Consider the following 115343-nt stretch of genomic DNA (forward strand, 5'->3'; position numbering starts at 1 on the left):
CGAGCCGCTCTCCTCCACCCGCAGGTCGATGGTGGGGTGGGCGTCGCGGAACCGGCGCAGCACCGGCGGGGCGAGCGAGGTGGCGAGGCTGGGGGTGGCGCCGAGCCGGACCCGGCCGCGGCGCAGACCGACCAGCTCCTGCACCTCGCGGGTCGCGGTGTCGACGTCGGCCAGGATCCGCTTGGCCAGCGGCAGCAGCACCTCGCCGGCCGCGGTGAGCGCGATGTTTCCCCTTACCCGCTCGAACAGCGGAGCGCCGAGACCGTCCTCCAGGGCGTGAATTTGCTTACTCAAGGACGGCTGCGTGATGCCGACGATGTCGGCGGCTTGGGTGAAATGTCGTACTTCCGCCACCGCCACGAAGTACTTCAGCTGATGGAGCTGCATCTACATAGCCTATAGCTATCAAGACTGCGAGGTCGATGCATTGGACGACTGAATCAAGTGCTCCTAGCGTCGATCGCGTGGTAGTCACGAGAACTCGGTCGCCCATCCGCTCCAGCGTCGGCCTGAAGGCCGTCATGGCGGTGACGGGCATCATCCTGGTGCTGTTCCTGATCGCGCACATGCTCGGCAACCTGAAGATCTTCACGGGGGCGACCTCGTTCGACCACTACGCGCACTGGCTGCGGGAAATCGGCGCCCCGATCCTGCCCGGCGTGTGGTTCCTGTGGATCCTGCGGATCGGGCTGCTGGTGTCGGTGCTCGGCCACATCTGGGCCGCGACCGCCCTCGCCGTGCGCGCCCGCGCCGCCCGCCCGGTGCAGTACGCGCACCGCAAGAAGGTCCAGGGCAGCTACGCGGCCCGCACCATGCGCTGGGGCGGCGTGATCATCCTGCTCTTCGTGATCTACCACATCCTGGACCTCACCACCGGCACCCTGAACCCGGTCGGCGACCCCAGCCGGCCGTACGCCAACGTGGTGGCCGACTTCGCCCCGGAGCGCTGGTACGTCACGCTCTTCTACACCCTGGCGGTCGTCACCCTCGGCTTCCACCTGCGGCACGGCCTGTTCAGCGCGCTGCGCAGTCTCGGCCAGCAGAGCCCGCGCGGCGAGCGGCGGGCCCGAGCCGTGGCCCTGGGCTTCTCCGTCGCGCTCTGCGCCGGCTACCTGGCGGTCCCGTTCGCCGTACTCACCGGATTGGTGTCCTGACATGGATCTCTACACCGAGGGCGACCCGATCGCCGACACCAAGGCTCCCGACGGCCCCATCGAGACCCGCTGGGAACGCCGCCGCTTCGAGGCCAAGCTGGTCAACCCGGCCAACCGCCGCAAGATGACCGTGATCGTGGTCGGCACCGGCCTGGCCGGCGGCTCGGCCGCCGCCACGCTGGGCGAGCAGGGCTACCGGGTCAAGACCTACTGCTACCAGGACAGCCCGCGCCGGGCGCACTCCATCGCGGCGCAGGGCGGCATCAACGCCGCCAAGAACTACCGCAACGACGGCGACTCGGTGCACCGGCTCTTCTACGACACCGTCAAGGGCGGCGACTTCCGCTCCCGGGAGTCGAACGTGCACCGGCTGGCCGAGGTCTCGGTCAACATCATCGACCAGTGCGTCGCCCAGGGCGTCCCGTTCGCCCGCGAGTACGGCGGCCTGCTGGACACCCGCTCCTTCGGCGGCGCGCAGGTGCAGCGCACCTTCTACGCCCGGGGCCAGACGGGCCAGCAGCTGCTGCTCGGCGCGTACCAGGCGCTGGAGCGGCAGATCGGCCTCGGCAACGTGGAGATGAACACCCGGCACGAGATGCTGGAGCTGATCGTCGTCGACGGCAAGGCCCGCGGCATCGTGGTCCGGGACATGGTCACCGGCGAGATCACCACCGAGTTCGCGGACGCGGTCGTGCTCGCCTCCGGCGGCTACGGCAACGTCTTCTACCTCTCCACCAACGCCAAGGGCTGCAACGTCACCGCCACCTGGCGGGCGCACCGCAAGGGCGCGTACTTCGCCAACCCCTGCTACACGCAGATCCACCCGACCTGCATCCCGGTCTCCGGCGACCACCAGTCGAAGCTGACCCTGATGAGCGAGTCGCTGCGCAACGACGGCCGGGTCTGGGTGCCCAAGGCCAAGGGCGACGCCCGCAGCCCGAGGGACATCCCCGAGGACGAGCGGGACTACTACCTGGAGCGGATCTACCCCTCCTTCGGCAACCTGGTCCCCCGCGACATCGCCTCCCGCGCCGCCAAGAACGTCTGCGACGAGGGGCGTGGCGTGGGCCAGACGGGGCTCGGCGTCTACCTGGACTTCGCCGACGCGATCAACCGGCTGGGCCGCAAGGCCATCGAGGCCAAGTACGGCAACCTCTTCGAGATGTACGAGCGGATCACCGGCGAGGACCCGTACGAGGTGCCGATGCGGATCTACCCCGCCGTGCACTACACGATGGGCGGTCTCTGGGTCGACTACGACCTCCAGTCGTCCATCCCGGGTCTGTTCGTGATCGGCGAGGCGAACTTCTCCGACCACGGCGCGAACCGGCTCGGCGCGTCGGCGCTGATGCAGGGCCTGGCCGACGGCTACTTCGTGCTGCCGAACACCATCGCCCACTACCTGGCGTCCGGCCCGTTCGAGAAGGTCGACGCCGCGCACCCGGCGGCCGTGCAGGCCCGCGCCGACGTCGAGGACCGGATCCAGCGGCTGCTGGCCGTCAACGGCGACCGGACCGTCGACTCGTTCCACCGCGAGCTGGGCCAGATCATGTGGGAGCACTGCGGCATGGAGCGCAGTGAGGCCGGGCTGCGCAAGGCGATCGACGAGATCCGCGCCCTGCGCGAGCAGTTCTGGCAGCGGGTCCGGGTGCCGGGCAACGGCGAGGGGCTCAACCAGTCGCTGGAGAAGGCCGGCCGGGTGGCCGACTTCTTCGAGCTGGCGGAGCTGATGTGCATCGACGCCCTGCACCGCGAGGAGTCCTGCGGCGGTCACTTCCGGGCCGAGCACCAGACGCCCGACGGTGAGGCGGAGCGCGACGACGACCGCTTCGCGTACGTGGCGGCCTGGGAGTTCACCGCCACCGGCGAGCCGGCGGTGCTGCACAAGGAAGACCTGAACTTCGAATACGTCCACCCCACGCAGCGGAGCTACAAGTGAACCTGACCCTGCGCATCTGGCGCCAGTCCGGCCCCGAGGACAAGGGTCGGATGGTGACCTACAAGGTCGACGACGTCTCCCCGGACATGTCCTTCCTGGAGATGCTCGACGTACTCAACGAGCGGCTGATCCTCGCCGGCGAGGAGCCGGTGGCGTTCGACCACGACTGCCGCGAGGGCATCTGCGGCATGTGCGGCCTGATGATCAACGGCGACGCGCACGGGCCGCAGCGCGGCACCACCGCCTGCCAGCTGCACATGCGGCAGTTCTCCGACGGCGACACGATCGACATCGAGCCGTGGCGGGCCCGCGCCTTCCCGGTCATCAAGGACCTGGTGGTCAACCGGGGCGCCTTCGACAAGATCATCGCGGCCGGCGGGTACATCACCGCGCCGACCGGCAGCGCCCCCGAGGCGCACTCGACCCCGGTGGCCAAGGCCAACGCGGACGCCGCCTTCGAGGCGGCGGAGTGCATCGGCTGCGGCGCCTGCGTGGCGGCCTGCCCGAACGGCTCCGCCATGCTCTTCACCGCCGCGAAGGTCACCCAGCTCTCGCTGCTGCCGCAGGGCCAGCCGGAGCGCTACACCCGGGTGATCGGCATGGTCGACGCGCACGACGAGGCCGGCTTCGGCGGCTGCACCAACGCCGGTGAGTGCACCGTGGTCTGCCCGAAGGGCATCCCGCTGAACACCATCGGCCGGCTCAACCGCGACTTCCTGATGGCCACCTCGAAGCGGGGCGACAACACCCCCGGTTCCTGACGACACCGGTTCCCGACGACCGGACCGGACGGGCGGGCCGCCACACCCCTGCGGGTGCGGCGGCCCGCCCGCTTTCCGGTACGGGACCCGCCGGCCGGTGGTGGGGCCTGTCAGTTCCACCGCCGCGGGCGTGGCGGGCCGAGGCTCCCCGACGGTCCCTGTCGAGCTACCCCGTCCATGGGACCGCCCATCCACCCAACCGTCCACCCGATGGACGCACCGCCAGCCCCACCGCACCGCCAGCCCACCCCCACCGCACGGGCTGCCCCACCGCACGGGGTAGCTCGACAGCGTCCCCGCGATGCACCCGTCCCGCCCACCCAGGCAGAACCAGAACCACAGGCCCAGCAGGCCGGACGGATCAGGGAACGGCCGGGCCGGACGGAGGGGGACGGCCGGGACCGGTCGTCCGGCGGCGGCTGGTTCAAGTCGGCACGGGCGGGTAGCACTCCTGGGAGCCGGCACAGGAGGGACGACGGGACATGAAGGCGCTGACCTGGCAGGGCAAGCGGGACGTACGGGTGCAGGAGGTGCCCGATCCGCGGATCGAGGAGCCCACGGACGCCGTCGTCCGGATCACCTCGACCGCGATCTGCGGCTCCGACCTGCACCTGTACGAGGTGCTCGGGCCGTACCTGAAGCCCGGCGACGTCCTCGGCCACGAGCCGATGGGCATCGTCGAGGAGGTGGGCCCGGGGGTGACCCGGCTCAAGCCGGGCGACCGGGTGGTGGTGCCGTTCAACATCTCCTGCGGCTCCTGCTGGATGTGCGACCGGCAGCTGTACGCGCAGTGCGAGACCACCCAGGTCACCGCCGAGGGCAAGGGCGCCGCGCTGTTCGGTTACACCTCGCTCTACGGCTCGGTGCCCGGTGGGCAGGCGGAGTACCTGCGGGTGCCGCACGCCCAGTTCGGCCCGATCAAGGTGCCCGACACCGGGCCCGACGAGCGCTGGCTCTACCTGTCCGACATCCTGCCGACCGCCTGGCAGGCGGTGAAGTACGCCGACACCCCGCGCGGTGGCACCCTCGCCGTCTTCGGGCTCGGGCCGGTCGGCCAGTTCTGCGCCCGCATCGGCCGGCACCTCGGCGCGGACCGGGTCATCGGGCTGGACCTGGTGCCGGAGCGGTTGGCGATGGCCCGCCGGCACGGCATCGAGGTGCTCGACGTCAGCCAGCTGGACGACGTGCCCGGCGCGCTGATCGACCTCGTCGACGGGCGCGGCCCCGACGCCGTCATCGACGCGGTCGGCATGGAGGCCCACGGCGCGCCCCTCGGCAAGCTCGCCCAGACCGCCGCCGGGCTGCTGCCCGACAAGCTCGCCCAGACCATGACCGACAAGGCGGGCGTCGACCGGCTGGTCGTGCTCAAGGCCGCGCTCAAGGCCGTCCGCCGGGGCGGCACGGTCTCCGTCTCCGGCGTCTACGGCGGCGAGGTCGACCCGATGCCCCTGATGGAGATGTTCGACCGGGGCATCCAGCTGCGGATGGGGCAGTGCCACGTGCGCCGGTGGACCGACGAGATCATCCCGCTGCTCTCCGGCGACGACGACCCGCTGGGCGTGGCGGACCTGCGTACCCACCGGGTGCCGCTGTCGGAGGCGCCGCAGGCGTACGAGATGTTCCAGAAGAAGGAGGACGGCTGCGTCAAGGTCGTGCTGGCACCGTGACCCGGACGGTGGTCGTGACCGGCGCGACCAGCGGGATCGGCCGGGCGGCGGCCCGGGCCTTCGCCGAACGCGGGGACCGGCTCGTGCTCGCCGCCCGCTCCCCCGTCACCCTCGCCACGGTCCGCGACGAGTGCCGGGCCGCGGGCGCGCAGGTGCTCGAAGTGCCCACCGACGTCACCGCCGACGGCGCCCTGGCGGCGCTCGCCGACGCGACCCTCGACCGGTTCGGCGGCATCGACGTCTGGGTGCACACGGCGGCGGTGATGGCGTACGGCCGGTTCGAGGAGACCCCGGAGCGGGTCTTCGAGCAGGTGGTGCGCACCGACCTGCTCGCCGCCGCCGCGGTGGCCCGGGTGGCGCTGCGCCGCTTCCGGGCGGACGGCGGAGGCACGCTGATCCTCACCGGATCGGTGCTGGGCCACATCACCGCGCCGTACATGAGCGGCTACGTGGCGAGCAAGTGGGGGTTGCAGGGGCTGACCCGCACGTTGCAGCAGGAGGCCCGGGACACCCCGGGGGTGCACGTCTGCATCGTCAACCCGGGCAGTGTGGACACCGCGGTCTACCAGCGGGCCGCGAACTACCTCGGTCGGACCGGCCGGCCCCCGCCGCCGATCACCACCCCGGAGCGGGTGGCGCGGGCCATCGTGGACTGCGCCGACCGGCCCCGCCGGGAGGTGTCGGTGGGCCGGGTCAACGTGGTCATGCGGGTCGGCTTCACCCTGCTGCCGGGCGTCTACGACGCCCTCGTCGGGCCGTTGATGCGGCTGCTCGGGCTGACCGACCGGCCGGTCGCGCCGCACGACGGCACGGTGTTCGCGCCGGACCCGGCCGCCGCCTCGGTACGCGGCGGCTGGCTGCCCGACCTCGGGCGGGTGGCCCGGGCCGTCGGGGAACTGCCCGGCCCGGTCGTGGCGGCCGTCCGGCGTTGGCTGCCGTGAACCTCGCGCGGGATCACCGGCGTCGATCGTTTCGCCTAGGGTGGTGGGCCGGCCCACCACGACGGGAGAGACGATTGACTATCCGGGTGAACCGCAGGACCGCGCTGGGACTGGGCACGGTGGCCACGGCGGGAACGATGCTCGGCGCCGCAACGCCGGCGTCCGCCGCCCCCGGGGTCGCCGAGCCGGCTCCGGCGACGCCCCGGCAGGCCGCCCGCCGGGTGGCCGCGATCTACGAGCGGGAGACGGTGGCAGCGGGGGGCAACTGGCAGGCGTACGTCAGCGTCGCCGACCCGGCCGGCGCCCCGGTGGTGGCGGTCTCCGACGAGCCGGACCGGCGCATCGAGGCGTACAGCGTCAACAAGATCGCGGTGGCCGTGGCGGTGCTCGACAAGGTCGACCGGGGGCTGCTGACGCTCGACCAGCGGGTCGAGGTGACCGAGGCGATCGTGGTGCCCGGCGGCGACGGCATGTTCAGCCTCGACGGGGCGTACCCGAGCTTCGTGACGCTCGGCCACGTGCTGGCCAACCTGCTGACCGTCTCCGACGACACGGCGGTGCGCCTGTGCGGCCTGGTCTGCCCGGCAGCCGAGCTCAACGAGATCCTGCGCGGCAAGGGCTTCCCGAACACGCAGGTGCAGCCGGTCGCCAACCCCAACCGGTTCTTCCTCGGCACCAGCACCCCCCGGGAGACCCACGACCTGTTGCGCGCGCTGGTGGCCGGCACGCTGCTCTCGCCGGCCGGCACGGCGTTCGTGCTCCGGCTGCTGCGCGCCCCCGTCGCGTACACCGACGGGATCCGGCGGGTCATGTCCTCGACCGACCGGGCCCGGGTCGCCACGAAGGCCGGCTGGTTCGCCGACGCCCGGCACGAGGCCGGGGTGATCTTCGACACGGCCGGCGCGCCCGTGCTGACGTACGCCCTCTTCGCGGACGGGCAGGCCGAGCCGGACGACTACGGCGCGACGCACCCCGCCGTCGAGGCCCGTGCCCGGATGGGCCGGCGCTTCCTGGCCTCGGTGGACCGCCTCACCGGCAGCGGCGTCACCCACCGGCCGACCGCCCAGCGGCCCAGCAACGGCGGCTGAGCCGCCCCGCGACGTGCGGGCCCGCCGTCCCGGCGGGCCCGCAGACCTTCCGCCGGTCCCCTGGTGGCCGGGCTACCGTGTACGACGGGACACGGCGGAGGGACGACGATGGGCGCACCACCGGAACGCGCGGGACTCGACCGGGCACTCGGGCGGCGGCTGCGCGGCGCGGCCGGGCTGGCCGCGCTGGCCGGGCTCGCGTGGGTGGCCCGGGACGTGCCGGCGGCGCTCGGCGGCCGGCTCACCGGCGCCCGCGCGGAGCGGGCCGCCCGCTCACCCCGGTTCCGCGACGGCACCTTCCACAATCCGGGCGGCACCCGCTCGATGGCCGGCGCCCCCGACCGCAACCTGGTCCGTGAGCTGATCTTCGGCAAGCAGAAGCGCCGGCCGGGCGCCGCCGTGCCGCTGGCGCGCCCGGGCGCCGCCCCGGCCACCGACGTCGGGCGTGAGCTGAGCGTCGTCTGGTACGGCCACGCCTCCGCCCTGATCGAGATCGAGGGCCGCCGGGTGCTGCTCGACCCGGTCTGGAGCGACCGGTGCTCGCCGTCGCCCCTGGTCGGCCCGCGCCGCCTGCACGAGCCGCCGGTACGCCTGGACGAACTGCCCCCGGTGGACGCGATCCTGATCTCGCACGACCACTACGACCACCTCGACATGACGACCGTGCGGGCGCTGCTGGGCAGCCAGTCGGCGCCGTTCCTGGTGCCGCTCGGGGTGGGCGCGCACCTGGACCGCTGGGGCGTACCGGCGGAGCGGATCGTCGAGCTGGACTGGGCGGAGAGCCACCGGGTGGCGGGGCTGGAGATCACCGCCACCGCCGCGCAGCACTTCTCCGGCCGAGGGCTGCGCCGCGACGGCACGCTCTGGAGTTCCTGGGTGGTCGCCGGCGCGCACCGGAAGGTCTTCTACACCGGCGACTCCGGCTACTTCGACGGCTACGCGGAGATCGGCGAGCGGCACGGGCCGTTCGACGTCACGCTGATGCAGATCGGGGCGTACGACCGGGCCTGGCCGAGCATCCACATGTTCCCCGAGGAGGCCGTCGCCGCCCACCTCGACCTGCGCGGCGGGCTGCTCGTACCGGTGCACTGGGCGACGTTCAACCTGGCCCTGCACGACTGGTCCGAGCCGGTGGACCGGATCTGGGCCGAGGCGAAGGCGCGGGACGTGCGGCTGGCCGTCCCCCGTCCCGGGGAGCGGGTCGTGGTGGACGACCCGCCGGCCGTCGACGGCTGGTGGCAGGCCGTCGCCTGAACGTCGCGGGGCGTGCCGCGGCGCCGCCCCTCAGAGGACGAAGGCGTCGGTCCAGAGCGCCCCGGAGCGGCCCGACAGGGCGTCCAGCATGGCGACCGCCTGGCCGTCGGTGAGCTGGGCGACGAAGTCGACGATCGCCCGCCCGCGGGCCTTGCCGATCCGGTCCGGCGTACGCGGGTGCAGCTCCGCCTCGGCCAGCTCCACCAGGTCGTGCAGGCGGCGCGGCAGCCGGGACTCCTCCTCGGGGTCGAGCAGCCACTCCAGCAGCGCCTCCACCAGGGTGCCCAGCAGCCGGGCCTGCCCGCGCTGGTGCAGGGCCAGGTCCGGCCGGGCCAGCACGAACCGGTGGTGGACGAACTTGAGCACCTGCACCTCGTGCCACTGCGCCGGGGCGAGCAGCACGTGGCCGGAGCGCACCGCCGGCTGCTCGACCACGGTGATCGCGTCGACGAAGCGGGTCGTCCACCGGGCGGAGAACCGGGCCACGTACTGCTCCGCCTCGATGGAGCCGTCGAAGGGCATGGCGAGCAGGCCCTCCACCAGTTCCTCGCGGACGTGCTCGACGGCGGCGGCGAAGGCCTCGTCGTCGGCGATCCAGGCATCCTTCCGGTGCAGTTGCCGGCGCAGCCGCTCGATCGCCGAGCCGGGCCGGCGGGCGGCGGCGGCCAGGGCCGCGTCGGTGATGGCCCGGAAGTGCCCGCTCTCGCGCTGCCAGGCCATCAGCTCGGCGGCCACCGCGCCCTGCTGGAGCACCCCGACCCGGTAGAAGTCCTCCACGTCGTGGATCGCGTACGCGACGTCGTCGGCCGTGTCCATGATCGACGCCTCGGGGGTCTGCTGCCAGTCCGGGATGCGGCCCACGAACGGCTCCCGCGCCTGCCGCAGGTCGCCGACCTCCGTCCGGTACGCCCCGAACTTCGACGAGCCGCTGCCGGGATCGTCCGGCGGCGGGGTGGCGCCGCGCGGCGGCGGGTCCATCAGCCGGGGATGCGGGTCGGGATGGTCCAGCCGCGTCCACGGATACTTCAGCAGCGCCGCCCGCACCGCCGCCGTGAGATCCAGGCCGGTGGTCGCCGCGCCGCGGATCTCGGTGCTGGTGACGATGCGGTACGACTGGGCGTTGCCCTCGAAGCCGTCGGTCAACCCGAGCCGCTGCCGGGCCAGCCGGTCCAGCACCCGCTCCCCCAGGTGCCCGAACGGCGGGTGGCCGAGGTCGTGCGCGAGCGCGGCGGCCTCCACCACGTCCGGGTCGCAGCCGCCCAGCTTCTCCAGCAGGTCGCGGTGCCGGCCGTCGGCGGTCAGCCGCTCGGCGATCGCGCGCGCCACCTGCGCCACCTTGAGGCTGTGGGTCAGCCGGTTGTGCACGAGCAGGCCGGAGCCGCCGGGGCTGACCACCTGGGTCACGCCGTTGAGCCGGGCGAAGAACGGCGAGGCCACGATGCGGTCGCGGTCGGCCCGGAACGGGCTGACGGCGAGGTCGCCGAGCGCCCGGGCGCTGCCGCCGAAGAGCCGCCGGGCGCGCGGGTCCACGGGAGGTTCCATGATCGCCACGCTAGCGCAGCGCGGGCCGCAGCGCCGACGGGTCGCCGCCGGCTCGCCGGGCCGGGGGCGGCGACGGCCGTCGGTCCGGGCCGGCACAATGCACAGCGGAACCCACACCGAAGGCGGATCGAGATCGTGACCCTCTCTGTTCATCAGCGGATCGCCGAGGAACTCGGCGTCGCCGAGCGTCAGGTACGGGCGGCCGTGGAGCTGCTCGACGGCGGCGCGACCGTGCCGTTCATCGCCCGCTACCGCAAGGAGGCCACCGGCCTGCTCGACGACACCCAGCTGCGCACCCTGGAGGAGCGGCTGCGCTACCTGCGCGAGCTGGACGAGCGGCGCGCGGCGGTGCTGGAGTCGATCCGTGGTCAGGGCAAGCTCGACGAGGCCCTGGAAGCACAGATCATGGCGGCCGACTCGAAGTCCCGCCTGGAGGACATCTACCTGCCGTACAAGCCCAAGCGCCGGACCCGGGCGCAGATCGCCCGCGAGGCCGGGCTGGAGCCGCTCGCCGAGTCGCTGCTGGCCGACCCGGGCCAGGACCCGCGTCAGACCGCCGCCGGCTACGTGGACGCGGAGAAGGGCGTGGCCGATGCCGCCGCGGCCCTGGAGGGCGCCCGCGCGATCCTCATCGAGCGCTTCGCCGAGGACGCCGACCTGATCGGCACGCTGCGCGAGCAGATGTGGTCGCGGGGCCGGCTGGTCTCCCGGGTCCGCGACGGGCAGGAGTCGGCCGGCGCGAAGTTCGCCGACTACTTCGACTTCGCCGAGCCGTACCCGAAGCTGCCCTCGCACCGGATCCTGGCCATGTTCCGGGGCGAGAAGGAGGGCGTGCTCGACCTGACCATGGAGCCGGAGGAGGCCGGCGAGGCCGACGCGGTGCCGACCGGGCCGAGCCGCTACGAGGCGGCGATCGCCGGGCGGTTCGGCATCACCGACAAGGGCCGGCCGGCGGACCGGTGGCTGGCCGACACGGTGCGCTGGGCCTGGCGCACCCGGATCCTCATCCACCTCGGGGCGGACCTGCGGATGCGCCTGTGGCAGGCGGCCGAGGAGGAGGCGGTACGGGTCTTCGCCACCAACCTGCGGGACCTGCTGCTCGCCGCCCCGGCGGGCAGCCGGCCCACGATGGGGCTGGACCCGGGCCTGCGTACCGGCGTGAAGGTCGCCGTGGTGGACGCCACCGGCAAGGTGGTCGCCACCGACACGATCTACCCGCACGAGCCGCGCCGGCAGTGGGACGCCTCGATCGAGACCCTCGCCCGACTGGCCGGGGCGCACGGCGTCGAGCTGGTCGCCATCGGCAACGGCACCGCCAGCCGGGAGACCGACAAGCTCGCCGGCGAGCTGATCAAGCGGTACCCGCAGCTCAACCTGACCAAGGTGGTGGTCTCCGAGGCCGGCGCGTCGGTCTACTCCGCCTCCGCGTACGCCTCCCAGGAGCTGCCCGGCCTGGACGTCTCGCTGCGCGGCGCGGTCTCCATCGCCCGCCGGCTCCAGGACCCGCTCGCCGAGCTGGTCAAGATCGACCCGCGCTCGATCGGGGTCGGCCAGTACCAGCACGACCTGTCGGAGGTGAAGCTCTCCCGGTCGCTGGACGCGGTGGTCGAGGACTGTGTCAACGCCGTCGGCGTCGACGTCAACACCGCCTCCGCGCCGCTGCTGACCCGGGTCTCGGGCATCGGCGCCGGGCTGGCGGAGAACATCGTGCTGCACCGCGACGCGAACGGCCCGTTCCGCACCCGCTCGGAGCTGAAGAAGGTCGCCCGGCTCGGGCCGAAGGCCTTCGAGCAGTGCGCGGGCTTCCTGCGCATCCCCGGCGGCGACGACCCGCTGGACTCCTCCAGCGTGCACCCGGAGGCGTACCCGGTGGTGCGTCGGATCCTGTCCACCACCGGGCAGGACCTGCGGTCGCTGATCGGCAGGAGCACGATCCTGCGAGGGCTGCGGGCCACCGACTTCGTCGACGACACCTTCGGCCTGCCCACCGTCACCGACATCCTCGCCGAGCTGGAGAAGCCGGGCCGTGACCCGCGGCCGGAGTTCCGCACCGCCACCTTCGTCGAGGGGGTCGAGAAGATCGGCGACCTGGTGCCCGGCATGGTGCTGGAGGGCGTGGTGACCAACGTGGCCGCGTTCGGCGCGTTCGTGGACGTCGGCGTGCACCAGGACGGGCTGGTGCACGTCTCGGCGATGTCCCGGACGTTCGTGAAGGACCCGCGCGAGGTGGTCAAGTCCGGCGACGTGGTCCGGGTCAAGGTGCTCGACGTCGACGTGCCCCGCAAGCGGATCTCGCTCACCCTCCGGCTGGAGGACGACGCGGAGGCGGGCGCCGGGCGCGGCGGCCCGGACGGCGGGCGCCGCGAACGTGGCGGGCAGGGCGGACCGCGTGGCGACCGGGGCGCCTCCCGGGGCGGTCAGGGCGGCCAGAGTGGCCAGAGTGGCGGACGCGGTGACCGGGGCGGTCAGGGCGGCGGACGCGGCGGTCAGGGCGGCGGACGCGGCGGTCAGGGCGGCGGACGCGGCGGTCAGGACGGGCAGGCTGGTCAGTCCGGGCAGGCCGGGCGGGGCGGGGCGCAACGGCAGGGCCGTGGCGGAGCGGGGCCCGCGCCGGCGAACGACGCCATGGCGGACGCGCTGCGCCGGGCCGGACTCGCCTGACGTCATACCGCTCACGGAGTACCGCTCGCGGAGCGGCGCGGGACGCACGGCGAGCCTGGCCACCGGGGTGCCGGGCCGCCTGGACCCGAGCGGCACGGTACGCACGCACGACGCTGTCGAGCTGATGTCGTAGACGATTCGGATGACGATTCAGGCAACTCGCCTGATGTCGCAAACGACTCAGCTCGACAGCGTCGTGCGACCTCCCGCCCGCCAGCCGGCTCACCGGCCACCAGCGCCCGGTGGTGCGCGCTTGTCGACCGACCTGACCGGCGACGGAGCGCGCCGGAGCGTCCCGAGGCGCGCCCGCCGACAGACCGGACCAGCCTGGGTGGGCTCGCGCTGGTGCTTTCCGGTGGCGGGCGGCGGGGCGTACCGTCGCGGTCGTGGATGTGGGCGACGGCCTGGAGTGGCGGGAGCGGCAGCGGCGGGCGGTGCGGGCGCACGCGGCGGCCGACGAGCGCCGGCGGGCGGCCGAGCACGCCGAGGCGGCGGAGCTGGTCGCCTGGTTCGTCGCCGAGGCGACCCGGCGCGGGCTGCCCACGGAGCGGCTCACGGCCCGAGGGCTCGACGGGCGCGGAAGCTACCGGACGAGGCTGCGCGGCTGGTACGTCGACCGGGCCCGCACCCGGGCCGTCGACGTCGACGGCCGCTTCCACCTGCTGACCGTGGCGGGCGGCCCGCGCGCCCTGCTGCTCGGGGCCGAGCCGCAGCCCAGCCCGCCGCCGCTCGTGGTCGGCGCGGGCGGTCGCGACGGCGAGTCGATCCCCCTGCGCACGCTACTGCTCCGCCGGCTGGGGGCCGACGACACGGCGCCCTGAGCGGGGCGCGGCGTTCGGAGCAGCGCGCGGGACAGGCGCTCCGGGCTGGGCGCGCAGGGGGCCAGGCAGGCCCGGGCGGGTCAGCGGGTGACACCGCCCGGCCGGCGGAGCCGGCGCCGCCGGCCCAGGTGCCTCCACCACGCCTGCTGCACCAGCAGCGTGGCCGGGCCGGCGAGCAGGATCGCGCAGAGGTTGATCACCAGTTGGAGCGCCGAGCCGGAAGCCTCGTGCCAGACGCCGTAGGCGACGGCGACGGCCGCGTTCGCGGCGGCCGGCACGGTGGTCACCGAGATCAGCACGCCGACCAGGCTGCCGGACTTCTTCGAGGTCAGGGAGAGCATGCCGGCGACTCCTGCCAGCAGGCCGACCACCCAGGACAGCGCGTCGGGCCGCCAGATGAAGTCGGTCAGCGGGCGTTCGGACTCCAGCATCCCGCGCTCGACCAGCCCCACCGCGTCCAGGCCCCAGGTGCTGAGGACGGTGACCACCATCGCGACGAGGAAGCCGACCACCAGGGCCTGCACCGACCGGCCGATGACCGGCGGGTTGCGGCGCAGCAGCGCGACGCAGAGCGCCGCCAGGGGGCCGAACTCGGGGCCGACCACCATCGCGCCGACGATGAGGATCGGCTGGTCGAGCAGGACGCCGAGGAGATGGACAGCTCGACGTCGTCGGCCGAGATGGCGCCGCGCTCCTCCACGCCGAGCTGCCGTAGCGCGTGCAGCACGCCGTCGGCGCTCTCCCGGACCACGTCGCAGAGGATGAGGTCGCCCGCCGGCTGACGGGCGGCGCCCGGGAGCACCGCCAGGTGGGTCACCCCGGGATCGGCGGCCAGCAGGTCAGCCACGGCGGAGGACTGGTCGCTCGGCGCGATGACCCTCAGATGCAGCACCGGCTCTCCCCCGCGTCATGGATCGTCGAGCACTCTACTGCCGACGCGGGTGGCCGGGGTGCCACGTCTTCGGTGCCGGGCCGCGTCCTGACGGGCCGTTGCGCGGTTGACCTGTCGGGATCGGCGTCGAGTGTGGCGATTTCGCACCGCCGGCACGTTCATCCCTGTTACAACGTGATTGTCGTATGGTGCCCGACTCTGCCTGGAGGTCGAAGCCTTGCCTGGTTCCGTGGACACGCCGGGAAGCCTCGCGGAGCGGCCCCGACCGGAGGCCCTCAAGCGGGCGATCGACGTGCTGGCGGCCGTGGTGCTGCTGGTACTGGCCGCGCCACTGATCCTCGTCGTGGCGGTGCTGGTGGCGGCGGGACTCGGCCGGCCGGTGCTGTTCCGGCAGCCGCGCGCGGGACGGCACGGCCGGGTGTTCGAGGTGGTCAAGTTCCGCACCATGCTCCCGCCGGATCCGCTGCGGGGACGGGTGCGCGACGGGGACCGGCTGACGCCGCTGGGGCGGTTCCTGCGCTCCACCAGCCTGGACGAGCTGCCGACGCTGTGGAACGTGCTGCGCGGCGACATGAGCCTGGTCGGCCCCCGTCCCCTGCTCACCGAGTACCTGCCGCGCTACTCCCCCACCCAGGCCCGCCGGCACGAGGTCCGGCCGGGCGTCACCGGGCTGGCCCAGGTACGCGGTCGCAACAGCCTGGGCTGGGAGGAGAAGCTGGACCTGGACGTCTGGTACGTCGACCACCGCAGCCTGCGGCTGGACCTGTCGATCCTCGCCGCGACCGTCCGCACCGTGCTGCGCCGCGAGGGGATCTCCGCGGCGGGCTCGGCCACCGCGCCCGAGTTCCTCGGCACGCCCCCGCTGGTCCCCGCCGCGCCGGGACCGGACGCCGCCCTGACCGTCCCCGCCGGAGGTCACCGATGAGCGGGACCATCCACCTGTCCCCGCCCGACGTCGGGCCGCTGGAGGAGTCGTACGTCGTCGCGGCCCTGCGGTCCGGCTGGGTCGCGCCCGTCGGGCCGGACCTCGACGCGTTCGAGCGCGAGGTCGCCACGCGGGTGGGCACCCGCGGGGCCGTCGCCGTGAGTTCCGGCACTGCCGCGCTGCACCTGGCCCTGCTCGGGGTGGGAGTCGGGCCCGGCGACGCCGTCATCGTGCCGACGCTGACGTTCGTGGCGACCGCGAACGCGGTCCGCTACGCCGGCGCGCGGCCGGTCTTCGTGGACTGCGACCCGCACTCCGGGAACGTCGACGTGGCCCTCGTGGACGAGCTGATCCGGGCGCTCGTCCTCCGGGGACAGCGCGTCGGCGCGGTCGTCCCCGTCGACCTCTTCGGCAGTTGCGCCGACCACACCGCGCTGGCCCCGGTCTGCGCGGCGGCGGGCGTACCGGTCGTCGAGGACGCCGCGGAGGCCCTCGGCGCGACCCACCACGGCCGGCCCGCCGGCTCCTTCGGGCAGGTGGGCATCCTCTCCTTCAACGGCAACAAGATCATGACCACCTCGGGCGGCGGGATGCTCGTCTCCGACGACACGGCCCTGCTGGCCCGGGCCCGGTTCCTGTCGACGCAGGCCCGCGAGCCGACGCCGCACTACGAGCACCGTGAGACGGGCTACAACTACCGGCTGAGCAACCTGCTCGCCGCGCTGGGCCGCGCCCAGCTCGTCCGGCTGGACGGGATGATCGCCCGGCGCCGACACCTGCGCGACCAGTACGCCAAGCTCTTCGCCCCGATCCCGGGTGTGCGGCTGCTGGGCGTGGAGGACCCCGGCTCCAACTGCTGGCTGACCACCATCGCGGTCGACCCGGAGCGGGCTGGCTGGCGGGCCGCCGACCTCGCCGCCCACCTGGCGGGGCGGGACATCGAGAGCCGCCCGGTCTGGAAGCCGATGCACCTGCAACCGGCGTACGCCGACGCCGAGTGCCTCGTCACCGGGGTGGCCGAGCGGCTGTTCGCCGACGGGCTGGCCCTGCCCAGCGGCAGCGCGCTGAACGAGCGGCAGGTCGGCCTGGTCCTCGCCGCCGTCGACGAGTTCCTGGTGGCCCGCACGGGAGCGTCGACGGCGTGACGATCCCGCTGGTGGTGGTCGGCTGCGGCGGGCACGGCCGGGAGGTCCTCACGATCGCCCGGGCGATGGACGCCGCCGACGGCCGGCCGCGCTGGCGCCTGCTCGGGTTCGTCGACGACCGGCCCTCCGAGGAGAACCTGAAGCGGGTGCAGCGGCTCGACGTGCCCTATCTCGGCGGCGTCGCCTGGCTGCGCGACGCGCCCACGGACACGCACCACGTCATCGGCATCGGCGACCCGCGCGTCCGACGGGCGGTCGCCGCCCGGGTCGACGCGTACGGCACGCCGGCGGCGAGCCTCGTGCACCCGGCGGCGACGATCGGGCCGGACACGGTGCACGGACCGGGCTTCGTCGCCTTCGCCGGGGCCCGGGTCACCACCAACGTCACGCTCGGCCGGCACGTGCACCTCAACCAGAACGCCACGGTCGGGCACGACTGCGCCCTCGCCGACTTCGTGTCGGTCAATCCGCTGGCCGCCGTCTCCGGCGACTGCCACCTGGCGGAGGGGGTGCTCGTCGGCACGACGGCGGCCGTGTTGCAGGGCCTGCGGGTGGGCCGGGACAGCACCGTCGGGGCGGGCGCCTGCGTCGTCCGCGACGTGCCGGACGGCGTCGTCGTCAAGGGCGTGCCCGCCCGTTGAACCGACGGGCCATCGGCCCGACGGACGAAAATTCGGTCATCAAACCCGAAAAGCTCCAAACATCACTCTCGGCCATGTATCAACTTAAAGAGCCCAAAGCTCCTTCCGCCCTGCGGCGGAAGCGGTCGGAGACGGACAGGGGAGCACAGATGCCGCCGGAAACAGAGACCACCCGACTCGGTGAGCAGGGGTCGCACCGGGCCAGGGCCCGCCGCCGCACCATCGGATTCCTCGCCACCGACAGCACCGCCTGGGTCGGCGGGTTCGTCGCGGCGGTCTGGTTCCGTTACGAACTCGACCTGGCATCCGGCCAGCTCGCACGCGCCGCCACCTGCGGCGTCCTCGCCGCGGTCGTGCACGTGGCCGTCGCGGCGGTCCGCCGGATCTACTCCGGACGCCACCCGCTGGGCAGCCTCCAGGAGGTGCAGGGCGTCGCGGGCACCGCGGCCACCACCGCCGCGATCATGCTGATCGGGCTGCTGCCGGCCGGCGTACGACCGGTGCCGGCGAGCACGCCGCTGGTCGGTGGCGCCCTGGCGCTGCTGTTCATGCTGACCGCCCGGTTCACCTACCGGCACCGTCGCGACCTCGCCATGCGCCCCGACGCCCGGTCCTCCAACCCGGTGCTGCTGTTCGGGCTCGGCGACGCCGGGCAGGGGCTGCTCCGGGCCATGCTCGGCGACCCGCGCGGACGCTACCGGCCCGTGGGCGCCCTCGACGACGACCCCGACAAGCGGGACCTGCGCATCGGCGGCGTACGCGTGCTCGGTGGGCGTCAGGACGTGGCGACGGCCGTCCGGCGCACCGGCGCGACGACCGTGATCTTCTCCGTCGCCAATGCCGACGCCGCGCTGATCCGGCAGATCCGCGAGGCCACCCTCCAGACCGGGGCGATGTTCAAGGTGCTGCCGCCGGTACGGGACCTCGTCGACCACCGGATCACCGTCACCGACGTCCGCGACGTGCAGATCGACGACCTGCTCGGCCGCCGGCAGGTGGTCGCCGACATGGCGCTGAGCGGCGACGGGCTCAGCGGCCGACGGATCCTGGTGACCGGCGCCGGCGGCTCCATCGGCTCGGAGCTGTGCCGCCAGCTGATGAAGACGGACCCGGGCGAGCTGATGATGCTCGACCGCGACGAGTCGGCCCTGCACAGCCTCCAGATGTCGCTGACCGGCCGGGCCATGCTGGACGGTCCCGAGCTGATCCTCGCCGACCTGCGCGACGACGAGGGCATCCGCCGGATCCTGCGGGAGCGCCGGCCGGACGTCATCTTCCACGCCGCCGCGCTCAAGCACCTCACGCTACTCGAGCGGCACCCCGGCGAGGCGGTGAAGACGAACGTCTGGGGCACCCTCTCCGTGCTCGACGCGTGCCGCGACGTGGCCCGCTTCGTCAACATCTCCACCGACAAGGCCGCCGACCCGATCAGCGTCCTCGGCTACTCGAAGCGGATCACCGAGCGGCTGACCGCACACGCCTCCTCCCGCTTCCCCGGCACCTTCCTCAGCGTCCGCTTCGGCAACGTGCTGAGCAGCCGCGGGTCGGTGGTGACCGCGTTCCAGCGGCAGATCGAGCTGGGCCACCCGCTCACCGTCACCCACCCGGAGGTGAGCCGGTACCTGATGACGGTGCAGGAGGCGGTGCACCTGGTGTTGCAGGCCGCCGAGATCGGCCGCGACGGGGAGGCGCTGGTGCTGGACATGGGCGAGCCGGTGCGCATCGCCGACCTGGCCCGGCAGCTGGCCGAGCAGGCGGACAGCAGCGTGCCGATCGTCTACACCGGACTGCGCCCCGGCGAGAAGCTGCACGAGGACCTGTTCGGCACCGGCGAGACCGACACCCGCCCGCTGCACCCGCTGGTGTCGCACGTGGCGGTGCCCGCCCTGGATCCGATGGAGGTCAGCGGCCTCGACCCGTACGACGATCCGGAGAAGGTGGTCGCGCAGCTCGCCCTGCTCTGCGACCACCCGGTCGGGCCGGTCCCCCGCGCCTCCGTGCAGGTGCCGTTGTCCCGCTGACCCGCCACACGGTGAGGGCCGGCGACCGGAGCTTCCGGTCGCCGGCCCTCGTGGTTCCGGGTCAGCGGCGGATGCCCGCCCAGTCGTGGTGCCGGCGGACGGTGGAGAGGATGAAGTCGACCACGCGGCGGGAGGTGTCCGGGACCCGGTAGTCGACAGGGCACGGCACCCCCTGGGCGGCGACCTGGGCGACGGTTACCTCGACCGCCTCCACGACGCCCTGCGGGTCGAGCCCGGTCATGATGATGCCGCCGGCGTCCAGCGCCTCGGGACGCTCGATCGACTCGCGCAGCGTCACGGCGGGGAAGCCGAGGATCGCGGCCTCCTCGCTGATCGTGCCGCTGTCGGAGAGCGTGCAGAAGGCCCTGGTCTGCAGGTGCACGTAGTCGAACAGGCCGAACGGCTCGTGGAACGCGATGCCGTCGAGGGCGGTCGTGTCCGGCGCCAACGCCTCCAACCGCTTGCGGGTACGCGGGTGCGTGGAGACCAGCACCGGGTGCCCCCACCGGTCGCGGACGGCCCTGAGGCAGTCGAGCAGGCGCTGGAGGCGGTCCGGCTGGTCCACGTTCTCCTCGCGGTGCGCGCTGACCACGAAGTATCGGCCGGGTGCGAGGTCGAGCTGGCGCAGGACGCCCGAGGCGGCCACGTCGGCCCGGTAGTGCTCCAGCACCTCCCGCATGGGCGAGCCGGTGTGCAGGATCCGACGCGGGTGCAGCCCCTCGGCGAGCAGGTTGCGCCGGGCGTGCTCCGTGTAGACCAGGTTGAAGTCGGCGACGTGGTCGACCAGCCGCCGGTTGGTCTCCTCGGGGACGTTGAGGTCGAAGCAGCGGTTGCCGGCCTCCATGTGGTAGACCGGCACCCGCATCCGTCGGGCCATCAGCGCGGCGATGCAGCTGTTGGTGTCGCCGAGCACGAGCAGCGCGTCGGGCCGGGTCTCGGCGATCGCCGCCTCCATGCCGACCAGCACGCCGCCCAGCACCCGGCCGAGCGACGAGGTGTCCACCCGCAGGAAGCGGTCCGGTTCGCGCAGCCGCAACTCCTTGAAGAAGACGTCGGAGAGCGTGCTGTCCCAGTTCTGTCCGGTGTGCACCAGCAGGTGGTCCACCGTGTCGTCGAGCCGGGCGATCACCCGGGACAGTCGGATGATCTCGGGTCGGGTGCCGACCACCGTCATGATCCGGGTCATGCCCGTCCTCTCTCTGCTGCCAGCTTGGTCATGATGTCCTCGAACTGGTCCACGCCCACCCGTAGCGACATGCGCTCCTGGTAGACCCGTCGGGCCCGCTGGCCCAGTTCCGCCCGGACCGCCGCGGACTCGGCCGCCGCGACGGAGAAGCGCGCGGCGAGCGCGCGCCAGTCCCCCGGCGGGGAGACCAGGCCGACCCCGGCCGAACGGACCAGGGCCGCGGCGTCACCGCCCACGGACGCGATCACCGGCGTGCCGCAGGCCAGCGCGGCCTGCAACTTCGACGGGATGCTGCCGCGCAGCGCGGGCAGGTCCCGCAGGCAGACCAGCTGCCAGTCGGCGGCGGCGTACAGCGCGGCCATCCGTTCGGCGGGCTGCCGGCCGACGAACCGCACGTTGTCGGCGCCGAGATCCGCGGCGAGCCGGCGCGCGGCCTGCTCGCCAGCACCCGAGCCCACCAGCACCAGGTCGATCCGGTCGCGCACGGCGGCCGCCGCCCGGATCGCGGTCTCGATCCCCTGCAACAGGCCGATGTTGCCGGCGAACATCACCGTGCAGCGCCCGCGGTGACCGAGCACCGCGCGGGCCTCGTCGGTGGCCGGCACCGGCCGGAACAGCGCGTCGTCGGTCCAGTTCCACACCACCCGGACCCGGTCGGGGTCCGCGCCCCGGGCCACGACCAGGTCGGCCATCGCCGGCGAGATCACCACGACGGCGCCGGCCAGGCGGTACGTCGCGCGCATCAGTGCGGCGACGCCGCGCTCCAGGGCCCGGCCCGCCCGGCCGGCGGGGGCCATGCCCGAGCCGAGCACCGACTCCGGCCACAGGTCCTGGACGTGCAGCACGATCGGCGTACGCCGGGCCAGGCGGGCCAGCGCCGCCGCGGCGGCGGAGGTGGGTGGTGGGTGGTAGACGTAGGTGACGTCGACGCCCGCGAACCAGCGGACGCCGCCCAGCGCGCTGCTGGCCCCGAAGGACAGGTGGCTCAGCGCGCGCCGGGCGGCGGACGTGTCGTGGCTGGGGTAGGCGGGCACGCGCCGGACGGCGACCGGCCCGTCGGACTCGGTGTGCCTCCAGCGCTGCCGCCAGCCGGGGAAGGTCCGGCCGTGCGGATAGCTCGGGAAGGTGGTCAACACCCGCACGTCGTGGCCGCGCTCGGCCAGTTGCCGCGCCAGGTTGCCCGGGATGAACACCCCTTCGGGCGGGTACCACTGGCTGACCAGGCCGATCCTCACGCGACGGCCACGGCGTGCTCCGGCCGGCCCGTCTCCACCGGCTCGGGCCAGGTGTCCGGCCGTCCCGGGTCGAACAGCTCGTTCGTCCAGAACATGGTGACCAGGTCGTCGCCGCCGGTGTTGACCAGCTTGTGCGCCCACATGGTGGGCATGTCCACCAGCACCGGCTCGTCGCCGGAGACCGGGAACCGCACCACCCCGGTGTCGCCGACCCGGCGCAGGCTGATCTCCGCCGAGCCCCGCAGCACGACGAAGCGTTCCACCTTGGCCAGGTGGAAGTGCTCGCCGCGGGTGACGCCGGGCCGGGTGGTGGAGCAGAAGGTCTGGCCGCCTCCCCCGTGCGCCTTGACCGTCTCGACCAGCTCGCCCCGGGCGTCCGCCCGGCGGGGCAGCGCCAGCGGGTAGTGCGCCGGGAAGCAGTGCGAGCGGTAGGTGTTGAACAGCCGCACGTCGTGCCGGTCCACCAGGGCCGGCAGCTCGCCCGTCCGGTAGGTGACGGCGACGTCGGCGAGCCGGTCGGCGAGGGCCCGTACGCCGGTCCGCAGCGCCGGCATGGCCGGGTCCCACGAGCCACCGGCCGGTACGCCGACGAGCCGGGCCGCCGCGTCGGTGACGTGCACCAGGCTCAGCTCGCGGTCGCCGTGCACCTCCGGCTGCCCGCCCTCGGCGAGCAGCCGGCAGAACGTCGCGACCGCGGAGTTGTAGTACGGCCGGCCGTGCTCGCCGTACAGGTTGGGCAGCAGGACGTCGTCGACGGGCAGGCCCGTGTCGGCCAGGATGCCGGCGGCGGCGGCCTTGGCGTCGCCGTAGGGCGTGCCGTTGCCGGCCTGCACCGAGTTGGCGAAGACCACCGCGGCGGGCGGGGTCGGGCAGTGCTTGAGGCCCTGCGCGAGCTGGGCGGCGAGCTGCACGTTGCCGGCGGCGACGTCGGCCGGCTCGCCCCGGTTGACCCCGGCCAGGTGCAGCACCCGGTCGACGCCGTCGACCTTCGCCGCGACCCGCTCCGGGTCGGTCAGGTCGGCCCGGGTGACGACGACGGGCTCCGGCCAGCCGAGGACGCGCAGCAGCACCCGCACGTGCCAGCCGAGGAAGCCGCCGGCGCCGGTGACCGCCAGCCTCAGCACGCCAGCACCGGGTCCCGCAGGGCCAGCTCCGCGCGGATCTCCGGCAGCGTCTTCAGCAGCTCGACGATCTCCGGTACGCCCAGCCGCGGCGCGTTGGCGGAGTTGAAGTCCTCCCGCGGCCCCTGGCCCAGCTCCCCCTCGGAGACGTAGAGCGCGTAGTTGAGGTCGCGGGCGTCCAGCGGCACCCGGAGGAAGTCGCCGAAGTCGTCGGCCTGGGCGAGTTCCTCCCGGCTGGCCAGCGTCTCGTCCTGCTTCTCGCCGTGCCGTACGCCGATCACGTCGAGCTTCGCGGGCACGTCGAAGAGCTCGCAGACCGCCTCGGCCAGGTCGCCGACGGTGCAGGCGACGGCCTTGCGGATGAAGATGTCGCCGGGCCGGGCGTGCTGGAAGGCGTGCTCGACCAGCTCCACCGAGTCGGCCAGCGACATCAGGAAGCGCGTCATCCCCGGGTCCGTCACCGTGGGCGCCCGGCCCGCCTTGATCTGCTCGATGAACAGCGGGATCACCGAGCCGCGGGAGTACATGACGTTGCCGTACCGGACGCAGGAGACCGTGGTCGCGCTGTTCGGGTTGTTCCGGGCGTGCGCCTGGGCGACCTTCTCCATCATGGCCTTGCTCATCCCCATCGCGTTGACGGGGTAGACGGCCTTGTCGGTGCTCAGCACGACCACGGAGCCGACGCCGTTGCGCTCCGCCGCCTCGACGACGTTGGCGCTGCCCAGGACGTTGGTCCGCACCGCCTCCAGCGGGAAGAACTCGCACGAGGGCACCTGCTTGAGCGCCGCCGCGTGGAAGATGTGGTCGATGCCCCGGCTGGCCCGCAGCACCGAGTCGTAGTCGCGCACGTCCCCGACGTGGTAGCGCACCCGGTCGTCGCCGAGCTGCCGGCGCATGTCGTCCTGCTTGGCCTCGTCGCGGCTGAGCACCCGGACCTCGCCGACGCCGCGGTCGAGGAGGCGGCGCACCATCGTCCTGCCGAAGGAACCCGTGCCGCCGGTAATGAGGACCCGACGGCCGGTGGTCATGAAGGTCATGGAATCTCCCGTGTCATCGCTCGCCGGCCGCCACCCCCGCCCTCGCGCGTGTGCCACCGGCAAGGCCCGCGCGTCCGTACGGCGGCAGGGCTGGTCCCCCGGGTGCGGCACCCGGGACAACGAGACGCCCGGGTAGAGAGATACGCGTTGGGTGATTTACTCGACAAAAGGGACGCATTCCGCACCGCTGACGTGTGACCGTAGGCGCATCACGTCCAAGATGCTCTCCCGGGCCACAGTCGACCGCCACCGGCGGTAGGCGTCCGCGGCGGCCAGGCGCGCGTCGTGGCGTTGCTCAGGCGTCCGGGCGGCCCACCGGTCGATCTCCGCGGCCCAGGCGGCGGCCGTGAGGTCCGACACCACCGACCCGCCCCCGCCGGTCAGTACGGGCGTCCACGGTGTGCGGTCGGAGCAGAGGACCGGGCAGGCGGCGGCAAGGCTCTCGGCGATGACGTGACCGAAGTTCTCCCCGAGAGTCGGCATGACCAGCGCGTCGTGGTCGGCGAGCGCCTCCACCACCTCGGACGGCGCCAGCATGCCCTCGTACCGGACCCGCACCGTCGGTGGCAGCACGGCGATCAGCGCCTCGCAGCGCCGCCAGTAGGCCGCGTCCTCGATCGGGCCGTACACGACCAGCGTCACGGGCAGCCGCACGGCCGCCAGCGCCTCCAACGCCAGAGCAAGGTTCTTCATCGCGGCGACACGCCCGACGAACACCAGCCTCAGCGGCCCTGGCGCGGGCGACGGGACCGACGCCGGTTCCGGCGGCAGCGGGCTCTGGTTGGCGTTGATCTGGACGGCCGCCCAAGGGAACAGCCGCCGGATGTCGGCGGCCTCCCGCTCGGTGGAGGCGTGGAACGACGCGTCCAGCCGGCGCAGGACGCGCCGCCAGCCGGCGACGAACAGCCGTTTGCGCGCCGAACGCAGCGACAGAGCCCCGGACGAACACTCGCCCCGCGGCGCCACCAGCACCCGGTCGGCCCGCAACAGGCCGCAACTGACGGCGACGATCGGGAACACCGACATCGGCGCCCACAGGCTGTTGACGTAGAGCAGGTCGAAACGCGTCCGCCGCAGCTCGCGCCAGAGCGCGAGCCACTGTCTCGGACTGCGCAGCGACAGGTAGAAGACCGGAACTCGGCCGCGGGCGTGCCAGCGACCGGACAGTCCCGGGTAGGACCGCACGTCGCCGAGGTCGCGGTCGCGGGTAACCAGCGTCGGCGCTGTCGCGGGCGAGGCCGCGTCCAGAATGTGCGCGACCGACCGACCGGGGCCGCCGCCGCGAAAGCCCGGCTCGAAGTACGTGCAGGTGACCAGCACCCGGAACGGCGCCGGCATCGGGCGGGTGTCCGGCCCGGAGAAACCGCTACGGTCGTCCAGGCGGCTCTGCTGCACAAGACCTCCCGGACCAGGGAACTGCCACGCCGAATTCGAAGGGGCAAACGAGCGCCGCGCCCGCCGGTTACCCCTCGTGGCGGATGCGTCGGATCTGGCAAAGGCATTCGTCGACGATCGCGGCCGCGAATGTGAAAGCCGCCTGCACAACCCGCCCGCGCCGGTATAACCGGTGCCATGCCCAGCGTCCAGACCGCCCACCCGCCCACCCGGCGGGCCCTCCTCCACCAGGGACGCCCCCTCGTCGTCCTCGGCACCTCCGGGCACGCCCGGGAGATCGCTTGGATTGCGGAGCAGGCCGACCAGCCGGTGCTGGGATGCGTCGGCCCCTATCGAGCGGCCGAACACGACCGGCTCTCCGTGCCGTGGCTGGGCGACGACGACTGGCTCGACACCGCCGACCCGACCGTGCGCTACGTCGTGGGCGTCGGCGACGGGGCCCTACGGGCCCGGATCGACCAGGCCGCCGGCCGCAACGGACGTCGCTGCGGCTCGTTGGTCTCCCCGACGGCGGTGATCGGCGCCCGATGCACGGTGGGCGAGGGCAGCGTCTTCTGGCCCGGCGCGGTGCTCACCACCGACGTCCGGCTCGGCCGGCATGTCCACATCGGCACCCGGGCGACCGTGGGCCACGACACCGTCATAGGCGACTACGCCACGTTGTTGCCCGGCTGCACGGTGGCCGGCAGCAGCCGGATCGGCGACGGCGCCACCGTCGCCGCAGGGGCCACGGTCGTCGACAACATCTCGATCGGGCGCGACGCGGTGGTGGGCGCCGGGGCGGTGGTTGTCCGGGACGTCCCGGACAACGTCGTCGTGGTGGGCGTTCCGGCCCGGATACTTCGCCCCACCCGTCCGTCGGCGCACTGAACAGCAGCTTCACCTCACTTCTGCGAAAGGCGCGGCATGAGTCGAGTCGCACTCATCACCGGCATCACCGGGCAGGACGGCAGCTACTTGTCGGAACTCCTGCTCGACAAGGGCTACACGGTGCACGGCCTCAAGCGCCGGTCGTCCAGCTTCAACACGGAGCGGATCGACCGGCTCGACGTCCACCCGCGGCACCCGGACGCGCGCCTGTTCCTGCACTACAGCGACCTCTCCGACGCCGGCTCGCTGGTGGGGCTGCTCCGCGACATCCAGCCACACGAGATCTACAACCTGGGGGCGCAGAGCCATGTCCGGGTGTCCTTCGACATCCCGGGCTACACCGCGGACGTCACCGGGATGGGTGCGCTGCGGCTGCTGGAGGCCGCCCGCCTCGCCGGTGTCGACAGCCGTTTCTATCAGGCGTCGTCGTCGGAAATGTTCGGCTCGACCCCGCCCCCGCAGCGCGAGGAGACCCCGTTCCACCCGCGCAGCCCGTACGCCTGCGCCAAGGTGTTCGCCTACTGGGCGGCGATCAACTACCGTGAGTCCTACGGCATGTACTGCGCCAACGGGATTCTGTTCAACCACGAGAGCCCTCGTCGGGGCGAGAACTTCGTGACCCGGAAGATCAGCCGGGCCGTTGCGCGCATCGAGGCGGGCATCCAGGACCGGCTCTACCTCGGCAACCTCGACGCGGTGCGGGACTGGGGGTACGCCCCGGAGTACATGGAGGCGGTCTGGCTGAGCCTCCAGCAGGACCGGCCGGACGACTTCGTGGTGGCCACAGGCGAGGGCCACACCGTGCGACAGTTCGTCGAGGCCGCCTTCGCCCACGTTGGTCTGGACTGGGAGAGATACGTTATGACCGACCCGGCGTATCTCCGGCCGGCCGAGGTGGACGCCCTCATCGGCGACTACGGCAAGGCTCGCCGGCAACTCGGTTGGGCCCCCAAGACCCTCTTCGGCGACCTAGTCCGGGTGATGGTGGACGCCGACCGCCAACTACTCGAGGACGAGCGGATGGGCCGGCTGGTGCGGGTGGACCGGTGAGGGTAGGCATCGACGCCACCACGGTGCGACCTGGGCACTCCGCCGGGATCGAGGCGTTCTGCTACGGCCTGCTCGACGGCCTGGCCGCCACCGAACACGAACTGACCGTGCATGTGCTCGGCGGCACCGGGGACGATTGGCGCCAGCGGGTGGCCTCGAACCGGGTCGCCTGGTCCGAGGTTCGAACGACGTTGCGCACGGACAACACGGTTGGCCGTCTGCTGCGCCGGCACACTCCCGGGGCCGTCGCATCCTCGCTGGTGCTGCGCCGCACCGTGAACCTGGTGCGTCAGTGGAGCCGGCCCCGGACGTCCGACGCAGACGTGATGCTGCACCCGTTCGCCGCGGCGCCGGCCCATGGCGACCCGGCGGTCATCGTGCTGCACGACCTGCGTCACCTCCACCCCGAGCACGGCTCGGCGGGCTACGCGGAGGTCATCCGCCGAAACGTGGCCCGCGCCGCCGCCGTGGTGGTCTCCTGGCCGCACCCGTACGCCCAGGCGGTGCGGGCGTTCCCCGAGGCGCGGGAGCGGATCGCGCTGATCCCGCTGCCGGCCTTTCACTCGTCGGCGGGGCCGTCCGCCGAGCCCGAGCCGGGGCTGCTGCTGTACCCGTCGTCCACCGCCCGACTGAAGAACCACGCCACGCTGCTGGAGGCCATGGCGCTGCTGCCCGAATGCCGCCTCCTCTGCCCCGGGCCGCTGGTGGAGCCCGAGGCAAGCCGCTTACTCGCCCGCGCCGACCAGCCCGACCTGCGGGGCCGGGTTTCGTTTCCCGGCTTCGTGAGCACCACCGAACTGGCGTCGCTGTATGCCCGCGCCAGCGCCGTGGTGGTGCCGTCCCTGTGGGAGGCGGCAAGCGGGGCGATGCTGGAGGCGTTCAGCTGGGGGCTGCCCGTCGCTTGCGCCGACTCCGAGCCACTGCTCGCCCAGCTCGACTTCACCGGAGCGGACGCGGCAGTCTTCGCCGCCCGCGACCCTGCCGCCCTCGCGCATGCGGTGCGGCGGGTCCTATCCGACCCCGGGCACTACGCGCGCTCGTCCCGGGCGGCGGGGACACTCCTCAGCGGACGGACCTGGGCCGACACGGCAGCCGACTACACGGCCGTACTGGAGTGGGTGGTTGCCGGCCGGCCCGGCCCGATGCCCCGGTCGGCGTTCGCCGACGCCCTGACTCGTGAAGGAACTCGATGACAACGCCGGAACGCTACCCGGTCGCCCGACCATCGCTGTCAGAGTTGGAGGAGCGGTACCTGCTTGACGCTTACCGCAGCGGCTGGATCTCCTCGCAGGGCCCCTACCTCAGCCGCTTCGAGGAACTCTTCGCCGCCCGCTGCGCGGCGGGGACGGCCGTCGCCACCGGCAACGGCACGGTGGCCCTGCACCTGGTGCTGGCAGCGGCGGGTATCGGCCCTGGGGACGAGGTGATCGTCCCCGCGCTGACCTACGTGGCCACCGCCAACGCGGTGACCTACTGCGGCGCTCAGCCGGTGTTCGCCGACGTGACACCCCAGAGCTGGTGCATCGACCCGGAGCAGGTCTCGGCCCTCGTAGGGCCACGAACCAGGGCGGTGGTGGCCGTGGACCTGTACGGTCATCCGGCCGACTACGCCGCGCTGCGGGGACTCTGCCAGCGGCACGGGCTGCTCCTCGTCGCCGATGCGGCGGAGTCCTTCGGCGCCCAGCTACACGGCCGCCCCACGGGCGACCTGGCCGACGCCACCACCTTCTCCTTCTTCGGCAACAAGGTCGTCACCTCCGGCGAGGGCGGCTGCGTCACCACCTCCGACCCGGCCCTGGCCGACCGGATGCGGCTGCTCCGCAACCAGGGGATGGACCCGGACCGCCGCTACTACTTCCCCGTCGTGGGGTACAACTACCGCCTGACCAACCTGGCCGCCGCCCTGCTCTGCGCACAGCTCGAACGCGCCGACGAGATCATCGCCCGGCGGGACGCGGTCATCAACGCCTACGAGCGGGAGCTGGCCGAGCACCCCCTGCTCACCGCGCAACCCGTCCTACCCGGGGTGCGACGAGCTCCGTGGATGGCCGCGTTCCTCGTCGGGCCGCCCGGGGTGGAGGGCCCGCGCGACCACTTGGCCCGCGCACTGGACCTGCGCGGCGTGGACACCCGCCCGTTCTTCGTGCCCCTGCCGCACCTGCCCCCATACTCGGGGTCCCGCGGCGACCACCCGGTCACGCTCGACCTGGCCCGGCGCGGGATCAACCTGCCCACGTACGCGGACCTCACCGACGTGGACGTGAAGACGATCGTCGATCGGGTCCGCGCCGCACTGTCAGGTCTCACGAGTCGCCAGTGACCCTTGCCGCCGACATCGCCGGCGCGCCGCCGCCCCCCGCACGGATGCCCGACCGGTCGGCCTGGCGTCCGTCCACGCGCAGCAGGTCCAGGTAGCTGACCCACCAGGTGACCATGCTCAGCAATCCCATCAGAGCCAGGGCAACCGCCGCCCCGGTCGCGCCGCGCAGCATGGCTCCCACCGTCACGGCCGGAATCCGTACGGCCCCCAGGGCCGCCCCGATCAGCAGCGTCCGCCGAGCCGCGCCCTCCACCCGGTGCCCCGCGAAAGCCACCATCGCCGCCCCGGCCGCGATCACCTCCACCGCGAGCAGCGCCAGCAGTTCCTCCGCGTGCCGCCAGTTGTCGCCGAGCACCGTCCGGCCGACGTCGTCGGGCAGCAGCAGTGCCACCAAGCCGGCCGGGGCGGTCACGGCCAGCAACGCGACGGCGGCCCATACAGCACTCCGTCGCCGGATCGACGCGCTGGTAGCCCGCGCGGCGGCCAGCCGGGGAAGGACCAGTGCGGTGGCGCTTCCCACCAGGAGGGCGGCCGGGCCGAGAAGCGTCCGTCCGGCGCCGAGCGCGCCGACCACCGCCACGCCCACGACAACGGCCACGGCGGTCAGCGCAAGTTGCGCCGATCCCGCGGTGACCAGGAACTGCAGCCCGTAGCTGACCGACGCACGGGTGCCGGGGCGGTCGAGTCGCCACGCCGGGCGGACGGTGTCTCCGACGAGTAGCGCTGTGGCGTAGCCCGACAGCGCTCCCGCGCCCGCCCACACCGCGTACACGGTGACCGGGTCGAGCACACCGACCAGACCCAGCACCGCGGCCAGGGCGGTCACCCCGGTCCACGCGGCCTCACGCTGGCAGGGCGGGCGCGGGTGGTCGAGCCCCACCCCGACGACGCGACAGTGCTCGTGCAGCAACAGGCCCGGCAATGCCACGGCGGTGAGGACCAGGTACCCGGACCCGTCGAGGAGCCCTCCGATGAGCACCGGCACAGCGCAGCCGACGCCCACGAGGACCACCCGCGATGAAGCGTCGGCCGCGCCGACGGATGCGGCCAGGACCGCGTCCGTCACCATGGCCCGACACAGGCCGGTGGCCAGCACGTAGAGCGAGAAGGCCAGGGCGAACCGACCGAGGTCGTCGATCGGCGCCAGTCGGGCGATGGTGAGGGACAGCAGCAGGTTGCCGACGCTGGACAGGGCTGCCGCCAGGACCGCCCACGGGGCCCGGCCGAGGGACGGCGCACGGACGGCGATCCGCACCCGCCGCGCCAGCCTGCGGCATCGGGACGCCGTCTCGAAAGGAGAGCCGCTCATCTCCCGTTGAAGCACGGCTCCGCGGGCTTCAACAAGCCGAGCGGGCGCCGGGGGCCGGCCTCCGCGGCATGCCGGCCTCGTGCGCGACCGCGGGTGTATCGCAGCAGCAGGAGGACCGGCAGCGCGGCGACGGTGTGCTGGAGGAAGCCGATCATCGAATCGGGATGGCTGCTCGACCAGAGCAACGGACCCGCCAGCACGAAGCAGAACAGGCTCAACCGCGCCGGGCCAGGCGACCCCTTTGCCCGCAGCAGCAGGATCGCCACCAGTGTCCAGCCGGCGTAGTAGAGCGGTACGCCGAGCCAGCCGTCGAGGAAGTAGACGTTGCCCAGGGCGAGGAAGCTGTACGCCGACGTGGCCGAGCCGCCCAGGTACAGGTTGATCTGCATTCCGGTGGAGAGGGGCGGCCGGTCGGGGTCCAGCAACCGCGGCACCAGGCCGTACCGGGCGTACTCGGTGATTCCCGGCTGTCCGACGTCGACGGGCACGTCGTGTCGGGCGGCCTCGGCGAGCTGGAGGTCGAGCCGGAGCCGGTCAACGGCGCTGATGTCGGCGGCCACGCTCACGCCGCCCTCCATCCGCATCTCGTTGCGGAGGGCGAACAAGGTGGGCCAGGCGACGAGGAGCACGACGCCGACGACGATCACCTCCCGCGCCCGGAGCAGCCCGCACACCGCTCCGGCACCCGCCACAAAGGACAGGTAGCCGAAGGCGGGGGAGGTGATGCCCGTAAGGCCAACGGTCACGACCTGCCCGGCGACGAGGAAGCCGACCCAGCAGAGCGCCCGCCACCGGGTCGCGTGACCGCCGAGGAAGCTCGCGATCAGCAGGGCGAGAGCCAGATAGGACCAGCCCGCCGCGAGCGACGTGAACCGGGCGATCGGTGACGTCGCCTCGGCGGTCACCTGGGCGAAGATCGTGCCATGGCCGGCCTGGGCCCCGGTGACCGCGGCGACGACGCTGACGACCGCGACCACCCGGGCGGCCAGGTAGACGTGACGGTAGGACGCGTTGACGGCACCGATGCCGGGTCGCCATCTCGGGCGCCCACGAACCAGGTGGGCCGCCGTTTCGACGACCAGAGTGCCGATCAGCGCGGTGCCCAACAGGCGCAGCAGGAATGCGGTGTCGGGATTGGCGTACAGCACCGACAGCGGGACGATGAGCAGGGCGTAGGGCGCCAGCACCACCACAGTTACGGGGTAGCGTCGTACGATCCACAGCGTCCTTCGGCCCTGGTCGGCTGAGGCGGCCGTCCTGCCGGCGGCCGGACGGCCGGACCGCCCTGCGAGGGCGCGGACTGGGTCGGCTGGGGCTGTCGGCACCATGGTCACACGAGCCTCCTGGCCTCGGGATGCGTGCTTCACCGGCTCACGCAACGAAGAGGGCGTGCTTGCCCGCGGTCGTCCGCGCCGGTTCGCTGATCTGGGTGAAGTTGACGGAACTCGGCACGAACTCCGGGTGGTCCCGACTCAGTTCGCGAGCGAAGTACCTGGCGACGTCCGTCAGGTCGAGTTGCCGGGTGGCCTCCACGTAGATCCGCAGGTCCTCCGGGCTCACCTGTCGGAACTGAACGCCGACGATGTCCGGGTACGACTTGAGGATGTGCACGGGGAGGATCGCGGAGAGGTCGAGGACTCCCCTGGCGGCGGCGACCTGGACCACGTCCTGCCGCCGGCCGAGCACTGCGTGGAACGCCAAGACATTGCCGTCGATCATGTCGCTGGGCACGACACGGTCGCCGACGGCGTAGTGCACCAGCGGAAACAGACGCGGGTTCAGGGTCGTGACCTGCAGTTCGCCGTCGTCGTCCACCAGACAGGTGAAGCTGTCCCAGAACACCCTGATGTCTCTCGTGTACCGGCGCGACATCGCCAGAACGCCGGTCTCGGCCGAGCCGTACTCGATCACGGCGGGTGCCCGGAACACCCGCTCCACGAGGGCGATGTCGGCGTCGCTCGCGGTTTCGGCGCACAGCACGACGGCCCGCAGCCGGCGCGGCCGCCGCCCCAGGTCCAACCGGTTGCTCTCGATGTACCGCGCCAGCTTGAACACGGCGGAGGTGTAGCCCTCCAGGGAGATCGGATCGTGGCTGCGCAACGCCGTGTAGTGCGCAAGCAGGGACGGCTCGCTGAGGTCGTACGCGTTGAGCCGGGTGATGTTCATGACCGCGTCGGCAACTCGCCGACGCGCCTGGGCGACCCGGCCGCGCGGCCCGCTGCCGAACAGGTGGGCGTGGCCCCAGAGCAGAAGGCTCGGGTCGGTGGGCCGAATGCCCGCCCAGTGGCGGCCAAGGTATGCGTCGACCCACCTGTGGCCCGCCTCGTCGGCGCCGCGCGGGTATCGGGTGGGCTGGCCGGTGCTGCCGCCGGTGGTGTACGCATCGACGATCCTTCCGCCCTGGAAGATCTCGTCCTGCCGGGCGATGAGGATCTCCTTGGTCAGCGGCGGGAACGATCGCAGCGCGGACGGCCGGTCGATCCGTTCCGGCAGACCGTGCTCCCGACGCCAGGCCCGATAGAAGGGCACCTCGGCGAGGCAGTATGCCCACGTCTGGTTGAACCGGCGCACCTGCTGCCGCTCGATCCAGGCCCGGTCAGGGCGCTGCGAGTAGCGGGTGATGGCGCGCTTCAGCCGCCGGTGTCGCGTGCGCAGCAGGACGCGGCCCGGCTGTGACCGACCCACCGGTGGCGCCGCCACCCGCCAGCTCCCCCGCGACCCACTAACCAGGTCTTCCAGTTCGGGCCGGACCCCGCCCTCCCGCACCGCCGCACCGTCCCTCACCGCTTGCACGTTCACCTGCTGTCGAACGAGCCCTGCGAGGGGAGGAAACGCCTCTCCTCGAAATTTGCCTGATCGAGTGCAGGATCAGACAAACAGCCCAAAGGGTATCGGTGGCCCTTCGAAGAGCGGTCGGTTGTGAACCGGCCGCGCCGGCAGCCGACGCACGGCGTGCTGGCGGTGCCCGGCCGCCGCTCCACCTTCCGGTACGCCCGTCCCGGGGCCCGGGAATGTGATGAGCTGTAGGCATGGACCGGAGCCGGCTCGGGCTGGTGCTGCATCCCACCCGGGACGTCTCCGCGGTGGTCGACACCATCGTGGCCTGGGCTGCCCGGCACCAGATCTCCCTGGCCGTACGCGTGGAGGACCGGCACCGCGTGCCGGCCACGGTCGAGCCGCTGCCGGTGGGCGAGGTGGCCGTCCGGTCGGACGCGCTGATCGCCATCGGCGGCGACGGGACGATGCTCGGCGCGTTGCGGTCGGCCGTGCACGATCCGAAGCCGGTGCTCGGCGTGCACGTCGGCAAGGTCGGCTTCCTCGTCGAGGTGGAGCCACCGGAGTTGCCGACGGCCCTGGACCGGCTGGTGGCGCACGACTTCACGGTGGAGAGCCACAGCTGCCTGGCCTGTGACGTCTGCGGCGACGACCTCGTCGCGTTCAACGACATCGCGCTGATCCGCCAGCCCGGTTCCGGCTTCGTCAGCGCCTCCCTCGCCGTCGACGGGCAGCAGTACGGGTACTACCGCTGCGACGCGCTGGTGGTCAGCACCCCGACCGGCTCGACCGCCTACAGCTACGCCGCCGGCGGCCCGCTCGTCTCGCCGGCCACCGAGGCGGTGGTGGTGACCCCGTCCGCCCCGATGGCCGGCATCTCCCGTGCGCTGGTGCTCTCCCCCCACGAGACGGTCCGCCTGCAACTGCGCGAGGGCTCCGGCCCGGTCGCGGTGGAGGTGGACGGCCTGGTCATCCGGGACGCCGCGACGGAGGGCGTCGTGCAGATCCGCTACCGGCACGACGCCGGCCTGGTGGTCCGCCTGGACCCGCGCCGCTACCAGGAACGCAACCAGCTGAAGCTGAGCCTGCTGGACCTGCCGCTGCTTCCCGAACAGCTCCGCGAGCTGCTGCCGGAGGGCCTGCGGGAGAGGTTCAACCGCCGCGAGCTACCCCCGCCGCGCTGACCCGCCGACCGGCACCGGTGGGAGGCGAGCCGGGTGCTCAGGCCCGCTCGAGGACCTCCGAGACCAGGTCCTTCGCCTCCTGCTGGATCCGGGCCAGGTGCTCCGGGCCCTGGAAGGACTCGGCGTAGATCTTGTAGACGTCCTCGGTGCCCGACGGCCGGGCGGCGAACCAGCCTGACTCCGTGGTCACCTTGAGCCCGCCGATCGGCGCGTCGTTGCCCGGAGCGGTGGTGAGGGTCGCGGTGATCGGCTCGCCGGCCAGTTCGGTGGCGGTCACCTGCTCCGGTGAGAGCTTGCCGAGCACGGCCTTCTGCTCCCGGGTCGCCGGCGCGTCGATGCGGGCGTACGCGGGCGCGCCGAAGCGCTCGGCCAGTTCCGCCCAGTGCTGGCTGGGGGTGCGGCCGGTGGTCGCGATGATCTCGGCGGCGAGCAGGCAGAGCAGGATGCCGTCCTTGTCGGTGGTCCAGGTGCTCCCGTCGCGGCGCAGGAAGGACGCGCCGGCGCTCTCCTCGCCGCCGAAGCCCACCGCGCCGTCGAGCAGCCCCGGCACGAACCACTTGAAGCCGACCGGCACCTCCAGCAGCGGGCGACCCAGGTCCGCGGCGACCCGGTCGATCATCGAGGAGGAGACCAGGGTCTTGCCGACCGCGGCGGCCGGCCCCCACTGCGTCCGGGTGCGGAACAGGTGGCCGATCGCCACCGCGAGGTAGTGGTTGGGGTTCATCAGGTCGCCGTCGGGGGTGACGATGCCGTGCCGGTCGGCGTCGGCGTCGTTGCCGGTGGAGACCTGGTAGTCGGCGCGGGCGGCGATCAGGGAGGCCATCGCGTTCGGCGAGGAGCAGTCCATCCGGATCTTGCCGTCGCCGTCCAGGGTCATGAACCGCCAGGTCGGGTCGACCGTCGGGTTGACCACGGTCAGGTCCAGGCGGTGCCGCTCGGCGATCTCGCCCCAGTAGGCCACGCTCGCGCCGCCGAGCGGGTCGGCGCCGATGCGCACCCCGGCGTCGCGGATCGCGTCGATGTCGATCGCCGCCGGCAGGTCGTCGACGTAGCGGGCGAGGAAGTCGTACGACCCGGTGGTGTCGGCGGCGCGGGCCCGGGCGTACGGGATCCGCCGGACCTCCTTCAGGCCGTCGGCGAGGATCGCGTTGGCGCGGTCCTGGATCCACCTCGTGACGTCGCTGTCCGCCGGGCCGCCATGGGTGGGGTTGTACTTGAAGCCGCCGTCGTCGGGCGGGTTGTGCGACGGGGTGATGACGATGCCGTCGGCGAGCCCGCTGGTGCGCCCCCGGTTGTGGGCGAGGATGGCGTGCGACACCGCCGGGGTGGGCGTGTAGCCGTCGCGGCCGTCCAGCAGCACGGTGACCTCGTTGGCGGCGAGCACCTCGAGCGCGTCCACGGCGGCCGGGGCGGAGAGCGCGTGGGTGTCGCGGCCCAGGAACAGCGGGCCGTCCAGGCCCTGCTCGCGGCGGTAGTCGCAGAGCGCCTGGGTGACCGCGAGGATGTGGTCGGAGTTGAACGCGTGGCGCAGGCTCGACCCGCGGTGCCCGGACGTGCCGAAGGAGACCTGCTGCGCCGGGTCCTGCGGATCGGGGTGCTCGGCGTAGTAGGCGGTCACCAGCCGCGGCACGTCGACCAGGTCGGCGGGCTGGGCGGGCTTGCCGGCCCGGGGATGACTGCTCACGGTTCCACCTTCTGTCCCTTGCCGATCACCACGATGCCGTTGTCGGAGACGGTGTAGCGCTGCCGGTCCTTCTCCAGGTCGACGCCGATCTCCGCGCCCTCGGGCACGACCACGTTCTTGTCGAGGATGGCCCGGCGTACGACCGCGTGCCGGCCGATGTCGACCCCCTCCATCAGCACCGCGCCGTCCACGTGCGCCCAGGAGTGCACCTTCACCTTGGGCGAGACGACCGAGTTCTCCACCAGCGAGCCGGAGATCACCGCGCCGGGCGAGACCATCGAGGCGACCGCCCGGCCGACCCGCTCGCCCCACTGGTGCACGAACTTGGCCGGCGGGTAGGTCAGCTGCCCGGTGTAGATGGGCCACTCGAAGTTGTAGAGGTTGAACACCGGGTGCACGTTGATCAGGTCCATGTGGGCGTCGTAGAAGGAGTCGAGCGTCCCCACGTCGCGCCAGTAGCCGCGGTCCCGGTCGGTGCTGCCGGGCACCTCGTTGTCGCGGAAGTCGTAGACGTTGGCCTCGCCGCGCTCGACGAGCATCGGAATGATGCTGCCGCCCATGTCGTGCTTGCTGGTCTTGTCCTCCGCGTCGCGCTCGACCGCCTCGCAGAGCGCCTTGGTGCTGAACACGTAGTTGCCCATCGAGGCGTAGATCTGGTCGGGCGCGTCGGGCAGGCCGACCGCGTCGGTGGGCTTCTCGCGGAACGCGCGGATCCGCCGGCCGTCCTCGCCGACCTCGATGACGCCGAACTGGTCGGCCATCGACAGCGGCTGCCGGATGCCGGCCACGGTGACGCCGGCGCCGGAGGCGATGTGGTCCTCCACCATCTGCCGCGGGTCCATCCGGTAGATGTGGTCGGCGCCGAAGACGATCACGTGGTCGGGCTGCTCGTCGTGGATGAGGTTGAAGCTCTGGTAGATCGCGTCGGCGGAGCCGGCGAACCACCACGGGCCGCGGCGCTGCTGCGCCGGCACGGGGGTGACGTAGTTGCCGAGCAGGGTCGACATCCGCCACGTCTTGGTGATGTGCCGGTCCAGCGAGTGGGACTTGTACTGGGTCAGCACGACGATCTTGAGATAGCCGGCGTTCGCCAGGTTGGACAGGACGAAGTCGACCATGCGGTACATCCCGCCGAACGGGACGGCCGGCTTGGCCCGGTCCGTGGTGAGCGGCATGAGGCGCTTGCCTTCTCCGCCGGCCAGGACGATCGCGAGCACCTTGGCAGCCATGTCCAGACGCTATCCACCCCGCCGTCACTTCACCACTCGTACGGCACAGTTCCACAGCCGGTGCGGCGGCGCGTTCTGCACTAGGGTGCCGTTCATGAACGACTCCGCCGGGCTGCGCGTCGACCTGCTGACCCGTGAGTACCCGCCCGAGGTGTACGGCGGCGCCGGTGTGCACGTCGAGTACCTGGCCCGGGAGCTGCGCCGGCTCGCCGACGTGCGGGTGCACTGCTTCGGCGCGCCGCGCACCGAGGCGGGTGTCACCGCGTACGCCGAACCGGCGGGCCTGACCGGCGCGAACGCCGCGCTGCGGACGATGGGCGTGGACCTGGAGATGGCGGCGGCGTGCGCCGGCACCGACGTGGTGCACAGCCACACCTGGTACGCCAACCTGGCGGGGCACGCCGCGAAGCTGCTGCACGGCGTGCCGCACGTGGTGACCGCGCACAGCCTGGAGCCGCTGCGGCCGTGGAAGGCCGAGCAGCTCGGCGGCGGCTACGCGCTCTCCTCCTGGTGCGAGCGCACGGCGTTCGAGGCGGCCGACGCGGTCGTCGCGGTCAGCGAGGGGATGCGGCGCGACGTGCTGACCGCCTACCCGGCGGTGCACCCGGACAGGGTCCGGGTGGTGCACAACGGCATCGACACGGCGCAGTACGCCCCGGACCACGGCACGGACGTGGTGGACCGGCTCGGCATCGACCCGGCCCGGCCGAGCGTCGTGTACGTGGGGCGGATCACCCGGCAGAAGGGGCTGCCCTACCTGCTGCGCGCGGCGCGCGACCTGCCGGCGGACACCCAGCTGGTGCTGCTCGCCGGCGCACCGGACACCCCGGAGATCGCCGCCGAGGTGGAGGGCCTGGTGGGCGAGCTGCGGGCGAACCGGTCGGGCGTGGTGTGGGTGGCCGAGATGCTGCCGAAGCACGAGGTGATCCAGGTGCTCACCCACGCCACGGTCTTCGTCTGCCCCTCCGTCTACGAGCCGATGGGCATCGTCAACCTGGAGGCGATGGCCTGCGAGACGGCGGTGGTGGCCACCGCCACCGGCGGCATCCCCGAGGTGGTCGCCGACGGGGAGACCGGGCTGCTGGTCCCCATCGAGCAGGCCACCGACGGCTCCGGCAGGCCGCTGGACCCGGACCGCTTCGTGGCCAACCTGGCGGCGGCGATGAACGAGATGCTCGCCGACCCGGTGAAGACCGCCGACTTCGGCCGGGCCGGGCGGCGGCGCGCCGTCGAACACTTCTCCTGGGACGCCATCGCCGCCCGCACTCTCGAGCTCTACCGCTCGCTGCTGGTGTAGGGAAGGGCGCACCGGTGCGTGCCCAGGTCAGGTGACGTGGAAGGTGGTTCGTGCAAGGCGTCGGCCGGCGGACCGCGGTGCCAGCGCGCGGAGACGCTCACTCCCCACGTAGCAGCTCCATCAGCTCGTCGGTGGACATTCCGCTGGTCTGCTTCGCACCGCCGCGACCGCGCATGTGCCGGACCAGGCGCTGACCCCTGGTCTCCGCGCCACTCACCCGGACGATCCGCAGCGCACCGCCCTCCTCCACGACGTCGACCTCGTCGACCTCGTCGCCCTCGTGCAGCCCGTGTCGGGCCCGCAACGCGGCCGGGATCGTGACCTGGCCCTTGCTGTTGAGTTTCATGACGCCCCCCTCTACCAGGTAATACAACCGATACGTGTCGGGGGTTTCGGGCAGGCCACGAGGCAGCCTCAGGTGACGTGCAGGGCGGCAGCGAGGCGGGCCAGGCCGGTGGGAGCGGCGGCGTACCGGGCCACGGTGGCGACCAGGTCGCGCACCGCCGGCCGGTCGTGCACCTCGCTGCGCGCGGTGCGTTCGGCGTCCAGCAGCGCCCGCCCCGCCCGGACCATGTCGCCGGCGAGAGCATGTACGCGGGCCACGTCGAGCAGGTACGCCGCCCGGTGCTCGGGCTGCAGCCACCGCCACTGCTCACCGCAGACCAGCCGCTCGTGCCGTACCGTCGCCGCCTGCACGTCTCCGACGGCGGCCTCGGCCACCACCCGCGCCGCCTCGACCGACGCCCGGCCGAAGCCGCCGCCGACCGCTACCGCGGCCTGGTCGAGCAGGCCAGCCACCCGGCGCTCGTCTCCCCGGCTGGCAGCGGCGAGCGCCGCCTGGAGCAGCAACGTCACGCGCAGCGACGGGGCACCGTCACCGCCCGGCGACAGGGCACCCTCGGCCGACTCGCGCGGCGGGAGACGGCGGGCGGCCACGAGCGCCGTCTCCATCGCGGAGCGCCGCCGACCGACGGCCCGCAACGCCTGACTCAGCGGTACGGTGGCAACGGCGGCCAGCCGCGCGTCGTCCGTGGTCAGCGCCACGGCCATCCCCCGGTCGGCGGCCAGCCACGCCAACTCTCCCTGACCGACCTTGACCAGCACCAGGGCGACGAGCCCGTACGCGGACACCAGCAGCTCGTCGGCAGCCCGGCCGGGGCGGGCAACCCGCGCCTCGCGGGCGGCGTCGAGCAACCCGGGCAGCAGGCCGAGCAGGATCGGATACCGGGCGTGCCGGTAGCTCTGCTCGGCATGATCGAGGCGGGCCCGCACCTTCGCGACGTCGGGCGGCCGGGACGACGCCTCGACGTGGTAGCGGGCCAGGGCGGCCCGGATCCGCGCCACACCGGCAACGGCGACGTCCGGTTGCCCGATCCGCTCCGCGAGCAGAACCTCCATGTCGATCCGCAGCACCTCGGCGACCTCCCGCAGGTTGGACATCCGTTCCAGTGGGCGCACTCCGCGCTCGACCTTGTCCACCCAGCTCTTCGACTTGCCGAGACGGTCGGCGAACTGCTGCTGGGTCATGTTGCGCCGTACCCGCCACTGGGCGACCCGCCGGCCCACCGGCAGGCCGGTCACCCGCCGGCCCGTCCCGCTCACCGCAGGATCCCGGCCGCGACGAGCACGAGTACGAGCAGCGTCACCGTGATGCCGTAGGCGTACTGGCGACGGGTGAGCGGCGCGCGCTGCGGGCGGGGCGGACAGGGCACCTGATCCCCGTCGGGGTGCCGAGCGCGGGCACCCGGGACCTGGTGTGCCGCCGGCAGCGGCCCGTCATGCGGACGCTCCTGCATGGTGAGCCTCCTTGCGGGTGAGTACGAAACGTGCGGTCAGAACGAGGTGCGCGAAGCGTGCGGTGTGGATCAGGGCGGGTCGGGCGGCGAGGACGCTCCGCGTTCCCTCGCCTGGCCTGGGGGCCTCCGCTGCTGACGAGAGAACCCCTGTCATCTCAACTTAGAAGGCACTGCCTTCACAGTCAACAGAGCATGCACGGCGCGTCACTCCGGGTGCGAAGATCGGTTCGCTGACGAGAGGTGGCGCCACCATGCCGCAAGCACCGCTGTATGAGCAGATAATCGCCGACGTCACGGCCTCGATCCGCGCGGGCACCCTTCAGCCCGGCGACAAGCTGCCGTCTATCGCCGAGATGCGCGAGCAGTACCAATCGAGCGCCTGGCCCGTGCGATACGCGCTGCGGATCCTGGAGGAGAGAGGCTGGATCGTGACCAGGCAGGGCAAGGGCTCGTTCGTGGCGCCCGAACCGCCCGCCTGAACCCCGATCTTCCACCGGCGGGGCATAGCGTTCCGAAGCTCGGGACAGCAGTAGATCTTGGCAGGAAACGGCCCCGCACGGGGCCATTTCGTACCAAGATCTACGCCGCCACTACCCACGGCCGCCACTACCCACGCCCGCCAGCCGCCGCGCCCCTGAGCGGCTGCGGGCACCAGGTGTCCGCCAAGCCCCTGACCGGACCTCTCCGAACAAGTGAGGAGGGAGGGCGATGGGGTGCTTGGCCGCGCGCGAAAGGATCTCGCGCAGTAGGTTGAACCGGTGACTGGACGGTTCCCGATCGAAGACGTCTCCCCCGTCGTCTCCTGCGGTCGCTACCCGGCCAAGGCGGTGGTCGACGAGCCGGTGCCGGTGTCGGCCCGCGCCTACCGCGAGGGGCACGACGCGCTCGGCTGCAACGTGGTCTGGCGCGGCCCCGACGGGCGGGCGCGGCCGTTCACCCGGATGCGCCCCGGCGAGCCGGGGCAGGACCGCTGGCACGCCGTGATCCGCCCCGACGCGGTCGGCGAGTGGACCTTCACGGTGGAGGCGTTCCAGGACCCGTACCTGACCTGGCAGAACGCGGTCACCAAGAAGATCGCCGCCGGGCAGGGACCGGAGGACCTGGCCAACGACCTCGCCGAGGGCGCCCGGGTGCTGACCGCCGCCGTCGAGCTGGTGCCGGCCGGCGACGCGGGGCGGGTCCGCGCGGCGGTGGCGGCGCTGGGCGACGCCGAAAGGGAGCTGCCCCGGCGGGTCGCACCGGCGCTGGAGCTGGCCGCCCTGCTCTGGGAGCACCCGGTCCGGGAGCTGGTCACCGTCGGCGACGAGCACCGCCTCTGGGTGGACCGCCGGCGGGCGCTCTTCTCCGCCTGGTACGAGTTCTTCCCCCGCTCGGAGGGGGCGATCCCGGCCACCGTCGACGCGCCGGCGCGCTCCGGCACGTTCGCCACCGCCGTCGAGCGCCTGCCGGGCGTCGCGGCGATGGGCTTCGACGTGCTCTACCTGCCGCCCATCCACCCGATCGGCCGGGTCAACCGCAAGGGCCGCAACAACGCGCTCACCGCCGGGCCCGACGACGTCGGCTCGCCGTGGGCCATCGGCGCCGCCGAGGGCGGCCACGACGCGATCCACCCCGACCTGGGTACGCCGGAGGACTTCCGCGACTTCGTCGCCGCCGCCGCCGAGCAGGGCCTCGAGGTGGCGATGGACCTGGCGTTGCAGTGCGCGCCGGACCACCCGTGGGTGACCGAGCACCCGGAGTGGTTCACCACCCGGGCCGACGGCAGCATCGCGTACGCGGAGAACCCGCCGAAGAAGTACCAGGACATCTACCCCGTCAACTTCGACAACGACCCGGAGGGCATCCGGGCCGAGGTCCTGCGGGTGGTGCTGCACTGGGTCGGCGAGGGCATCCGGATCTTCCGGGTGGACAACCCGCACACCAAGCCGTTCGACTTCTGGCACTGGCTGATCGCCGAGGTGAAGAAGGTCGACCCGGACGTGCTCTTCCTCGCCGAGGCGTTCACCCGCCCGGCGATCATGCACGGGCTGGGCAAGATCGGCTTCACCCAGTCGTACACGTACTTCACCTGGCGCACGTCGGCGGCCGAGATGCGGGCGTACTGCGAGGAACTGGTCGAGGCGGCCGACTACATGCGGCCCAACTTCTGGCCGAACACGCCGGACATCCTGCACGAGTCGTTGCAGCACGGCGGCCCGCCGATGTTCAAGATCCGGGCGGTGCTGGCCGCGCTGCTCTCCCCCTCCTGGGGCATGTACGCCGGCTACGAGCTGTTCGAGCACACCGCCCGCCCCGGCGCCGAGGAGTACCTCGACAACGAGAAGTACGAGCTGCGCCCCCGGGACTGGGCCGGCGCGCAGGCGCAGGGCCGCTCGCTGGCGCCGTTCATCGCGGTGCTCAACCGGGTACGCCGGGAGAACCCGGCCCTGCACCAGCTGCGCAACCTGGTCTTCCACGAGATCGACAACCCGGCGCTGCTCTGCTGGTCCAAGCACGACCCGGACACGGGCAACACGGTCCTCGTGATCTGCTCGTTCGACCCGCAGGGCGTGCAGTGGGGCAACACCACGCTGGACATGCCCGCGCTCGGACTGGACTGGCACGACCGGTTCACGGTGCGCGACGAGCTGACCGGCACCAGCTACGACTGGGGGCAGCGCAACGCCGTGCGCCTCGACCCGTACCTGCAACCGGTGCACGTGCTGACCGTGCGCCGGCCGACCCCCGATCCCACCGCCGGCCCGGCGTCGGCCAGCGGGGCGCCGGACCTGACCGTCGCCGACGTTCCCGACGACCTCTCGGGCGGCACCGCCCCCACCGCTCCCGCCCAGAAGGACGACGACCGATGGACCAGCTGATCGCCGGCGCCACGCACGACCCGCACGCCGTTCTCGGCGCACACCCGGCCGACGGGCGGACGGTCGTCCGGACGCTGCGTCGGGGCGCCGCCGACGTCGCCCTCGTCGTCGACGGCGAGCGGCACCGGATGCGGCGGGTGCACGACGTCGGCGTGTTCGAGGCGGAGGTCGAGGGCGAGGTGCTCGACTACCGCGTCGAGGTCGACGGCCGCAGCCACGACGACCCGTACCGCTACCCGCCCACGCTGGGCGAGCTGGACCTGCACCTGATCGGCGAGGGCCGGCACGAGCGGCTCTGGGAGGCGCTCGGCGCCCGGGTCTTCGACGAGGGCGTGGCGTTCACCGTCTGGGCGCCGAACGCACGCGGGGTCCGGGTGGTCGGGGACTTCGCGGGCTGGGCGCCGGACGACGGCTGGCCGATGCGCTCGCTGGGCGGCAGCGGGGTGTGGGAGCTGTTCGTCCCGGGCGTCGGGGCGGGCGCCCGCTACAAGTACCGGATCCTGGGCGCCGACGGGCAGTGGCGGGACAAGGCCGACCCCCTTGCGGCGTACGCGGAGGTGCCGCCGGCCACCGCCTCGGTGGTGCACCACTCGACGTACGAGTGGGGCGACGCCGACTGGCTGTCGCGGCGGGCCCGCCGGCAGCCGCACCAGGAGCCGATGAGCGTCTACGAGGTGCACCTCGGCTCGTGGCGCCCCGGGCTGGGCTACCGGGAACTGGCCGAGCAGCTGACCGCGTACGTCACCGAGCTGGGCTTCACCCACGTGGAGTTCCTGCCCGTGATGGAGCACCCGTTCGGCGGCTCCTGGGGCTACCAGGTCACCGGCTACTACGCCCCGACGTCCCGCTTCGGCGACCCCGACGAGTTCCGTCACCTCGTGGACGCCCTGCACGCCGCCGGGATCGGCGTGATCCTGGACTGGGTGCCGGCGCACTTCCCCAAGGACGAGTGGGCGCTGGCCCGCTTCGACGGCACCGCCCTCTACGAGCACCCCGACCCGCGCCGGGGCGAGCACCCCGACTGGGGCACGTACGTCTTCGACTTCGGCCGCCCTGAGGTGCGCAACTTCCTGGTCGCCAACGCGCTCTACTGGTGCGAGCAGTTCCACGTCGACGGGCTGCGGGTGGACGCCGTGGCCTCGATGCTCTACCTGGACTACTCCCGGCAGGAGGGGCAGTGGCTGCCCAACCGCTACGGCGGCCGGGAGAACCTGGAGGCCATCGCGTTCATGCAGGAGGTGAACGCGACGGTCTACAAGCACCACGCCGGGGTGGTGCTGATCGCCGAGGAGTCCACCGCCTGGCCGGGGGTCACCCGGTCGACCGACGCCGGCGGGCTCGGGTACGGGTTCAAGTGGAACATGGGCTGGATGCACGACACCCTGCTCTACACCTCGAAGGACCCGGTCTACCGACAGCACCACCACCATCAGCTCACGTTCTCCCTGGCGTACGCCTGGAGCGAGAACTACGTGCTGCCGATCAGCCACGACGAGGTGGTGCACGGCAAGGGCTCCCTCGCGGGCAAGATGCCCGGCGACACCTGGCAGCGGCTGGCCAACGTGCGCGCCCTGCTGGCGTACATGTGGGCGCACCCGGGCAAGCAGCTGCTCTTCATGGGCTGCGAGCTGGCCGACGACCGGGAGTGGAGCGAAGAGCGCGGCCTCGACTGGTACCTGCTGCACGACCCGGCCCGCGCCGGGGTGCAGCGGCTCGTCGGCGACCTGAACCGCGTCTACCGGGACACCCCGGCGCTCTGGGCGCAGGACACCGAGCCGGCCGGCTTCCGCTGGATCGCCGGCGACGACGTCGCCAACAACACCGTCTCGTTCGTCCGGATCGCCCCCGACGGCGCGACCCTGGTCTGCGTGGCGAACTTCTCCGCCCGGCCGCTGGAGGACTACCGGGTGGGGCTGCCGGCGGGCGGCACGTGGGCGGAGGTGCTCAACACCGACGCCCACCACTACGGCGGCTCGGGCGTGGGCAACCTCGGCGCCGTGCACGCCGAGGACGTGCCGTGGCACGGGATGCCCGCCTCCGCCGCGCTGCGGGTGCCCCCGCTCGGCGTGCTCTGGCTGCGCCGCGACTGAGCCGGGCGTCAGTCAGCACACGCCCTCAGACCGTGTAGCACGACCAGGAGCCCCATCCCCGACGACCAGCCGGGGCGACGACCGACCGCACGGAAGATCTTGGTAGGAATCGACCCCTGGAGGGGCCGATTCCTACCAATCTCCGACCATCGGTTCTCTGTCGGCTCGGCTCAGAGTCGGGTGATCCGGACAGCGTCGGCGACGACGTACCCCTGGGTGCTGGTCCAGCGGCTGACCCCGACGACCTGGCGCGTCCCGGCGGCGAGGTCGTAGGTGCCCAGCACCCGCCACTGGCCGCCGCCGCCGCGCTGGTCGACGGTGACGGTCACGTTCCCGTTCGCCGTCGCCACCAGGTGCGGCGTGGCGCTGTTGTAGCCGGGATCGGCCGGGTACCACACCTCGACGCGGTACGAGCCGGTGGCGGGCAGCGTCGCGCTGAACCAGGCCGGGTCGCTGACCGCCTGCGGGTTGGCGAAGCGGTAGTTGGCGCCGTAGCGCGCCGGCAGGTACGACGACGTGCCCCAGGTGCTGGCGGCCGTGAAGCCGCCGGCCGTGGCGTTGTCCACGATCACACTGAACGTGCCGCCACTGCCGCTGACCACCCGCGCGTTGCTGGCGGGGCTCTCGTGGTGCAGCTGGTCCAGCGCCGTCACCAGGTAGCGGTACGTCGAGCCGGCCGCGGCGGTCGCGTCGGTGAACGTCCCGGTCGTGCCCGAGGCGCGGACCGTGCCGAGCAGGTGCCGGGCGTCGGCCAGGTCGCAGGCGTCGACCGCGCCGTCGCCGGGCAGCCGGTACACCGCGTACGCGGCCGTGCTGCCGGTGGCGCCGCGCTGCCAGGTGAGGGTCACGCCGCCGGTGCCGCGTGCCGCCGAGGTGAGGTTCGGCGCGGCGGGCGCGGCGCCGCCCACCCCGGCGGGTGCGAGCGCCGGGCGGCGGTAGTGGTCGGTCGCCACCCGGGAGACGGCGCCGATGCGGTCGGCGCGGACGTCCTTGGCGCTGAAGTGGATGTCGCCGACGATCCTCGGGTGGCTGCGGTTAAGCGTCAGGTGATCGGTCAGCTCGGCCGGGTCCTGCCAGGCGGCGTCCTGCCCGGACGCCCCGGCGCGGTAGGTGGCCTGCCCGACGAGCAGCTGCACGTCGGTGCCGGTCACCGTCTCGGACCACCAGCGGACCAGCTCGGCGTAGTCGGCCGCCGGGTGGCCGATGTGCCAGTAGACCTGCGGGGCGATGTAGTCGACCCAGCCCTGACGCACCCAGCGGCGGGTGTCGGCGTAGATCGCGTCGTACGACTGGAGGCCGGTGGTGCGCGAGCCGAGCGGGTCGGTGCCGGCGTTGCGCCAGATGCCGAACGGGCTGACGCCGAGCTTGACCCACGGCTTGGCCGCCCGGATCTTGTCGCGCATCTCCCGGACCAGCAGGTTGACGTTGTTGCGCCGCCAGTCGCCGATGTTGCTGAAGCCGGCGCCGTACTGGGCGTAGGTGGCCTGGTCGGGGAAGGCCACCCCGCTGACCGGGTACGGGTAAAAGTAGTCGTCCCAGTGCACCGCGTCGATGTCGTAGCGGCGCACGGCGTCCATCATCGCGTCCTGCACGAAGGCGCGGACGGCGGGGATGCCGGGGTTGTAGTAGATGTGTCCGCCGTAGGTGACAGTCCAGCCCGGGTTCTTGCGGGCCGGGTGGCCGGCCGCCAACTTGCTGAGGTCGGTGTGGTTCGCCACCCGGTACGGGTTGAACCAGGCGTGGAACTCGAGGTTGCGCGCGTGCGCCTCGGCCACCATGAAGGCCAGCGGGTCGTAGCCGGGATTGCCGCCCTGGGTGCCGGTGAGCCACTGCGACCAGGGCTCGTAGGTCGACGGCCAGAACGCGTCGGCGGCGGGACGGATCTGCACGACGACGGCGTTCATCCGCCGCTGCTTGGCCAGGTCGAGCCAGCCCCGGTACTCCGCCTGCTGGGCGGCGGGGGTGAGCCCGGTGCGGCTGGGCCAGTCGATGTTGGCCACGCTGGCGATCCACATCCCGCGCAGCTGCCGCTTCGGGGTGGCCGGATCGGTCACGCAGGCCGCCTGGGCGGCGACCGGCACGGTGTCCGGCGCAGCCTCCGGCCCGGCGGGCCGGGAGGCGGGGGCGGCCGTGGGGAGGGCCGCGCCGAGCGCCAGCGCCGCCACCAACGCCAGCCCGGACAGGTATCGACCATAGTCTCTGCGCACGAAAATATGTTCAATGTTGCCGCGCGGTTCCACAAGGATCCTTCACGAGTTTCACCGACCGAAGGCGGACCCAACCCCACAGCGAGATCCGCTCGACCCTTGCCGACGCGGCCGGCAGGATCACCTGCGTGTCGGTGGACTCGACCAGCGCCCGCGCCCATCACATGCCGCCGGGGCGAGGAGAAGGGGGATCTGCAGGCTGAACCACCCGGCGGCGTCACCGTCGAGTTTGCTGATCACGCGATCGACCGCTCCCGCGACGGGTTGACCACGAAGCTGCACCTGGGCTGCGAACATGGCCAGAAACCGCTCGCCATCGCACTGACCACCGGCCACCGGCCACCGGGGCGACAGTCCGCAGTCCTCCCGGCCCTGGCGACCATCCGCGTTCCACGGCTGACGATCGGCCGACCGAGCACTCGCCCCGATCGGGTACTGCCCGACAAGGCGTACACGTTGAGAGCGATCCGGGCCTACTTACGTCCGCGTGAGATCGACGCGACGATCCCGAGCAAGGCCGACCAGGACGCCTATCGGCGAGTTCAGGGATCCAAAGGCGGCCGGCCGCCGGCCTTCGACCCGCACCCTTACAGAGTGAGTACTGGCATCAGCGCTGTCCGCATGAGGCTCGGCGGAAAGGTGGGAGGCCATCGCTTCGAGCGGCCAGCCCCCCACCTTTCGCGCGCCCTAATCAGAATCGTCGACGAACATGACAATAAAGATCGCCAGGACGCCCCAGCTGAGCACTCGGCGCCGGTTGCGGTCGCTCAGCCCTCTGCGCTTGGCGACAATCCAGGCCAAGAGGTAACCTAACGGCCACCCTAGCAAAAATGTCCAGATAGTACTCTGCCCAATGACCACGAGGAACGGGAAAATCGCCGCCGCCGCCATACCGACGCAAGCGAGGACCCATGTGAGCATCAAGAACAGCCTCCCCCGGCGGGCAGGTCCCGTTTTAGCTGCCTTGGTAATAGGTATTATCCTCTTTCCAATCCGTGACGACAGCAAATCCGTTTTTACTGTTTGCTTCAAAGACCCAACGTTCCCGAATCTGCTCCTCAGTTTCTGTCGAACGGTACTCCCAGCGACCACTCTCGCGTCCGCCCACCCAGCGGCGCTCGACCCTCTCGCGCGTACGATACTGGAAGGAGCGCTCCTTGATCGAGCCGAGGACGAATGCTGCACCGACACATCCACCGCATCCCTTCAGCCCGCCCATGGCACCCGAGAGAAGCCACTTATTCAGCCCGAACCGGTTCCACCAAGAGTCATGCCATTTACTCGTGTCCCACTCGGTGTGGTGCGAAAATTGCCAACCGCCGCACTTCCCCGGATTCTGGTCGCACCAGGGGTCGTAACCGCCCGGGTCGGGCACTGCCGGTCCGGGAGCCGGCGCTGGCGTCGGTCGCGCCGCCGTCGCCGCGGCATATTTCAGAAAAGCGCGCTGCTTTTGAATCAGCGCGAGGATGAGACTGGCGTTGTCTGTCTTCGTAACCCTCTCCCGAGCACCTCCTCTGCCCCGGTTCAACCGGGGCTTCGTGCTGGACTTATTATTCTTCTTGCCCCAGTCCTTGTTTTTCTTGGTACCGCAACCCCCAGGGCAACCGCCAGCGCCACGACCGTCGCCGTCCTTGAGCGGCCGAGGATCGTACCCGTAGCAGTCGAAGTGACGGCAGTCGTCCGGGATCATGCCGGTCGGGTCGCTGGAGGTAACCGGCGTGTTGTTGGCGTACGAGTAGCCGTTCCACTGCTGGGGTTGGCCGGTGTCCTGTAGCGGGTCGACGGAGGCGAAGCGGCCAATGGCCGGGTCGTAGGCGCGGGCGCCGACGATGGTGAGTCCGGTCGGGCTCATCGGCTTGTTCAGGAAGCCCCGGTTGTCGGGTCCGGTGACCGCTGCTCCGCGAGCCGCGCCGTAAGGCGTGTACTGCCTCCACGTCGGGTTCTGGGCCGTGTTGTCGAGGTAGAGCGACGGGGTGCCCTGGTGGTCGGCGATGGCGAAGGTGTACGCCGTACCGCTGCCCGAGCGAATACAGCTGCCACCACCGGGGAGGCTGTAGTAGCGGTCCCCGTCGATCGTGTTGGTGCTGGTGTTGAGCGTCAACTGCTGCCCGGGTAGGTACAGGGTGGTCTTGCCCGGTTCCTTCTGGAGCAGCAGGTTGCCGTCGGCGTCGTACACGAAGGTGTTGTTGCCGCTGGTGCCGCCGGTGACCCCGGTCAGCTTGCCGGCGTCGTCCCAGGTGAGGGCCTGGTTGCCCTGGGCGGCGTTGCGGCCGGTGGTGTTGCCTGCGGCGTCGTACGTGTAGGACGTGGAGCCGGTCGCCCCACCGGTCGTGCTGGTCGAGGTGAGGGTGTGGGGCTTGTTCTGGCCGTTGCCGTCGTAGATGTAGGTGGTCTTGGTGTCGCTGCCGCTGCCGAGGTTGTGCTCGACCTGCTCGGTGCGGTTGCCGATCGCGTCGACCGTCCAACTGGTCCAGTAGGCGCTGCCGGCGATGGCGTTGCCGACCATGGCCTTGTTGGTGAGGGTGGGGGTGACCGCGCAGGCGTCGGTGGCGGTCCAAGCCTCGGTAAGCCGGGCCAGACCGTCGTAGCCGTAGCACTGCGTCTCCGCCGGCGTGGCGGCCCCGAGGCGCTTGCTGGTCTTGCGGGTGATGTTGCCGGCAAGGTCGTACGTGTACTCCTGCTCGTCGACGTTGGTCGGAGTCGCCGTGGAGCGGGTGACGAGCTGGTTGGTCAGCCGGCTGGTGTGCGTGTCGTAGGTGTTGGTGACGGCAGCGAAGCTGGTGGCGGAGCCGATCTTCTGCTGGTTGACCCGGCCCCACGCGTCGTAGCTGACCTCCTTGGCGTAGCCTCCCAGACCGTTGAGGGAACTGGGCAGGTCCAGCACGCCGATGTAGCCGCGGAACACGGTCTCGGCGGGCAGGCTGCCCTTCGCCGGGTAGGTGTCGCTCAGCGGCAGGCCCACTACCGGCTCGTAAGTGTGCCCGAAGACGTAGGAACCACCGAGGTCGCCTTCGGCGCCGGGAATGGTGACCGTCTGCCCGAGGCTGTTGCCGAAGACGTCGAACGCCTTCTGCTGACTGGTGTACGCCTGTCCGCCACGGTAGGCGATGGTGGTGGTGAGCTTGCCGACGGCGTTGGTGACCCCGGCGACGGCGTTGCTGTTGTCGTAGATCCACGCGGCGCGCTGGTTCGTCGCCGACTGGTTGGCCACCGTGGCAGCGTACTCGCCGGTCTTGCGGTCGAGGGCGTCGTAGGTGAACGACAGGGTCTTGTTGCGGCCGTCGGTGGACTCGACAAGATTGCCGTTGGCGTCGTAGGCCATGCTGCTGTCGCCGGCGTCCGGGTCGGACTTCGCCACGACCTGGCCGAGCAGGTTGTAGGTCGAGGTCCACACGTTGTTGTCGGCGTCGGTGAGCGTGGACTGGTTGCCGTGGCTGTCGTAACCGTACTTGCTGACCGTGGCGGTGCCGCCGGTCACCGTGAAGTTACCGGTGAACGTGTCGGTCGGGGTGGTCACGGTTGGACGCGCGCTGTACTCGTGCAACTCCTTCTTGCGGCCGATCCCGTCGGTGACGGTCGCCGCGACGACTCCGCCGGCCGGCGGCACGACCGTGGTGCGGTCGCCGCCGTGCACCGTCGTGGTGGTCGAGACCGTCACGCCGTTCTTGGCCGCAGTGGTGATGACGGCGCGGCCGAGGCCGTCGTACGTCGTGAAGGTCTGGTTGGGCACCTGCTTGCCCAGGTCCGCCGCCGAGACCGGAGTGCTCACCGTCGGCGTGGTCGCGTTGTCCCACCAGCCGTTGTACGACGCCCTCGTCCAGCCGCGGGTGTCGTAGAACGTGTCGGTGATCATCCGGCCGCCCTGTGGCGTGACCGCCTGGGTCTGCCGGCTACGCAACAGCGCGTCGTAGATGGTGACCGACGTCTGGTAGTTGCTGTTCTTGTTCAGCTTTTGGCTCGTCACCGCCGTGACGCCCGTATTCGAGACGGTGTAGGTGAACTTGTGATTGGCAGCGCTGCTGGTCGCGCGGTTGTGCAGCCACACGGAAGTGCTGCGCCCCAGCGCGTCGTACTGCTGACGGCTTACCACGTTGTTCGCGTCGGTGGTGGTGAGGATGCTGCCGCGTCTCGGGTTCACCGTGGTCGACGAGGTCTGGTTCAGCGCATTCGTCGTCGACATGCCGGTCACCAGGTTGACGCTGTTCATGGTGAACCCGCTGGTGGTCTGGTTTCCTCCGGCGTCGATGGAGCCGGTCACCCGGCCGAAGGAGTCGTAGACCGTCTTCTCGTCGGTCTGCCAGGTGTAGGCGCCGGAGCTGTGGTCCTTGGCGAGCTGGGTCATCGTGACGTTGCCCTCGGTGGGGGCGGTCGCCTGCGGGAAGGTGGCGGCGAAGGTCGGGTCGTCGTAGAAGTTGCGTTCGACCTTCACGACCTGTGCCGGCCGGCTCACCGTTCCCGGGGCGGTCAGCGTGTTCACGCCGCCCGGCTCCGAGGCGGGAGTCCCCTGAGTGAACCCGCCACAGGCCACCGAGACCGTCTCGGTCTGGCTGACCAGCCCGACCAGATTCTTGCCCGCGTTGACCGGGGCGTAGGTGTAGCTGGTGCACTGGTTGTAGGCGGCGTCCACCGGGACCGTGTAGGTATAGGTGTGCTTCAGCTCGCCGAAGGTGGCGCTGGAGATGCTCGCGTCATAGCTGTTGTCGCTGGCGGTGTACCGCCAGGCGAGCACGCCGCCACTGGTCACCGCCTGACGGGTGTACGTCTTCAGCGGCGCGACCCACTGCGCCGTCAGCGCCGACAGCCCAGTACGGCTACGGGTCGCAGTGGCCCCCGACACCCAGTACGAGGTGATGGTCGACGAGTCGATTCGGCCGTTCTCGCCGAGGTACTGCGTGGTCTCCAGTTCCTTGCCGGCGAGTTCGTCGACGTCCTCGTGGGTGCCGCCGGCGGAGTCGGTCAGGTTGACCACCGTGGTGTTGTTGTTCTTGCTCATGCCACGGTAGTAGGCGGTCTCGGACTGGGTCCGGCGGTCGTTGGTCCCGTCACCGTTGAAGGTGCGGACCTTGGCGTAGCCGCGGAACTGCCCGTAGGTGCGGTACTTGGCCTTGACGACCTCGTTCTCGTCGTAGTGCCAGGCCGCGCCGCTGAGGTAGCTGTAGCTGGTCGACAGGGCCGGCGCCCCGCCGGTCGGGTCGGTGGAGGTGACCCGGGTGACGGCGTACTTGTGGAACCAGTCCAGGTGCGGGGCCGTGTAGCCGTCCGGGGTCCAGTACACCGGGTAGCACGACTTCATGTTGCTGGCCGGTGCGGTGGTGACCGGCGCGGTACAGGGCACCGGCAGTTCGTAGCTGGGTGAGATGACCGAGCCGGTCTCAGTCGTCACCGTGTGGATGCGCTGCCGGTAGAAGTTCGGCAGACCACCGGCGGTGTCGACCCGGTTGGCCAGCTTGATGCCGGTGAACGACACCGTCGGCAGGGTGATCGGCTCGGTCGAGCCGCCCGCGCTGGTGTCGTGGCCGGTCCGGGCAACCGACGACAGCCACAGCGTCGGCGACGTCCCATCGCCGGTGAGCGGCATCGTGTGGGTGAGGGCGTACGAGTCGACCTTCTCGTGGGTCGAGGTGCCGACGTTGTACTGCCGCGTCTCGATCGACGTCAGCCGGACAGTGGAGAAGAACGACGGGCTCCAGTTGTCGCAGTCGGTGCCGGAGGCGCAGATCAGGTCGAACGGCACGTCCGGCCAGTTCGCCTTGTTCGTCGAGTTCAGCGGCTGGCAGGTGCCGGCCAGACACCGGTCGCCGGTGTTGAACACAACCTGGTTCGGCACCGTGCCGTAGGCGTTGCCGTCGGTGAACCCGTAGTCGATCCGCGCCAGGTAGCTGTCCCGGACGTAGGACACGTCGGTGGCACCCTTGTTGCGGCCGTAGTGGTTGGTGTCCTGCTTGTAGTAGTAGGCCATGGCGTTGCCGTGGACGTCCTTGACGTAGTCCAGGTTCCACCGGTAGGCCATCGTGCAGACCGACGAGGAGAAGCCGGCCGAGTTGTAGCAGGGGTCTCCCGAGTGCGGGGAGTACACCGGACTGTGGTCGACCGACTTCGTTTCCGCCTTGTTCGACGTCCAGCCCGGCAGCCGGTTGCGGCCGAACTCGTAGACGGTGCCGCCGCGCAGGGTCACCCGCCAGTAGTCGGTGTTGTAGGTGCCGCTGCCGTTGTTCGAGTTCGTCACGCGGGTGACGACCTCACCGTTGTCCGACTCCGGCTTCCATACGCTCTTGGCCGAGTCCCACACCAGCGACGTCGAGGAACCGTTCAACGACAGGGTCAGGATCGGCCCGTCGTAGCAGCGGTCGTAGGTCTTGACCGGCGAGGCGCTGCCGCCCGGGTCGTCCATGCAGGACGCGAAGGTCTGCTCGACGTACGAACGGGGCGTGGACCAGCCGTCGCCCACCCACGAGGACTGCGCGTTGGTGGAGGCCGTCTGGCCGTCGACGCTGCCCGAGTCGTAGGACAGGGCGACGGTCGGCACCAGGTCCGACGCCGCCGGGGGAACCGTCAGGGGATACGAGTACGTGAACGATCCGGTGCTGCCGCCGCCAGTCCAGGAACCCGACGGCTTCAGGTCGGTCGCGGCGTACGTGCCACCCTTGCCGCCCTCGTCACCGGCCCCGGCCACCGCCGCGAGCACCATGCGCGCGCTCGTACCGGAGGAGGCCATCGGCACCTCCGCCGAGACCGTCCTGGCCGCCGCGTCGTTGGTCGACGACAGCGGCTCGCCCGTGCGGCAGGCGGCCAGTTCCGGGGTGGTCAGCGCGCACTCGGGCAGCCGTACCAGCCGGAGCCGGGATCCGTAGTTGCCGCCGAACGCCTCCGCGAACCCGGCGTAGTCGACGCCGACCCGCACCGCGCCCGACGCCCGGTCCGGAACCACGGACAGCAGCACGCCGTCGACGCCGGCCGCCTCGGTGGCCTTCCGGTCGGCCACGGTGACCGTCAGCCGGCCTGGCCCGGTGTGCTTGCCGTCCCTGGCCGCGACCGACTGCGCCCACACCGGGGTACCCGCCGCCCGCGCCTTGACCGACGACGCCGAAAGCGCCTGCGGTGCCGCCAGCTCCACCTGCGCCGAGGCGGCCTTCGGCCACGTCGTCCGCGACGGGCGGTACGTCGTGGCGGCGTCGTCGGACGGCTTCACGAACCGCGTCGGCAAGGGCTTCACGCCCTTGACCGACTGTCCCGGCGACGTCGGCGGAGGCTTCGCCACCTCAGCGTCCTTGGGTTTCGCCGATACCGGCGAACCCGTCAACAACCCCGCCACCAAAGACGCCGCCGCGACCGTCGCGACCACGCGTCCGGGACGAGTCAGCAGGCGTAAGCCCCTGTGCCCGGCCATTTCAACCCCACCTCTGCGAGATACAAGGAAGGCCACGCAGGGTGAACGGACGCGCACCCCCGTGGCGCGACGACAATGTTTCACGTCCGAGCCGATCGAAGGTAACGAGAAGGTAACGATAGACGTAGATCACATAGATCAAATCCGTCGCAGTGAGTCCGAAAGGGACAACCCGGTGTGACGACAGACGTTTCCCCGAGTCTGCCGAACTGCTTCACTGTGGCCGCAAACCGGACGCGACGACGCGTCCACCGGACACGCACACGGGGGAGCACCGCTTCATGCCCGCAAGCCGCCCAACAGCACGAACAAGAGCGAAGAAGACCGTCGCCACAGGCATCACCGCAAGCCTCCTGCTGGCCGCCGCGGCCGCGGGACCCGCCGCCTCGCCGGCTGCGGCAACGGCCAGGCCGGGTGCCGCCACGAAGCCGGCGCCCGCCTCGCTCGGGGTGGATCAGGCGGTGGCGGAGGCGCGGCGCACCGGCAAGCCGGTCGAGGCGACCGCCGCCGGGACCCCGACCGCCACGCTCACCGCCCGCCCGAACGGCGTGGTCGCGCTGACGCAGACCGCCGTGCCCACCCGAACGCGGGTGGACGGGCAGTGGAAGACCCTGGATCCGACGCTGGTCCGCCAACCCGACGGCAGCATCACCGCCGCCGTCACCACCAACCCGATCCGCCTGTCCCCGGGCGGCACCGGCCCTCTCGCCCGGATGTCCAGCGGCACCCGCGCCCTGGCGGTCACCGCGCCGATGGCGCTGCCCGCGCCGACCCTGTCCGGCAGCACCGCCACCTATCCCGAGGTCTTGGCCGGTGTTGACCTCACCGTCACCGTCACCGCCGAGGGCGGCTTCTCCCACGTCTTCGTGGTCAAGAACCGGCGGGCTGCCGCAAACCCGATGCTGGCCGCCCTCGACTTGACCACGAAGGGCGAAAACGTCACACTCGCCGCCGACGCCGCTGGCAACATCACCGGCCGCGACCGCCACGGCACCACCGTCCTCACCGCCCCCGCCCCCACCATGTGGGACTCCGCCGCCAACGGGGCAGCCGGACCGAGCCCGCGCCGCGCGACCAGGTCCAGCCCGGCAGCGCCCGGCCGAGCCGCGGAGACCGCCCGGATCGGCGTGAAAATCGCTCCCGGGAAGCTCACGCTGACCCCGGACCGCGGCCTGCTCACCGACCCGAAGACGGTCTACCCCGTCTTCATCGACCCGACGTTCAACTGGGCGTCGTACGGAGCCGGAAAGGGCGGCTGGGCCACGATCTCCCACCAGCACCCGTCGAGCAACTACTGGAAGAACACCCCCGACCCCAACGACCGGATGCAGGTCGGAAACTCCGGCGTACAACGCTCCAACACGCTGATCAACTTCCCCGTCCCCCACGCCACCCTGACCGGAGCCACGATCAACTCCGCACTCTTCAAGATCACGAACACGTTGTCGTGGAACTGCACCGCCAGGACGGTCAACGTCTACGCCCCCGCCACGGTGCTCGCCTCCGGCAACGCCACCTGGAACTACTGGGAGGGCCAGTCCAAGGGACCTCTGGCCGCTTCGGAGAGCTTCGCGTACGGCTACAGCGGCTGCGCCGCAAAGGCCGTCTCCTTCGATGTCACCGGCCAGATCCGGGCCGACGTGACCGCCAAGAAGGGCACCCGCACACTGTGGATGATCGCTGCCAGCGAGGCCAGCGACACCCACAGCTGGAAGGAGTTCCTCGAGACCAGCCCGACGCTGACGATCGAGTACAACCACAAGCCCAACACCCCGACCGGGCTCAACACCTCGCCGAAGACCACGTGTGCGGGCGGAAGCACCGTCGGTGACAGCTCCGTCTCCCTGTACGCCCCCGTCTCCGACCGCAACGGCGGCACCCTCGGCGTCACCTTCAAGCTGTGGAAGACCTCCGACGCCAGCCAGACCGCGCTCGCCTCGTCCGACCCGAACCTGCTGACCTACGCCTCTGGCAGCACGGCAGTGCTGGTCGTGCCGGTCGCCACGCTGCGCACCGCCGCAAACGGGGCGCTAACCCAGTTCTCGTGGAAGGCACAAGCCACCGACTTCCGCACGCCCAGCGACTGGTCGGCCACCTGCACCTTCCAGTTCGACCCCACCCGTCCCGGCGCGCCGAACGTACCCGAGGTGCCCGACGGCTCAACGACCATCGGCCAGCCCTTCACCGTCGACATCACCAAGGCCGACGGCACGAACCCCAGCGGCTACGTCTACCAACTCAACGCCGGTCCCCCCGTCGACGCCTCCACCACCGATGGCACGGCCACCATCACCATCACCCCGAGCCGATTCACGAACACCCTGACCGTCACCAGCGTCTCCGCAGGCGGCAACATCGGTGACAGCAAGAGCGTCACCTTCAACTCCGCTCCGGCCTCCACCGCTCGGGACGCCGACCTGACCGGCGACGGCGCAGCCGACCTCGTCACCGTCGGTGCCACCCACGGTCTGCCGCCTGGGCTGTGGCTCGCGCCCACCGACAGCGAACAGAGCGCGTTGACCGGAATCAACATCGGCGCGCGGGGCAACGGGGTCACCGAAGACAACTCCCCCGCCGACTTCAACGGCGCCCAGGCCATCACCGGCCACTTCACAGGCACCGGCCTGCAGGACGTCCTCATCTACTACCCCGCCACCGGAAACGGCGGCGTCCTACGCGCCAACGGCGACGGCTCCGTCATCCAGGCCCAACAGAGCGGCAACCAGTTCAGCGTCTCCGGCGATCTGCTCGCCGAAGACGGCGTCCTGCCGCGCCAACTGGCCAATGCCGGAGACATCCGGGGCGCCGCAACCGGCATCCCCGAGCTGATCGGCATCAGCGGCAACACCACCACCGGCCACCACCTCACCTACTACTCCAACTTCTACGCACCCGCCCTCTACGCCAACCCCCAACCCATCGACCAGACCACCCCCACCGGCGGCACCGACTGGGACAACTGGACCATCGCCACCGCCCAGCTCACCGACAGCACCGCGATGTTCCTGTGGAACCGCACCACCGGCGCGCTGCACCTCTGGACCGACCTCGCCTTCGACGGCAACAACATGCTCACCTTCACCCCCCACAAACTGTCCGACACCTGGAACCCCGGCGCCGACCTGACGCTGCGAGCCGCCGACATCGACGGCAGCGGAACCCCGGACCTGTGGACCGTCGGCACCGGTGCCAGCACCACGGCCTGGTTTGTCAGCGCCCTCGCCCCGGGCGCAGCCGGTGCGGCAGGCACCGGCACGATCACGGGCCAGGCGAGCCGAGTGCTCATCACCGCCGACCATGTCTGGCAGCTCAACGACGCCGGCGCCGGCCCGGTCACCACCGCCCGCGACACCGCCGGCACCCTCCACGCCACCGGCAACGCCGGCGTCACCTGGAAGACCGGCGACGCGTTCGACCCCGACGCCGTCTTCAACGGCACCACGGGCACCCTCACCACCCCCACCCCGGCGGTGAACACCACCACCAGCTTCACCCTCTCCGCCTGGGTGAAGCCCTCCGCCCTCGGCGGAACCGTCCTGTCCCAGAACGGCACCAACACGGCCGGCTTCAGGCTCTACACCGACGCCAGTGACAAGTCGTGGCGCTTCGCCATGCCGCGTACCGACGTGGCTGCCCCGACCTGGGACACCGCGAGCGCTGGCGTGAACAGCGCCCGGGTGGGCGTCTGGACGCAGGTGACGGTCAACTTCCAGAAGCCGTCGAACCTGCTGACGATCTACCTGAACGGGGCGAACCTCGGCCGGATCGGCCACAGCACCGTCTGGAACGCGAGCGGTGGGCTGCGCATCGGCAGCCACAAGACCGCCGCATCCTCCTACGGCGGCTGGTTCGCCGGGGAACTAGCCTTCGTGCAGACCTGGAACGAGGCGTGGAGCGTCGCACCGGCGCCCACGGCTCGGCATGCCAACATCGTGGCCACCAAGACGGACGGCTCCCTCTGGTACTACCAGCACACCGGGGCGCCCTCCCAGCCGTACGGCTACGGCAACCTGATCGGTAGCGGGTGGACCATGTTCGACCGGGTGATGACCGGGGATCTCAACAACGACACCTATCCGGACATCGTCGCCACCAAGCCCGACGGCACCCTCTGGTACTACGGCAACACCGCCAACCTGTACCCGGGCCAGCCGTACGGCTACGGGCGCAAGGTCGCTGCGGGGTGGGAGAACCTGCCCAAGACCACGGCCGGCGACGTCAACGGCGACGGGTACGCCGACATGATCAGCATGCGGACCGACGGCAAGCTGATCTGGCACCACAACCGGTGGGCGACCAACTCCGACGCGCCGTTCTACGGCACCGGCGTCGAGATCGGTGCCAACTGGACCGTGTTCAATCGGATCATGGCCGGGGACGTCAACGGCGACGGTTTTGCTGACATGATCGCCACCAAGTCCGACGGCACCCTCTGGTACTACCAGAACGCCTACGCGACCAATCCGAGCTGGCCGTTCAGCGGCGGAGTCCAGATCGGCACCGGCTGGAACGGCTACACCCGGATCGTGCCGGGCGACGTGAGCGGCGACGGGCACGTCGATCTCATCGCCACCAAGTCCGACGGCACCCTCTGGTATTTCGGCAACAACATCAACACCAGCAGCAACGGCAATCCGTACGGAAGCGGCCGGCTCATCGGCACCGGCTGGAACGCGTACAACCGGGTCTTCTAGGGGATCTGCCCGACGGGGCCGGTGGTGGCGCGAGCCGCCGCCGGCCCCGTCGGCGTCAGGGGATCAGACCAGGCCGGCGTCGCGCAGCAGCTTCCACAGGCCGGCGCCGTCGGGCGCGGAGAGCCACTTCTGCCCCACCGGCCCCGCCGACGACTCGCCGCCGGGGGTGGGCAGGCTACCCGCCAACACCGCCTGCGTGGGCGAGAGCCGGCGGATCGCCACCCCGGCCACGTTCTCCGGGTGGGCGGCGGCGAACTCGCGGTAGATCTCCGGGTCGTGCTGCCCGTCGTCGCCGACCAGCAGCCACTTCACCTCGGGGAACTCCTTGGCCAGCCGGGCCAGGGTGACCCGCTTGTGCTCCCGCCCGCTGCGGAACCAGCGGTCGGCGGTCGGCCCCCAGTCGGTCAGCAGCAGCGGCCCGGCCGGGTAGAGGTGCCGGGACAGGAACCGGGTCAGCGTCGGCGCCACGTTCCAGGCGCCCGTGGAGAGGTAGAAGACCGGCGCGCCCGGGTGCGCGGTGACGAGGCGCTCGTAGAGCACCGCCATGCCGGGAACGGCGTTGCGGGCGTGCTCGTCGAGGACGAACGTGTTCCAGGCGGCGAGCAGCGGCCGGGGCAGCGCGGTGACCATGACCGTGTCGTCGATGTCGGAGAGGATGCCGAAGCGCACCTCCGGGTCGAGAATGCGTACCGGCGCCTCGACCGGCTCGGCGTCCGGCAGGCTGATCCGCACCGAGCCCCAGCCCGGCGGCAGGTCCGCCTCGACCACGGCGTCGACGAACCCGCTGCGGTCGGCCCGCGCCTCGTGCCGTTCCCCGCCGGCCTCGATGCTCACCGTGACGTGCTTGGCCGGCAGCGTGGTGAAGCTGCGCCACCCGCGCACCTTCTCCAGCCGGCCGCGCTGGCGGGTGTCCGGCCGGCCCAGCAGCACCCGGCACATCACCCGCACCCAGCCGGGCGCGCCGTAGCCGGTGTACGCGATGACGTTCGTCCGCCAGCCGGTGCGCCGCAGCCGGCGCTCGACCAGCGAGTGCACGGCATCCTCGATCCGCGCGGCCCGGTGCAGGTTAGGTACGGCCAACTGGCCGGCGGGAGTGGGTGGCACGTCAGCAACCCTGCCACAACCCGGCCACCTCGGCCACGCGAGGCGATCTTCCCCGCCACCGGTCGCGGGGTCGATGAGGCCGGCGGGCACCGACCGGCCGGCTGCGCCGATCCGCCCCGGCCGGCCCCGACGGCGTGAAACACTCCGGTCGGGACGACGACGGGGGCGTTGGTCGTGTCGCAACCAGTGCGCAAGCGTGGGCGGTGGCGCCCGCAGCTCGACCGGCCGGCGCTCGTCGCGCTGCTGCTCGGGCTCGCCGGGGTCGGCTACCGGCTGATCCTGACCCTGCACACGGTGCCCGTCTCCAACAGCGACGAGGCGACGTTCGGGCTGGCCGCGCTGCACATCGCGCAGGGTCGCGAGCTGCCCGTCTTCCTCTACGGGCAGCGCTACATGGGGATGCTGGAGTCGTACCTGGCCGCGCCGCTGATCGCGGTGGCCGGGCCGGGCTGGCCGCTGCTGCGTCTGCCGCTGCTGCTGCTCTACGCCCTCTTCCTCTGGCTGATCCACCGGCTGACCCGGCGGATCTGCTCCCCCTGGTTCGCCACGGGGGTCGTCGGCCTGCTGGCGCTCGGCGGGGAACGGGTCGTCCGGGACCAGCTGACCGTCGTCGGCGGCCGCCCGGAGGTCAAGGTCGCGGTGCTGCTGATGCTGCTGATCGCGGTGGGACTCGCGCGGGGAACGGTGCGGCACCGCCGGTCGGCCGTCGGGCTCTTCGGCCTGCTCGCCGGGGTGGCCGCCTGGTCGGACTGGCTGATCCTGCCCTACCTGGCGGTGGCCGCGCTGGCACTGCTCTGGGCGGCCCGCCGGGAGTTGCTCGGCGCGGCCGGCGTGCTGCTGCTGGCCGGGTTCGCCGTCGGGATCGCGCCGATGATCCGGGACAACCTCCTCGCCCCGCCCGGCGAGGACTCGCTGTCGGTGTTCCGCGAGATCAGCACCAAGGCCGGCCCGTCGCCGCCGTGGTTGCGGCGGCTGGACGGCGGGCTGCTGGAGGGGGTGCCGCTCGCCGCCGGCCTCTGCCCGGTGGACGGCTGCGCCCGCTGGCAGGGCTGGTTCGGGCTGCTCTACCCCGTGCTGCTGGCGGTCGCCGCCGCGCTCGCCGTCCTCGCGTACCGCCGGGCCGCGGGCGCCCCGCGCGGCGAGCGGGTCGGCCCGGTGGTGCACCTCGCGCTGGTCGTCGGCGCGGCGCTGACCCTGCTGTCGTACGTGCGCAGCCCGCTCGCCGCCACCAGCCCGCTGGACAACGCCCGCTACCTGTCGGTGCTCCAGCTCTCCCTGCCGGCGGTGCTCTGGCCGCTCTGGGTGGCAGCGGTCGCCTGCTGGCGGGGCACGGTCGGCGCGCTCGGCCGGCTGGCCGGTGCGCTGGCCACCGCCGTGCTCGCCGCGCTGGCCGCGACCACGCTGGTGGTCACCGTGCTGTTCGCGGCCACCGGCACCGAGGAGTCCCGGACCGAGGAGCGGCAGGCCCGCGAGCTGGCCGACACGCTCCGCGCGGGCGGGCCCCGCGAGGTGTACGGGGACTACTGGACCTGCAACCGGCTGATCTTCAACACGGCCGAGGCGGTGACGTGCGCGGTGCTCGACGGCGACCTCGCCCCCGGGCAGAACCGCTACCCCGCGTACTGGCGGCAGGTGGGGCGTGCCGACCGGCCCGGGTACGTGCTGGAGGCCGGCTCGGCGGCGGAGCGGCGGCTGCGCGCGCTGCTGGGCGACCGGGCCGACGCCGCGCTGGTCGCCGAGGTGGGCGGGTATCGCGTGTACCACCCGGAGACGCCGGTGCGGCCGTGGCGGTAGGGCCGGCCCGTACGCTGACCGGACCGGCGCGCGGACGCCGCGCCGAGCCGAGGAGTCACCGATGCTCATCCTGCTGCCGCCCTCCGAGGGGAAGGCCGACGCCGGCACCGGCCGGCGGCTGGACCTCGCCCGGCTCTCCCTGCCGGAGCTGACCGACGCCCGGGAGGAGGTGCTGACGGCGCTGGTCGCGCTCAGCGCCGACGGCGACGAGGAGGCGGCCCTGGCGGCGCTGGGGATCAGCGAGGGCCAGCGCGGCGAGCTGCGCCGCAACGCCCGGCTGCGGGTGGCCGCCACCGCGCCCGCCGGCCGCGTCTACACGGGGGTGCTCTACGAGGCGCTCGACCTCGCCTCGCTGCCGGCGACCGCGCAGCGGGCCGCCCGCCGGTCGGTGCTGGTCAGCTCTGGGCTCTGGGGCGCGGTACGCCTCACCGACCGGGTCCCGCCCTACCGGTGCCCGATCGGGGCGAGGCTGCCGGGCCTCGGCGCGCTGTCGGCGTACTGGCGGCGGGCGCTCGCGCCGGCGATGGCCGCGGCGGCCGGCGACGGGCCGGTGCTCGACCTGCGCTCCGGCGCGTACGCGGCCACCTGGGCACCGCGGGGCGAGGTGGCCGACCGCACGGTGACCGTCCGGGTGCTGCACGAGCGGGAGGTCGACGGCGTGCCCGTCCGGTCGGTGGTGAGCCACTTCAACAAGGCGACCAAGGGCCGGCTGGTCCGCGACCTGCTGACCGCGGGCGCCCGGCCGCGCACCGTCGACGGGCTGCTGACCGCACTGCGCGACCTGAAGTATCCGGTGCTGGAGCAGCCCACCCCGGCCGGCCGGCCACGCCAGGTCGACGTGGTCGTCACGGAGCTGTAGGACAGCCGCAAGATTTCCTCAAGGCTGGGACCGATCGGTTTCCCCGGCGGCGTCGACGGGCCACGGTAGAGGGACCCCCGACGCCGACAAGGAGTGCCTGAGTTGGCTCCCGAACAGATCCTGCTCGACCGGCCGCGCCTGCCCTCGACCCCGCCGCCGTTGGACTGGTCCACCCTGGCCGACGCGTTCGAGGCCGCCTGCCTGCTGCGCTGCACGCCCCCGCCGGCCGTCGCCGGCACCCGCCGGCCGGCGCCCGAGCACCGCCCCCCGTCGGTGGAGTTCAACCGGGAGGAGGCGGCGCACCGCATGCGTCAGCTCCTCCACCGGCTGGACGTCCCCATCGAGCACGAGGTGACCGTCGGCGGGCTGCGCCGCCGCTACCAGCTGCACCGGCTCTCCGTGCCGCACCAGCACCGGCCGGCGTACGCGAGGACGCTGGAGGCCGGCTGGCGGCAGGGCCGGCGCGAGCTGCTGGGCGGGCCGGTCCCGGGCGCGTCGACCGTACGGCGGGCGTGGCGGCCCCGGCTGGCCGCGGCCGCCTGGCGGGCCGCCCTGCTCGCCGGTGGGCGGCACGTCCGCCGGCACATCCTCGGCGTCCGGATCACCGACCGGGAGCTGGCCGCAATCCTGGTGCGCGGGGCCGCCCTGCTGGACGTTCCGGCGCTGCTGCGCCCCGGCACCGGCTGTTACCTCGTCTGCGTCGCCGACGGCCCGGACCGCCAGCGGATCCTGCACAGCACCGCGCTCGGTTCCGCCCACGTGCCCGACCGGTCGGCCGGATGAACGCGATCGGCGTCGTCCGCGGGGCGCCGGAGGCCGCCCCGCCTCCTCCACCGTGCCGATCAGCCCGACCGGCGGCGGCGTTCCGGCCTCGGTCGCGTACCGCAGCGAGCTGACCATCGTCGTCGACGCGGCCCCGGGGTCCTAGCCCGGCCGGTGGGCGGCGGGTTGCGGCGGCGGCCCGCACGGCGCAGAGTGCAGCGCGTGAGTCGCACCCGGTTCCGCCGTGTCCGCCCGCGTCCCGTCCGCCCGCCGGCGCTGCTGGCGCTGCTGCTGGTGGTGACGTTGCCCGGCGTGGCCGGTTGCCAGGACGCGCCCGAGCCACCGGTCCGGATCCGGATCGCGACCGGCAGCCCGACGGCGGTCTACCACGCCTTCGGGCAGTCCCTGGCCGCCGTGCTCAACCGGGAGCTGCCGGACGTCCGGGCCAGCGTGGTGGTGACCGCCGCCTCGGCGGAGAACGTCCGGCTGGTCGGCGCCGGCGAGGCCGAGCTGGGTTTCACCCAGGCCGACGTGCTGCCGGCGGCGCCGGCGGCGCACCCGTCCGTGGTCGCGGTCGCCCGGGTCTACGACGACCTGCTGCACCTGGTCACCACCGCCGGCGGTCCCGTCCGCACGCTCGCCGACCTGCGCGGGCGGCGGGTGTCCGTGGGCGCGCCCGGGTCCGGCACCGAGATCACCGCCGTCCGGCTGCTGGAGGTGGCGCGCCTGGGCGGCGACCGGGTACGCCAGGAGCGGCTCGGCCTCGACGATTCGGTCGCGGCGCTGCGGGCCGGCACGATCGACGCGTTCTTCTTCTCCGGCGGGCTGCCGGTCCGGGCGCTGGAGCAGCTCACGGACGACAGCGCGACGCGGATCGTCGACCTCGGCGAGTGGACCGGGCCGCTGCGCGAGAGCAACCCGGAGGTCTACGTCTCCCGGGACATCCCCCGCTCGGTGTACGGCACCGACCCGGTGACCACGGTGGCCAACCCGAACTTCCTCATCGTCCGGGCCGACCTGCCCGCGCCGCTGATCCGGGAGGTGACCCGGCTGCTGATGGAACGCCGCCAGGAACTGGCCGCCGCGCATCCGGCCGCCGGCCGGATGAGCCCCCGCTCGGCCATCGCCACCGCCCCGCTGCCGCTGCACCCCGGCGCCGCCGACTGGTACCGCGCCGCCAAACCCTGACCCGCCGCCGCTACACCCCGACGCCGCTGTCGAGCTGTCCCGTGGCGCGGGGCGCCGCGGGAGCGTCGTCGCGGCCCGGCGCGGCGGGAGCGGCGTCGCTGGGAGCAGGGTCGCCGGGAGCGGCGTCGCCCGGAGCGGGGAACCAGAGGCCCGCGACCAGGCCGCGCGGCTCGCCCCCGCGCATGGTGAGCCGCCCGTCCGAGGCGTCGACCAGCACGGCGACGATGGTGAGGCCCAGCCCGGCCCCGTCGATGTTCTGCACCTCCGGGGCACGCCAGAACCGCTCGGTCGCCTGCCCGAGCTGGCTCGCCGTCATGCCCGGGCCGGTGTCCCGGACCTCCAGCGCGGTGCCGTCGTCGTGGCGCCGGACGGTCACCGTCACCTCCCCACCGGCGTCGCTGAACTTGACCGCGTTGTCGATCAGCGCGTCCAGGGCCTGGTCGATGGCGGTCGGCACGGTCCGCGCGTACGCCGGGGCGTCCTCGGCCACCAGCCGGAGGGTGATGCGGCGGTGCCGGGCGAGCGGCTCCCAGGCGGCCACCCGGGACGCGGCGACGGCCGCCGCGTCGACGGTGACCCGCTGGTTCTCCCGCCGCTCGGCGCGGGCCAGGGTCAGCAGCGCGTCCAGCACGAGGGCCAGCCGGTCGGTCTCCTCCAGGGCGAGCTGGTGCTCGGCCCGCCCGTCCGCGTCGGTCAGGCTCGGGCCCAGCTCCTCCACCCGCAGCCGCAACGCGGTCAGCGGGTTGCGCAGCTGGTGGCTGGCGTGCGCGACGAACGCCCGCTGCCGGTCCATCACGTCGGAGACGACGTCGGCCATGTGGTTGAAGCTGGTCGCCAGGCGACGCAGCTCCGGCGGGCCGAGCCGGTGCTGCACCCGTGCGCCGCGGTCCCCCTCGGCAATCTCGTGGGTGACCGCGTCCAGCTCGGTGACCGGGCGCAACACCCAGCCGGCCAGCCCGAACGCGGTCAGCACGCAGGCCAGCACCGCGAGCAGGCCGGTTCCGGCCAGCGCCAGCCACCAGACGGTGACGGCCCGCCGGACCGGGTCGGCCGGGGTGGTGATGACCACCGCCCCGAGCACCTCACCGCCGTCGTTGATCGGCACCGCCACCACGATCGGCCCGTCGACCCAGGGCCAGACCGACTCCGGCCCGCTGGCCTGCTGCCCGGAGAGCGCGGTGTCCAGCGCCTCGTGTGAGCCGGGAGCCGGCTGCCAGCTCTCCGAGGCCGCCACCGTACGGCGGTCCCGGTCGACCACCGCCGCGCCGATGCCGTAGAGGTCGTCGTAGCTGCGCAGCTCGTTGTCGAGCGGGCCGGGCGTCCCGCCCCGCAGCGCCGGGCCGGCAAGCGAGGCGAACCGGGTGGCGTCGGCGAGCCGGTCCGCGCGTACCCGGTCGGTCTCCCGGGTCGCCAGGGTGACCGCCAGCGGGGTCTCCAGCGCGATCAGCACCAGCACCATCAACAGCAGGTAGCTGATCACCAGCCGACGTCGCACGGCGTCTCCTCACTCGCCGCGCAGCCGGTAGCCGACCCCGCGTACGGTCTCCACCAGGCCGGGATCGCCCAGCTTGCCGCGCAGCGACCCGACGTGCACCTCGACCGTGTGCCCGTCGCCCCAGGTGGTGCCCCAGGCGTCGAGCAGGATCCGCTCCCGGGCCACCGCCACGCCGGGCTGGCGGGCCAGGGAGAGCAGGACGTCGAACTCCTTGCGGGTCAGCGCCACCGGCCGGCCCTCGACGGTGACCGTCCGGGCGGCCACGTCGACGCGTACGGGCCCCACCTCGATCAGGTTGCGCTCCGGCACGGCGTGCGCCGCGCGGCGCAGCACCGCCTCGATGCGTGCCTGGAGTTCGGTCATGGAGAAGGGCTTGACCACGTAGTCGTCCGCGCCGAGCCGCAGGCCGAGCACCCGGTCCCGTTCCTCGCCCCGGGCGGTCACCGCGATGATGCCGAGCTGGCTGCTGCGCCGCCGCAGCTCCCGGCACAGGTCGGTGCCGTCCCCGTCGGGCAGGGTCAGGTCCAGCAGCACCAGGTCGCAGGGGGCGGCGCAGAGGGCCGCCGCGACGGTCGCGGCGTGCTCCACCTCGTACCCCCGGCGGGTGAGGGCGGAGGAGAGCGCGGCGGCCACCCGGCGGTCGTCCTCGACCAGCAGGATGCGCACCCGGGGCCCCCATTCGTCGGTCCGTCGACCCCGAATGGTGGCAGAAGTACGCCCGCGACGGGAGGGCCGGTCCCGAGCCGGCCCTCGCAGCAGCCGGTGCCCGAGCGCCCGTGGCGGGTCGATCGGCAGGTCAGAGGCCGAAGACCTCGTCGGCCGTGGCGTCGCGGACCCCGTCGACGAAGCCCCGGAAGCCGGGGTCGTCGTGGCTGGCGGGCACGCTGGTGACGATCTCGCCGGTGGCCTGCGTGACCGCGTCGACCAGGGGCGGATAGTCGATCTCGACGTCCGGGAGGGTGTCGTCGTCCGCCTGGCCGAGGTTGATCACGTGCTGCACGTCCTCGGTCGGGGTGTCCGGGTCGCCGGCCCACTCGCCGCCCGCCCGGTGGCACTCGTCGTAGAGCGCGCGCTGGCTGTCGGTCCAGTCCTCGTCGTAGCTCTCCATCGCCATCCCTCCGCGACCCGCTGCCCCGAGCATGCCGGGCGGCGGCGGGCGCCGGGGCGGTACCGGGAAACCGGGACGGCCGCCGGCGGGACCGGCCGCGCGTAGGCTGCCGGGGTGATCTACAAGCTGCTCACCACCATCGAATGGGACGACGCGCTGGCCGCCGGCCACCTCGACGGTACGGCGCTGGACCGGCAGTCCGGGTTCATCCACCTCTCCGGCGCCGACCAGGTGGTCGGCACGGCCCGGCGGTACTTCGCCGGCGCCACCGGGCTGACCCTGCTGACGGTGGACCCGGACCGGCTGGGCGACGCGCTGCGCTGGGAGCCGTCGCGCGACGGCGCGCTCTTCCCGCACCTGTACGGCCCGCTGCCGGTGCCCGCCGTGGTGGCCGCCGACGCGCTGCCGGCGGACCGGCCGGCCGCCGACGCGGTGGCGGCGCTGCTCGCCTGAGGGGTCGCTATGCTACGCCGAGTCCGCTCCCCCGGCCTCGCCTGCGCGCCCCGGGGCGGGTGTGGCAGAACCGATCCGCGCGATCGACGCCCGCCCGGCGTACGCCGACGCGGATCACCGACGGCGCGACGCCGCGCCCCGAGCCATGCGAGTTGAAGGATGACTGACAGCAGTTCCCCGTCCCCCTCCGTCTTCGTCCACCCGACGGCCGACGTCGAGGAGGGTGCCCGCGTCGGCGACGGCACGAAGGTCTGGCACCTGGCCCACATCCGCTCCTCGGCGCAGGTCGGCGCCGGCTGCGTCATCGGCCGCAACGTGTACGTCGACGCCGGCGTGACGGTCGGCGACCTGGTCAAGATCCAGAACAACGTCTCGGTCTACCAGGGCGTCACGATCGAGGACGAGGTCTTCGTCGGTCCGTGCGCGGTCTTCACCAACGACTTCCGGCCCCGGGCGCAGAATCCGGACTGGACGATCACGCCGACCCTGGTCCGCCGGGGCGCCTCGATCGGCGCCAACGCCACCCTCGTCTGCGGCATCGAGGTCGGCGAGTACGCGATGATCGCGGCCGGGTCCGTGGTGACCCGGGACGTGGCGCCGTACCAGCTCGTCGCCGGCAACCCGGCGCGCCCCAAGGGCTGGGTCGACGAGCGCGGCGAGGTGGTCTCGCGGGACGTGGACAACCCGCCGCAGCGGGGCTGAACGAACGACGCGGGGGCGGTGACCGGCACCGCCCGGACACCGCCCCCGCGTCGACGCGTCAGCCGCAGAGCCGGTCGACCTCCGCCCGGAAGCGGTCCATCGCGTTCGGCTCGTCCGGGCCCAGCAGGTACGTCTTCAGCTCCCGACGCGCCTCGGTCATCGGGTCGTCACCGGCCCGGGTCACCGCGACAATCTTCGGCAGCTCGCCGCAGTCCGCACCGAGCAGGTACGCGGCCCGCGCGGTGGGGTACCGGCGGCGGAACTCGTCCTCGGGCAGCCCGGCCGGGTTCGCCACGACGTACGGCCGCTGACTCTGCATGAAGTCCGAGACCACGCTGGAGATGTCGCTGACCAGCAGATCGGTCTGGTTGAAGCAGTCGAACAGCCCCGGCGCCCGACCCGTGACCACGAGGTGCGCGTCGCCGGCCAGCGAGGTCGCGTCGCTCTGCCCGCCGGCGGCCCGGATCCGACGGACGATCCGGTCGTTGGCCGACCGCGCCTTGGCCGACCGGCTGCCGGTGAGCGGGTGCGGCTTGTAGATCACCCGCACGCCGGGGGTGGCCAGCAGGCCGGCGACGATCCGCTCGCCCATCAGCACCACGGAGGTGTGGTAGACCTCCTCCTCCAGCCAGCCCTCCCAGGTCGGGGCGTACAGCACGGTGAACGGCCGGTCGGTGGCCGCCGAGCCGAAGGTGTGCACGCCGGCCAGCTGCGGCCGACCGATCTCGACGATGTCGCGGTCGAGCACGCCGACGCCGCTGAGGGCGTAGCGCTCCCGCCCCGCCGGACCGGCCACCCAGACCTCGTCGTACACCTTGCTGTAGGGGTTGACGCTGGCCTGCTTGTCGCTGTCGCCGTGGCCGACGAAGACGTGCTTCACGCCCGGCTCGCGCAGCAGGTGGATGTTGGCGCCCACGTTCGCCACGTAGAGGGCGGCCCGGAGGCTGCCCAGTTCGAGGTTCATGAAGTCGGTGCCGGCCGGTACGCAGATCACCGGCAGGCGGGTGTCGGCGAGCGCCCGGAACGCCTCCTCCTGGCGCATCAGCACCACCGCCCGCCGGCCCGTCGCCTCGACCGGGGCGAGCCACATGTTGGCCTGGTAGACGTCCTTGACCGGGCCGGCGAAGTAGAGGGCCAGATCCGGCTGCTCGCGGGCGAGCCAGCTCTGCACCGTCGGCAGCGCCGAGGTGGCCCGGCCGCGCCCGCGCAGCCAGGACAGCGCGAGCACGGCGGCGACCAGCGCCCCCGCCACCAGGGTGACCGCCGCGGTGAGCACCACCGGCGCCACGTCGTCGGCCAGCACCGCGACCACGGCCGCCGGCACCAGCAGCAGGTTGAGCAGGGGCAGCCGGTCGCCCTCGACGGCGACGGCCCAGGCCGGCGGCCGGGGTGCCCCGGAGGACCGCCCGAGGTCGATGTTGCGGACGAAGGCGACGGCGGCGGCGCCACGCTCGCCGAGGCGCGCCAGCACCCCCGTGCCGAGGGCGAGCGCCAGCAGCGCCGCGGGCAGCAGCAGCACCAGGACCAGCGCCGTCGGGCCGGGGCGGACCGTCGTCACGATCAGCAGGACGACCGCCAGGTCCCGGGCCAGGTGCCGGTGGAGCTGCCCGATGCCGGCCTTCTCCAGTAGTTCCCCGCCGGTCGGCCGACGCAGCAAAGTGAGTTCACCGGCGGCCACGGCCAGGCCGGCGACCGCGAAGGGGATCATCCAGCCGAGGGCCCCGGCCAGCACCATGACGGCGTACGACAGCAGTATCGCGCCGATGAGGCCGGCGTCCGGCTGCTTGCGCAGTTTGCTGAACAAAGACACTCTCCCCTGTCGATCACCGGCGAATCCGGGCAGGTGCGACCTTAACGTGGCATGTCCTTCGAGTATTGCCGGGGTGTCGCGTGGCCCACCGGCGGGCCACGGCGGCGCCCCCCTCGACGCGACGGGGCCCCGGCCGTCGACCGGGGCCCCGTGACGCGACGGCGGATCAGCCGCCGATGACCACCCGCCGCACGCCGGCCCAGCGGGCCGGGTCGGTGACCCGACGGCCGTCGACCAGGACGGTCACGCCGGGCAGGTCGGACGGGCTGAGGGTGCGGTACTCCGCGTGGTCCGCCTGCACCACGGCCGCGCCGAGCGGCTCACCGTCGTACGGCGGCAGGCCGTGCGCGGTGAGTTCCTCGGCGGTGTACATCGGGTCCGAGACGTACGGCCGGGCACCGCGCCGCCGCAGCGCGTCGACGGTCGGGAAGACACCGGAGAAGGCGGTCTCCTTGACCCCACCCCGGTAGGCGGCGCCCAGCACCAGCACCCCGACGTCGGTCAGGTCGCCGTAGGCGGCGGCGAGCAGGTCCACCGCGTACTCCGGCATGGCCGCGTTGGCCTCGCGCGCCGAGCGGACGACGGTGGCCGCCGGGTCGTTCCACAGGTACATCCGGGGGTAGATCGGGATGCAGTGCCCGCCGACCGCGATGCCCGGCTGGTGGATGTGGCTGTACGGCTGGGTGTTGCACGCCGCGATGACCTTGGTGACGTCCACGCCGACGGTGTCGGCGAACCGGGCGAACTGGTTGGCCAGGCCGATGTTGACGTCCCGGTAGGTGGTCTCGGCCAGCTTCGCCAGCTCGGACGCCTCGGCGGAGCCGAGGTCCCAGACGCCGTTGGGGTGCTCCAGGTCGGGCCGCTCGTCGAAGTCCAGCACCGCCTCGTAGAAGCGGACGCCGTGCTCCGCCGACGCCTCGTCGATGCCGCCGACCAGCTTCGGGTAGCGGCGCAGGTCGGCGAAGACCCGACCGGTGAGCACCCGCTCGGGGCTGAAGACCAGGTGGAAGTCCTTGCCCGCGGTCAGCCCCGAGCCCTGCTCGAGCATCGGCGCCCAGCGGTTGCGGGTGGTGCCGACCGGCAGGGTCGTCTCGTAGCTGACCAGGGTGCCCGGCTTCAGGCCGGCGGCGATGGCGCGGGTCGCGTCGTCCATCCAGCCGAAGTCCGGCACGCCCTCGGCGTCCACGAAGAGCGGCACGACCACCACGACCGCCTCGGACTCGGCGACCGCCGCGGCGGTGTCGGTGGTGGCGGTCAGCAGCCCGGCGGCCACCGTCTCCTTGAGCTTGACGTCCAGGTCGGTCTCACCCGGGAAGGGCACCGCCCCGTCGTTGACCAGCCCGACGACCCGCTCGGAGACGTCGGCACCGATCACCCGGTGGCCCTTCGTGGCGAACTGCACGGCGAGCGGCAGGCCGATCTTCCCCAGCGCGACGACGCAGATGTTCATGGAACTACTTTCCTCCTAGTGGAAGCCTGCGCCGCAGGCGGGCCACCACCCGGCGCAGCGTCACCGGCGAGACGGCGATCACCAGGTGGCCCTTGTGGTTCGTGGTCGTGGTGAACACGTACAGCTGTCCGCCGTGTCGGTGGAGCACCCGCTGCCGGACCGGCGGACGTGGCCCGCGCAGCGGGGTGGAACCGCTCTCCCCGGCCGCCACGGCGGTGACCCGGACGGTGCGGGTCCGCCCACCCGGCGGCAGCCCGGCGAGCAGGTCCGCAGCCCGGAAGGTGACCCGGACGGTGGTCCCCAGCGGGTCCTCCGTCAGGCCGGTGATGCTACCGCCGGCCGAGCCCACCTTGAAGGTGAGCCCGCCGTCGGCAAGCTCGGCGAGCTCCGGCCAGGGGCTGCGCGCGGCGACCGTCAGCGTCCTCTCCCCGCCCCGGTCGGGGGACCAGGTCGCGGAGACCGCCTCCAGCCGGGCGAGCCACTTGGGGTCGGACCGGCTGACCTCGAACCACTCCTCGGACAGGGCGGAACGGGGGTCGCCGAAGCCAGGGTACAGGGCGTACCAGCGGTCGTCCTGCACCACCGTGGGCGGGAGACCCTCCTCGACGTCCTGCCTGATCACGGCCCGCACGTCGGCGAGGGACCCGAGCCAGGCGGCGCCGATCCGCACCCGGGCGGTGACGCCGAGCCGGTCGCGGATGGAGTCCGTGAGGTGCTTGCGGGCCAGGTTCGCCACGCCCGCGCGGACCTGCTCCTGGACCTCGGGCTCCAGCGTGAGGAAGTCGTCCTGGAGCAGCTTGGCGATCTCCCAGGTGAAGTGCCGGTACAGCACCGCGTCGCGCCGCTCGCCGGGCTCGATCAGCTCCGCCACCACCTCGACGACGCGCTCGACGCCGCGCAGCCGGGCGAGGTGGTTGCTGCGGTAGGTGATGTTGCCGGCGTTGAGCCGCTTGACCGCGTAGTAGTAGTCGTAATCGGCCAGCACCGAGATGCGCCCGGCCCGCAGGCACGCCTCCAGGGTGAACGGCTGGTCGCTGCCGACCGGCATGTCCTCCGGGAAGCGCAGCGCGTACTTCTCGATCAGGTCGCGCCGGAACAGCTTGGTGTTCGACAGGGCGAACGGCAGCGCGGAGGAGAAGAGGTCCACCTCGGCCCGGGTGCTCTCGAAGATGGCCTGGTGGACGTAGCGGTCGTTGACCCCGACCATCCGGCCGAGCAGCACGTCGGAGCCCCACTCGTCGGCCGCGGCCACCATCCGGGCCAGCGCCTCCGGCCCGAGGTGGTCGTCGGCGCCGATGAACAGGACGTAGCGGCCGGTGGCCTGGTCGAGCGCGCGGTTGCTGGGGGCCGCCGGGCCGCCCGAGTTCGCCTGGTGCAGCACCTTCACGGTGCCCGGGTACGCCGCCGCGAAGCGGTCGAGCTCGGCGCCGCTGCCGTCGGTGGAGCCGTCGTCGACCGCGACGACCTCCAGCCGGTCCAGCCCGATGGTCTGCTCCACCAGGGAGGTCAGGCACCGGGTCAGGTCCGGCATCGTGTTGTAGACGGCCGTCACCACCGTCACGTCGGGCGTGGTCACGCGCCGACCCCTACCGGGGTCGGTGCCGGGTCCCCCGTCGGCGCGCCCGGTCGGGGCGGGGCATCGGGCAGCAGCCGGGAGTAGACGGCGTCGAGCTCCTCCGCCTGCGCCTCCCAGGTCCAACCGGCCAGCAGCCCCGGCCGGTCGTACGCGGCGCGGTAGCGCGCCGGGTCGGTGAGCACCGCCGTGACGGCACGAACGAAATCCGCCACGTCCTCCGCCACGAACACCTCGCCCTGCCCGGTCTCCCGGACAGTCTCCGCCATCGTCCGCACGTCCGACACGACCAATGGCAGACGCGCGTGTGAATACTCGAAGAACTTGGTGATCAACGCGATTTCGTGATTCGGCCAGTGACGGATCGGAATAACCCCGACCTGGGCCCTCGACAGGAATGGCACCACCTCGTGATGCGGCACGTACGGCAGAACGTGCACCCGCCCCGCAACGCCGAGTTCCTCCGCACGGCGGACAAGGCCCTTGACATACGCCGAATCGAGTTTGTTGACCACGAACGCGACATGCGCCTCCGGCAGCAGCGGCAACGCCTCGACCATCACCCCGAGCCCTCGCTTGGCCGCGGCCACCCCGCTGTAGACGAGTAGTGGGGTGGCCGGCTCGATCCCACAGAGCGCCCGGATGTCCGGTACCAGATCGGCGGAGCCCGCCGGCGGCGGCTCCAGCGTCGGCGCGTTGAGTACCACCGCAGGGCGCTCCGCCAGCCCGTGCTCGCGTTGCAACAGTTCGGCCAAGCCGTGCGAGACGGTCATCGTGGCGTCCGCGTACGGCACGTACTCCCGCTCGTGGCCGACGTTCCCCGGCAGCCATCGGGCGTTGTCGCGCCACGGCTGCACCCCTGGCAGGTACTCGTGGGCATCCCACACCAGCGCGATCCGCCGGCCCTTGGCGGCTGCCCGAAGCTTGGCACGAGCCCCTACGCCGATCATGCGGAAGTCATTGGCATGGATCAGGTCCGGTGCCAACTCGTCGACGACCGGCCCAAAGGCGATCTCGTAGTCCCACAGGCCCGGCTCTAGGCGGCGCCACGCGCCGTCACCGTGCACCTTCTGCCAGAAAAGCGTGTACGCACGGTCCCAAGGACTGGTGAGTTTGCGATTGCGCCGCGCCCGGGTCAGCTCCCGGTTACGGAGCGACACCCAACGGCGGACCACGCCGGACAGCTTCTCCTCGAAGCTCAGCGCCGCCTCGGCCAGCATCGGGACGTCGCCGCCCTCACGCCGTGCCAGGCTGAGGGTCGCACGCCGCACTTCCAGGTCGGTGCGCCACGCCTTTACCGTCTGCGCACGGTGGGCGCCGATTCCGGTCGGCGGATATGCCAGCGGCGCCCGCAGCAGGGGGCGCCGGAACTCGTGTCGGCGCTTCGCCAGCGGCTCGGGCATTGGGATCAGCCGAACCTCGGCGTCGCCGAGCCGCCAGCTCTGTGGCTGCCCGCCGGCAGGCGCACGCCCGAGCAGCACGACGTCCCAGCCGGCGGCGGCGGCGGAACGTGCCGCCTTCTGCACCCGGGAGTCCCCGTTGACGCCGTTGTCCACCAACATGACGACCCGTCCCCGGGTGCCTGCTTCGTTGGCCGTGCCGTTCATCCCATTCCTGCCCGTCTCTGACTTTTGCCAGCACCCGCGACCGGAGGCGAGTCTACGACAAACGGCAGGCGCGGCCGCGACGGCGCTGGCGGCGTACCGGCGCCCGGCGAGCGCATTGCTACCCTCCCCCGGGGTCGGGGAGAGGTAGACCAATCCTCCCGCCGCACGGTGTGGCCGCTGTGGCCTCCGTGACACCCCCTGCGCACATAGGACCAGATGATGGAGGTGGTGACGATCTACGAGCACCGGCCGGCAACCACCACCCCGGCCCATCCAGCCGAACTGCCGTCGGGACCGATCGGCCGGCTGCGGGCCGCCTTCCGTCACGCCATGCCCGCCCTGGCCGCCTGGACCACGGTACGCCTTGTCGGGCTGTTGACCGTCTGGCTCTGGGCCCGGAACACGGGCCGCAGCCCGGTCAGAGAATTGACCGATTCCGACGGCGTCTTGTATCTGGGCATCGCCCGCAACGGATACGACGCGGTCGAGAAGCTGCAGAACAGCAACATGGCGTTCTTCCCGCTATATCCCGGGCTGACCGCCGCGCTTGGTCGAATTACCCCGCTCGACCTGCGACACGCCGCCCTGCTGGTGGCCTGGGCCGGCGGGTTCGCCGCCGCATGGGGACTCTTCGCCGTCGGCGCCCACCTCTACAACCGGCGGGTCGGGGTCTTCCTCGCCGTGCTGTGGGGCGTCCTGCCACACTCCGTGGTGCAGGTGATGTCCTACAGCGAGGGGTTGTTCACCGCGCTGGCAGCCTGGTCGCTGTACGCGGTGCTGCGGCACCACTGGCTGACCGCCGGTGCGCTCTGTCTCGCCGCCGGGCTGACCCGCCCGACCGGCTCCTCGCTCATCGGGGTGGTCGGCCTCGCCGCGCTGATCGCCGTGGTACGCCGCCAGGACGGCTGGCGGCCCTGGGCGGCGATGCTGCTCGCACCGGCCGGCTGGGTCGGCTACCTGGCCTGGGTGGGTTGGCGCACCGGCAGCCCGAACGGTTGGTTTCGGATCCAGGGCGAGGGCTGGGGTTCGTCCTTCGACTTCGGCGTCAACACCGTGCAGCGCGCTCAGTGGGTACTCAGCCGCCCGGCGGAGCTGGAGTTCTACATGGTGACGCTGGTGGTGCTGCTCGCGCTCATGCTCTTCGTGCTCAGCATGCTCAACCGGCAGCCCTGGCAACTTCTCCTCTACAGCGGGCTACTGCTGGTAACCACCCTGGGTGCCGCCGGCTTCTATCACTCGAAGGCGCGCTTCCTGCTGCCCGCCTTTCCGCTGCTGCTGCCGGCTGCGGTGGCCCTCGCCCAGACCAGCCGGGCCCGCGCGGTCACGGTGCTGACCACCCTGACGGTAATCTCCGCCTACTTCGGCGGTTACCTTCTGCTGATCTGGCGCTTCTCGCCGTGACGCCCGGCGCGGGAGGTGTCCCTCCCGCGCCGGAGGTCGTCAACGGGTGTAGGGCCGGACGTCCCAGAGCCACACGTCCTCGATCCGCTGGCCCGGTCCGTACAGCGCGTCGAGCACCGTGCGCAGTTCCCTCTTCTTGGTGCGCACGGGCAGGACGACAGCGTCCGCCTTCCAGTGCCGCACGTCGACGATTGCCTGCTCACGTTCCGCCGGGCTGATCGAGGCGTCCCGCTCGCCCCTGGCTACGGCGGTCAGCAGGGCAGCGGTCGGACGGGGGTCAACCCCCCACCGCCCGGTCGAGTCGGTCTTCGATACCGGGCCGAGGAAGTAGCCCTGGGGCACCGCGAAGCCGGCAAGCGCGGCGGAACCCCAGTAAATCGAGGTCATGTCCTTCACCGGGACAGGCACCATGGTCCGACCCTCGGCCACATGGTCGTGCCACTTTCCCGAGGTGACGAAGTGCGGCACCGGCTCCCGCCCTTGGGCCGGCAGCGGTGTGGGGGCCACCGGGAGCAGCACCACCAGAAGGACGGCGGCTGCCAACCCGGTCAACGGCCGCCCCTGAGGGGAACGCCTAAGCGCCGGGACGGCTCTGTCGACGGCGATCGCCAGCAGGACGCCGACCACGACGGTGGTGATCAGCGCAAACCGGGACACCACGAGCGAGTCGACCACGGGCAGGTCCTTGATCAGCGCGAACGGTGCCGGCACGTCTGTACGGCGGGTGCCCCACGTCCAGGTGGTGCCGATGGAGAAAAGGGCGGAGAGCACGCCGATCACGGCGAGCACCTGGACCACCACCTCCCGACGCAGCCACAGAATCACCCCGAGCAGCAGGATCACCAGCGGCCAACCGTAGAAGCTCGCCTGCTCGGTCGTGTTGGCGACCAGCCCTCGCGCACTGGTCGGGCCGCCGCCCACCGACTCGGTGGCGTAGGCGACGAACGAGGAGAGCTTGAGCGCGTACGCGTCAGGGTCGCCCGGGTGACCCACCCGATGCTGCGGGCCGGCAAACTGCATCCACAACGGGTACGCGGTGATCAGCAAAATCACCACCGCGGTAACGGCGAGGCTGCCGAGCAGCGGACGCACGGCGGCCAGCGCCGCCCGGGGCCGGACGATCAGCCAGCCGAGCAGCCCCATCGCGCAGCCGATAGCGGTCAGAAAGAGGATCTCCAGCCCGACGAAGAACTGAACCGCGACCAGGGCACTGAGCAGCAGGCCGTTGCGCACCACCGCCCCGCCACGGATCAATCGCACCACCCGCCAGACGATGAACGGCACCAGCCACTGCGCGGTGATGTGCGGGTGGCCGTTGCTGTGTGACACGAGCGCCGGGGCGAAGGCACAGAACAGCCCGCCGATGAAGGCCGCCATCCGGCTGCTGACCACGTGCCGGGACAGCACGTGGTACCAGGCGTATGCGGTGGCGGCGAGATTGACCGTGATGAAGAACAGGTACGCGACCGGGGCCCCGAATATCAGCGTCAGCGGGGCGAGCACCAGACCGGGCAACTGCATGCCGACGTTGGTCATCAGATTGACCCCGTCGGGCGCGTTCTGCAGCGTGGTGAAGAAGGGGTTCTCCAGGTGGGTCACCGCGTGCGCGGCGTACGCCAGCATCCACTCGTTGAAGCCCTGGTCGTTGGGCCGGCTGCCGAGCAGCCGCCCATGCGCATCCAGCCAGCCGCGGCCGGTGACCAGCAGGGCGCCGGCAAGGGCGACCAAGGCGGCGAGCAGATCGTATCGGGAACGGCGCGTGCGGGCCGGTCCGGCGTCAGCCGAGCCGGATCGGTCCGCACGCGCCGTCGCCGGGCCGTTGTCCGGCTCGGGGTCGGCCGCAGGCCGGCCATCGCCCTCCGGCGGCTTGCCTGAGGGCGTGCCGACCGGGAGGGCGGGGCTGTCGGGAATTTCGCCATGCGGGATTGAGGGACCGGACCGGAAGCCATTCATGGCGCAGGATTCTACGAAAGATCGGTTCCCGGCACCCAAGCCCGAGGGCGGCACCGGTCAGAGCCGGTGCGCGGTGTCGACCGTAGTCACGCCTCGGGTGTCGAAGAAGCGCTTTGCCTGACCGGCAAGCTGGTCAACGTCATACGCCCTGTGGCCCTGCACCAGAATGACCAGGTCCGCTTCCGCTACCGCCGTGTGTAGGTCTTCAACCCGGGGCACAGTGCCACCAAGACAGTCCCAGCGATCGACATAGGGGTCGTGGTAGCTGAGCTTCGCGCCCAGCCCGTCGAGGAGGCGCGCCAGCGGCACGGCCGGGGATTCGCGCTGGTCGGCGATGTCCGGCTTGTATGTCACCCCGAGCATGAGGATCGACGAGCCGTTGGCGGCCAGCCCCGCATCGTTGAGGATGTCCTGCGCCCGGCGGACCACATAGTCCGGCATCGTGGCGTTGATTTCCTGAGCCAGCTCAACGAAACGAAACGGGTATCCCAGCTTTGCCCGGACATTGTGACTGAGATAGTTCGGGTCAATCGGGATGCAGTGCCCGCCGACGCCCGGGCCCGGATAGAACGCCTGGAAGCCGAACGGCTTGCTGCTGGCTGCACGGATGACGTCCCACAGGTCGATGCCCAACTGGTGACAAAAGCGGGCCATCTCGTTGACCAATGCGATGTTCACGTGCCGATAGGTGTTCTCCAGCAGCTTTGCCATCTCGGCCTCGCGCGTGCCCTTCGTCCGCACGACCGTGTCGACGAAACGACCGTAGAACGAGACGGCCAGATCAGCACAGGCTGGCGTGTGCCCGCCCACCACCTTCGGCGTGTTGCGCGGCCCGAACTGGGAGTTGCCCGGGTCGATGCGCTCCGGGGAGAAGGCGAGATGGAAGTCGACGCCCGCCCGCAGCCCCGAGGCTTCCAACAGGGGCCGCACGATCTCGTCCGTCGTACCCGGGTAGGTGGTCGACTCCAGGATGACCAACATGCCGGGACGGAGGTTACGCGCCACGGCTCGCGTCGCCGCCTCGACGGCGGTCAGATCCGGGCCGCCATCCTCCGACAGCGGCGTGGGCACGCAGATCACCGCGGTCGCGGCCGAGGCGATCTCTGTTTCGTCGGTGGTCGCGGTGAAGCCGCCGGCACGCATCTCGGCTACCTCGGCGTCGGTCAGGTCATCGACGTGGGAGCGACCGGCGTTCAGGTTCGCCACGACGGCCTCGTTGACGTCATATCCGCAAACGGAAGCGCCAGCGTGCACGGCTTCCCGGGCCAGCGGAAGCCCGACGTAGCCCAGGCCGAGAATCACGACATCTGTCATTGGTTGTCCCTTTAGCGTGGGTGGTCGGGGGTGAAGGACAGCCGTCCTCCACCCCGACGGCCCTGCGGATGTTACCCGGAACGTTCGCCTGCCTGTCCCTCAGCGGGTCCACGCTCCCACCGTTGCGAGTGAGTCAGCTACCCGAACCAGATCGATCGGACGTCGAAAAGGCAGGATGCCGATCCTGCGGAATCAGCCGCTGGTAGACGCTGTTCTGCACCTTGGCCTGCTCCTCCCACGTCCATGCCGTCAGGTCCATCGCGTCGTACGCCTTGCGGTACCGCTGAAGGTCGGACAGGACCGCGTCGACCGCCCTGACGTACTCATCGACGTCGTCGACCTTGAAGACCTCGCCCTGCCCGGTCTCCCGCACCGTGGCCGCCATCGTCTCGACGTCGCTGACCACGATCGGCAACCGCGCATGCGAATACTCGAAGAACTTGGTGATGAGCTGGATCTCATGGTTGAGCCAGTGGTGAATCGGGATCACGCCCACGGTCGCCGTGGACAGGAAGCCCACCACCTCGGCCGGCGTGACGTATGGCAACACATGAACACGTTCCGCCACACCGAGTTCCCGGGCGCGGGCAACCAGGCTGGTGAGATAAGGCCCGGTGGGGGCGTTCACGACGAATGCCACGTGCGCATCGGGCAGTCGGGGCAACGCCTCCACCATCACGCCCATGCCACGGTGCGCCGCCGCCGCGCCACTGTAGACCACGAGTGGCACCTCTGGATCGAGCCCACAACTGGAGCGCACATCCGGCGTACCAGCGTCTCGGACGTGCATCGCGTCGGCCGCATGCGGAGTGTTCAGCACAACTGCCGGTCGCTCGGGCAGGCCATGGTCGCGCTGCAACATCTCGGCCAGCCGCTCGGAAACTGTGATCACCGCGTCGACCTGTCGGGCGTACTCGCGCTCGTGTGCCCGATTGGCGATCATCCATCGGACGTTATCGGCCCGCGGCTTCACACCGGGCAGATACTCGTGGACATCCCAGATCAACTTGACCTTGTGGCCAGCCGCCGCCGCTCGGATCTTGGCGCGCGCACCGACACCCAGCATCCGGAAGTCGTTGGCGTAGATGATGTCCGGCTTGAGCCGGTCAACGGTCTCCGCGTAGGCGAGTTCGAAGTCCCACAGCTGCGGTTCGAGCCTGCGCCAGGCGCGGTCGCCGTGCAGACGCAGTTGCAGCCAGGTGTACAAACGGTCCGACGGGGTCGTCAACCTCTTACGCTTTTCCTGCCCACTGGTCAACTGCCGACGCCGCAAGGAGACCCACTTCCGGGTCACCCGAGCGGCCAGTTCCTCCGCCCGCAGGGTCTGCCACGCCAAGGGAGAACCGCCCTCGGAGCGCAGCAGCGCTCGCCGCACCTTCAGATCGGCCTGCCAGGCACGAACCTCCTGCTGGCGGCGAGCTGCCACACCGGTCGGCGGGTACGCCAACGGACCGCTGAGCCATCGCCGGCGCAGCTCGTGCTTGCGCTGCTTCAAGGGGCTGGGCATACGCAGCAGCTGCACCTTCGCGGAGCCGATCTGCCACTGCTTCGGCTTCCCGTCCGGAGAGTAGCCGAGCAGGCTCACGTCCCACCCGGCATCAGCGGCCGAGCGTGCTGTCTTCTGCACCCGCGAGTCACCGTTGACGCCGTTGTCGACGAGTATCACGATCCGGGCGGGCGCCTTCGGCGCCTCTTCCCCCGTCGCAGTCATCGCTGCCTCTCCTTTTGCCGACGCCCAGCCGCTGACGGCACGGACGATGTCTGACTACGAACCTGACGCCTGCACGATGCCGCTCAGTCGCCATCTGCCCCACTCGGCCATACCGCCATCACCCGCTCGAATTGGCGCCCGACCCGCCACCGATCATGACGCCAACTCCATTGCTGAGTGCAGGTGACCCGAGCCTGGGCGAGTGTACGGCAGCCGTTCGGGCGTGCACTCAACCGCCGGACAATGCCGGAAGCGGGCAACGGTTCGACCCTCTAGCATGTCCCGGTGACTGCCACACAGCCCGTCAACGTGGTCCCCGTGCCGGCCACCAGCCCTGGGGCGGCGACCGCCACCACCGAACCCGACCGAGGATCAACCGTACCCGCCGCCCCACCGTCGCGCGAGTACGGCTTGGACGTGCTGCGCGTCGTCGCCATCTGCGGCGTCGTCGCCATCCACGTCTTCGGCGTGATCGTCGCGCAGGACGACCTGCGCGGGAACCTCGGCTGGACGATCGCGACGGCGATCGACATCGGCGCGATCTGGACCGTGCCCGCATTCATCATGATCAGCGGAGCGTTCGTGCTGGACCCGCGGGCGCATCGTGCCGGGCCGCTCGCCTTCTATCGCAGGAGGTTCATCCGAATCCTGCCGGCGATGATCGTCTGGCACGTGCTCTACGTGGTCGTCGTGCGGATGGCGATGCGCGGCGAGGAGGTGACCGCGAGTGTCCTGGCCCGGCAGCTGATCGACGGCAAGGTGTTCACCGCGCTGTACTTCCTCTGGCTGATCGCCGGGCTCTACGTGATCGCCCCGGTACTGGCACCGTTTCTGCATGCCGGAGGCCGACAGCGTGCCCTGATCACGGCCGGCGTGGCGCTGGCCTGGACGATGGTGGCGTACATGATCCCGGGTTGGGCGCTACTCCTCGGTGACTCCCGGCCGAACGTCCTCACCAGTTGGAACCGCTGGTGGCCGTACGTCGGCTTCTTCATTGCCGGCTGGGCACTGCGCAAGGTGGTGCTCAACCGGCTCTGGACCACGGTGGCGTTGCTCGGCGCCGGGCTGCTACTGACCGAGGCGATCTGGCAGTACGCCGTGGCTCCCCGGCACCGGCTGCTCCAGGCCACCTTCCCGGTGATGGCCACCGGCACCCTGGTCGCCACGGCTACCGTGCTGATCTTCCTGGCCGCGGTGAGCATCGGCGCCCGCGCCACATGGCGGCCGGCGGTCGCCCGGACGGTCGTCCGCCTCTCAGACGCCTCATTCGGGGTCTTCCTGATCCACCTGTTGGTCTTCGAGGTGTTCCGCCAGCTGATCCCAGACGTGTTGGCAGGCCGATCGCTGGAGGTGATCGCTCCGGTCTATCTGGCCGTCCTGGCCATTTCGTTCGGTGTCTCAATGGTGGCCGCGCGCATTCCATACATCCGCACCGTTTTCTGATTCCGGACGTCGAACGGCCCGCCGGCCTTCCGGTCGGCGGGCCGTCGTAGTACCGGCGTCAGCTGTTGAGGAACGGGGCGAGCTGACGCGCCGTCCAGGTGCCGTCGTGGCACGCTTGGGCGTACTGCGCGGAGGCAAGACCAATCTTGGCCGTGGTGTCCCGGTCATCGAGCAGGGACTCGACCACCTCGGTCAGGTTGACCGGCGAGGCGTTCACGATCGGCAGATTGGAGCCGACCGAGCTGACGACCTGGTCGCTCAGGTACGCCACCACCGGCTTGCCGGCCGCCATGGCCTCGACGGCGAAGGTGCCGAAGCTGCCGGTGGTGAACTGGTCGAGCACGATGTCGCACTCCTTGACCAGCTCGGGCATGTCGGCCCAGGCGACGCCCTCGGCCACCCGCAACTCGATGGCGCCCTTGTCGTGCAACGCCTGCATGGCCGGCAGGATCCGATCCGTGCCCTTGGTCCAGCGCTTCGATGGCGCGTGCAGCACCAGCGGGCGGGACCGCTCCATCACCGGGCGGTCGCACGCCCAGTACTCGACGTCCACCACCAGCGGCACCCAGGTCGCCCAGGGCAGGTCCTCCAGCAGGTCGGGCGTGGTGACAAAGGCCGGCAGCCCGGTTTCCTCGGCCACTCGACGGTTCCGCTCTGCCTTTTGCTGCAACTTCTGCGCGATACCGTCCGGTGCGTCGTCGAAGAGGGAGAACTCGTGCCGCTCCCGGTGCCGCCCGGGGTGGCGGATCTCGCTGCCGTGCGCCAGCAGCCCCACCTTGATCCCGGCCCTGTTCAGGGCTGCCAGGTCGCCCTGGATGGTGTCGCCGTTGAGGTGGCCGAAGATCGGTATGAAGGCGTCCACCAGCAGGTGGGTATACCCGGCGGTGAGCACCCGACGAACCTGCTCCAGCTGGAAGTCCAGGTCTCGGTAGCGCTGTGCGTCAACGTAGATGTCGGCCGGGTATTCGCGCGAGGCGGGCAGCATGTTCATCACCACCTCTGCCGACACATCCGGGTTGTCCCGGCAGATCGCCTTGGCGAACGCCGCCGCCTGTCCGGCGTAGTTCGCCGGGCCGAGGCCGAGCCGGATCCGGGTTTCGCCGAGCGCGCGCCATGCCGTCAGCTCGCGCCGCTCGCTCGTCCGGACGGGCGGGCCTTCCTGCACGGTCCACGGAACGTCCGGACGTGGGACGGCCGGCGCGAGAGCGGAGACGTCCCGGTAGAGCTGGAGCAGCTTGCTGCTCTGCCGCTCCCAGGAGAGGTCGTCGAGGATGGGCTCGCTGATGTGTGCGGCCAACTCCTGCCGCCGGGCGGTGGCCCGCTTGACCGCGGCGACGAAGGTGTCCGCATCGCCCGAGGTGAACACCTCGCCGATCTGGTGCTGGTTGACGTATGCGCTGACCACCTGCACGTCGCTGGTGACCAGGGGCAGGCCCGCGTGCAGGTACTCGGAGACCTTGGTCGGAAGCGACAGCTCGCAGTTCGGCGTGCGCTGGAACGGGATCAGACCCAGGTCGGCCGAGCTGAGATAGTCCGCCACCTCGTACGGTGCCACGTAGGGCAGCAGGTGCACCCGGTCCCGGACGCCGAGTTCCCCCGCCTTGGCCAGCAGTCCCTCCAGCAGCGGGGTGGTCCGTCCGGTGACCAGCGCCAGGTGGTGCTCGGGCAGCTGTGGCAGGCCCGCGATGACGGTGTCCAGGCCGCGCTCCGGGCCGATCCAGCCGGCGTACACCATCAGCGGCACATCCTCGGCCAGGCCGGCCCGGGCCCGGACAGAGACGGTGACGTTCCCGCTGCGGATGCCCTCCCGGACCGGCGAGTTGCCAACCACGAGCGGGCTCTTCGCCAGCCCGTAAGAGGTGCGCAGCTTCTCGGCGATCTGCTCCGAGACGGTCACGACCGCGTCGGCGCGGACGATGAACTCCCGCTCTGCTGCCTTCACGCCGCTCGCCTGCTCAGGCTTCGGCCACTCCACGCCCTGGACGTACTCGTGGGCGTCGTAGATCCAGACGCACTCCTTGCCCTGGGCACGCAGCCGGGCCGCACTCATCGCCGCGGTGGGGATGGTGTTGATGTCGTTGGCGTGGATGACGTCCGGCTGCAACTCCTCGAGCACCGGTCCGAAGGCCAGGTCGATGTCGAGCAGGATAGGCCAGTCGGTACGCCAGTCACCGGTCGGCGGTCCCGGCTGGGTGCCATGGAACTGCTCCCAGCCCCAGGCCCGTACGCGCAGCTCGTGGAACGCCTCGTGCGCCTTGATCCAAGCTCGCGGCGGCGGGTTCGGCTTGCTGGTCTGCGCACGCAGCCACGCCTGGTGCCGGGCCCGGTACCGAGCCAGAGCAGGCTTGTCCGGGAGACGAAACTGGGTAAGCGCCTGGCGGACCTTGTGCCGGCTGCCGCGCTGGCGGGACAGCACCGGCTTGACGGGGATCCGGATCACCTCGATCGGGCCCATGGCCGAGCGGTCAAGATGCTTGGACTTTGCCTGGAGACTGCGGCCCACCAGGACGACGTCCCACCCGTCTCGGGCGGCGGCGAGCGCCGTCTTCTGGACGCGGGAATCCCCGGTGATGCCGTTCGCCACCAGGACGACCAGTCTCGGCGGACGGGCGGACGATGACATTTGGCTGTCCTTCTTCGTGAGGGCTGACCGAACGATGGCGGCCTGCACCCCGCAGACCGTGGTCGCCCGAGTCAGCGGCTGGGGACGGCGGGCTCGGCGGGGGACATCTTCGAGGTGCCGACAGCGATCGTGCTGCCGTCGGTCGCGGAGCGCAGGACGGCGCCGGCCACCTCGACCGTACGCAGGCCCTGGCGCAGGGTCACGATGTCGCTCTCCTTGCCCTCGACCGCGTCGCGGAAGCGCTCGTGCTCGACCAGCAGCGGCTCCCGCTTCGGGATCGCGTAGCGCACCATGTCGCCCTCGGCGACGCCGCGGAACGCGCGCAGCGCCTCCCACTCGGTGTCGATGGCGCCGTTGGCGTAGAAGGTGAGGTCGGCGGTGAGGGTGTCGGCGACGAAGCAGCCCCGGTCACCGGTGATCACCGTGGACCGCTCCTTGAGCGGGCTGAGCCAGTTGACGAGGTGGTTGACCATGGTGCCGTCGGCGAGCTGCCCCACCACGGCGACCATGTCCTCGTGCAGCCGGCCGCTGCGGGAGACCGTCCGCGCCGACACCGAGGTGTATTCCTGGCCGGTCACCCAGCTGGTCAGGTCGATGTCGTGGGTGGCCAGGTCCATCACCACGCCGACGTCGGCGATGCGGTGCGGGAAGGGGCCCTGCCGGCGGGTGACGACCTGGTAGACCTCGCCCAGCTCGCCCGCCTCCAGCCGGGTGCGCAGGTTCTGCAGGGCCGGGTTGTAGCGCTCGATGTGCCCCACCCCGGCCACCAGGCCGGCGGCCTCGAAGGCCTCCACGAGCCGCACCGCCGCGTCCACGCTCTGCGCGAGGGGCTTCTCGATCAGGGCGCTGACGCCGTTGGCGGCCAGCTCCAGGCCGACCTGCTCGTGCAGCGCCGTCGGGCAGGCCACCACCGCGTAGTCGACGCCGAGGGCGAGCAGGTCGCCGAGCTCGGGCACGACCGGCGCGCGCAGCGTGCCGGTGGTGTCGCCGGCCGGGTCGACGATGCCGACCAGCTCGACGCCGTCCAGGCCGGCGAGGACGCGGGCGTGGTTGCGGCCCATCGCGCCGAGGCCGATCAGGCCGGCGCGCAGCTTGCGGCCGGCGCTCACCGGGCACCCCCGGCCAGGTTCGCGCCCTCGGCGATGCGCTCCAGCTCGGCCTCGGTCAGCGAGGGGTGCACCGGCAGGGAGACGACCTCGGCGGCGGCGCGCTCGGTCTCCGGCAGGTCCCAGGGGCCGGGCTTGCCGTCCTCGGTCAGGTAGGGCTTGAGCCGGTGGATCGGGGTCGGGTAGTAGACGGCGTTGCCGATGCCCAGCTCGGTCAGACGCTGCTGGGCGGCGTCGCGGTCGCCCTGCACCCGCACCGTGTACTGGTGGTAGACGTGCCTGGCGGCGTCGGCGACCGGCGGGGTGACCATGCCGGTGATCTTCGAGTCGAGGAACTTGGCGTTGGCCCGGCGCTGCTCGGTCCACTCGCCGAGCTGGCCCAGCTGGACCCGGCCGATGGCCGCGGCGACGTCGGTCATCCGCATGTTCGCGCCGACGATCTCGTTGGCGTACCGCTGCTCCATGCCCTGGTTGCGCAGCAGCCGCAGGGTGCGGGCCAGCTCGGCGTCGCCGGTGCTGACCATGCCGCCCTCCAGGGCGTGCATGTTCTTCGTGGGGTAGAAGCTGAAGCAGCCGGCGGTGCCGAAGGCCCCCACCGGGGTGCCGTGCAGCGCGGCGCCGTGCGCCTGGGCGGCGTCCTCGACGACGGCCAGGCCGTGCCGCTCGGCGATCGCCATGATCCGGTCCATGGCGGCGGGGTGGCCGTAGAGGTGGACCGGCATGATCGCCACGGTGCGCGGGGTGACCGCGGCGGCGACCGCCTCCGGGTCGAGGCAGAAGCTGCCCGGCTCGATGTCCACGAAGACCGGCTCGGCGCCGACCAGCCGGACGGCGTTCGCGCTGGCCGCGAAGGAGAACGACGGCACGATGACCTCGTCACCCGGGCCGAAGCCGAGGGCCATGAGGGTGAGCTGCAGGGCGGAGGTGCCCGAGTTCACCGCGACACAGTGCCGCCCGGCGACCAGCTCGCCGAACTCCTCCTCGAAGGCCGCGACCTCGGGACCCTGCACCACCCGGCCGCTGCGGAGCACCCGGACAGCCGCTTCGATCTCGGCGTCGCCGATGATCGGCCGCGCTGGGGGAATGAACTCTGGGTGCGGCCCAGCCATGGGGCATCCTCCTGTGTCAGATGGTGCTCGGGTGGGGGTTCGGGGTGCGATACTAGCCCGTTGCGAATCAGGTCGAGACCGACGAGGTCAACGTTCACGCACCGGCCCGGTGGGGTTCAGAAGCGGTCAGGGACCGGGTGTCCCACACCGCTGGCTCGTCGAGGGACGGACCGGTACATGCTACCCGCAGGGCCGCGACGATCGCGGCGGCCATGCGCGTGATCTCCGGCGTGTCAAGGGGTGTCCGGGAAATGGCCAGCCGCCAGTAGACCGGCCCGACGATCAGATCCGCCGCGCCGCTCCGGTCGGCGCCCGCCGGCAGCTCACCCCGCTCGACCGCCCGGCCGATGACGAGTTCGCCGACCCGGTCCTGGTAGCCGGTCAGCGCCCGCTGGAGGGTCTCGGCGATCTGCGGGTTGCGCGCCGCCTCGGCGAGCAGGTCCGGGATGATCTGCGAGGCCAGCGGGTGGCGTAGCGCACCGGCGGCCACGAGCAGCAGCAGCTCCACGTCCCCGTGCAGGCTGCCGGCGTCCACCATCGGCAGCTTGCGCCCGGCGACCGCGGAGACCATGTCCAGCACCAGCTCGAGCTTGGAGCGCCACCGGCGGTAGATCGCCGTCTTGCTGACCCCGGCCCGCCGGGCCACCGCCTCTATCGACAACCGTCCGTAGCCGACCTCCGCCAGCTCCTGCGTGACCGCGCGGCGGATGGCCGTGGTGATGTCGTCACGGAGCACCGCCGCACCGGCCGGCACCCGCCTCTTATCGGTCTTCACGTGCAACAATGTAGCGCAGCGACGGTACGGTTGCGTCCCGACGTGTTTTCCACTACGGTTCGCCCGGCGACGAGGCGGCGCTCCGCACTGGCCACGCTCTCCCGTCGTCGCGCGCAACCCGTTGGCACGAAAGAGATCGGAGCGCCTAACCATGGCCAACACCACGGTGGCAGACCCGGATTCCGGGCTCACCGGGGCCCAGCTCGCCCAGCGCTACGGTCTCCGGTTCGCCGGCGAACGGCCGTCCCTGGGCGAATACGCGGGGCAGCTCTGGCACTACCGGCACTTCATCGCCGCGTACGCCAACGCCAAGCTGGTGGCGTCGTTCAGCAACGCCCGGCTGGGGCAGCTCTGGCAGGTGCTCACCCCGCTGACGAACGCGGCGGTCTACTACCTGATCTTCGGTGTGGTGCTGGAGCAGAACAGGACCCCGAACTTCATCGCCTACCTCTGCACCGGTCTGTTCATCTTCAACTTCACCCAGACCGCGGTGCAGAACGGCACGCAGTCGATCACCAGCAACCTGGGCCTGATCCGGGCCCTGCACTTCCCCCGGGCCTGCCTGCCGCTGGCCGTGACGATCACCCAGTTCCAGCAGCTGCTCGGCTCGATGGTGGTGCTCGTCCTCATCGTGCTGGTGACCGGCGAGCCGATCACCCTGGCCTGGCTGATGCTGCCGCCGGCGATCCTGCTCCAGACGATCTTCAACGCCGGGCTGACCATGGCGATGGCCCGGATGGGCTCGAAGCTGGCGGACCTCAAGCAGGTCATGCCCTTCGTCATGCGCGCCTGGATGTACGGCTCCGGGGTGCTCTACAGCGTGGATCTCTTCAGCGAGCAGCTGCCGTCCTGGGCCTCCCGGCTGGTCGAGCTCAACCCCGCGCTCGTCTACATCGAGCTGGCCCGGGTCTCGCTGCTGGAGAACACGCCGACGCTCAGCTCCTCCCTGCTTCAACTCTGGGTGACGGCGCTGGGCTGGGCGATCGTGATGGGCGTCGGAGGTTTCATCTACTTCTGGCGAGGCGAACAGGAGTACGGCCGTGGTTGATCACTTCGAGTCGTCCAACGACGTGACGGTGACGCTGCCCAAGGTGCAGGAGCGCATCCCCACCGTGGTGGTGGACGACGCCCACGTCATCTACCGGATCCACAAGGGCGCCGGTGGGGGCGGCGGCCCGGTCGGCGCGCTCAAGCGGATCATGAGCCGCACCTCGGCGCCGAACATCCAGGAGGTGCACGCGGTCAAGGGGGTCAGCTTCACCGCGTACCGGGGCGAGGCGGTCGGGCTGATCGGCAGCAACGGCTCCGGCAAGTCGACCATGCTGCGCGCCATCGCCGGCCTGCTGCCGGTCAACCGCGGCGCGGTCTACACGCAGGGGCAGCCCTCGCTGCTCGGGGTCAACGCGGCCCTGCTCAACGACCTCTCCGGCGAGCGCAACGTCGTGCTGGGCTGCCTGGCCATGGGCATGTCGCCCGAGGAGGTGCAGCGGCGGACCCCGGAGATCATCGACTTCTCCGGCATCAACCAGCGGGGCGACTTCGCCTCGCTGCCGATGCGCACCTACTCCTCCGGCATGGGGGCCCGGCTGCGCTTCTCCATCGCCGCGGCCAAGAAGCACGACGTGCTGCTCATCGACGAGGCCCTCGCCACCGGCGACAAGATCTTCCGCAAGCGCAGCGAGCGGCGGGTGCGGGAGCTGCGGGAGGGCGCCGGCACGGTGTTCCTCGTCAGCCACCAGCTCTCCTCGATCCGGGACACCTGCGAGCGGACGATCTGGCTGGAATCGGGCGTCCTGCGCATGGACGGCCCGACCGACGAGGTCGTCCGCGAGTACGAGGCGTTCAGCGGCAAGTAGCGCCCCGGCGCACGTACGGCATCCGCCCGGTGCCGGCCGACCGCGTCGCCCCGTGGGGGCGGCGCGGTCCGCGCGTTAAGGTTCATCCGGTCGCCGCGCGGGCGGAACCTTCTGTTCACGCACCCTGAGAGTGAGGCTTCGGCAATGACGCAGGACCACACCGCTGGCCCGGACGCCGCACCGGAGAACCCGGCACCGTGGCGGCCCTCGCGGACGGTGGCGGTGGTGCTGGCCGGCGGCACCGGGACCCGGCTGGGCCTCGGCATCCCGAAGCAGTTACTGAAGATCGCCGGTAAGCCGATCATCGAGCACACCCTGGCGGTCTTCGAGGCGGCGCCCGAGATCGACGAGATCGTCGTGCTGATGGCCACCGGCCACGTCGCCGACGCCCAGCAGATCGTCGACAAGGCCGGCTTCCGCAAGGTCACCAAGGTGATCGAGGGTGGCGACACCCGCAACGCCACCACCCGGATCGCGCTCGACGCCGTCGGCGAGGGCGACTGCAACATCCTCTTCCACGACGCGGTGCGGCCCCTGGTGAGCGGCCGGATCGTCCGGGAGTGCGTGAACGCGCTCTGGACGTACTCGGCGGTCGACGTGGCCATCCCGTCGGCCGACACGATCGTTCAGGTCGACGAGGACGACTGCATCACCGACATCCCGGTGCGCTCCTCGCTGCGGCGGGGCCAGACGCCGCAGGCGTTCCGCTCGGGCACCATCCGCGAGGCCTACCGGCTCGCCGAGGGCGACCCGCACTTCGCCGCCACCGACGACTGCGGCGTGGTGCTGCGCTACCTGCCCGGCACGCCGATCAAGGTCATCGACGGCTCCGACGAGAACATCAAGGTCACCCACCCGGTCGACGTGCACCTGGCGGACAAGCTGTTCCAGCTCGCCGCCGCGCAGGCGCCCCGGGTGACCGACGAGCGCAGCTACACCGAGGAGCTGACCGGCCGGACCATCGTGATCTTCGGCGGCAGCTACGGCATCGGCCACGACCTCGCCGAGCTGGCCCGCCGCTACGGCGCGCAGGTCTTCCCGTTCAGCCGCTCCAGCACCGGCACCCACGTCGAGCGCGCCGAGGACGTCGAGGCGGCGCTGAAGACCGCCTTCGAGGCCACCGGCCGGATCGACCACGTGGTGGTCACCGCCGGCATCCTGGAGAAGGGCGCCCTCGCCGAGATGGACCAGGAGACCATGGACCGGGTGCTCCAGGTCAACTTCGTGGGGCCGGTCATCGTGGCCCGCCAGTCGCTGCCCTACCTCCAGCAGACCAAGGGTCAGCTGCTGCTCTACACCTCCAGCTCCTACACCCGGGGCCGGGCCCGCTACGCGCTCTACTCCTCCACCAAGGCGGCCCTGGTCAACCTCACCCAGGCGCTCTCCGACGAGTGGGCGGAGTTCGGCGTACGGGTCAACTGCGTCAACCCCGAGCGGACCGCGACCCCGATGCGCACCAAGGCGTTCGGCGAGGAGCCGGAGCACACCCTGCTCGCCGCCGAGACCGTCGCCCGGTCGTCGCTGGACGTGCTGATCTCGGACCTGACCGGTCAGGTCATCGACGTGCGTCGCGCGCCGGGCGAGGTGCCGGCCCAGCCGGGGCCGGCGCGGGTGGAGCGGGACGCCAGCCCGGCCGACGCCGGCTGACGCGGATTTCGGGCCACGGCGGGAAACGGAGCCGACATGCGTGGTGACCTGGTTCGGAAGCTGCTCGCCCGCGCGCTGGCCACCGGCCTGGCGGTGCTGGCGTTCCTCGTCGTCGCGCTGACCGGCGCGACCGGCTGGGGGCTGGGGCTGGCCGTGGCCGCCCTCGCGGCAGCCACCTGGGAGCGGCGGGTGCGGCCGGGCGCCGACAACGCCGCCGAGACCGCGCTGGTCGCGGCGGCGATCCTGGTCGGGTACGCCCGCCGCCTCGACGCCGGCTTCGATCCCGCGCTGGCCGTGACCGCCCTGGTCCTGCTGGGGCTGGTGCTGCTGGTCAACCCGCTACGGGACGCCGGCGGCCTGGAGGTGCGCGCCGCGAACCTGCCGGTGCGCTCCTGGACGCCGCTGGTCGCCGCCCGCCTCGGCGACGCCCTGGCGGGGCTGCTCGCCCTGCTGGCGCTGGCGGCCGCCGCGGGCCTGCCGGCCGGTGTCGCGCTGGCGGCCGTGCTGCTGGTGGCCGCCGCCGCCGGGGCGATCGGGCTGGACCTGGCCCGGCGCCGGTTCCGCCCGGGCGCGGGCGGCTCGGCGGTGTCCCGCGCGCTGCGCCGGCACCGGCCCGAGTTCCTGCTGCACTTCTCCGCGCCGCCCGGCTCGGAGTACCAGGTCACCATGTGGCTGCCGTACCTGGAGCGGATCGGCCGGCCGTTCCTGGTGATGGTGCGCGAGCCGGAGTTCCTGCCGTTGATCGCGGCGGCCACCAGCGCGCCCGTGGTCTACTGCCCCACCACCAGGGCGATGGACGAGGCGCTGGTGCCGAGCCTGCGGGTGGCGTTCTACGTCAACCACGGCGCGAAGAACAGCCACTGCATCCGCTTCACCCAGCTGACCCACGTCCAGCTGCACCACGGCGACAGCGACAAGGCCCCCAGCGCCAACCCCGTCTCGGCGATCTTCGACCGGATCTTCGTCGCCGGCCAGGCCGCCATCGACCGGTACGCCCGCGCCGGGGTGGACATCCCGGCGGAGAAGTTCGTCGTCGTCGGCCGCCCGCAGGTCGAGTCGATCGAGGTACGCCCCGAGCCGGCGCACGGCCGGACCAACCCGACCGTGCTCTACACGCCGACCTGGACCGGGCACAACGCGGACGCGAACTACTGCTCCCTGCCGGTGGCCGAGACCCTGCTGCGCCGGCTGCTCGACCGGGGCGCGACGGTGATCCTGCGCGCCCACCCGTACACCTCGCAGAACCCGGCCTCCGCCCGGCAGCTGGGCCGGCTCACGGAACTGCTGGCCGCGGACCGGGCCCGCAGCGGCCGGCAGCACGTCTTCGGGGCCGCCGCCAGCCGGGAGCTGACCCTCACCGAGTGCGTGAACCGCTCGGACGCGCTGATCTCCGACGTGTCCGGGGTGATCTCCGACTACCTCTACTCCGGCAAGCCGTACGCGGTGACCGACATGGTGGACTCCGGCGACCGGTTCCCCGAGCAGTTCCCGCTCGCCGGGTCGGGCTACGTGCTGCGGCGCGACATGTCCAACGCGGACGAGGTGCTGACCGCGCTGCTGGACACCGATCCGCTGGCTCCGGCGCGATGGGCCACCCGGAGCCGCTACCTGGGTGACTTCCCCGCCGAGTCGTACGCCGAGGCGTTCCTGGAGGCCGCGCGGCGCCAGCTCGACGGGGAGTGGAACGCACCTGCCCCGCGCGCCGGCGGGGCCGACCTGCCGCTCGACCCGGACGAGGCGACACTCTCCCCCGCCACCTGACGCCCTGCCTCGGGTGGGAACGGTCAGCGGTAGTCGACGAGGTCCAGGACCGCCTCGGGGGCCTCGACGTGGGCGTTGTGCCCGAGGCCGGGCAGGGTGGCGACCGGCACGCCCAGCTCCCTGAGCTGGGCGTCGGTGACCATGGGGTCGTGCTCGCCGCGGGCCAGCAGCACGGGCACGTCGGTCGCGGCCAGCAGGGCGGGCAGGTCCGGCGCGCCCACGCCGAACGCGGCCGGGTCCATCGCCAGCCGCCAGCGACCGTCGACCTGCCGCAGCCCGGCCTCCACGACGGGATGGTCCGGGGCGAAGAGCCCGGTCAGTCCGGCCACCCGCAGGTAGCGGCGGGCGGCCTCGTCCCGGCTGGCGAACCAGGTCACCGGCCGGGCCGCCAACTCACCCGCCTTCGCCAGCTCCGCCGGCGACCAGACGGCCTTGATGCCGAGCCCGACCATGGCGTCGACGGGCAGCCCGGCGCTGCGGGCGGCCAGTGCCAGACCGACCACCCCGCCGAGGGAGTGCCCCAGCACGACGAGCCGGTCCCCCGCCGCGAGCCCCGCGGCGATCCGCGCGGCCAGGCCCGGGAACGAGTACTCCGGCAGCGGTGGCGACCAGCCGTGACCGGCGAGGTCCGGCGCCAGCCACCGCCCCGCCCACCGACGCTCCAGCAGCGGCGCCCGGGGCAGCCACACGTCGCCGGTCGCACCCATGCCGTGCAGCAGCAGGAGCACCCGCCGGCCGTCCCGGTCACCCGACTCATCGACCATGGGCGCAGTGTGCCACCCACCGGACGCCGTGAGCGAGGGCCGTGACCCGGACACGACATCGGGCGCCGGCCCCGGAATCCGGGGGCCGACGCCCGACGGTGTCGCTCAGGCGGAGTAGCCGCGGGTGGCGGCCCAGTTCGCGAGGGCGATGGTGCTGATCCAGTACGAGGCGGTCGCCGGGTTGGCCGAGTCGGCGATCTTCACCAGCCGCCCCTCGTCCTGGTAGCCGACCACGGCGATGTAGTGGCCGCCGGGGAAGGAGTGCCAGCCGCCGTCGGTGTCCGTGGCGCTGCCGGCGACGTTGACCACGACGCCCCGCCCGTCGGCGATGGCCGCGACGACGTCGGCCTGGAGCCGGTCCATCTGGGCCGGGGTGGCCGCGCCACCAGGGATCATCCGGGTCCGGTACGGGTCGCCCTTCACCACCGCGTTCAGCACGCGGGTGGTGTCCTGGGCCGAGTCGGTGCCCATCTGGTCGGTACCCAACTGGGCACCGAGGGCGTCCTGGCTGCGCACGATGCCGGCGGCGCTGAGGGCGTGCCGGACGGCCGCCGGACCACAGTTGTAGAAGGTGGTCTGGGCCTGGTAGTCGTAGTCCAGGGTCTTGGCGGCCGGGGGCTTCGGCGGCTCCGGCTTGCGGGTCAGGTCCGGGTCCGGGGCGGCGCTGGAGGCGCGGGCCGACGGGGCCGCGCTGGACGCGGCCGGGGCGGCGCTGGACGGGGCGGTCGCGGCCCTGGCCTGGCTGCGCGAGGCCGCGGTGTCGTCCCGCAGTTCGGTCGCGGCCACCGGGGCCTGCGCGGCGGCGGGGGCCTCGTCGGCTCCGGCCAACAGCGCGCCCGTGCCCGACGCCAGCACGAGCGCCGCGGCGGACGCGGCGGCCAGCTGGTACGGACGCTCGGACGTGAGGCGACGCAACTGTCGCTTGAGGTGGTGCTTCACGGTTTCCTCCACGGGCTCGGGGGTGAGCGGCCGTCGGTCCGCGCCGAGGGCAGAACGGACCGACCGCGCGGACGGGCGTCCGGGCGGGTGTGGGCCACTCAGGGGATGCGCCCGGGATGCCGGGCGACGGACGGTGACCGGTGGGTCAGCTCGTGACCTGGGGGCGGACGAGCGCGGGCACCGCGGCGCCGTGGAGACGGCGGAACCGAGGGGTGGACGGGTGTGGCATGAGGATGGAACTCCTTCCGACACCGCCGACCGGGTTAGCTGACGGATTCGGGCGGGAAGAACGCCCTACCACGGGCCCACGGGCCCGCGGATTCACCCCAACAAGCACTGGGTCCCCGGTTCGTCGTTCACGATTAGGCGGGTCGGCGCGGCGTCGCCTCTGGCGATCGGGTACCGCACCGGACGCGCCGACATTACTGGCCGGTCCGCGCCCTGCCAACCCCGTCCCACCTGCTTAAACCTTGATCGGGAGACAATTTTTGCGGGCACTTCGCCACTGACGCGACTCAATGGGACGACCGTTTCTGCGGGCGCCTCCGGGTGATAACGGGACGAGTGGCGGACATCGGCGCCGAAACCCCGGCGGGAATCGACCGGGCCGCGCCGGATGACCGGTTCGCCGACGGGGTGACCGGCGTCACCGAAACGGTCGGGATTTCGTCGGCGGGCACTGCGGTCGCCGGGGCGGTCAGCGCGAGTCGACGTACGCCGGTCGGTGGTCGTCGTGCGGATCGGCGGTCCGGGGGCGCGGCACGGCGTTGCCCCGCTCCCCCGGCGGCGTCGCCCCGGGGCCGCCGGAGTGCGTCCCGGCGTCGCCCCCGTCCCGCGGCGTCGCCCGGGCCAGCCTGCGCGGGGTGAGCAACCGCATCATCGGCGTCTCGACGACGCGGTGCAACAGGCCGGCCAGGGCCAGGTTGACCAGCAGGAAGCCGAGCACCACCGCCGGCCCCCGCCAGCCGGTGAAGCCGACGCCCCAGTCGCCGGTGAGCCGCAGGACGGTGATCATCACCAGGACGTGCACCAGGTAGAAGGCGAAGGAGACCTCACCGAGCCAGATCATCGGACGGGACCGCCACGGCGAGCGCCGCCCGCGCACGTCCGCGTCCGCGGCCGCGGCGATGACCAGGATGTACGCCACCGAGAGCAGCGCCGCCCACAGTTCGGCGCGGACCCACTGCGCGGCGACCACCCAGGTCGCCACGAAGACCAGGCTGGCCAGCGGCAGGCCCGGCCCACGCCACCGGCCGCGCCGCATCAGCTCGGCGGCGGCCACGCCCATCCAGAACTCCAGCGACCGCACCGGCGGGAAGATCTGGGTGAACCACCAGCGGCTCTCCTCCGGCACCAGCGCCTGGGCCGGCCAGAGCGCCAGGATGAGCAGCGGCACCGCGACCACGACGGCCCACAGCGCCCACGGCCGGGCCCGGCGGATCAGCGGCAGCGCCAACGGCAGGCAGAGGTAGAAGAAGAACTCGCAGGACAGCGACCAGCTGACGGTGTTGATGCTGTAGAAGTGGCCCGGCCGGGGGTCCCACGCCTGGAGGAGGAACAGGTTCTCCACCGCGACGAACCGGTCCACGGGGTCGGCGAGCCAGGCCGCGACCGCCAGGGCCGCCGCCCACAGCACCACGTGGCTCGGCCAGATCTTGGCCACCCGGCGCCGCCAGAACGCCCGACGGGTGTCGGTGGGTCGGGCCGACCAGACCAGCACGAAGCCGCTGAGGATGAAGAAGAACTGCACGCCCGACAGGCCGAGGGCGAAGGCCCAGTCCACGACGGCCTTCTGGCCGGGCTCGGCGATGATGCCCATCGTCGCCACGTGGAACCCGAAGACGAGCAGGGCGGCGACCCAGCGCAGCCCGGTCAGCGACGGCAGGCGGCTGGCCGGGGACGCGGGCCGGACGGCCGGCGCGGCGGTCGCGGCGTCGTTCATGCCGGCATCCCGACGATCCGCAGGGTCACCAGCACGTACGTCTCCTCCTCGACCCCGTCCCCAGGCGCCCCGAGGGGCCCGTGGGCGGCCCACCGGTCGGCGCCGCCCCGCCGGGCACCCTACCCGCCGCACCTGAGGCTCTGTTCCGTCCCGTCCGTGAGTGCCCGTTCTGTCCCGTGGGGGAATCCCCGTTCCTGTCGTCCCTGGGTGACCGTTCCGTCCCCGCGCGTGACGGCGGTGGCGGCCGTCCGGGTTGCGGCCGATCGGTGGCTAGTATTCCCAGACCCGGAGGTGACGAGAGGCGGGGACGGATGCACCAGCGGATCCTGATGCGGGCGAAGAAGGGCCCGTTCGACGTCTACTCGCCCGAGGAGACGCACGAGCGGAACTGGATCGGCGACAACAACGGCAACCTCGTCTTCAGCCACGCCGCCCACAAACTCCTGCGCACCGCCACCGCCGAGATCACCTCGACCGAGTTCAGGATCAACCCGCGCGACGCCGACATGATCAACGAGCGGTACGACGTCTACGTCGTACCGCTCGCCAACGCCTTTCGCCGCAGCTACGCCCACCGCGTCGAGGCCATGACGAAGCTCATCGAGCAGCTGAAGATCCCGGTGGTGGTGCTCGGGGTCGGCGTGCAGACCGACGTCAACGGCGACCGGGAGTACCTCCGCCCGATCGACGACGTGGTGACCCGGTTCGTACGGGCGGTCCTCGACCGCTCGCACAGCATCGGCGTCCGGGGCGAGATCACCCGGGACTACCTGCGCACCCTGGGCTTCTCGGCCGTCGACGTGATCGGCTGTCCGTCGATGTTCCTGCACGGCGACAGCCTGCGGGTGGAGAAGAGGAAGGCGTCGCTGTCGCCCGACGACAGGCTCGCGCTCACCGTCTCGCCGTACGTCACGTCGATGGCGGAGATCATCGCCCGGCACCAGGACCGGTACCCGAACCTGCGCTACCTGCCGCAGGACCTCAAGACGCTCGGCACGCTGCTCTACGGCGACGCCCCCGGGGACCGGGGCAGGACCAGCAAGATCCCGATCCACACCTCGCACCCGCTGTTCACCGAGGACAAGGTGCGGATGTTCGTCGACCCCTGGACCTGGATGGACTACCTCTCCGGCTTCGAGTTCGCGTTCGGCACCCGCATCCACGGCACCATCACCGCGCTGGTCGCCGGCACCCCCGGTTACCTCTTCGCGCACGACTCGCGCACCCTGGAACTCGCCCGGTACTTCGACATCCCGCACCGGGTGATGAAGGAGGTGCCGGTCGACGTCGACGCCGCCCAGCTCTACGAGGAGGCGGACTACACGGCGCTCAACGCCGGCCACAAGTCGCGCTACGAGACGATGCTGGCCTTCCTCGCCAAGCACGACCTGGGCAACGCCTTCGCCGACGGCGACAGCGCGGCCCGGTTCGACGCGCAGGTGCGCTCCACCACCTTCCCGCCCGCCGTACGCCCGGCCGGCGCCACCGCCCCCGACGCGCTGCTGGAGCGGATCCAGTGGTTGCGCGACCGCAACGTCGAGCTGCGCAAGGAGACGGAGACGCTGCGCGGGCAGCGCCTGCAGGCCCGGGTCAAGCAGGTGATCGGTGGTCGGGTGCGCCGGATGCTGAACCGCTGAGGCGTCACCTCCTTCCGTACACCTGTACCAACATGGCGGGTACGCTGGGCGGATGACCGGGGCCGCCTACCAGCCGTCGATGTTCGACCTCACCGCCGCCGGACCGGCGCTGAGCCCGCTGGCCGACCGGCTGCGCCGGCACCCGCTCACCCGCGGCGCGTGGGTCGACCATCTGCCCGGCTGGGTCACCGGCTCCGACCAGGTCTTCGACGTCCTGCTGCGCGACGTCCCCTGGCGGGCCGAGCGCCGCACGATGTACGACGCCGAGGTCGACGTCCCCCGGCTGCTCTGCTGGTACGCCGGGCACCGCCCGCTGCCGCACCCGCTGCTCGCCGAGGCGCGCGCCGCCCTCACCCGGCACTACGCCTCCGAGCTCGGCGAGCCCTTCGTCACCGCCGGCATGTGCCTCTACCGCTCCGGCCGCGACAGCGTCGCCTGGCACGGCGACACCCAGGGCCGCTCCGCGCACACCGACACCATGGTCGCCATCGTCTCGTTCGGCTCGCCGCGCTCACTGCTGCTGCGGCCCCGTGGTGGCGGCGACAGCCTGCGCTTCCCGCTCGGCCACGGCGACCTCGTGGTGATGGGCGGCTCCTGCCAGCGCACCTGGGAGCACGCCGTACCCAAGACCACCCGCCCCGTCGGCCCTCGGGTCAGCGTCCAGTTCCGCCCCGCCGGCGTCGCCTGACCCGCCCGACGGGCGGCAACCGACCGTGGGCCGGAACGGGTCCGCCCTGCCGTGCCCCTGCCAGCCCACCGGCCGGGCCGAGCCAGGCCACCCGGCCGGGCCCCCTGCCAGCCCCACAGTGGTCGGGCCCCTGCAGCCCAGCGGCCGGGCCTCTGCCGGGCCTCTGCCAGCCCAGAAGCCGGGCCCAGGCCGGGCCACCGGCCGGGCCAGGCCGGGGCTCTGCTAGAAACGACTCCTGGGTTTCACCTGCGCCCCCGTCACCTCTTCACGACGCGAAGGGCGTTCCATGACCCAGTCCTCCACCGAGCCGCGCTCCCGTTGGTCCGCGTGGGCGGTCCACGGCGACGGCCGGTCCATCCGCCCCGGCGATGTGGTCCACCCCGGCGAACGCCTCTCCTGGCCGCGCACCCTCGGCGTCGGCGTGCAGCACGTCGTCGCGATGTTCGGCGCCACCTTCACGGTGCCGCTCATCACCGGCTTCCCGCCGGCCACCACGCTCTTCTTCTCCGGGCTCGGCACGCTGCTGTTCCTGCTGATCACCGGCAACCGGCTGCCCTCGTACCTCGGCTCGTCCTTCGCCTTCATCGCGCCGGTGCTGGCGGCCAAGGCCGGCGGCGACATCGGCCCGGCGCTCGGCGGCATCGTCGTCGCCGGCGTGGCGCTGGCCGCCGTCGGGCTGGTCGTCCAGCTCGCCGGGTCGCGCTGGATCGACGCGCTGATGCCGCCCGTGGTCACCGGGGCGATCGTCGCGCTGATCGGCCTGAACCTCGCCCCCGTCGCCTGGGACGGCGGCGGGAGCGGCACCGGCGTGAAGGCCCAGCCGCTGATCGCGGTGGTGACCCTGGCCGCCATCCTGCTCGCCACGGTGGCCTTCCGGGGCTTCCTGGCCCGATTGTCCATCCTGCTGGGGGTGGTGGTCGGCTGGGTGCTCGCCGCCGTGCTCGGCGATCTGGATCCGAAGGCAGTCGACGGCCTGCGGGACGCCGCGTGGGTCGGTCTGCCCGAGTTCCACGCGCCGAGCTTCAGCCTGCGCGCGGTCGTGCTGGTGATCCCGGTGATCCTGGTGCTGATCGCCGAGAACGCCGGGCACGTCAAGGCGGTCGCCGCGATGACCGGCCGGAACCTGGACCGGGACATGGGCCGGGCGTTCATGGGCGACGGACTGGCCACGGTGCTCGCCGGCTCCGGCGGCGGCTCCGGCACCACCACCTACGCGGAGAACATCGGCGTGATGGCGGCGACCCGGGTCTATTCCACCGCCGCGTACTGGGTGGCCGGCCTGACGGCGGTGCTGCTCGGGCTCAGCCCGAAGTTCGGCGCGCTGATCCTCACCGTGCCGGCCGGCGTGCTCGGCGGCGCCACCACCGCCCTGTACGGCCTGATCGCCATCCTCGGCGCGCGGATCTGGATCGAGAACCGGGTGGACTTCCACGACCCGGTGAACCTGATGACCGCCGCCGTCGCGGTGATCGTCGGCGCAGCCAACTACACCCTCACCGCCGGCGACCTCTCGTTCAACGGCATCGCCCTGGGCACCGCCGCCGCCCTCGCCGTCTACCACGGCATGCGCCTGGTGGCCCACCTACGCGGCACCACCCCCCAACACACCCCCGACCCCACCCCGACCCCCGCTTCCAACCCGACCCGCTGACCCCACCCCGGCCCCGGCCCCACGGTCCCGGCCCCGCCTCCGGCGGGGTGATCATGGGGTTAGCGGGGCAATACGCCCGATCTCGACCAGCCAATCTCATGATCGACGGCGGCAGGTGAACCGGCGGGCGGGGCGGCCGGAGCCAGGCCGGGCAAGGGCCCGGTGGGGCCAGGCCGGGCGGGCAAGGCCGGGTCGGACGGGGCCGGAGTGCCAGCGTCCCGTCGAGCGGGGCTGGGCGCGGCAGCAGTAAGGGCCGGCTGCGGTGCAGCCGGCCCTTACTGCTGACGGGTCAGTCGCGTTCGATCTGGTGGCCGACGACGGTGGGGCCCAGCATCACGGCGAAGCCGGAGCCGTCGCGGCGCGGGTCCGCCGCCGGCAGCTCCACCGGCTCGCCGGTGGCGGTGGCGGCCACCGGACGCGGCCCGACCCAGGCGACGGCCACGTCGGTCTCACCCTTGAGGAAGCGGTGGGCGCGCACCCCGCCGGTCGCCCGCCCCTTCGCCGGGTACGCCTGGAACGGCGTGACCTTCACCGTGGCGCCCGTGGAGGTGACCACCATCGGCTCGCCGTGGCCCGGGTCGTCGGTGCGGACCGCACCGAAGAACACCACCCGGGCGCCGGCGGGCAGGTTGATGCCCGACATGCCGCCGCCCTTGGTCCCCTGCGGCCGGACCAGTCCGGCGGCGAACCGCAGCAACGACGCCTCCGAGGTGACGAAGGTGAGCGTCTCCGCGCCGTCGGTGAGCCAGGTCGCCCCGACCACCTCGTCGCCCTCCCGCAGGCCGATCACCTCGAACTCGTCCGAGCGGACGGGCCACTCCGGCGCGCAGACCTTGACCACGCCCTGCCGGGTGCCCAGGGCGAGGCCCGGGGAGCCCTCGGCCGTCGGCCCGAGCGGCGCCAGCCCGACCACGGTCTCCCCCGATTCCAGCGGGACCAACTCGGCGGCGGCCATTCCGCCGCGCAGCGACACCGTCCCCGCCTGCTCGGGCAGGACCGGCAGCGGCAGCACGTCGACCTTGAACGCCCGCCCGGCGCTGGTCACCAGCAGTACCCGCCCCCGGGCGGTGGAGTGCACGACGGCGCGTACGGCATCGTGCTTGACCCGGCCGTGCCGCCGGCGCCCCTCGGACGCTTCCTCGGACTCGGCCGCCGTGCGGGCGACCAGCCCGGTCGCGGAGAGGATCACCTGGCAGGGATCGTCGGCGACCTCCAGCGGGCCGGCCGGCGCGGACGCGGCCAGCACCTCCTTGAGGTCCCCGTCGACGAGCGTGGTGCGGCGCGGCGCGCCGAACTGCTTCACCACCGCCGCCAGCTCGTCGGAGACGACCTTCTTCAGCACCTTCGGGTCGTCGAGGATGGTGGAGAGCTCGGCGATCTCCTTGCGGAGCTTCTCCTGCTCGGCCTCCAGCTCGATCCGGTCGTACTTGGTCAACCGGCGCAGCGGAGTGTCCAGGATGTAGGTGGCCTGGATGTCCGAGAGGCCGAACTGGCGCATCAGGCCGTCCTTGGCGGCCTGCGCGTCGTCGCTGCCCCGGATCAGCTTGACCACCTTGTCGATGTCGAGCAGGGCGACCAGCAGGCCGTCGACCAGGTGCAGCCGCTCCTGGCGCTTGCGGCGGCGGTACGAGCTGCGCCGGGTCACGACCTCGTAGCGGTGGGCCAGGAAGACCTCCAGCAGCGCCTTCAGCCCGAGGGTCTGCGGTTGCCCGTCGACCAGCACCAGGTTGTTGACGCCGAACGACTGCTCCAGCGGGGTGAGCCGGTAGAGGTCGGCGAGCAGCGCCTGCGGGTTGACCCCGACCTTGCACTCGATGACCAGGCGGGTGCCGCTCTCCCGGTCGGTGAGGTCCTTGACGTCGGCGATGCCGGTGAGCCGCTTGGTCTTGTTGACCTCGTTGGTGATGGCCGCGATGACCTTCTCGGCACCGATGCCGTACGGCAGCTCCACGACGGTGATCGCCTGCCGGCCCCGGCTGCCCTCCAGCGGGCCGATCTCGACCTTGCCCCGCATCCGGACGACGCCGCGCCCGGTCTCGTAGGCGCGACGCACCTCGTCGAGCCCGAGCAGCACGCCACCGGTGGGCAGGTCCGGACCGGGGACGAACTCCATGAGCTTGTCGAGCGTGGCGTCCGGGTGGTTGATCAGCCAGCGGGCGGCGGAGACGACCTCGCCGAGGTTGTGCGGGATCATGTTGGTCGCCATGCCGACCGCGATCCCCGACGCGCCGTTGACCAGCAGGTTGGGGAAGGCGGCGGGCAGCACGGTGGGCTGGGTCAGCGAGCCGTCGTAGTTGGGCTCGACGTCGACCGTGTCCTCGCCCAGCTCGCCGACGAGCAGCATCGCCTCGCGCGACATCCGGGCCTCGGTGTAGCGCGACGCCGCCGGCCCGTCGTCCGGGCTGCCAAAGTTGCCGTGCCCGTCGATGAGTGGCGCGTTCAGCGAGAAGTCCTGCGCCAGGCGCACCATCGCGTCGTAGATCGCGGTGTCGCCGTGCGGATGGTACTTGCCCATTACGTCCCCGACGATGCGGGCGGACTTCACGTGCCCCCGGTCGGGTCGGTGGCCCTGCTCGTACATCGACCAGAGGATGCGCCGGTGCACCGGCTTGAGGCCGTCGCGGGCGTCGGGCAGGGCCCGTGAGTGGATCACGGAGAAGGCGTACTCCAAATAGGAGTCGGAGACCTCGGTGACCAGCGGGTTGTCGAAGACCCGCGCGCCGGCCTGGTCGAAGGCGGACAGGTCCACCTTGGCGCGGTCGTCCTTGCGGCGTGCCATCGTTCAGCTCACTTCCCGGCGGGTGGTGGCGGGCCTGGTCATGCGTCGATCGCCTCGCGGTCGACCCGGTCGGCGGAGTCGATCAGCCAGTTGCGGCGCGGCTCGACCTTCTCCCCCATCAGCAGTTCGAGGATCCGCTCGGCGGCGTCGACGTCGTCGAGGGTGATCCGGCGGACGGCCCGGGTGGCCGGGTTCATCGTCGTCTCCCACAGCTCGTCGGCGTCCATCTCGCCGAGACCCTTGAAGCGCGGGATCGGGGTGACGATCTGCTTACCGGCCTTCTCCAGCTTGCGGACCGTCGTCTCCATCTCCGCCTGGGTGTAGGTGTAGATCGTCTGCGGGTTACGCCCCTTGGTGGTGATCTTGTGCAGGGGCGGCATCGCCGCGTAGAGCCGGCCGGCCTCGATCAGCGGTCGCATGTAGCGGGCGAAGAGCGTGATCAGCAGGGTGCGGATGTGCGCGCCGTCGACGTCGGCGTCCGCCATGATCAGCACCCGGCCGTAGCGCATGGCGGACAGGTCGAACGTGCGGCCGGAGCCGGCGCCGAGCACCTGCACGATGGCGGCGCACTCGGCGTTGTCCAGCACCTGCTGGAGGTTGGCCTTCTGCACGTTGAGGATCTTGCCCCGGATGGGCAGCAGCGCCTGGTATTCGGCGGTGCGTGCAACCCGCGCACTGTTGTGGACGAAGACTCCGGCCTCAAGGGCGAAGTTGTGGTGACCCTCGACCGTCAGGTCATACACGTCTGCGGTCTCATCGAGCCGCTCCACCGACACGACATGGTGGTTGACCAGGCCGACCGATTCCCGCAGACGGGTGTAGTCGCCGTCGTAGAGGGCGAGGAGCCGGTCGAACCGCAGACCGGTGCGCGCGCTCCGGAGGCGCTCGGCCTCGTACGCTTGCGCAAGTTCGGCGTCCGGCAGCACCAGCAGCGGGGCGAGGCGACGAAGCGCTGCCAGGCGCCTGCCCTCCTGCTGACGATCCACCCGTTCCGCCCGGGGCACGTTGGCCACGTATGCGGCCCGGCCCGCCTGGGCCTTGGCGAGGTGACCGGTCGCCGGATCCGACATCCGCCGCTTCATCAGGCGTGAGTGGCGTTCGCCGAATTCCGGATTGTCCTCGTGCCAGGCCAGCACCGCGCTGCGCTGGCGTTCCCGCTCGGCGGGGTCGGCGAACTGTTCGACGGTCTTTCGCGAACGCCAGGCACGCAACCCGGGATCGTCCCACTGCTGTACCGCAGGGTCACGCCACTCGTGGCGGCGGGCGGGGTCGGCAAAGTACCTGCGGACGCGGTCGGCGGCGGCCTCTCGGTGCTCAGGCTTCGACCAGTACTGCGCCTGTCGGTCGCGCATCCGATCGGCGTAGGCGCGTCGCTCGTCGTCGCTGAGCGCGTCGTACCAGTCCTGGAAGGCCTGTTCGATCTTCGCCCGGAACGCGGGTGACTCGTTGAGCGCGAACAGCCGGGCAAGGCATGCCGCGCGGAAGGCGGGATCACGCCACTGAGCGGCGAGCATGGCGGACTTGAACTCCCGGCCACCGTTGTCGAACCACTCACGCCAGCCCGCCTGGACGTGCTCGCCCATCATCGCGGCATGCAGTGCCGAGTGGTCGGCCCAGGTCATCCGCTGGATGTTCCGGGGATCGTTGTTGCGCTTGTTGATGTCGACGTGGTGACGGACGTTGCCGTTGGCGGCGCTGTCCTTGCCATGACGGAGATTCCACGCGTCCGCGAGGTAGTGGGTGTAGACCCACTCCTCGCGATCGTTCATCCAGACCCGTTCGTATCCGTGCAGTTTATGCCTCTCGGCCCTGCTGGAGACGCTTCGGTAGAGCGGCATCAGCGATTCGCCGGGGGCCAGGGCGTCGGCGCGCCGATAGGAACCGTCACGTAGCCGGAAGAGGTGGTCCGGCGTGCACCGCACCGACTCACCGTTGTCGAGGAGTACTCGGACGAGCGGCGCGTTTCGCTTGGTCAGACGCGGTTCCACCAGAGGGGCGATCACCACACGGCCAGCCTTGTTGGTCGTGTAGCCGAAGTGGGTCAATCCCTGAGCCCAGTCGGCTGCCAGATCGGCGAAGGACCTGGCCTCGCCCGAGGCGAGCGCCACCATGGTGTCGCCGGTAAAGCAACCCAACGCGCTGTCGCCCTCGACGATGAACAGCTCGCTGCGATCGACCCCGGTGGCGCGGCAGTCGACCAGCTTCGGCGGCATCGACGCGCCCTCCAGGGCGGTCTTGCGCCGGGCGGCGTCCTTCTGCTGCTTCTGGGTCAGCCGCACGCGCGCCGCGTCGACGATCTTCTGAAGGACCGTACGCGCCTCGGCCTTGGTCCTGCGGTCCTCCAGCCACGCCTTCAGGTGCTGCTCGACCAGCGCCTGGATCACCTTGGTGATGCCGGCGGTGGAGAGCTCGTCCTTCGTCTGCGAGGTGAACTGTGGCTCCGGGATCCGGACGTGCACGACCGCGGTCATGCCCTCCAGGACATCGTCCAGGGTGGGCGGGTCCTCCTTGGCCTTGAGCAGGCCACGGGTGTTGCGGACGGCGTCGGCGAGGGTACGCGCCAGGCCCCGTTCGAAGCCCTTGCGGTGGGTGCCGCCGTGCGCGTTGCGGATGGTGTTGGTGAAGCACTCGACGGTGCGCTCGTAACCGGTGCCCCATCGGAAGGCCACCTCGACCTCGGCCCGACGCTGCACGTTGGACTGCATGACCCCGTTGGCGTCGGCGGCGTTCTCCCGGTAGGTGCCCTCGCCGGTGACCATCAGCATGCCGGAGACGGGCCGGTCGCCGGCCGGGGCGAGGAACTCCACCATGTCGGTCAGCCCGTTGGGGTAGTGGAAGCTCTCCTCGGTCGGCTCCTCGCCGGTGTGGTCACGCAGCGTGTAGCTCACGCCCGGCACCAGGAACGCCGTGTTGCGCAGCTTCGTCCGCACGGCGTCGGCGTCCAGGGAGGCGCCTGTCTCGAAGTAGCGCGCGTCGTGCCACCAGCGGATCGAGGTGCCGGTGCGCTGGCCGCGCTTCATCGCACCGACGATCTGGAGCCCGGGGCCCGGGGTGAACACGGCGTCGGGGCTGTCACCGTCGAAGACTCCCGGCACGCCGTGCCGGAACGACATCGCGTGGACCTTGCCGCCCCGGCGGACGGTGACGTCGAACCGGCGGGACAGCGCGTTGACCGCCGAGGCGCCCACGCCGTGCAGACCGCCGGAGGTCTTGTAGCCGGAGCCGCCGAACTTGCCGCCCGCGTGCAGCCGGGTGAGCACCAGCTCGACGCCGGAGATGCCGGACTTGGCGTGCACGTCGGTGGGGATGCCCCGACCGTCGTCGTCGACCTGGACCGAGCCGTCGGCGTGCAGCGTCACCTCCACCTTCGTGGCGTGGCCGGCGACGCCCTCGTCGGTGGAGTTGTCGAGGATCTCGTTGACGAGGTGACCCACGCCACGGCTGTCGGTGGAGCCGATGTACATGCCGGGCCGCTTGCGGACGGCGTCCAGCCCCTCGAGGTGCGTGAGGTCGTCGGCCCCGTACAGGGTCTCAGGCTCTGCGGTCAACTGGTCGTACTCCCAGGTCTCGGCGATGTGGTACCGCGTCCGACGTCGTCGGTCGGCCGGCGCGCCGCAGCGAGCCTAACCGGGAGATGCGACAGGACGACGGCGCCCCGCAGCGAGGCACGCGCCTCGCCGTGGGGCGGGCCCCGGTCGGGAGGGTAACGCGTTCCGTCCGGTTCCGGCGCATCGGAGCCGCCGTGACCGGTTTGCGAACGAGCCGGCCACGGGCGCTTCCATCCGGACAACAACGAGGCCGTGGCCGACCTTCCCCAGCGGCGAGGACGCCAGGTCCCGGGCACCGGGTGTCCGGTGCCACCGGCCGTGGACACCGCGCCGCCGACACCTTCGGGCCGGGCGCTCCGACCGTCCGACGCCGGCGGGGGCCCGGACGGGGCGGGTGTGTCCCTTTGCGAAAGATTTTGTTACGGGCCATTGACGCCCATCATGCCGGGGTGATCTGATCGCGCCCTCGGAGGATCTTTCACGTTTCGATGGACAGATGGGGGACGTCATGTCCAGGTTCCGTCGTACCGCACTCGCGGCGGCGCTCGCCGTCGCCACCGCCACCCTGTCGACCGCCGTCGGGTTGAGCGCCCCGGCCTCGGCAGCCCCGCCCACCGCCGCGGTGGCGCTCGGCGACAGCTTCATCAGCGGTGAGGGCGCCGGGGCGTACACCCCGGTGGCCGACGTCAACGGGGTCGCCCAGGGCTTCCCGGGCTGGACCGCCGCGAACAACAACGCGTTCTTCTGCCACCGCTCGGCCAACGCCTCGCTGCACCGGGCCAACCTGCCGGGCATCCAGGACCGGTTCAACCTCGCCTGCTCCGGCGGGCAGCCGCACGACATCGCCGCCGCCTCCTCGGCCCGGACCAACGGCCGTCAGGTGGCCGCCCAGCTCGACCAGCTGCGCGCGGTCGGCCGGACCCACGACATCGACCTGGTGCTGCTCGGGCTCGGCTCGAACAACAGCTCGTTCACTTTCGGCAACGTCGCGGAGAAGTGCGCCAACCGGTTCATCGCCGACGCCTGGACCGGCTGGTGGGAGTTCTGGGCCTACCTGGGCGGGCCGGTGGAGCAGAAGCCCTGCACCGACGCCGACCTGGCCACCGCCGCCCAGTGGAGCGCCGCGACCGCGGAGACCACCTCGGCCGTACGCCAGCTCCTCACCACGCTGCGCGAGATCGACGCCGACGGTCAGCACCGGATCGTCCTGCAGGACTACACCAACCCGCTGCCGCTCGACCTCGAGGCGCGCTTCCACGAGGAGGACAGCCGGGACGACACCCGGGACAAGTTCCGCGCGCTGGGCGCCGAGCGGTACGCGGCCGGCTGCCCGATCCACCGGGCCAGCCTGCTGCCGGGGCACCGCTTCTCGCAGGGGCTGGGCACCCTGGTGAAGTCCACCCGGGACACCCTTGCCGCCGAGTTCCCCGGTGCGGACCTGGTCTACCTCAACGTGCAGCGGGCCTTCGACGGCGCCCGGCTCTGCGAGTCGGGGACCAGCCCGGCCGGCACCCTGGCCACCCCGATCCGCCTGCAGGACAGCCCGCCGAACGGCGTCTTCGTCACCAGCCTCTCCGGCAAGGACAAGATCGCCATCCAGCGGATCGCGAACACCTGCGTGAGCTACTTCCAGACCTGCCAGGAGTCGTGGCACCCGAACGCCGCCGGCCACCAGGTGCTCGGGCAGTGCCTGACGGGCGCGGCCACCACCGGTGCGCGTTCCGTGGCCTGCGTCCGCGCCGGGGACGGCTCGATCACGGTCTCCTGACCGCGACCGCGTCCCGGAACCCCGTGCCGCTCGGCGCGGGGTTCCGCCGCGTCCGGGGCCGGGCGGGCCGACGCGGTCACGAACGGCCGGCGCGGTCACGAACGGCCGGCGCGGTCACGAACGCCCGGCGCGGTCGCGGACGGCCGGCGCCGTCAACGACGCTGGCGCGGTCACGGACAGCCGACGCGGTCGCGGGCGAGCGCCGGAGGCCGCCGACGGGGTGGATCAGTCGCGGGTGGCCACGCCGAGCACGTGCGGGGCGGCGGGGGCCGGGAGTCGGCTGTCGGGGAAGCGGAACGCGTCCAGCTCGGTGACGGTGAAGCCCGCGGCCCGGATCGCGCCCACCGTGTCGCGGCCCGTGTGGCAGCCGCCGCAGAGCAACGGCCAGACGGTCGCGTCGACCAGCCGCTGCACGCGGCGCAGGCCAGGTGTCTGCGCGCGTACGTGCTCGAAGAAGCGCACCTGCCCACCGGGCCGCAGCACCCGGCGGGCCTCGCGCAGCGCGGCGGCCTGGTCGGCCACCGAGCAGAGGACCAGGGACAGCACCACCGCGTCCGCGTCGGCGTCGGGCACCGGCAGCGCCTCGGCGAGGCCGTCGACCACCTCCACGGGTACGGGCGCCCCGGCCGCCGCCTCCCGGGCCGCCGCCCGGAGCCGGGGCTCCGGCTCGACCGCAAGCACCCGCTCGACGGTGCCCGGGTAGTGCGCGAAGGTGCGGCCGTTGCCGGCGCCGACCTCGACCACCCGGCCCGCGAGGCCGGCGACGAGCCGGCGGCGGTGGGCGGCCGCGCCGGCGGCGTCCATCGCCACGCTCGCCCGCGCGAACACCCGGGCGAACACCGGGTGGGAGACCGCACCACGGGACATCGTCGCTCCTCAGACCGGATCGGGTACGGCCCGCCGGCCGACCGGGGACGGCGTCGCGGCCGGCCGCGCCGGGCCGCGCACGGCCGCGGGGGGCAGCGGGCCCGGCGCCGACGGTTCGCCGGACGACGGCGTGCCCGGCGAGGGTGGCTCCCCCGACGGCGGCGCGCCCGGCAGAGGTCGCTCCCCGGACGACGGCGCGACCGGCGCCGACGCCGGTCGGGGGCGGGGCAGGCCGAGGGCGAGCAGCGCCGGGCCGGTCGGCCCGGCGACCAGCTCGCCGAGCGTCACGTCGTCCAGCACGGCGAGGAAGGCGTCCCGGGCGCGGCGAAGTTCGCCCCGCAGCCGGCAGGCCGCGCGCAGCGAGCAGGCCGGCTCGTCGCAGGAGACCACCTCGTCGTCGCCCTCGAAGGCCCGCACCACGTGCCCGACCGTGGCGTTCCCGCCGCCCTCGGCGAAGGCCACCCCGCCGGAGCGGCCCCGGATGGTGACGAGCACGCCGAGCCGCTGCAACCGCTGCACCACCTTGGCGACGTGGTTGCGGGGCAGGTCGAGCTGGTCGGACAGCTCGTCCACGGTCATCCGTCGCGGGTTGGCGGCGGCGAGCATGGCGATGCGCAGCGCCATGTCGGTGGACCGGTTGAGCTTCACGTCCCGACCCTAGCCACCGCGGTCGAGCCCCCACCACGGTCGACCGGACCCGGGATGTGATCCGGACGACCCCCGACCCGGGACCTTCGACCCTGAAGAGGTATCTCGAATACCTGTTTTGCTGTCGTGGTTCGAGCGATTGACCTCAGAAGGAGAAAGCCGTGCTCTCGGAGTCCTCAGCAGCAGTGGTGACGGCGACCCTGCCCGCCGTGCAGGCGCACGGCGAGGCGATCACCGGCCGGTTCTACCAGCGGATGTTCGACGCGCACCCCGAACTGCTCGACATCTTCAACCGCAGCAACCAGGCCACCGGCACGCAGAAGGCCGCCCTCGCGGCCGCCGTGGTCGCGTACGCGGAGCACCTGACCGGCGGCAGCCGCGCGCCGTGGGGGCCGATCCTGGACCGCATCGCGCACAAGCACGCCTCGCTCGGCATCACCGCCACCCAGTACACGATCGTCGGCCGGCACCTGCTCGCCGCCGTCGGCGAGGTGCTGGGCGAGGCCGTCACCGCCGAGGTGGCGGCGGCCTGGGACGAGGTCTACTGGCTGCTGGCCTGCGAGCTGATCGCCCGGGAGGCCCGCCTCTACACCGTGGCCGGGCTGGCCGAGGGCGAGTCGGTCTGGCGGGACTGGCGGGTCGTCGCCCGGACCACCGAGGCGCTGGACGTCGTGTCGTTCACCCTGGTCCCGGCCGACGGCGGGCAGGTGCCCACCTTCGTCCCGGGCCAGTACACCTCGGTCGCCGTCGACCTGGACGGCGGGCGCGGTCAGCAGATCCGCCAGTACAGCCTCTCCGGCTGCCCCGGCGCCGACCACTGGCGGATCACCGTCAAGCGCGTACGCGGCACCGGCGACGCCCCCGACGGCATGGTCTCCACCTTCCTGCACGAGCGCGTGGGGGTCGACGACACCCTCCGGCTCAGCCCGGCGTTCGGCGAGGTCAGCGCGGTGGCCGGGGAGGGCCCGCTGCTGCTGGTCAGCGCGGGCATCGGCCTGACCCCGGCGATGGCCGCGCTGGAGCACCTGGCCGCCACCGAGCCGCAGCGTCCGGTGGTGCTGGTGCACGCCGACCGGGCCGGCGCGGCGCACGCGTTCCGCGGCGAACTGCCGCGCCTGCACGCCGCGCTGCCCAACCTGCGCACCGCCCTCTGGTACGAGGACCTCACCGACGGCGAACTGGCCGGGGTGACCGCCGAGGTCATCGCCGGCCGGGTCGATCCGGCGCTGATCCCGCTCTCCCCCGACGCCCACGTGCACCTCTGCGGGCCGCTGCCGTTCATGAACACCGTCCGGGGCGGCCTGCTGCGCCGAGGGGTGCCGGTGGAGCGGATCGCCTGCGAGGTCTTCGGGCCGGGCATGCTCCACGACGACCGGCCCTGACCCTGTGTCATCGGCCGGTCACGGGCGGTGGGGGCGGTTCGCCCCGCCGCCCGCCGGCCCCTCCACACCCGACGGACAGCTCCGCAGGACGAGCCGGGCGGGCGGCGGTTAGGAGGTGAGGTCGGGGGTAGGGACTCCTGCGGCGGGGTCCGCCAGGCGGCGAGGAGACGCCCCGGGGCTCGACCGGGTCCCCGCCGACGGGCCGGCCGATGGAGGAAGCACATGCGTATCGCGATGATCTCGGAGCACGCCAGTCCACTCGCCGTCGGAGGGGTGGAGGAGTCCGGCGGTCAGCACACGCACGTGGCGGAGCTCGCCGCCGCCCTGGTCGGCGAGGGGCACGACGTCCGCGTCTACACCCGCCGGGACTCCACCGTCCCGCCCGACTCCGTGGTCACCCCGGACGGCTACCAGGTGTGCCACGTGCCGGCCGGTCCGGCGCTACGGGTGCCGAGGGACGAGCTGCTGCCGCACATGGGCGAGTTCGGACGCTGGCTGGCCGGTCAGTGGCGCGACGGCGGCTGGACGCCGGACGTGGCGCACGCCCACTTCTGGACGAGCGGGCTGGCCACCGTGCACGCCGGCCGGCGCACCGGGGTGCCGGTGGTGCTGACTTACCACAGCCTCGGCTCGGTGAAGCGGCGGCTGCAGGGCGCCCGGGACGCCAGTCCACCGGGCCGGGTGGGCTACGAGCGGGCCCTGGGCCGGGCCGCGGACCGGGTCATCGTGCAATGCCAGGACGAGGTCGGCGAGCTGGTCCGGCTCGGCGTGCCCCGGTCCCGGATGACGCTGGTCCCCGCCGGGGTCGACCAGGAGCTGTTCCGCCCCGACGGGCCCGTCGCCCCGCGCGACCCGGCCCGCCCCCGGCTCATCACCGTCGGCCGGATGGTGGAGCGCAAGGGCATCCAGGACGTCATCCGGGCGCTGCCGGCCGTGCCGGACGCCGAGTGCGTGGTGGTCGGCGGCCCGCCTGCGGAGCTGCTCCCCGCGGACGGCTTCGCCCGCCGGCTCCGCGCGCTCGCCGAGTCCTGTGGGGTCGCCGACCGGGTGAAGCTGCTGGGCGGGCTGCCCCGGGAGGAGCTGGCCCCCTGGTACCGCTCGGCGGACCTGCTGGTGGCCGCCCCCTGGTACGAGCCGTTCGGGCTCGCCCCGCTGGAGGGCATGGCGTGCGGGGTGCCGGTCGTCGGCACGAACGTCGGCGGGATCGCCGACACCGTGGTCGACGGCCTGACCGGCGACCTCGTGCCGCCCCGGGACCCCCGGGCCCTCGGCACCGCGGTCCGCCGGCTGCTCGCCGACAAGGTCCGTCGCTTCGCGTACGCCACGGCGGCGCTGGACCGGATCCGCAACCGGTACTCGTGGAAGCGCTGCGCCGAGCAGCTGAGCACGGTCTACGCCACGGTCAGCACGGTCGGCCGGCCCGCCCCGGCGGTGGCGTAGCGCGGGTGGTGGTCGGCGGTCCGCGGTCGACGCCGGGGACGTGACGCCCACCACCCCACGGTTACCCGTCGGTAGCCTCGGGTCGTAGCCTGGGGCGGTGAACGCGACGGGGGAATACCGGCAGGAGTTCGTCGAGGTCGACGGGGCCCGCATCGGGCTACAGGTGTATCCCGATCCGGACGGCGTCGCCGACGCCCCGCTGGTGCTGATCACGCCCGCGATGGGCGTCCGGGCGCGCTACTACCGGCCGTTCGCCGCCGCGCTGCGCGCCGCCGGCCTGGCCGTGGCGGTGGCCGACCTGCGCGGCACCGGGGAGAGCACCCCGAAGCCGAGCCGCGCCTGCCGGTACGGCTATTCGGAACTGGCCGCCGACGTGGGCGCCGTGCTGGCGGCGCTGAAGACCCGGCGGGACGGGCGCAGGACGCTGCTGCTCGGGCACTCCCTCGGCGGGCAGGCGGCGCTGCTGCACCTCGCCGTGCACGGCGACCACGACGTCGACGGGCTGGCGCT

General features: G+C 72.2%; 82 protein-coding genes, 3 pseudogenes and 1 riboswitch (2 of these 86 running past the window's edge). Of the genes and pseudogenes, 42 read left to right on the forward strand and 43 right to left on the reverse strand.

The features are described from left to right. Positions 1–387: the beginning of a LysR family transcriptional regulator gene (locus tag DER29_RS01330; RefSeq protein ID WP_121395564.1), read on the reverse strand. 543 nt of this gene lie to the left of the window's left edge; the window shows 387 of its 930 coding nt (coding positions 1–387); its start codon is at positions 385–387; its stop codon lies off the left edge, out of view. A 35-nt stretch (positions 388–422) separates the two neighbouring features. On the opposite strand from DER29_RS01330, the gene DER29_RS01335 reads away from it, so the two are divergent. From DER29_RS01335 to DER29_RS01365, 7 genes are all read left to right on the forward strand, one after another. After that, on the forward strand, positions 423–1154 hold the full coding sequence (locus DER29_RS01335) for a succinate dehydrogenase cytochrome b subunit (protein ID WP_121395566.1): 732 nt from the start codon (positions 423–425) through the stop codon (positions 1152–1154). A gap of 1 nt (position 1155) precedes the next feature. Continuing rightward, a complete protein-coding gene (locus DER29_RS01340) occupies positions 1156–3093 on the forward strand; it encodes a fumarate reductase/succinate dehydrogenase flavoprotein subunit (RefSeq protein WP_121395568.1) in 1938 nt (645 codons plus the stop codon). Then, positions 3090–3854, forward strand: a complete 765-nt coding sequence (locus DER29_RS01345) for a succinate dehydrogenase/fumarate reductase iron-sulfur subunit (RefSeq protein WP_121395570.1) — start codon at positions 3090–3092, stop codon at positions 3852–3854. The genes DER29_RS01340 and DER29_RS01345 overlap by 4 nt, the downstream gene beginning before the upstream one ends. A gap of 482 nt (positions 3855–4336) precedes the next feature. Continuing rightward, a complete protein-coding gene (locus DER29_RS01350; RefSeq protein WP_121395572.1) occupies positions 4337–5521 on the forward strand; it encodes a zinc-dependent alcohol dehydrogenase in 1185 nt (394 codons plus the stop codon). Continuing rightward, positions 5518–6462 carry an SDR family NAD(P)-dependent oxidoreductase gene (locus tag DER29_RS01355; protein ID WP_121395574.1) on the forward strand — a complete coding sequence of 315 codons (945 nt, stop codon included), beginning with the start codon at positions 5518–5520 and terminating at the stop codon, positions 6460–6462. The genes DER29_RS01350 and DER29_RS01355 overlap by 4 nt, the downstream gene beginning before the upstream one ends. Positions 6463–6548: 86 nt before the next feature. Beyond that, positions 6549–7550 carry a serine hydrolase gene (locus DER29_RS01360; RefSeq protein WP_121395576.1) on the forward strand — a complete coding sequence of 334 codons (1002 nt, stop codon included), beginning with the start codon at positions 6549–6551 and terminating at the stop codon, positions 7548–7550. 108 nt (positions 7551–7658) lie between these two features. Continuing rightward, positions 7659–8804 carry an MBL fold metallo-hydrolase gene (locus DER29_RS01365; RefSeq protein WP_121395578.1) on the forward strand — a complete coding sequence of 382 codons (1146 nt, stop codon included), beginning with the start codon at positions 7659–7661 and terminating at the stop codon, positions 8802–8804. Positions 8805–8834: 30 nt separating this feature from the next. Here the strand turns inward: DER29_RS01365 and DER29_RS01370 are convergent, their stop codons facing one another. Next, a complete protein-coding gene (locus tag DER29_RS01370; protein ID WP_121398909.1) occupies positions 8835–10346 on the reverse strand; it encodes a deoxyguanosinetriphosphate triphosphohydrolase family protein in 1512 nt (503 codons plus the stop codon). Positions 10347–10481: 135 nt separating this feature from the next. On the opposite strand from DER29_RS01370, the gene DER29_RS01375 reads away from it, so the two are divergent. Both DER29_RS01375 and DER29_RS01380 read left to right on the forward strand, forming a co-directional pair. Next, the gene (locus DER29_RS01375) at positions 10482–13007 is read left to right on the forward strand and encodes a Tex family protein (RefSeq protein ID WP_121395580.1); all 2526 of its coding nucleotides are present in this window, start codon (positions 10482–10484) and stop codon (positions 13005–13007) included. Between the two features lie 386 nt (positions 13008–13393). Beyond that, entirely contained in the window at positions 13394–13828 is a 435-nt protein-coding gene (locus DER29_RS01380) for a hypothetical protein (protein ID WP_121395582.1), read from the forward strand. A gap of 80 nt (positions 13829–13908) precedes the next feature. Here the strand turns inward: DER29_RS01380 and DER29_RS01385 are convergent, their stop codons facing one another. Further along, positions 13909–14436: a DUF389 domain-containing protein gene (locus DER29_RS01385; protein WP_233599609.1), complete on the reverse strand. Its 528-nt coding sequence runs from the start codon at positions 14434–14436 to the stop codon at positions 13909–13911. Positions 14437–14949: 513 nt separating this feature from the next. On the opposite strand from DER29_RS01385, the gene DER29_RS01390 reads away from it, so the two are divergent. From DER29_RS01390 to DER29_RS01405, 4 genes are all read left to right on the forward strand, one after another. Beyond that, positions 14950–15645 carry a sugar transferase gene (locus tag DER29_RS01390; RefSeq protein ID WP_121395584.1) on the forward strand — a complete coding sequence of 232 codons (696 nt, stop codon included), beginning with the start codon at positions 14950–14952 and terminating at the stop codon, positions 15643–15645. Continuing rightward, positions 15642–16790: a DegT/DnrJ/EryC1/StrS aminotransferase family protein gene (locus tag DER29_RS01395; protein ID WP_121395586.1), complete on the forward strand. Its 1149-nt coding sequence runs from the start codon at positions 15642–15644 to the stop codon at positions 16788–16790. Before DER29_RS01390 ends, DER29_RS01395 begins: the two co-directional genes overlap by 4 nt. Continuing rightward, positions 16787–17431: an acetyltransferase gene (locus DER29_RS01400; protein WP_121395588.1), complete on the forward strand. Its 645-nt coding sequence runs from the start codon at positions 16787–16789 to the stop codon at positions 17429–17431. Before DER29_RS01395 ends, DER29_RS01400 begins: the two co-directional genes overlap by 4 nt. Positions 17432–17580: 149 nt before the next feature. Then, positions 17581–19452: a nucleoside-diphosphate sugar epimerase/dehydratase gene (locus tag DER29_RS01405; protein ID WP_121395590.1), complete on the forward strand. Its 1872-nt coding sequence runs from the start codon at positions 17581–17583 to the stop codon at positions 19450–19452. Between the two features lie 61 nt (positions 19453–19513). On the opposite strand, the gene wecB is transcribed toward DER29_RS01405, so the two are convergent. The 5 genes from wecB to DER29_RS01430 all read right to left on the reverse strand — a co-directional run bounded on the left by wecB (position 19514) and on the right by DER29_RS01430 (position 25426). Further along, positions 19514–20638 carry a non-hydrolyzing UDP-N-acetylglucosamine 2-epimerase gene (gene wecB, locus DER29_RS01410; RefSeq protein WP_121395592.1) on the reverse strand — a complete coding sequence of 375 codons (1125 nt, stop codon included), beginning with the start codon at positions 20636–20638 and terminating at the stop codon, positions 19514–19516. Continuing rightward, positions 20635–21873: a glycosyltransferase family 4 protein gene (locus DER29_RS01415; RefSeq protein ID WP_121395594.1), complete on the reverse strand. Its 1239-nt coding sequence runs from the start codon at positions 21871–21873 to the stop codon at positions 20635–20637. The genes wecB and DER29_RS01415 overlap by 4 nt, the downstream gene beginning before the upstream one ends. Next, positions 21870–22997: an NAD-dependent epimerase/dehydratase family protein gene (locus DER29_RS01420; protein WP_121395595.1), complete on the reverse strand. Its 1128-nt coding sequence runs from the start codon at positions 22995–22997 to the stop codon at positions 21870–21872. The genes DER29_RS01415 and DER29_RS01420 overlap by 4 nt, the downstream gene beginning before the upstream one ends. After that, entirely contained in the window at positions 22991–24031 is a 1041-nt protein-coding gene (locus DER29_RS01425) for an SDR family NAD(P)-dependent oxidoreductase (protein ID WP_121395597.1), read from the reverse strand. Before DER29_RS01425 ends, DER29_RS01420 begins: the two co-directional genes overlap by 7 nt. 156 nt (positions 24032–24187) lie before the next feature. After that, on the reverse strand, positions 24188–25426 hold the full coding sequence (locus DER29_RS01430; protein WP_121395599.1) for a glycosyltransferase family 4 protein: 1239 nt from the start codon (positions 25424–25426) through the stop codon (positions 24188–24190). Between the two features lie 177 nt (positions 25427–25603). Between DER29_RS01430 and DER29_RS01435 the strand changes: the two genes are divergently transcribed. The 4 genes from DER29_RS01435 to DER29_RS01450 are packed head-to-tail and all read left to right on the forward strand — an operon-like array spanning position 25604 to position 29666. Beyond that, entirely contained in the window at positions 25604–26296 is a 693-nt protein-coding gene (locus DER29_RS01435) for a NeuD/PglB/VioB family sugar acetyltransferase (RefSeq protein ID WP_121395601.1), read from the forward strand. Between the two features lie 36 nt (positions 26297–26332). Further along, complete coding sequence (gene gmd, locus DER29_RS01440) at positions 26333–27346, forward strand: GDP-mannose 4,6-dehydratase (RefSeq protein ID WP_121395603.1); 1014 nt, start codon at positions 26333–26335, stop codon at positions 27344–27346. Beyond that, entirely contained in the window at positions 27343–28539 is a 1197-nt protein-coding gene (locus DER29_RS01445; protein WP_121395605.1) for a glycosyltransferase, read from the forward strand. The genes gmd and DER29_RS01445 overlap by 4 nt, the downstream gene beginning before the upstream one ends. Further along, complete coding sequence (locus DER29_RS01450) at positions 28536–29666, forward strand: DegT/DnrJ/EryC1/StrS aminotransferase family protein (RefSeq protein WP_121395607.1); 1131 nt, start codon at positions 28536–28538, stop codon at positions 29664–29666. Before DER29_RS01445 ends, DER29_RS01450 begins: the two co-directional genes overlap by 4 nt. On the opposite strand, the gene DER29_RS01455 is transcribed toward DER29_RS01450, so the two are convergent. The 3 genes from DER29_RS01455 to DER29_RS01465 all read right to left on the reverse strand — a co-directional run bounded on the left by DER29_RS01455 (position 29650) and on the right by DER29_RS01465 (position 33759). Beyond that, positions 29650–30921, reverse strand: a complete 1272-nt coding sequence (locus DER29_RS01455) for a hypothetical protein (RefSeq protein ID WP_121395608.1) — start codon at positions 30919–30921, stop codon at positions 29650–29652. The two genes, DER29_RS01450 and DER29_RS01455, sit on opposite strands and share 17 nt — an antisense overlap. A 50-nt stretch (positions 30922–30971) precedes the next feature. Beyond that, positions 30972–32168, reverse strand: a complete 1197-nt coding sequence (locus tag DER29_RS01460; RefSeq protein ID WP_121395610.1) for a hypothetical protein — start codon at positions 32166–32168, stop codon at positions 30972–30974. 178 nt (positions 32169–32346) lie between these two features. After that, positions 32347–33759, reverse strand: coding sequence for a hypothetical protein (locus tag DER29_RS01465; RefSeq protein WP_148709958.1), 1413 nt, complete (start codon positions 33757–33759; stop codon positions 32347–32349). Between the two features lie 245 nt (positions 33760–34004). On the opposite strand from DER29_RS01465, the gene DER29_RS01470 reads away from it, so the two are divergent. Continuing rightward, positions 34005–34934 carry an NAD(+)/NADH kinase gene (locus tag DER29_RS01470; RefSeq protein WP_121395614.1) on the forward strand — a complete coding sequence of 310 codons (930 nt, stop codon included), beginning with the start codon at positions 34005–34007 and terminating at the stop codon, positions 34932–34934. A gap of 37 nt (positions 34935–34971) precedes the next feature. Here DER29_RS01470 and pgm read toward each other — a convergent pair whose 3' ends face one another. After that, positions 34972–36618, reverse strand: a complete 1647-nt coding sequence (gene pgm / locus DER29_RS01475) for a phosphoglucomutase (alpha-D-glucose-1,6-bisphosphate-dependent) (protein ID WP_121395616.1) — start codon at positions 36616–36618, stop codon at positions 34972–34974. Next, positions 36615–37847: a glucose-1-phosphate adenylyltransferase gene (gene glgC, locus DER29_RS01480; protein ID WP_121395617.1), complete on the reverse strand. Its 1233-nt coding sequence runs from the start codon at positions 37845–37847 to the stop codon at positions 36615–36617. Before glgC ends, pgm begins: the two co-directional genes overlap by 4 nt. Before the next feature lie 94 nt (positions 37848–37941). Between glgC and glgA the strand changes: the two genes are divergently transcribed. Further along, positions 37942–39144: a glycogen synthase gene (gene glgA, locus DER29_RS01485; RefSeq protein WP_121395619.1), complete on the forward strand. Its 1203-nt coding sequence runs from the start codon at positions 37942–37944 to the stop codon at positions 39142–39144. A gap of 97 nt (positions 39145–39241) precedes the next feature. On the opposite strand, the gene DER29_RS01490 is transcribed toward glgA, so the two are convergent. From DER29_RS01490 to DER29_RS01500, 3 genes are all read right to left on the reverse strand, one after another. Continuing rightward, positions 39242–39490, reverse strand: a complete 249-nt coding sequence (locus tag DER29_RS01490; protein WP_121395621.1) for an AbrB/MazE/SpoVT family DNA-binding domain-containing protein — start codon at positions 39488–39490, stop codon at positions 39242–39244. A gap of 68 nt (positions 39491–39558) precedes the next feature. Beyond that, entirely contained in the window at positions 39559–40746 is a 1188-nt protein-coding gene (locus tag DER29_RS01495) for a helix-turn-helix domain-containing protein (protein ID WP_233599610.1), read from the reverse strand. Then, complete coding sequence (locus DER29_RS01500) at positions 40743–40940, reverse strand: hypothetical protein (protein ID WP_121395623.1); 198 nt, start codon at positions 40938–40940, stop codon at positions 40743–40745. The genes DER29_RS01495 and DER29_RS01500 overlap by 4 nt, the downstream gene beginning before the upstream one ends. 251 nt (positions 40941–41191) lie before the next feature. Here DER29_RS01500 and DER29_RS01505 point away from each other — a divergent pair, with 251 nt between their 5' ends. The 3 genes from DER29_RS01505 (at position 41192) to glgB (ending at position 45888) form a co-directional block, all read left to right on the forward strand. Continuing rightward, on the forward strand, positions 41192–41419 hold the full coding sequence (locus tag DER29_RS01505; RefSeq protein WP_121395625.1) for a winged helix-turn-helix domain-containing protein: 228 nt from the start codon (positions 41192–41194) through the stop codon (positions 41417–41419). A 279-nt stretch (positions 41420–41698) separates the two neighbouring features. Further along, positions 41699–43798 carry an alpha-1,4-glucan--maltose-1-phosphate maltosyltransferase gene (locus tag DER29_RS01510; RefSeq protein ID WP_121395626.1) on the forward strand — a complete coding sequence of 700 codons (2100 nt, stop codon included), beginning with the start codon at positions 41699–41701 and terminating at the stop codon, positions 43796–43798. Continuing rightward, positions 43786–45888: a 1,4-alpha-glucan branching protein GlgB gene (gene glgB / locus DER29_RS01515; protein ID WP_121395628.1), complete on the forward strand. Its 2103-nt coding sequence runs from the start codon at positions 43786–43788 to the stop codon at positions 45886–45888. The genes DER29_RS01510 and glgB overlap by 13 nt, the downstream gene beginning before the upstream one ends. A 170-nt stretch (positions 45889–46058) precedes the next feature. Here the strand turns inward: glgB and DER29_RS01520 are convergent, their stop codons facing one another. The 3 genes from DER29_RS01520 to DER29_RS01530 all read right to left on the reverse strand — a co-directional run bounded on the left by DER29_RS01520 (position 46059) and on the right by DER29_RS01530 (position 55482). Continuing rightward, complete coding sequence (locus DER29_RS01520) at positions 46059–47903, reverse strand: family 10 glycosylhydrolase (RefSeq protein WP_121398911.1); 1845 nt, start codon at positions 47901–47903, stop codon at positions 46059–46061. 879 nt (positions 47904–48782) lie between these two features. Beyond that, the gene (locus DER29_RS01525; protein ID WP_121395630.1) at positions 48783–49016 is read right to left on the reverse strand and encodes a hypothetical protein; all 234 of its coding nucleotides are present in this window, start codon (positions 49014–49016) and stop codon (positions 48783–48785) included. A 34-nt stretch (positions 49017–49050) separates the two neighbouring features. After that, positions 49051–55482 (reverse strand): RHS repeat-associated core domain-containing protein, encoded by a 6432-nt coding sequence (locus DER29_RS01530; protein WP_233599611.1) that lies wholly within the window; start codon positions 55480–55482, stop codon positions 49051–49053. Between the two features lie 461 nt (positions 55483–55943). Between DER29_RS01530 and DER29_RS35900 the strand changes: the two genes are divergently transcribed. Beyond that, positions 55944–60176, forward strand: a complete 4233-nt coding sequence (locus tag DER29_RS35900) for an FG-GAP-like repeat-containing protein (RefSeq protein WP_158618949.1) — start codon at positions 55944–55946, stop codon at positions 60174–60176. Positions 60177–60239: 63 nt separating this feature from the next. Here DER29_RS35900 and DER29_RS01550 read toward each other — a convergent pair whose 3' ends face one another. Then, positions 60240–61280 carry an App1 family protein gene (locus DER29_RS01550; protein WP_121395637.1) on the reverse strand — a complete coding sequence of 347 codons (1041 nt, stop codon included), beginning with the start codon at positions 61278–61280 and terminating at the stop codon, positions 60240–60242. Between the two features lie 174 nt (positions 61281–61454). Between DER29_RS01550 and DER29_RS01555 the strand changes: the two genes are divergently transcribed. The 4 genes from DER29_RS01555 (at position 61455) to DER29_RS01570 (ending at position 65883) form a co-directional block, all read left to right on the forward strand. Beyond that, positions 61455–63074, forward strand: coding sequence for a hypothetical protein (locus DER29_RS01555; protein WP_121398913.1), 1620 nt, complete (start codon positions 61455–61457; stop codon positions 63072–63074). 61 nt (positions 63075–63135) lie between these two features. Then, positions 63136–63933: a peroxide stress protein YaaA gene (yaaA, locus tag DER29_RS01560; RefSeq protein ID WP_121395639.1), complete on the forward strand. Its 798-nt coding sequence runs from the start codon at positions 63136–63138 to the stop codon at positions 63931–63933. Positions 63934–64035: 102 nt separating this feature from the next. Beyond that, positions 64036–64716, forward strand: a complete 681-nt coding sequence (locus DER29_RS01565) for a hypothetical protein (protein WP_121395641.1) — start codon at positions 64036–64038, stop codon at positions 64714–64716. 192 nt (positions 64717–64908) lie between these two features. After that, entirely contained in the window at positions 64909–65883 is a 975-nt protein-coding gene (locus DER29_RS01570; RefSeq protein ID WP_370040007.1) for a TAXI family TRAP transporter solute-binding subunit, read from the forward strand. A gap of 10 nt (positions 65884–65893) precedes the next feature. Here the strand turns inward: DER29_RS01570 and DER29_RS01575 are convergent, their stop codons facing one another. From DER29_RS01575 to DER29_RS01585, 3 genes are all read right to left on the reverse strand, one after another. After that, on the reverse strand, positions 65894–67378 hold the full coding sequence (locus tag DER29_RS01575) for a HAMP domain-containing sensor histidine kinase (protein ID WP_121395643.1): 1485 nt from the start codon (positions 67376–67378) through the stop codon (positions 65894–65896). Positions 67379–67387: 9 nt separating this feature from the next. Continuing rightward, positions 67388–68044, reverse strand: a complete 657-nt coding sequence (locus DER29_RS01580; RefSeq protein WP_121395645.1) for a response regulator transcription factor — start codon at positions 68042–68044, stop codon at positions 67388–67390. A gap of 130 nt (positions 68045–68174) precedes the next feature. Next, the gene (locus DER29_RS01585; RefSeq protein ID WP_121398916.1) at positions 68175–68486 is read right to left on the reverse strand and encodes a hypothetical protein; all 312 of its coding nucleotides are present in this window, start codon (positions 68484–68486) and stop codon (positions 68175–68177) included. A gap of 114 nt (positions 68487–68600) precedes the next feature. On the opposite strand from DER29_RS01585, the gene DER29_RS01590 reads away from it, so the two are divergent. Both DER29_RS01590 and DER29_RS01595 read left to right on the forward strand, forming a co-directional pair. After that, positions 68601–68939 carry a DUF952 domain-containing protein gene (locus tag DER29_RS01590; protein ID WP_121395647.1) on the forward strand — a complete coding sequence of 113 codons (339 nt, stop codon included), beginning with the start codon at positions 68601–68603 and terminating at the stop codon, positions 68937–68939. Positions 68940–69098: 159 nt separating this feature from the next. After that, entirely contained in the window at positions 69099–69641 is a 543-nt protein-coding gene (locus DER29_RS01595; protein ID WP_121395649.1) for an acyltransferase, read from the forward strand. 58 nt (positions 69642–69699) lie between these two features. On the opposite strand, the gene DER29_RS01600 is transcribed toward DER29_RS01595, so the two are convergent. The 4 genes from DER29_RS01600 to DER29_RS01615 all read right to left on the reverse strand — a co-directional run bounded on the left by DER29_RS01600 (position 69700) and on the right by DER29_RS01615 (position 76036). Continuing rightward, positions 69700–71445 carry a CDP-glycerol glycerophosphotransferase family protein gene (locus tag DER29_RS01600; RefSeq protein WP_121395651.1) on the reverse strand — a complete coding sequence of 582 codons (1746 nt, stop codon included), beginning with the start codon at positions 71443–71445 and terminating at the stop codon, positions 69700–69702. Positions 71446–71617: 172 nt separating this feature from the next. Continuing rightward, a complete protein-coding gene (locus DER29_RS01605) occupies positions 71618–72901 on the reverse strand; it encodes a nucleotide sugar dehydrogenase (RefSeq protein WP_121395653.1) in 1284 nt (427 codons plus the stop codon). A 4-nt stretch (positions 72902–72905) separates the two neighbouring features. Next, positions 72906–74477: a glycosyltransferase gene (locus DER29_RS01610; protein ID WP_121395655.1), complete on the reverse strand. Its 1572-nt coding sequence runs from the start codon at positions 74475–74477 to the stop codon at positions 72906–72908. After that, the gene (locus DER29_RS01615) at positions 74474–76036 is read right to left on the reverse strand and encodes a glycosyltransferase family 4 protein (protein WP_121398917.1); all 1563 of its coding nucleotides are present in this window, start codon (positions 76034–76036) and stop codon (positions 74474–74476) included. The genes DER29_RS01610 and DER29_RS01615 overlap by 4 nt, the downstream gene beginning before the upstream one ends. Before the next feature lie 264 nt (positions 76037–76300). Between DER29_RS01615 and DER29_RS01620 the strand changes: the two genes are divergently transcribed. Continuing rightward, complete coding sequence (locus DER29_RS01620) at positions 76301–77482, forward strand: hypothetical protein (RefSeq protein WP_121398919.1); 1182 nt, start codon at positions 76301–76303, stop codon at positions 77480–77482. Positions 77483–77521: 39 nt separating this feature from the next. On the opposite strand, the gene DER29_RS01625 is transcribed toward DER29_RS01620, so the two are convergent. The 3 genes from DER29_RS01625 to DER29_RS01635 form a co-directional block, all read right to left on the reverse strand. Next, positions 77522–79489: a hypothetical protein gene (locus tag DER29_RS01625; RefSeq protein WP_199729076.1), complete on the reverse strand. Its 1968-nt coding sequence runs from the start codon at positions 79487–79489 to the stop codon at positions 77522–77524. A gap of 3 nt (positions 79490–79492) precedes the next feature. Next, on the reverse strand, positions 79493–80749 hold the full coding sequence (locus DER29_RS01630) for a nucleotide sugar dehydrogenase (RefSeq protein ID WP_121395657.1): 1257 nt from the start codon (positions 80747–80749) through the stop codon (positions 79493–79495). 133 nt (positions 80750–80882) lie between these two features. Beyond that, entirely contained in the window at positions 80883–82460 is a 1578-nt protein-coding gene (locus DER29_RS01635; RefSeq protein ID WP_121395659.1) for a glycosyltransferase family 4 protein, read from the reverse strand. A 285-nt stretch (positions 82461–82745) separates the two neighbouring features. On the opposite strand from DER29_RS01635, the gene DER29_RS01640 reads away from it, so the two are divergent. Further along, a complete protein-coding gene (locus DER29_RS01640) occupies positions 82746–83903 on the forward strand; it encodes an acyltransferase (protein WP_121395661.1) in 1158 nt (385 codons plus the stop codon). A gap of 58 nt (positions 83904–83961) precedes the next feature. Here the strand turns inward: DER29_RS01640 and DER29_RS01645 are convergent, their stop codons facing one another. The 4 genes from DER29_RS01645 to DER29_RS01660 all read right to left on the reverse strand — a co-directional run bounded on the left by DER29_RS01645 (position 83962) and on the right by DER29_RS01660 (position 89516). Then, on the reverse strand, positions 83962–86526 hold the full coding sequence (locus DER29_RS01645) for a glycosyltransferase (protein ID WP_121395663.1): 2565 nt from the start codon (positions 86524–86526) through the stop codon (positions 83962–83964). Positions 86527–86597: 71 nt separating this feature from the next. Continuing rightward, positions 86598–87635: a Gfo/Idh/MocA family protein gene (locus DER29_RS01650; RefSeq protein ID WP_121395665.1), complete on the reverse strand. Its 1038-nt coding sequence runs from the start codon at positions 87633–87635 to the stop codon at positions 86598–86600. Next, a complete protein-coding gene (locus DER29_RS01655) occupies positions 87632–88741 on the reverse strand; it encodes a DegT/DnrJ/EryC1/StrS aminotransferase family protein (protein WP_121395667.1) in 1110 nt (369 codons plus the stop codon). The genes DER29_RS01650 and DER29_RS01655 overlap by 4 nt, the downstream gene beginning before the upstream one ends. 94 nt (positions 88742–88835) lie before the next feature. Then, positions 88836–89516, reverse strand: a complete 681-nt coding sequence (locus tag DER29_RS01660) for a TetR/AcrR family transcriptional regulator (RefSeq protein WP_121395669.1) — start codon at positions 89514–89516, stop codon at positions 88836–88838. Positions 89517–89667: 151 nt separating this feature from the next. On the opposite strand from DER29_RS01660, the gene DER29_RS01665 reads away from it, so the two are divergent. The 4 genes from DER29_RS01665 (at position 89668) to DER29_RS01680 (ending at position 94780) form a co-directional block, all read left to right on the forward strand. Continuing rightward, positions 89668–90564, forward strand: a complete 897-nt coding sequence (locus DER29_RS01665) for an ABC transporter permease (protein ID WP_121395671.1) — start codon at positions 89668–89670, stop codon at positions 90562–90564. Next, positions 90557–91372, forward strand: a complete 816-nt coding sequence (locus tag DER29_RS01670; protein WP_121395673.1) for an ABC transporter ATP-binding protein — start codon at positions 90557–90559, stop codon at positions 91370–91372. Before DER29_RS01665 ends, DER29_RS01670 begins: the two co-directional genes overlap by 8 nt. A gap of 144 nt (positions 91373–91516) precedes the next feature. After that, positions 91517–93019, forward strand: a complete 1503-nt coding sequence (locus DER29_RS01675) for a bifunctional cytidylyltransferase/SDR family oxidoreductase (protein ID WP_121395675.1) — start codon at positions 91517–91519, stop codon at positions 93017–93019. Positions 93020–93055: 36 nt separating this feature from the next. Next, positions 93056–94780 carry a CDP-glycerol glycerophosphotransferase family protein gene (locus tag DER29_RS01680; RefSeq protein ID WP_121395677.1) on the forward strand — a complete coding sequence of 575 codons (1725 nt, stop codon included), beginning with the start codon at positions 93056–93058 and terminating at the stop codon, positions 94778–94780. A 23-nt stretch (positions 94781–94803) separates the two neighbouring features. On the opposite strand, the gene DER29_RS01685 is transcribed toward DER29_RS01680, so the two are convergent. From DER29_RS01685 to DER29_RS01695, 3 genes are all read right to left on the reverse strand, one after another. Next, a complete protein-coding gene (locus DER29_RS01685) occupies positions 94804–95544 on the reverse strand; it encodes an alpha/beta fold hydrolase (protein WP_121395679.1) in 741 nt (246 codons plus the stop codon). A 105-nt stretch (positions 95545–95649) separates the two neighbouring features. Continuing rightward, on the reverse strand, positions 95650–96495 hold the full coding sequence (locus DER29_RS01690) for a C39 family peptidase (protein ID WP_121395681.1): 846 nt from the start codon (positions 96493–96495) through the stop codon (positions 95650–95652). 225 nt (positions 96496–96720) lie between these two features. After that, positions 96721–96862, reverse strand: a riboswitch (cyclic di-AMP (ydaO/yuaA leader). 318 nt (positions 96863–97180) lie between these two features. Continuing rightward, complete coding sequence (locus DER29_RS01695; RefSeq protein WP_121395682.1) at positions 97181–98425, reverse strand: acyltransferase; 1245 nt, start codon at positions 98423–98425, stop codon at positions 97181–97183. A 311-nt stretch (positions 98426–98736) separates the two neighbouring features. On the opposite strand from DER29_RS01695, the gene DER29_RS01700 reads away from it, so the two are divergent. The 3 genes from DER29_RS01700 (at position 98737) to DER29_RS01710 (ending at position 102401) form a co-directional block, all read left to right on the forward strand. Continuing rightward, on the forward strand, positions 98737–100062 hold the full coding sequence (locus DER29_RS01700) for a polysaccharide pyruvyl transferase family protein (protein WP_121395684.1): 1326 nt from the start codon (positions 98737–98739) through the stop codon (positions 100060–100062). Between the two features lie 52 nt (positions 100063–100114). Further along, a complete protein-coding gene (locus DER29_RS01705) occupies positions 100115–100750 on the forward strand; it encodes an alpha-ketoglutarate-dependent dioxygenase AlkB (RefSeq protein WP_121395686.1) in 636 nt (211 codons plus the stop codon). A gap of 286 nt (positions 100751–101036) precedes the next feature. Continuing rightward, positions 101037–102401: a uracil-xanthine permease family protein gene (locus DER29_RS01710; protein ID WP_121395688.1), complete on the forward strand. Its 1365-nt coding sequence runs from the start codon at positions 101037–101039 to the stop codon at positions 102399–102401. A 289-nt stretch (positions 102402–102690) separates the two neighbouring features. Here the strand turns inward: DER29_RS01710 and DER29_RS01715 are convergent, their stop codons facing one another. From DER29_RS01715 to DER29_RS36160, 4 genes and pseudogenes are all read right to left on the reverse strand, one after another. Then, positions 102691–105180 (reverse strand): DNA topoisomerase (ATP-hydrolyzing) subunit A, encoded by a 2490-nt coding sequence (locus DER29_RS01715; RefSeq protein ID WP_121395689.1) that lies wholly within the window; start codon positions 105178–105180, stop codon positions 102691–102693. A gap of 38 nt (positions 105181–105218) precedes the next feature. Further along, positions 105219–105857: pseudogene (locus DER29_RS36150) on the reverse strand (toprim domain-containing protein); the annotation flags it as partial. 6 nt (positions 105858–105863) lie between these two features. After that, positions 105864–107315, reverse strand: a pseudogene (locus DER29_RS36155) (DNA topoisomerase); the annotation flags it as partial. After that, positions 107310–108755: pseudogene (locus DER29_RS36160) on the reverse strand (ATP-binding protein); the annotation flags it as partial. The pseudogenes DER29_RS36160 and DER29_RS36155, both read right to left, overlap by 6 nt. A gap of 481 nt (positions 108756–109236) precedes the next feature. On the opposite strand from DER29_RS36160, the gene DER29_RS01725 reads away from it, so the two are divergent. Continuing rightward, the gene (locus DER29_RS01725) at positions 109237–110496 is read left to right on the forward strand and encodes a hypothetical protein (RefSeq protein ID WP_121398920.1); all 1260 of its coding nucleotides are present in this window, start codon (positions 109237–109239) and stop codon (positions 110494–110496) included. Between the two features lie 225 nt (positions 110497–110721). On the opposite strand, the gene DER29_RS01730 is transcribed toward DER29_RS01725, so the two are convergent. Both DER29_RS01730 and DER29_RS01735 read right to left on the reverse strand, forming a co-directional pair. Further along, positions 110722–111363 carry a class I SAM-dependent methyltransferase gene (locus DER29_RS01730; protein WP_121395693.1) on the reverse strand — a complete coding sequence of 214 codons (642 nt, stop codon included), beginning with the start codon at positions 111361–111363 and terminating at the stop codon, positions 110722–110724. Positions 111364–111372: 9 nt separating this feature from the next. Then, complete coding sequence (locus tag DER29_RS01735; protein WP_121395695.1) at positions 111373–112011, reverse strand: Rrf2 family transcriptional regulator; 639 nt, start codon at positions 112009–112011, stop codon at positions 111373–111375. A gap of 161 nt (positions 112012–112172) precedes the next feature. Between DER29_RS01735 and DER29_RS01740 the strand changes: the two genes are divergently transcribed. The 3 genes from DER29_RS01740 to DER29_RS01750 all read left to right on the forward strand — a co-directional run. Next, positions 112173–113393, forward strand: a complete 1221-nt coding sequence (locus DER29_RS01740) for a globin domain-containing protein (protein ID WP_121395697.1) — start codon at positions 112173–112175, stop codon at positions 113391–113393. A 222-nt stretch (positions 113394–113615) separates the two neighbouring features. Continuing rightward, positions 113616–114833: a glycosyltransferase gene (locus tag DER29_RS01745; RefSeq protein WP_121395699.1), complete on the forward strand. Its 1218-nt coding sequence runs from the start codon at positions 113616–113618 to the stop codon at positions 114831–114833. Between the two features lie 97 nt (positions 114834–114930). Then, positions 114931–115343, forward strand: the start of a protein-coding gene (locus DER29_RS01750; RefSeq protein WP_121395700.1) for an alpha/beta fold hydrolase. The gene runs 451 nt beyond the window's last position; the window shows 413 of its 864 coding nt (coding positions 1–413); it begins with the start codon at positions 114931–114933; its stop codon lies beyond the right edge, outside the window.

It is taken from the genome of Micromonospora sp. M71_S20 (genome assembly GCF_003664255.1).
GTDB lineage: Bacteria > Actinomycetota > Actinomycetes > Mycobacteriales > Micromonosporaceae > Micromonospora.

Excerpts from the sequence above, each read along its gene's own strand:
- DER29_RS01335 (WP_121395566.1), top strand. The coding sequence starts at position 423 with ATGCATTGGACGACTGAATCAAGTGCTCCTAGCGTCGATCGCGTGGTA.
- DER29_RS01340 (WP_121395568.1), top strand. The coding sequence starts at position 1,156 with ATGGATCTCTACACCGAGGGCGACCCGATCGCCGACACCAAGGCTCCC.
- DER29_RS01350 (WP_121395572.1), top strand. The coding sequence starts at position 4,337 with ATGAAGGCGCTGACCTGGCAGGGCAAGCGGGACGTACGGGTGCAGGAG.
- DER29_RS01365 (WP_121395578.1), top strand. The coding sequence starts at position 7,659 with ATGGGCGCACCACCGGAACGCGCGGGACTCGACCGGGCACTCGGGCGG.
- DER29_RS01370 (WP_121398909.1), bottom strand. The coding sequence starts at position 10,346 with ATGGAACCTCCCGTGGACCCGCGCGCCCGGCGGCTCTTCGGCGGCAGC.
- DER29_RS01385 (WP_233599609.1), bottom strand. The coding sequence starts at position 14,436 with ATGGTGGTCGGCCCCGAGTTCGGCCCCCTGGCGGCGCTCTGCGTCGCG.
- DER29_RS01395 (WP_121395586.1), top strand. The coding sequence starts at position 15,642 with ATGAGCGGGACCATCCACCTGTCCCCGCCCGACGTCGGGCCGCTGGAG.
- DER29_RS01405 (WP_121395590.1), top strand. The coding sequence starts at position 17,581 with ATGCCGCCGGAAACAGAGACCACCCGACTCGGTGAGCAGGGGTCGCAC.
- wecB (WP_121395592.1), bottom strand. The coding sequence starts at position 20,638 with ATGACCCGGATCATGACGGTGGTCGGCACCCGACCCGAGATCATCCGA.
- DER29_RS01425 (WP_121395597.1), bottom strand. The coding sequence starts at position 24,031 with ATGACCTTCATGACCACCGGCCGTCGGGTCCTCATTACCGGCGGCACG.
- DER29_RS01435 (WP_121395601.1), top strand. The coding sequence starts at position 25,604 with ATGCCCAGCGTCCAGACCGCCCACCCGCCCACCCGGCGGGCCCTCCTC.
- gmd (WP_121395603.1), top strand. The coding sequence starts at position 26,333 with ATGAGTCGAGTCGCACTCATCACCGGCATCACCGGGCAGGACGGCAGC.
- DER29_RS01450 (WP_121395607.1), top strand. The coding sequence starts at position 28,536 with ATGACAACGCCGGAACGCTACCCGGTCGCCCGACCATCGCTGTCAGAG.
- DER29_RS01470 (WP_121395614.1), top strand. The coding sequence starts at position 34,005 with ATGGACCGGAGCCGGCTCGGGCTGGTGCTGCATCCCACCCGGGACGTC.
- glgC (WP_121395617.1), bottom strand. The coding sequence starts at position 37,847 with ATGGCTGCCAAGGTGCTCGCGATCGTCCTGGCCGGCGGAGAAGGCAAG.
- glgA (WP_121395619.1), top strand. The coding sequence starts at position 37,942 with ATGAACGACTCCGCCGGGCTGCGCGTCGACCTGCTGACCCGTGAGTAC.
- DER29_RS01490 (WP_121395621.1), bottom strand. The coding sequence starts at position 39,490 with ATGAAACTCAACAGCAAGGGCCAGGTCACGATCCCGGCCGCGTTGCGG.
- DER29_RS01500 (WP_121395623.1), bottom strand. The coding sequence starts at position 40,940 with ATGCAGGAGCGTCCGCATGACGGGCCGCTGCCGGCGGCACACCAGGTC.
- DER29_RS01505 (WP_121395625.1), top strand. The coding sequence starts at position 41,192 with ATGCCGCAAGCACCGCTGTATGAGCAGATAATCGCCGACGTCACGGCC.
- glgB (WP_121395628.1), top strand. The coding sequence starts at position 43,786 with ATGGACCAGCTGATCGCCGGCGCCACGCACGACCCGCACGCCGTTCTC.
- DER29_RS01520 (WP_121398911.1), bottom strand. The coding sequence starts at position 47,903 with ATGTGGATCGCCAGCGTGGCCAACATCGACTGGCCCAGCCGCACCGGG.
- DER29_RS01525 (WP_121395630.1), bottom strand. The coding sequence starts at position 49,016 with ATGCTCACATGGGTCCTCGCTTGCGTCGGTATGGCGGCGGCGGCGATT.
- DER29_RS01530 (WP_233599611.1), bottom strand. The coding sequence starts at position 55,482 with ATGGCCGGGCACAGGGGCTTACGCCTGCTGACTCGTCCCGGACGCGTG.
- yaaA (WP_121395639.1), top strand. The coding sequence starts at position 63,136 with ATGCTCATCCTGCTGCCGCCCTCCGAGGGGAAGGCCGACGCCGGCACC.
- DER29_RS01585 (WP_121398916.1), bottom strand. The coding sequence starts at position 68,486 with ATGGAGAGCTACGACGAGGACTGGACCGACAGCCAGCGCGCGCTCTAC.
- DER29_RS01595 (WP_121395649.1), top strand. The coding sequence starts at position 69,099 with ATGACTGACAGCAGTTCCCCGTCCCCCTCCGTCTTCGTCCACCCGACG.
- DER29_RS01605 (WP_121395653.1), bottom strand. The coding sequence starts at position 72,901 with ATGAACATCTGCGTCGTCGCGCTGGGGAAGATCGGCCTGCCGCTCGCC.
- DER29_RS01615 (WP_121398917.1), bottom strand. The coding sequence starts at position 76,036 with ATGTTGGTGGACAACGGCGTCAACGGGGACTCCCGGGTGCAGAAGGCG.
- DER29_RS01620 (WP_121398919.1), top strand. The coding sequence starts at position 76,301 with ATGGAGGTGGTGACGATCTACGAGCACCGGCCGGCAACCACCACCCCG.
- DER29_RS01630 (WP_121395657.1), bottom strand. The coding sequence starts at position 80,749 with ATGACAGATGTCGTGATTCTCGGCCTGGGCTACGTCGGGCTTCCGCTG.
- DER29_RS01635 (WP_121395659.1), bottom strand. The coding sequence starts at position 82,460 with ATGACTGCGACGGGGGAAGAGGCGCCGAAGGCGCCCGCCCGGATCGTG.
- DER29_RS01645 (WP_121395663.1), bottom strand. The coding sequence starts at position 86,526 with ATGTCATCGTCCGCCCGTCCGCCGAGACTGGTCGTCCTGGTGGCGAAC.
- DER29_RS01655 (WP_121395667.1), bottom strand. The coding sequence starts at position 88,741 with ATGGCTGGGCCGCACCCAGAGTTCATTCCCCCAGCGCGGCCGATCATC.
- DER29_RS01665 (WP_121395671.1), top strand. The coding sequence starts at position 89,668 with ATGGCCAACACCACGGTGGCAGACCCGGATTCCGGGCTCACCGGGGCC.
- DER29_RS01675 (WP_121395675.1), top strand. The coding sequence starts at position 91,517 with ATGACGCAGGACCACACCGCTGGCCCGGACGCCGCACCGGAGAACCCG.
- DER29_RS01680 (WP_121395677.1), top strand. The coding sequence starts at position 93,056 with ATGCGTGGTGACCTGGTTCGGAAGCTGCTCGCCCGCGCGCTGGCCACC.
- DER29_RS01685 (WP_121395679.1), bottom strand. The coding sequence starts at position 95,544 with ATGGTCGATGAGTCGGGTGACCGGGACGGCCGGCGGGTGCTCCTGCTG.
- DER29_RS01695 (WP_121395682.1), bottom strand. The coding sequence starts at position 98,425 with ATGAACGACGCCGCGACCGCCGCGCCGGCCGTCCGGCCCGCGTCCCCG.
- DER29_RS01700 (WP_121395684.1), top strand. The coding sequence starts at position 98,737 with ATGCACCAGCGGATCCTGATGCGGGCGAAGAAGGGCCCGTTCGACGTC.
- DER29_RS01705 (WP_121395686.1), top strand. The coding sequence starts at position 100,115 with ATGACCGGGGCCGCCTACCAGCCGTCGATGTTCGACCTCACCGCCGCC.
- DER29_RS01710 (WP_121395688.1), top strand. The coding sequence starts at position 101,037 with ATGACCCAGTCCTCCACCGAGCCGCGCTCCCGTTGGTCCGCGTGGGCG.
- DER29_RS01715 (WP_121395689.1), bottom strand. The coding sequence starts at position 105,180 with ATGGCACGCCGCAAGGACGACCGCGCCAAGGTGGACCTGTCCGCCTTC.
- DER29_RS01725 (WP_121398920.1), top strand. The coding sequence starts at position 109,237 with ATGTCCAGGTTCCGTCGTACCGCACTCGCGGCGGCGCTCGCCGTCGCC.
- DER29_RS01730 (WP_121395693.1), bottom strand. The coding sequence starts at position 111,363 with ATGTCCCGTGGTGCGGTCTCCCACCCGGTGTTCGCCCGGGTGTTCGCG.
- DER29_RS01745 (WP_121395699.1), top strand. The coding sequence starts at position 113,616 with ATGCGTATCGCGATGATCTCGGAGCACGCCAGTCCACTCGCCGTCGGA.